105 protein-coding genes, 13 tRNA genes and 1 rRNA gene (1 of these 119 running past the window's edge) are annotated in these 115,343 nt (G+C 33.0%); 24 read left to right on the forward strand and 95 right to left on the reverse strand.

Features of this window, described 5'->3' with window-relative positions; all coding sequences use genetic code 4:
* The 6 genes from T416_RS0101115 to efp form a co-directional block, all read right to left on the reverse strand.
* A 16S ribosomal RNA gene (locus T416_RS0101115) occupies nucleotides 1–413 on the reverse strand; the annotation flags it as partial.
* 192 nt (nucleotides 414–605) lie between these two features.
* A complete protein-coding gene (locus T416_RS0101120; protein ID WP_051675882.1) occupies nucleotides 606–1,628 on the reverse strand; it encodes a hypothetical protein in 1,023 nt (340 codons plus the stop codon).
* Between the two features lies 1 nt (nucleotide 1,629).
* The gene (locus T416_RS0101125) at nucleotides 1,630–2,334 is read right to left on the reverse strand and encodes a 16S rRNA (uracil(1498)-N(3))-methyltransferase (RefSeq protein WP_031489004.1); all 705 of its coding nucleotides are present in this window, start codon (nucleotides 2,332–2,334) and stop codon (nucleotides 1,630–1,632) included.
* A gap of 1 nt (nucleotide 2,335) precedes the next feature.
* A complete protein-coding gene (locus T416_RS0101130; RefSeq protein ID WP_031489005.1) occupies nucleotides 2,336–2,719 on the reverse strand; it encodes a transcription antitermination factor NusB in 384 nt (127 codons plus the stop codon).
* Nucleotides 2,719–3,018, reverse strand: a complete 300-nt coding sequence (locus T416_RS0101135) for a hypothetical protein (protein ID WP_031489006.1) — start codon at nucleotides 3,016–3,018, stop codon at nucleotides 2,719–2,721. Before T416_RS0101135 ends, T416_RS0101130 begins: the two co-directional genes overlap by 1 nt.
* Entirely contained in the window at nucleotides 3,018–3,590 is a 573-nt protein-coding gene (gene efp / locus T416_RS0101140) for an elongation factor P (RefSeq protein ID WP_031489007.1), read from the reverse strand. Before efp ends, T416_RS0101135 begins: the two co-directional genes overlap by 1 nt.
* A gap of 90 nt (nucleotides 3,591–3,680) precedes the next feature.
* On the opposite strand from efp, the gene T416_RS0101145 reads away from it, so the two are divergent.
* Nucleotides 3,681–4,193, forward strand: coding sequence for a Holliday junction resolvase RecU (locus tag T416_RS0101145; protein ID WP_031489008.1), 513 nt, complete (start codon nucleotides 3,681–3,683; stop codon nucleotides 4,191–4,193).
* Nucleotides 4,194–4,216: 23 nt separating this feature from the next.
* On the opposite strand, the gene T416_RS0101150 is transcribed toward T416_RS0101145, so the two are convergent.
* The 15 genes from T416_RS0101150 to T416_RS0101220 all read right to left on the reverse strand — a co-directional run bounded on the left by T416_RS0101150 (nucleotide 4,217) and on the right by T416_RS0101220 (nucleotide 10,235).
* Nucleotides 4,217–4,292 (reverse strand) — tRNA-Phe (locus T416_RS0101150).
* 1 nt (nucleotide 4,293) lies between these two features.
* A tRNA-Asp gene (locus T416_RS0101155) sits at nucleotides 4,294–4,369 on the reverse strand.
* 2 nt (nucleotides 4,370–4,371) lie between these two features.
* Nucleotides 4,372–4,448 (reverse strand) — tRNA-Met (locus T416_RS0101160).
* Nucleotides 4,449–4,478: 30 nt separating this feature from the next.
* Nucleotides 4,479–4,571 (reverse strand) — tRNA-Ser (locus T416_RS0101165).
* Between the two features lie 72 nt (nucleotides 4,572–4,643).
* Nucleotides 4,644–4,721 (reverse strand) — tRNA-Ile (locus T416_RS0101170).
* Nucleotides 4,722–4,725: 4 nt separating this feature from the next.
* Nucleotides 4,726–4,802: transfer RNA gene (locus tag T416_RS0101175), tRNA-Met, on the reverse strand.
* Nucleotides 4,803–4,806: 4 nt separating this feature from the next.
* A tRNA-Pro gene (locus T416_RS0101180) sits at nucleotides 4,807–4,883 on the reverse strand.
* Nucleotides 4,884–4,916: 33 nt separating this feature from the next.
* Nucleotides 4,917–4,993 (reverse strand) — tRNA-Arg (locus tag T416_RS0101185).
* Nucleotides 4,994–4,996: 3 nt separating this feature from the next.
* Nucleotides 4,997–5,071 (reverse strand) — tRNA-Cys (locus tag T416_RS0101190).
* A gap of 63 nt (nucleotides 5,072–5,134) precedes the next feature.
* Nucleotides 5,135–5,926, reverse strand: coding sequence for a TIGR00282 family metallophosphoesterase (locus T416_RS0101195; RefSeq protein WP_031489009.1), 792 nt, complete (start codon nucleotides 5,924–5,926; stop codon nucleotides 5,135–5,137).
* Between the two features lie 5 nt (nucleotides 5,927–5,931).
* Entirely contained in the window at nucleotides 5,932–8,157 is a 2,226-nt protein-coding gene (locus T416_RS0101200) for an ATP-dependent helicase (protein WP_031489010.1), read from the reverse strand.
* Between the two features lie 8 nt (nucleotides 8,158–8,165).
* The gene (locus T416_RS0101205; protein WP_031489011.1) at nucleotides 8,166–9,017 is read right to left on the reverse strand and encodes an RDD family protein; all 852 of its coding nucleotides are present in this window, start codon (nucleotides 9,015–9,017) and stop codon (nucleotides 8,166–8,168) included.
* A gap of 1 nt (nucleotide 9,018) precedes the next feature.
* Nucleotides 9,019–9,927, reverse strand: a complete 909-nt coding sequence (locus tag T416_RS0101210; protein ID WP_051675885.1) for a glycosyltransferase — start codon at nucleotides 9,925–9,927, stop codon at nucleotides 9,019–9,021.
* A 120-nt stretch (nucleotides 9,928–10,047) separates the two neighbouring features.
* Nucleotides 10,048–10,124: transfer RNA gene (locus T416_RS0101215), tRNA-Arg, on the reverse strand.
* Between the two features lie 34 nt (nucleotides 10,125–10,158).
* Nucleotides 10,159–10,235: transfer RNA gene (locus T416_RS0101220), tRNA-Arg, on the reverse strand.
* A 98-nt stretch (nucleotides 10,236–10,333) separates the two neighbouring features.
* Here T416_RS0101220 and T416_RS0101225 point away from each other — a divergent pair.
* The 4 genes from T416_RS0101225 to T416_RS0101240 all read left to right on the forward strand — a co-directional run bounded on the left by T416_RS0101225 (nucleotide 10,334) and on the right by T416_RS0101240 (nucleotide 13,519).
* Nucleotides 10,334–11,521, forward strand: a complete 1,188-nt coding sequence (locus T416_RS0101225) for a hypothetical protein (protein ID WP_031489013.1) — start codon at nucleotides 10,334–10,336, stop codon at nucleotides 11,519–11,521.
* A 5-nt stretch (nucleotides 11,522–11,526) separates the two neighbouring features.
* Nucleotides 11,527–13,158 carry a DUF5452 domain-containing protein gene (locus tag T416_RS03640; RefSeq protein WP_051675887.1) on the forward strand — a complete coding sequence of 544 codons (1,632 nt, stop codon included), beginning with the start codon at nucleotides 11,527–11,529 and terminating at the stop codon, nucleotides 13,156–13,158.
* Nucleotides 13,158–13,391 carry an acyl carrier protein gene (locus tag T416_RS0101235; protein ID WP_031489015.1) on the forward strand — a complete coding sequence of 78 codons (234 nt, stop codon included), beginning with the start codon at nucleotides 13,158–13,160 and terminating at the stop codon, nucleotides 13,389–13,391. Before T416_RS03640 ends, T416_RS0101235 begins: the two co-directional genes overlap by 1 nt.
* Nucleotides 13,392–13,444: 53 nt before the next feature.
* A tRNA-Trp gene (locus tag T416_RS0101240) sits at nucleotides 13,445–13,519 on the forward strand.
* Between the two features lie 63 nt (nucleotides 13,520–13,582).
* On the opposite strand, the gene rplQ is transcribed toward T416_RS0101240, so the two are convergent.
* Genes rplQ through rpsJ form a run of 29 tightly spaced genes read right to left on the reverse strand, consistent with a single transcriptional unit; the run spans nucleotide 13,583 to nucleotide 28,914 of the window.
* Nucleotides 13,583–13,942 (reverse strand): 50S ribosomal protein L17, encoded by a 360-nt coding sequence (rplQ, locus tag T416_RS0101245; protein ID WP_031489016.1) that lies wholly within the window; start codon nucleotides 13,940–13,942, stop codon nucleotides 13,583–13,585.
* 12 nt (nucleotides 13,943–13,954) lie between these two features.
* On the reverse strand, nucleotides 13,955–14,989 hold the full coding sequence (gene rpoA, locus T416_RS0101250; RefSeq protein WP_051675889.1) for a DNA-directed RNA polymerase subunit alpha: 1,035 nt from the start codon (nucleotides 14,987–14,989) through the stop codon (nucleotides 13,955–13,957).
* Between the two features lie 23 nt (nucleotides 14,990–15,012).
* A complete protein-coding gene (rpsK, locus tag T416_RS0101255; RefSeq protein ID WP_031489018.1) occupies nucleotides 15,013–15,378 on the reverse strand; it encodes a 30S ribosomal protein S11 in 366 nt (121 codons plus the stop codon).
* Between the two features lie 20 nt (nucleotides 15,379–15,398).
* The gene (gene rpsM / locus T416_RS0101260; RefSeq protein WP_031489019.1) at nucleotides 15,399–15,797 is read right to left on the reverse strand and encodes a 30S ribosomal protein S13; all 399 of its coding nucleotides are present in this window, start codon (nucleotides 15,795–15,797) and stop codon (nucleotides 15,399–15,401) included.
* 11 nt (nucleotides 15,798–15,808) lie between these two features.
* Nucleotides 15,809–15,922, reverse strand: a complete 114-nt coding sequence (gene rpmJ / locus T416_RS0101265; protein WP_031489020.1) for a 50S ribosomal protein L36 — start codon at nucleotides 15,920–15,922, stop codon at nucleotides 15,809–15,811.
* 18 nt (nucleotides 15,923–15,940) lie between these two features.
* The gene (gene infA, locus T416_RS0101270) at nucleotides 15,941–16,177 is read right to left on the reverse strand and encodes a translation initiation factor IF-1 (protein ID WP_031489021.1); all 237 of its coding nucleotides are present in this window, start codon (nucleotides 16,175–16,177) and stop codon (nucleotides 15,941–15,943) included.
* 11 nt (nucleotides 16,178–16,188) lie between these two features.
* Nucleotides 16,189–16,935: a type I methionyl aminopeptidase gene (map, locus tag T416_RS0101275; protein ID WP_031489022.1), complete on the reverse strand. Its 747-nt coding sequence runs from the start codon at nucleotides 16,933–16,935 to the stop codon at nucleotides 16,189–16,191.
* A gap of 11 nt (nucleotides 16,936–16,946) precedes the next feature.
* Nucleotides 16,947–17,576: an adenylate kinase family protein gene (locus tag T416_RS0101280; protein ID WP_031489023.1), complete on the reverse strand. Its 630-nt coding sequence runs from the start codon at nucleotides 17,574–17,576 to the stop codon at nucleotides 16,947–16,949.
* A 10-nt stretch (nucleotides 17,577–17,586) separates the two neighbouring features.
* Nucleotides 17,587–19,005 (reverse strand): preprotein translocase subunit SecY, encoded by a 1,419-nt coding sequence (gene secY, locus T416_RS0101285; RefSeq protein WP_031489024.1) that lies wholly within the window; start codon nucleotides 19,003–19,005, stop codon nucleotides 17,587–17,589.
* Nucleotides 19,006–19,037: 32 nt separating this feature from the next.
* The gene (gene rplO / locus T416_RS0101290; protein ID WP_031489025.1) at nucleotides 19,038–19,484 is read right to left on the reverse strand and encodes a 50S ribosomal protein L15; all 447 of its coding nucleotides are present in this window, start codon (nucleotides 19,482–19,484) and stop codon (nucleotides 19,038–19,040) included.
* A 9-nt stretch (nucleotides 19,485–19,493) separates the two neighbouring features.
* Complete coding sequence (gene rpsE / locus T416_RS03500) at nucleotides 19,494–20,144, reverse strand: 30S ribosomal protein S5 (protein WP_408645044.1); 651 nt, start codon at nucleotides 20,142–20,144, stop codon at nucleotides 19,494–19,496.
* 22 nt (nucleotides 20,145–20,166) lie between these two features.
* Nucleotides 20,167–20,532: a 50S ribosomal protein L18 gene (gene rplR, locus T416_RS0101300; RefSeq protein ID WP_031489027.1), complete on the reverse strand. Its 366-nt coding sequence runs from the start codon at nucleotides 20,530–20,532 to the stop codon at nucleotides 20,167–20,169.
* A gap of 21 nt (nucleotides 20,533–20,553) precedes the next feature.
* Nucleotides 20,554–21,099 (reverse strand): 50S ribosomal protein L6, encoded by a 546-nt coding sequence (gene rplF, locus T416_RS0101305; RefSeq protein ID WP_031489028.1) that lies wholly within the window; start codon nucleotides 21,097–21,099, stop codon nucleotides 20,554–20,556.
* Nucleotides 21,100–21,107: 8 nt separating this feature from the next.
* Nucleotides 21,108–21,506, reverse strand: a complete 399-nt coding sequence (gene rpsH / locus T416_RS0101310) for a 30S ribosomal protein S8 (protein ID WP_031489029.1) — start codon at nucleotides 21,504–21,506, stop codon at nucleotides 21,108–21,110.
* A gap of 12 nt (nucleotides 21,507–21,518) precedes the next feature.
* A complete protein-coding gene (locus T416_RS0101315) occupies nucleotides 21,519–21,704 on the reverse strand; it encodes a type Z 30S ribosomal protein S14 (RefSeq protein WP_031489030.1) in 186 nt (61 codons plus the stop codon).
* Nucleotides 21,705–21,706: 2 nt separating this feature from the next.
* Nucleotides 21,707–22,258, reverse strand: coding sequence for a 50S ribosomal protein L5 (gene rplE, locus T416_RS0101320; RefSeq protein WP_031489031.1), 552 nt, complete (start codon nucleotides 22,256–22,258; stop codon nucleotides 21,707–21,709).
* Between the two features lie 15 nt (nucleotides 22,259–22,273).
* Entirely contained in the window at nucleotides 22,274–22,606 is a 333-nt protein-coding gene (rplX, locus tag T416_RS0101325) for a 50S ribosomal protein L24 (RefSeq protein ID WP_031489032.1), read from the reverse strand.
* Between the two features lie 14 nt (nucleotides 22,607–22,620).
* Entirely contained in the window at nucleotides 22,621–22,989 is a 369-nt protein-coding gene (gene rplN, locus T416_RS0101330; RefSeq protein WP_031489033.1) for a 50S ribosomal protein L14, read from the reverse strand.
* Nucleotides 22,990–23,014: 25 nt separating this feature from the next.
* A complete protein-coding gene (gene rpsQ / locus T416_RS0101335; RefSeq protein WP_031489034.1) occupies nucleotides 23,015–23,269 on the reverse strand; it encodes a 30S ribosomal protein S17 in 255 nt (84 codons plus the stop codon).
* Entirely contained in the window at nucleotides 23,269–23,487 is a 219-nt protein-coding gene (gene rpmC, locus T416_RS0101340) for a 50S ribosomal protein L29 (protein WP_031489035.1), read from the reverse strand. Before rpmC ends, rpsQ begins: the two co-directional genes overlap by 1 nt.
* Nucleotides 23,487–23,906: a 50S ribosomal protein L16 gene (rplP, locus tag T416_RS0101345; protein WP_031489036.1), complete on the reverse strand. Its 420-nt coding sequence runs from the start codon at nucleotides 23,904–23,906 to the stop codon at nucleotides 23,487–23,489. Before rplP ends, rpmC begins: the two co-directional genes overlap by 1 nt.
* A 12-nt stretch (nucleotides 23,907–23,918) precedes the next feature.
* Nucleotides 23,919–24,716 (reverse strand): 30S ribosomal protein S3, encoded by a 798-nt coding sequence (gene rpsC / locus T416_RS0101350; protein ID WP_031489037.1) that lies wholly within the window; start codon nucleotides 24,714–24,716, stop codon nucleotides 23,919–23,921.
* A gap of 21 nt (nucleotides 24,717–24,737) precedes the next feature.
* Nucleotides 24,738–25,724, reverse strand: a complete 987-nt coding sequence (gene rplV, locus T416_RS04090; RefSeq protein ID WP_031489038.1) for a 50S ribosomal protein L22 — start codon at nucleotides 25,722–25,724, stop codon at nucleotides 24,738–24,740.
* Nucleotides 25,725–25,741: 17 nt separating this feature from the next.
* Complete coding sequence (gene rpsS / locus T416_RS0101360; RefSeq protein ID WP_031489039.1) at nucleotides 25,742–26,008, reverse strand: 30S ribosomal protein S19; 267 nt, start codon at nucleotides 26,006–26,008, stop codon at nucleotides 25,742–25,744.
* A gap of 18 nt (nucleotides 26,009–26,026) precedes the next feature.
* On the reverse strand, nucleotides 26,027–26,869 hold the full coding sequence (gene rplB, locus T416_RS0101365) for a 50S ribosomal protein L2 (RefSeq protein WP_031489040.1): 843 nt from the start codon (nucleotides 26,867–26,869) through the stop codon (nucleotides 26,027–26,029).
* 47 nt (nucleotides 26,870–26,916) lie between these two features.
* Nucleotides 26,917–27,216: an uL23 family ribosomal protein gene (locus tag T416_RS0101370; RefSeq protein WP_031489041.1), complete on the reverse strand. Its 300-nt coding sequence runs from the start codon at nucleotides 27,214–27,216 to the stop codon at nucleotides 26,917–26,919.
* Between the two features lies 1 nt (nucleotide 27,217).
* A complete protein-coding gene (rplD, locus tag T416_RS0101375) occupies nucleotides 27,218–27,859 on the reverse strand; it encodes a 50S ribosomal protein L4 (RefSeq protein ID WP_031489042.1) in 642 nt (213 codons plus the stop codon).
* Between the two features lie 9 nt (nucleotides 27,860–27,868).
* The gene (rplC, locus tag T416_RS0101380; RefSeq protein ID WP_031489043.1) at nucleotides 27,869–28,579 is read right to left on the reverse strand and encodes a 50S ribosomal protein L3; all 711 of its coding nucleotides are present in this window, start codon (nucleotides 28,577–28,579) and stop codon (nucleotides 27,869–27,871) included.
* 29 nt (nucleotides 28,580–28,608) lie between these two features.
* On the reverse strand, nucleotides 28,609–28,914 hold the full coding sequence (gene rpsJ, locus T416_RS0101385; RefSeq protein WP_031489044.1) for a 30S ribosomal protein S10: 306 nt from the start codon (nucleotides 28,912–28,914) through the stop codon (nucleotides 28,609–28,611).
* 430 nt (nucleotides 28,915–29,344) lie between these two features.
* Here rpsJ and mip (T416_RS0101390) point away from each other — a divergent pair, with 430 nt between their 5' ends.
* The 6 genes from mip (T416_RS0101390) to mip (T416_RS0101415) all read left to right on the forward strand — a co-directional run bounded on the left by mip (T416_RS0101390) (nucleotide 29,345) and on the right by mip (T416_RS0101415) (nucleotide 44,043).
* Entirely contained in the window at nucleotides 29,345–31,837 is a 2,493-nt protein-coding gene (gene mip, locus T416_RS0101390; protein WP_031489045.1) for an Ig-specific serine endopeptidase MIP, read from the forward strand.
* A gap of 165 nt (nucleotides 31,838–32,002) precedes the next feature.
* Nucleotides 32,003–34,408: a putative immunoglobulin-blocking virulence protein gene (locus tag T416_RS0101395; protein WP_031489046.1), complete on the forward strand. Its 2,406-nt coding sequence runs from the start codon at nucleotides 32,003–32,005 to the stop codon at nucleotides 34,406–34,408.
* Nucleotides 34,409–34,419: 11 nt separating this feature from the next.
* Complete coding sequence (gene mip / locus T416_RS03645) at nucleotides 34,420–36,873, forward strand: Ig-specific serine endopeptidase MIP (protein ID WP_051675891.1); 2,454 nt, start codon at nucleotides 34,420–34,422, stop codon at nucleotides 36,871–36,873.
* Nucleotides 36,874–37,117: 244 nt separating this feature from the next.
* Nucleotides 37,118–38,905: a Vmc-like lipoprotein signal peptide domain-containing protein gene (locus T416_RS0101405; RefSeq protein WP_031489048.1), complete on the forward strand. Its 1,788-nt coding sequence runs from the start codon at nucleotides 37,118–37,120 to the stop codon at nucleotides 38,903–38,905.
* A gap of 321 nt (nucleotides 38,906–39,226) precedes the next feature.
* Nucleotides 39,227–41,599, forward strand: a complete 2,373-nt coding sequence (locus T416_RS0101410) for a putative immunoglobulin-blocking virulence protein (RefSeq protein WP_031489049.1) — start codon at nucleotides 39,227–39,229, stop codon at nucleotides 41,597–41,599.
* A gap of 23 nt (nucleotides 41,600–41,622) precedes the next feature.
* Nucleotides 41,623–44,043: an Ig-specific serine endopeptidase MIP gene (gene mip / locus T416_RS0101415; RefSeq protein WP_051675894.1), complete on the forward strand. Its 2,421-nt coding sequence runs from the start codon at nucleotides 41,623–41,625 to the stop codon at nucleotides 44,041–44,043.
* Nucleotides 44,044–44,190: 147 nt separating this feature from the next.
* Here mip (T416_RS0101415) and T416_RS0101420 read toward each other — a convergent pair whose 3' ends face one another.
* From T416_RS0101420 to thrS, 19 genes are all read right to left on the reverse strand, one after another.
* A complete protein-coding gene (locus T416_RS0101420) occupies nucleotides 44,191–45,513 on the reverse strand; it encodes an HNH endonuclease signature motif containing protein (RefSeq protein ID WP_031489051.1) in 1,323 nt (440 codons plus the stop codon).
* Nucleotides 45,513–46,583: a DNA cytosine methyltransferase gene (locus tag T416_RS0101425; RefSeq protein WP_031489052.1), complete on the reverse strand. Its 1,071-nt coding sequence runs from the start codon at nucleotides 46,581–46,583 to the stop codon at nucleotides 45,513–45,515. The genes T416_RS0101420 and T416_RS0101425 overlap by 1 nt, the downstream gene beginning before the upstream one ends.
* A gap of 202 nt (nucleotides 46,584–46,785) precedes the next feature.
* On the reverse strand, nucleotides 46,786–48,330 hold the full coding sequence (locus T416_RS0101430) for a Vmc-like lipoprotein signal peptide domain-containing protein (RefSeq protein WP_031489053.1): 1,545 nt from the start codon (nucleotides 48,328–48,330) through the stop codon (nucleotides 46,786–46,788).
* An 18-nt stretch (nucleotides 48,331–48,348) separates the two neighbouring features.
* The gene (locus T416_RS0101435; RefSeq protein ID WP_051675895.1) at nucleotides 48,349–49,407 is read right to left on the reverse strand and encodes an iron ABC transporter permease; all 1,059 of its coding nucleotides are present in this window, start codon (nucleotides 49,405–49,407) and stop codon (nucleotides 48,349–48,351) included.
* Complete coding sequence (locus T416_RS0101440) at nucleotides 49,407–50,468, reverse strand: iron chelate uptake ABC transporter family permease subunit (RefSeq protein ID WP_051675896.1); 1,062 nt, start codon at nucleotides 50,466–50,468, stop codon at nucleotides 49,407–49,409. The genes T416_RS0101435 and T416_RS0101440 overlap by 1 nt, the downstream gene beginning before the upstream one ends.
* A 233-nt stretch (nucleotides 50,469–50,701) precedes the next feature.
* Nucleotides 50,702–51,067, reverse strand: a complete 366-nt coding sequence (gene rplT / locus T416_RS0101445; RefSeq protein ID WP_031489056.1) for a 50S ribosomal protein L20 — start codon at nucleotides 51,065–51,067, stop codon at nucleotides 50,702–50,704.
* 30 nt (nucleotides 51,068–51,097) lie between these two features.
* Entirely contained in the window at nucleotides 51,098–51,292 is a 195-nt protein-coding gene (gene rpmI / locus T416_RS0101450) for a 50S ribosomal protein L35 (protein WP_031489057.1), read from the reverse strand.
* Nucleotides 51,285–51,905 (reverse strand): translation initiation factor IF-3, encoded by a 621-nt coding sequence (gene infC / locus T416_RS0101455; protein ID WP_031489058.1) that lies wholly within the window; start codon nucleotides 51,903–51,905, stop codon nucleotides 51,285–51,287. The genes rpmI and infC overlap by 8 nt, the downstream gene beginning before the upstream one ends.
* A 222-nt stretch (nucleotides 51,906–52,127) precedes the next feature.
* A complete protein-coding gene (locus tag T416_RS0101460; protein WP_031489059.1) occupies nucleotides 52,128–54,524 on the reverse strand; it encodes an APC family permease in 2,397 nt (798 codons plus the stop codon).
* An 80-nt stretch (nucleotides 54,525–54,604) separates the two neighbouring features.
* Nucleotides 54,605–56,182 (reverse strand): formate--tetrahydrofolate ligase, encoded by a 1,578-nt coding sequence (locus tag T416_RS0101465; protein WP_031489060.1) that lies wholly within the window; start codon nucleotides 56,180–56,182, stop codon nucleotides 54,605–54,607.
* Nucleotides 56,183–56,196: 14 nt separating this feature from the next.
* On the reverse strand, nucleotides 56,197–57,597 hold the full coding sequence (locus T416_RS0101470; protein WP_031489061.1) for an MSC_0882 family membrane protein: 1,401 nt from the start codon (nucleotides 57,595–57,597) through the stop codon (nucleotides 56,197–56,199).
* Between the two features lie 83 nt (nucleotides 57,598–57,680).
* Nucleotides 57,681–59,216, reverse strand: coding sequence for an ammonium transporter (locus T416_RS0101475; protein ID WP_318023706.1), 1,536 nt, complete (start codon nucleotides 59,214–59,216; stop codon nucleotides 57,681–57,683).
* 34 nt (nucleotides 59,217–59,250) lie between these two features.
* Complete coding sequence (locus T416_RS0101480; protein ID WP_084277136.1) at nucleotides 59,251–60,792, reverse strand: ammonium transporter; 1,542 nt, start codon at nucleotides 60,790–60,792, stop codon at nucleotides 59,251–59,253.
* A gap of 119 nt (nucleotides 60,793–60,911) precedes the next feature.
* On the reverse strand, nucleotides 60,912–62,570 hold the full coding sequence (locus T416_RS0101485; protein WP_245600631.1) for a phospho-sugar mutase: 1,659 nt from the start codon (nucleotides 62,568–62,570) through the stop codon (nucleotides 60,912–60,914).
* Complete coding sequence (gene cdd, locus T416_RS0101490) at nucleotides 62,563–62,970, reverse strand: cytidine deaminase (protein ID WP_031489065.1); 408 nt, start codon at nucleotides 62,968–62,970, stop codon at nucleotides 62,563–62,565. The genes T416_RS0101485 and cdd overlap by 8 nt, the downstream gene beginning before the upstream one ends.
* A gap of 66 nt (nucleotides 62,971–63,036) precedes the next feature.
* Nucleotides 63,037–63,111: transfer RNA gene (locus T416_RS0101495), tRNA-Trp, on the reverse strand.
* A 9-nt stretch (nucleotides 63,112–63,120) separates the two neighbouring features.
* Nucleotides 63,121–64,200: an aminopeptidase P family protein gene (locus T416_RS0101500; RefSeq protein WP_031489066.1), complete on the reverse strand. Its 1,080-nt coding sequence runs from the start codon at nucleotides 64,198–64,200 to the stop codon at nucleotides 63,121–63,123.
* Between the two features lie 11 nt (nucleotides 64,201–64,211).
* Nucleotides 64,212–64,379: a 50S ribosomal protein L33 gene (gene rpmG, locus T416_RS0101505; protein ID WP_031489067.1), complete on the reverse strand. Its 168-nt coding sequence runs from the start codon at nucleotides 64,377–64,379 to the stop codon at nucleotides 64,212–64,214.
* A gap of 70 nt (nucleotides 64,380–64,449) precedes the next feature.
* Nucleotides 64,450–66,195 carry a threonine--tRNA ligase gene (thrS, locus tag T416_RS0101510; protein ID WP_031489068.1) on the reverse strand — a complete coding sequence of 582 codons (1,746 nt, stop codon included), beginning with the start codon at nucleotides 66,193–66,195 and terminating at the stop codon, nucleotides 64,450–64,452.
* A gap of 101 nt (nucleotides 66,196–66,296) precedes the next feature.
* On the opposite strand from thrS, the gene T416_RS0101515 reads away from it, so the two are divergent.
* Nucleotides 66,297–67,208, forward strand: coding sequence for a DegV family protein (locus T416_RS0101515; RefSeq protein WP_031489069.1), 912 nt, complete (start codon nucleotides 66,297–66,299; stop codon nucleotides 67,206–67,208).
* On the opposite strand, the gene truA is transcribed toward T416_RS0101515, so the two are convergent.
* The 6 genes from truA to rplK all read right to left on the reverse strand — a co-directional run bounded on the left by truA (nucleotide 67,189) and on the right by rplK (nucleotide 72,673).
* Nucleotides 67,189–67,911: a tRNA pseudouridine(38-40) synthase TruA gene (gene truA / locus T416_RS0101520; RefSeq protein WP_031489070.1), complete on the reverse strand. Its 723-nt coding sequence runs from the start codon at nucleotides 67,909–67,911 to the stop codon at nucleotides 67,189–67,191. The two genes, T416_RS0101515 and truA, sit on opposite strands and share 20 nt — an antisense overlap.
* A 2-nt stretch (nucleotides 67,912–67,913) precedes the next feature.
* Complete coding sequence (locus tag T416_RS0101525) at nucleotides 67,914–69,227, reverse strand: energy-coupling factor transporter transmembrane component T (RefSeq protein WP_031489071.1); 1,314 nt, start codon at nucleotides 69,225–69,227, stop codon at nucleotides 67,914–67,916.
* A gap of 5 nt (nucleotides 69,228–69,232) precedes the next feature.
* Nucleotides 69,233–70,552, reverse strand: coding sequence for an ATP-binding cassette domain-containing protein (locus tag T416_RS03510; RefSeq protein ID WP_245600632.1), 1,320 nt, complete (start codon nucleotides 70,550–70,552; stop codon nucleotides 69,233–69,235).
* Entirely contained in the window at nucleotides 70,537–71,367 is an 831-nt protein-coding gene (locus T416_RS0101535) for an energy-coupling factor transporter ATPase (protein ID WP_051675922.1), read from the reverse strand. Before T416_RS0101535 ends, T416_RS03510 begins: the two co-directional genes overlap by 16 nt.
* A gap of 155 nt (nucleotides 71,368–71,522) precedes the next feature.
* A complete protein-coding gene (rplA, locus tag T416_RS0101540; protein WP_031489074.1) occupies nucleotides 71,523–72,215 on the reverse strand; it encodes a 50S ribosomal protein L1 in 693 nt (230 codons plus the stop codon).
* Between the two features lie 2 nt (nucleotides 72,216–72,217).
* Nucleotides 72,218–72,673 (reverse strand): 50S ribosomal protein L11, encoded by a 456-nt coding sequence (rplK, locus tag T416_RS0101545; RefSeq protein ID WP_031489075.1) that lies wholly within the window; start codon nucleotides 72,671–72,673, stop codon nucleotides 72,218–72,220.
* Nucleotides 72,674–72,828: 155 nt separating this feature from the next.
* Here rplK and T416_RS0101550 point away from each other — a divergent pair, with 155 nt between their 5' ends.
* The 3 genes from T416_RS0101550 to rplS all read left to right on the forward strand — a co-directional run bounded on the left by T416_RS0101550 (nucleotide 72,829) and on the right by rplS (nucleotide 80,381).
* A complete protein-coding gene (locus T416_RS0101550) occupies nucleotides 72,829–79,599 on the forward strand; it encodes an ABC transporter permease (protein WP_031489076.1) in 6,771 nt (2,256 codons plus the stop codon).
* A gap of 72 nt (nucleotides 79,600–79,671) precedes the next feature.
* Nucleotides 79,672–79,980, forward strand: a complete 309-nt coding sequence (rpsP, locus tag T416_RS0101555) for a 30S ribosomal protein S16 (RefSeq protein WP_211246918.1) — start codon at nucleotides 79,672–79,674, stop codon at nucleotides 79,978–79,980.
* A gap of 20 nt (nucleotides 79,981–80,000) precedes the next feature.
* Entirely contained in the window at nucleotides 80,001–80,381 is a 381-nt protein-coding gene (gene rplS, locus T416_RS0101560; RefSeq protein WP_031489078.1) for a 50S ribosomal protein L19, read from the forward strand.
* 105 nt (nucleotides 80,382–80,486) lie between these two features.
* Here rplS and rpmB read toward each other — a convergent pair whose 3' ends face one another.
* Complete coding sequence (gene rpmB, locus T416_RS0101565; protein WP_031489079.1) at nucleotides 80,487–80,684, reverse strand: 50S ribosomal protein L28; 198 nt, start codon at nucleotides 80,682–80,684, stop codon at nucleotides 80,487–80,489.
* A 174-nt stretch (nucleotides 80,685–80,858) separates the two neighbouring features.
* Here rpmB and T416_RS0101570 point away from each other — a divergent pair, with 174 nt between their 5' ends.
* From T416_RS0101570 to T416_RS0101600, 7 genes are all read left to right on the forward strand, one after another.
* Nucleotides 80,859–81,125, forward strand: coding sequence for a hypothetical protein (locus tag T416_RS0101570; protein WP_031489080.1), 267 nt, complete (start codon nucleotides 80,859–80,861; stop codon nucleotides 81,123–81,125).
* A gap of 15 nt (nucleotides 81,126–81,140) precedes the next feature.
* Nucleotides 81,141–82,826 (forward strand): DAK2 domain-containing protein, encoded by a 1,686-nt coding sequence (locus T416_RS0101575; protein WP_031489081.1) that lies wholly within the window; start codon nucleotides 81,141–81,143, stop codon nucleotides 82,824–82,826.
* Between the two features lie 4 nt (nucleotides 82,827–82,830).
* Nucleotides 82,831–83,820, forward strand: coding sequence for a phosphate acyltransferase PlsX (gene plsX / locus T416_RS0101580; RefSeq protein ID WP_031489082.1), 990 nt, complete (start codon nucleotides 82,831–82,833; stop codon nucleotides 83,818–83,820).
* On the forward strand, nucleotides 83,810–84,847 hold the full coding sequence (gene rnc / locus T416_RS0101585) for a ribonuclease III (RefSeq protein ID WP_051675898.1): 1,038 nt from the start codon (nucleotides 83,810–83,812) through the stop codon (nucleotides 84,845–84,847). Before plsX ends, rnc begins: the two co-directional genes overlap by 11 nt.
* A 20-nt stretch (nucleotides 84,848–84,867) precedes the next feature.
* A complete protein-coding gene (locus T416_RS0101590) occupies nucleotides 84,868–85,464 on the forward strand; it encodes a hypothetical protein (protein WP_031489084.1) in 597 nt (198 codons plus the stop codon).
* A gap of 93 nt (nucleotides 85,465–85,557) precedes the next feature.
* Entirely contained in the window at nucleotides 85,558–85,827 is a 270-nt protein-coding gene (gene rpsO, locus T416_RS0101595) for a 30S ribosomal protein S15 (RefSeq protein WP_031489085.1), read from the forward strand.
* A gap of 60 nt (nucleotides 85,828–85,887) precedes the next feature.
* A complete protein-coding gene (locus tag T416_RS0101600; protein WP_031489086.1) occupies nucleotides 85,888–86,478 on the forward strand; it encodes a hypothetical protein in 591 nt (196 codons plus the stop codon).
* Here T416_RS0101600 and T416_RS0101605 read toward each other — a convergent pair whose 3' ends face one another.
* From T416_RS0101605 to ytpR, 10 genes are read right to left on the reverse strand one after another with little or no spacing between them, the layout of a single operon-like run.
* Nucleotides 86,479–87,135, reverse strand: a complete 657-nt coding sequence (locus tag T416_RS0101605; protein ID WP_031489087.1) for a PhoU domain-containing protein — start codon at nucleotides 87,133–87,135, stop codon at nucleotides 86,479–86,481.
* Between the two features lie 2 nt (nucleotides 87,136–87,137).
* Nucleotides 87,138–88,112: a phosphate ABC transporter ATP-binding protein PstB gene (gene pstB, locus T416_RS0101610; protein ID WP_031489088.1), complete on the reverse strand. Its 975-nt coding sequence runs from the start codon at nucleotides 88,110–88,112 to the stop codon at nucleotides 87,138–87,140.
* The gene (locus T416_RS0101615; RefSeq protein ID WP_051675901.1) at nucleotides 88,078–90,300 is read right to left on the reverse strand and encodes a phosphate ABC transporter permease; all 2,223 of its coding nucleotides are present in this window, start codon (nucleotides 90,298–90,300) and stop codon (nucleotides 88,078–88,080) included. Before T416_RS0101615 ends, pstB begins: the two co-directional genes overlap by 35 nt.
* Nucleotides 90,301–90,302: 2 nt before the next feature.
* Nucleotides 90,303–91,310: a PstS family phosphate ABC transporter substrate-binding protein gene (locus T416_RS0101620; RefSeq protein ID WP_051675903.1), complete on the reverse strand. Its 1,008-nt coding sequence runs from the start codon at nucleotides 91,308–91,310 to the stop codon at nucleotides 90,303–90,305.
* On the reverse strand, nucleotides 91,294–92,856 hold the full coding sequence (gene metG / locus T416_RS0101625; protein ID WP_031489091.1) for a methionine--tRNA ligase: 1,563 nt from the start codon (nucleotides 92,854–92,856) through the stop codon (nucleotides 91,294–91,296). Before metG ends, T416_RS0101620 begins: the two co-directional genes overlap by 17 nt.
* Nucleotides 92,856–94,103, reverse strand: a complete 1,248-nt coding sequence (locus tag T416_RS0101630) for an AAA family ATPase (protein ID WP_031489092.1) — start codon at nucleotides 94,101–94,103, stop codon at nucleotides 92,856–92,858. The genes metG and T416_RS0101630 overlap by 1 nt, the downstream gene beginning before the upstream one ends.
* A 2-nt stretch (nucleotides 94,104–94,105) precedes the next feature.
* Nucleotides 94,106–94,951 carry a 16S rRNA (cytidine(1402)-2'-O)-methyltransferase gene (rsmI, locus tag T416_RS0101635; RefSeq protein WP_031489093.1) on the reverse strand — a complete coding sequence of 282 codons (846 nt, stop codon included), beginning with the start codon at nucleotides 94,949–94,951 and terminating at the stop codon, nucleotides 94,106–94,108.
* Nucleotides 94,938–95,495: a ribonuclease M5 gene (rnmV, locus tag T416_RS0101640; RefSeq protein WP_156953967.1), complete on the reverse strand. Its 558-nt coding sequence runs from the start codon at nucleotides 95,493–95,495 to the stop codon at nucleotides 94,938–94,940. The genes rsmI and rnmV overlap by 14 nt, the downstream gene beginning before the upstream one ends.
* Nucleotides 95,473–96,498, reverse strand: coding sequence for a ribose-phosphate diphosphokinase (locus T416_RS0101645; protein ID WP_031489095.1), 1,026 nt, complete (start codon nucleotides 96,496–96,498; stop codon nucleotides 95,473–95,475). The genes rnmV and T416_RS0101645 overlap by 23 nt, the downstream gene beginning before the upstream one ends.
* Nucleotides 96,499–96,501: 3 nt before the next feature.
* Nucleotides 96,502–97,101 carry a YtpR family tRNA-binding protein gene (gene ytpR, locus T416_RS0101650; protein ID WP_031489096.1) on the reverse strand — a complete coding sequence of 200 codons (600 nt, stop codon included), beginning with the start codon at nucleotides 97,099–97,101 and terminating at the stop codon, nucleotides 96,502–96,504.
* A gap of 170 nt (nucleotides 97,102–97,271) precedes the next feature.
* Here ytpR and T416_RS0101655 point away from each other — a divergent pair, with 170 nt between their 5' ends.
* Both T416_RS0101655 and T416_RS0101660 read left to right on the forward strand, forming a co-directional pair.
* The gene (locus T416_RS0101655; RefSeq protein ID WP_031489097.1) at nucleotides 97,272–98,141 is read left to right on the forward strand and encodes a DegV family protein; all 870 of its coding nucleotides are present in this window, start codon (nucleotides 97,272–97,274) and stop codon (nucleotides 98,139–98,141) included.
* Between the two features lies 1 nt (nucleotide 98,142).
* On the forward strand, nucleotides 98,143–99,111 hold the full coding sequence (locus tag T416_RS0101660) for an NAD(P)/FAD-dependent oxidoreductase (RefSeq protein WP_169737235.1): 969 nt from the start codon (nucleotides 98,143–98,145) through the stop codon (nucleotides 99,109–99,111).
* A gap of 128 nt (nucleotides 99,112–99,239) precedes the next feature.
* Here the strand turns inward: T416_RS0101660 and T416_RS0101665 are convergent, their stop codons facing one another.
* The 9 genes from T416_RS0101665 to T416_RS0101705 all read right to left on the reverse strand — a co-directional run.
* Nucleotides 99,240–99,722 (reverse strand): hypothetical protein, encoded by a 483-nt coding sequence (locus T416_RS0101665; protein ID WP_031489099.1) that lies wholly within the window; start codon nucleotides 99,720–99,722, stop codon nucleotides 99,240–99,242.
* A complete protein-coding gene (locus T416_RS0101670) occupies nucleotides 99,722–103,096 on the reverse strand; it encodes an ABC transporter substrate-binding protein (RefSeq protein WP_031489100.1) in 3,375 nt (1,124 codons plus the stop codon). The genes T416_RS0101665 and T416_RS0101670 overlap by 1 nt, the downstream gene beginning before the upstream one ends.
* 11 nt (nucleotides 103,097–103,107) lie before the next feature.
* Complete coding sequence (locus T416_RS0101675) at nucleotides 103,108–108,978, reverse strand: PDxFFG protein (RefSeq protein WP_031489101.1); 5,871 nt, start codon at nucleotides 108,976–108,978, stop codon at nucleotides 103,108–103,110.
* Between the two features lie 11 nt (nucleotides 108,979–108,989).
* Nucleotides 108,990–110,291 (reverse strand): ABC transporter ATP-binding protein, encoded by a 1,302-nt coding sequence (locus tag T416_RS0101680; RefSeq protein WP_031489102.1) that lies wholly within the window; start codon nucleotides 110,289–110,291, stop codon nucleotides 108,990–108,992.
* A gap of 18 nt (nucleotides 110,292–110,309) precedes the next feature.
* The gene (locus T416_RS04075) at nucleotides 110,310–111,551 is read right to left on the reverse strand and encodes an ABC transporter ATP-binding protein (protein ID WP_245600635.1); all 1,242 of its coding nucleotides are present in this window, start codon (nucleotides 111,549–111,551) and stop codon (nucleotides 110,310–110,312) included.
* Nucleotides 111,552–112,560: 1,009 nt separating this feature from the next.
* Nucleotides 112,561–113,559 (reverse strand): ABC transporter permease, encoded by a 999-nt coding sequence (locus tag T416_RS0101690; RefSeq protein ID WP_038079629.1) that lies wholly within the window; start codon nucleotides 113,557–113,559, stop codon nucleotides 112,561–112,563.
* A 1-nt stretch (nucleotide 113,560) separates the two neighbouring features.
* Entirely contained in the window at nucleotides 113,561–114,622 is a 1,062-nt protein-coding gene (locus tag T416_RS0101695; RefSeq protein WP_031489105.1) for an ABC transporter permease, read from the reverse strand.
* A gap of 70 nt (nucleotides 114,623–114,692) precedes the next feature.
* On the reverse strand, nucleotides 114,693–115,121 hold the full coding sequence (locus T416_RS03810) for a hypothetical protein (protein WP_156953968.1): 429 nt from the start codon (nucleotides 115,119–115,121) through the stop codon (nucleotides 114,693–114,695).
* Between the two features lie 34 nt (nucleotides 115,122–115,155).
* On the reverse strand, nucleotides 115,156–115,343 hold the end of the coding sequence (locus tag T416_RS0101705; RefSeq protein ID WP_031489107.1) for a hypothetical protein. Its footprint extends 955 nt past the window's final position; only the last 188 of its 1,143 coding nucleotides appear in the window; its start codon lies off the right edge, out of view; the stop codon is at nucleotides 115,156–115,158.

Below are 115,343 nucleotides of genomic sequence, written 5' to 3' on the forward strand. Positions count from 1 at the left end.
TAGACCTTCATCGTTCACGCGGCATTGCTTCATAAGGCTTTCGCCCATTGTGAAAAATTCCCTACTGCTGCCTCCCGTAGGAGTATGGGCCGTGTCTCAGTCCCATTGTGGCTGTTCTACCTCTCAGTACAGCTACGCGTCATTGACTTGGTGAGCCGTTACCTCACCAACTATCTGATACGTCGCACCCTCATCCAAAAGCGTCGCAAACGCGACTTTCTACATATTCTCATGTGATAATTATGTTATTATTCGGTATTAGCTAATCTTTCGACTAGTTATCCCCAACTTAAGGGTAGATTGGATACGTGTTACTCACCCGTTCACCACTAAGCCAAAAGGCTTCGTTCGATTTGCATGTATTAGGCATGCCGCCAGCGTTAATCCTGAGCCAGGATCAAACTCTTTATAATTGACGGATTCTATTTAGTTTTCAAAGAACATTCTTAACAAAATATTGTTAAAAAAAGTACTTAAGTACATAAATAATAATTATAGTAATTATGACTGTGAATATGTTTAAAACGTATTCCGTACATTAAGCACAAATATAAGTATATAACGAATGCTGACAAAAAGCAACATTTTTTTTAAAAAATAAAATTTTAGAAATTCCCTGAAGTTGCCTGTTGGTCAGAACTATCATCATGATTAATAGGATTTGAACTATCATCGTCTTTTTTCTTCTTTTCATTATCAAGACTTTGATTAATAATCCGTTGTTCGTCAAGGTCGTTTAGGACAAATTCAGTTGCTTTGATTCTTAATTCAATTTTTCTCTCATCAGAAAGCGATGATATATCAAGATTTAAATCCTTATAGTATTCATCTTCTTTATCATTGATGCGGTTTATAATGATTTGCTCGTACTGCTTTTTTTGACTAAGAATAAACTCATCGTACTTTGATAGTGTTTTTGTTTCGTCAAAGACATAGTATTCAGATCGAACATCATTACGGTCAATCTCTAGTTGTTTAATAGTAGCTTTCGCTGTTTGTTCATAAGCAATTTTAAGACTAAAGAAGTTCATAAAACCAACCACACAACCAGCAAAGGCAATTATAATGACGAAAAAAGCAATGTAAAGATTCTTTTTCATTAAGAATGCGGTGCTAACCGCACTGTGTCAGTTTATGAAAAGTTGGTCGTTAATATCAGTTGCATTATCAGCAGTATTGGTATTCCGAATGATGTCAACTTGACTAAAATCAATTCCTATTGCAATATATGAGAAAACTCATGCCAGAAATGAAAGGGCAATCGCAAGATAAACGGTCGTAAATTGATTATGAATATAAAGTTTTGGTTTAACACTAAATTCTAGTTTTCGTCTTAATCTACGGTTCAGGAAAAAATAACCAACGATTAATCCAGCATTAATTAAAAGTGAAAAAATTGGAACGATATAACCTGCGATATTATCCGAAGCAAAACCTTTTAGCCCATCAAGAATTGGTCCGTTGATGCTGAAAATGTTTTTTACACTATCAAAACCTAATTGCTTTAAGTTGTCTAATTCAATATATTGATTATATTTATGGAATCAAACACCAAATCCAACCGCGATTCCGATGATCGCAAAAAGTCCAGTTAAGACAATTAAATAATTTACAAGTCGCTGATACATTTTATAACTTCCGATCTATGATATTTGAAATTAAGTAAAAAAGAGCTGTCTCTGTTCTTAAAATAGTATTAGTTAATTTAGTTGTTTTGACATTTTTTAACTTTTTAAGTAAAAGGTATTCATCTGGGTGAAAACCACCTTCTGGTCCAATGATAAGAGCAATGCGGTTAGCTTTTTTAATTTCATCATTAATCTTATTTAAAAGATATTTTTCTTCCTTTTCATATGAAAAAACGACAAGATCATATGTAGTTAACATTTCAAGCATTAAACTAAATGACATTTGATTATGAAAATGCATGATCTCGATATTATTGCTTTGTTTAGCTGCACCATCAATGATTTTTAAAATCCGTTCGTGTTTAATCCGCGGATCTTTGACGGTATACCGAAAAGAAATTGGATAAAAATTTTTAACACCAAATTCAGCACTCTTCATAACCATATATTCAAAATGACTTGGTTTGATAAAACTAGAGAATACATCGATGTGGTAATTAATCTCGTTCTGGTCAGTGATTGTTTTTTCAACATTAATGAAGAGTGGAGCAATTGCGGTTACCCGACAAAGATATTTAACACCTTGATTGACAACGATGAATTGATCACCAATTTGACAACGAAGTACAGTGACGATGTGGTGCTTATCCTCATCTTTTAGAAAAACCTTACCGTCTTTTATTTTTAAGGCAAAATATTGTCGCATCTTAATTTAATGCTTGATCAAGTATCGCATTAATGTATTTAAAAGAGGTTGAATCACTGAACTTATGAGCGGTAATTAAAGACTGGTCGATGACAATTTTTTTGTCGGTCTTCATTCCATAAAATTCAGCATAGGCTGCGATTAGAAGAGCTTGATCAACCTTACTACAACGCTCAAAAGTTCAATCTTCACTAATATATTTTTTAAGATCTTTGATGATTGTTTCAAAGTGATTAACTAGGTAATCACTCGCTTGAAGTCAATCTCCATCGAGATTAAAATCAATCACCTTTTTCATCTTTTCTTCAGAAGAAAGATTAGTAGTCATTAACATATTGTAGGCAAATTGAAATAGTTTAACCCTTTTTTGTCATTGTCGTTCCATTATAAATCAATCCCCACATTAAGAGCACGTGTATCTAAGTTTAGATTCATATAAACAAAGGAAGAAAGATGGTTTTGTATCGTCTTAATTTCTTCTAAATTAATCTTCATTGGTTTTTTTAATTTAATCAAAACAGAAATGGTCGGAGATTGGTTTGAACTTTGTTCAACCATCACATCCTTCAATACGAATCGTTCATCAACTAGTAAACTAAATTTATCACTAATAAATTTCTTAATACGAGTTAGTGTAGTAAAGATGTTTCCTTTTTTTGTGGTAATTAAAAGAATTTCTTCCATTAATTTTCCTTAGCCCGTGATACATATTGACCATTTGAAGTATTAATTACCACTTTTTCGTTAGCTTTGATGAATTGTGGAACTTGGAAATCTCAACCGCTTGCAAGTCAAGCACGTTTTGTCGCATTAGTCACACTATTTCCTTGAACTGCCTCCTCGGCATCCGTAATGGTAACGATCAGTTGATCAGGTAAACTGACACCTAGAATTTCATCTTCATAACGCATCACATTAACTTCAGTACCATCTTCAATAAACTTCTTTTCTCACTCAATTTGTTGATAAGGAATAGAAATTTGTTCGTAAGTGTCGTTGTCCATAAAAACATAAGCATTACCTTCATCATAACTAAAGGTCATTTTCATTTTTTCGATCATGGCTTGTTCAACTTTAAACCCGGTCAAGGTTTCAGTTGTAATCGCTCCAGTTCTTAGGTTTTTAACTTTACACTTCACAATACCTTCACGCATTGCGGTTTTATTAAAGCTATTTTCAAGCACTTGGAAAATATTACCATCTAGGATGTAAGTATGACCAGCTCGTAAATCTTTCGCATGAATAATTGTTGCCATTTTTTTCTTTCTCTATTTTCTCTAAAATTTTGCAAATACTATAATGTTATATTTTATATTATTTTCTAACTAAATACAAAAAGGTAAATTATGTTTTACATTAACAAGGGAATGCATTTCGAAACACTTATTAATCAATCGATTGAATACTTTAACATTCGCTATCAAGCTTTTTTTATTAAGCGGAATGTGGATATCAAGATTAGAAAGGTTGTTGATAAAAGTGTCGATGGTCGAATTACCAGAACAAGTCAAACTGATTACTATGGTTTTTTTAATGGAATGTACTTCGATTTTGAGGCGAAACAGACAAATGGTGATGTCTTTGATCTTTCAATGATAAAGAAGCATCAATTAAACCATCTTGCTCTTATCGATGCAAACCGCGGATATTCCTTTGTTCTTGTTGCTTATGTTAACCATGATTTATATTTTCTAATTACTTATCAGGAGTTAATTAATTACATTCGAGCGACAAAAAGTAAACATCTTGATATCGATTATGTGAAGGAACATTTTTTTCAAATTCCATTAACTTTACCGGGAGTAATTGATTTTAACCAGGTAATTAATTACCTACAAAAAAATACTAGGTTTCCCTAGTATTTCTAACGCTAAATTTATTATGGTGGTTTCGGACAGAATCGAACTGTCGACACACGGATCTTCAGTCCGTTGCTCTACCGACTGAGCTACGAAACCATGGCGGTCCTGACGGGAGTCAAACCCGCGATCTCCTCTGTGACAGAGAGGCATGTTAATCACTACACTACAGAACCATTGGTTGCGGGAGAAGGATTTGAACCTCCGACCTCCAGATTATGAGCCTGACGAGCTACCAAGCTGCTCTATCCCGCGATGTAACCCGTTAAGGGTTATATTTATTAATGGTGGAGAAAGAGGGATTCGAACCCCCGCGTGGCTCACGCCACCTCTCAGTTTTCAAGACTGATCCCTTCAACCGGACTTGGGTATTTCTCCAAGATATTGGGAATAAATACAATTAATATTATATCATATAGCCCAATAATCGCTTCTATTATTTTTTATAAATGGTGCTTCTAACAGGACTTGAACCTGTAACCGACCGATTATGAGTCGGGGGCTCTAACCAAATTGAGCTATAGAAGCGTATTGGTGGCTGGACAGAGATTCGAACTCTGGACCTCCCGGGTATGAACCGAGCGCTCTAACCAACTGAGCTATCCAGCCAAAATGGTCGGGAAGACAGGATTCGAACCTGCGACCCCCTGGTCCCAAACCAGGTGCACTACCAAGCTGTGCTACTTCCCGAAAAACCTAACGAGTAGGTTATATATTTATTAATGGCGCACCCTAAAGGAGTCGAACCCATAGCCTTCTGGTCCGTAGCCAGACGCTCTATCCAATTGAGCTAAGGATGCACATGGAGGTGCCAGTCAGATTCGAACTGACGAATAAGGAGGTTGCAGCTCCTGACCTTACCACTTGGCTATGGCACCAATCATATTCTACAATTCATAAATACTAAAAAATTATAGCCATAACGGCTTCATATGTCAACACTATTCTTCGTAAATAATGATTGGACGAATGGAAATTGGATGAGAAGTTTCATCATCAAATTCAATGAGCGTACTTGAAAAAACATACTTAGCAGTTGAAGGTTTTAGGATAAAAGGTTTTAATGGATTTCGAAATCGGGCGATCGGGTCAACAGGATCAGCACCAATCACACTATTTATCGGACCAGTCATTCCAAGGTCAGTTTGGTATGCGGTGTGATTTAAAATCCGTGCATCGTTTGTAGGAACATGGGTGTGTGTACCGACAATAACCGAAACAGAACCAGCAAAATCCATAAAAAGAGCATTCTTCTCAGATGTTGTCTCAGCATGAAAATCAACTAAATGGATGTCCGATTCATCAAACTTGATAATTTCATCAAGGGCTTCGAACGGGTTTGATTGAAGACCTTTCATATTAACTGATAAACCAAGGAGATTCGTCACACGAATTGACTTATTTTTAATAACGAAAATGCTCGAACCAAGTCCATATAATGAATAATTATTTTCCTTATTAATATTGTATGGTCGAATGACATCATTGTGTGATTTCATTAATTCAAAAATATCTTTGTGATCCCATGTATGATTACCCATCGTAAAACAGTCAATGCCTGCACTTTTTAATTCTTCATAATGTTTAAGACAAAGACCGCGACCATGAGTTGTATTCTCCGCATTCGCAATGACAAAATCAAGATTGTATCGCTCTCTTAGTTTTGGAAGTTCCTTCGCGACAGCATTTCTTCCTTGTTTTGAAAAAATATCCCCAATCATTAAAATTTTCATTGGTTTTATTCCGTTCTTCTTCTAATTGCTTTATGATTATAAGCAATATTTTTAGGTTGTGGAAATCGATTAAATAAAATTTTGAGATTATCCCCATCAATACTAATTACTGTACCAGGACCAAAAAGTTGATGGACAATGGTGTCACCAATTTTAAAATTATTAATCATATTTTGGTCATAATAATTATTTTCAGTTTGAATGATTTTTCTTTTTGAATCAAATCACTCAAATTCTTCAGCTTGCTTTTTAAAACTAGAATAGGACACATTTTTAGGACGATTGGTGACTAAATGATTAGAATGAAATTTTAAATTTTCAAGGCCAATGTCATTAAAAAATCGACTAGGCTTTTTCATTTTTCCACCATAAGCAGAACCAGCAAAAGTGGTCATATAAAGACGTTTCTTAGCTCTTGTGATAGCTACATATAAAATCCGTCGCTCCTCCTCAAGAGCTCTTTGACCATCGGCCTGGATTGCTTTTTCTGATGGAAAAACATCATCAACCATATTAATGATAAAAACATTATCGTATTCAAGACCTTTTGAAGTATGAACAGTCATCAAATTTACAGCATTTTCTTGCCTCTTTTTGTCATCAAGCGAAGTGTAGAGTGTAATATCAAGAAGATAGTCGGAAAGTGTATTTGATTGGTTCTTCAGAAAATACTGGCTAATGGCATTTTTTAATTCAGTAATATTATCCATTTTTTGATCTCGTTCTTCTTTCTTCAATGATTTTTCATATTCAATTTTTGTTAGTAAAAGATCAACAAGATCAGGAATAGATATTTTATTTTTAAAAGCTACAATCTCTTCCATCAGTGTGTAAAACTTAATGACATTAGATGCTTGTGTTTTAGTTAAATTGGTGTTCATCAAACTCTCACGAAGAGCATCCTTAATTGAAAATTGATGAAGCATCATAAAAGTTTTGATGTGTTCAAAAGTTTGCGAAGAAATGGCTCGTCGTGGCTTATTAATAACTCTTAATAATGAAAGTTCGTCATAGTTATTAATAACTTTAAGATAAGCAATAATATCCTTGATTTCTTCCCGTTGATAAAACTTAAAGCCACCATATAAGTTATACGGAATATTATTCTCAATTAGAACTTGTTCAATCTGTCGACTGTGGTGGTTACTTCGATAAAGAACAGTTATATCTTTCAACATTACATCTTCGGTGTTGATTAACCGAACAATTTCATTAACAACAAAATTAATTTCCTCATCATTCGATGACCCTTTAAAAAATACGGGATGATGATCAAAACGACTGTTTGCAAGAAGGTGCTTTGTTTCAAGTCTTGTATTAACATTAATCAATTTATTTGCAATATCAAGAATTTGTTGAGTCGAACGATAATTTTGATTAAGCACAATCGTCGTTGGGTTATTAAAATTCTTATTAAAATTATTAATAATCGCTTCCTTAGCACCACGGAAGGAATAAATCATCTGGTCCGGATCACCCACAACAAACAAGTTTTGTTGTTCATTGATAAGTAATGAAATTAACTCATATTGGATAAAATTTGTATCTTGGAATTCATCTACAAGAATGTAATCAAATGAGTTAATCCACTTAGTTCTTACATCGTTAAACCGTTGGAGAATTTCCTTAGTAAACAAGATAAGGTCATCAAAATCAAGGTAGTTCATAACCTTTGATCTCTTAATATAAAGATCAATCACATTAAGTAAAAAATTGGCTTCGTTTAAGTTATTTATCTCAAAATTTTTTCAATGTTTACTATCAAGAATGTAAGATAAATCAAGTTGATTGGTTTTTAGAAACGAAATCACTCGAACCACATCTCTCGGTTTAAAATCAGAAGTTCCTAACTCATCAAGAATTTGTTTGATAAAAGCAACTTGATCATCATCGGCTATGATGTCAAATTCATTTTTAAAACCAAGATGGTGTATTTCCTGGCGAAGAAATTTAACACAAAAACTATGAAAAGTTCCAAGGAAAGGAATCGGGATATTAATTCATTTTTTAATACGTTCCTTCATTTCATTTGCCGCTTTATTTGTAAAAGTAAAACCAAGAATTTTTCTTGGTTTAACTCCTTTTTCTTGAACAAGGTAAGCAATTCGTAAGGTGAGAACACTCGTCTTCCCGCTCCCAGCACCTGCAATTACAATAACTGGACCAAAGGGAGCGGTGACCGCTTCTTTTTGTTCTTTATTTAACTTATCAAGTTGCAGAGTTCCAATCATTTTTCCACCTATATTTTGTCAATTTCGTTTATGAGATGATCAAAGTTATTAGATTTAAATAACTTCTTATATTTATCCGCATCATTTTCATCATTTTTAGGTTTATTTTCACGCACAAGGTAGAGTGTTACCATATGGCTAAAAAGATCAGGAATCGATCGCTTATTCTTATTAAAAAAAAGATGCACAAAAATAATTGAAGAAATAATTCCAGCAATGCTATAAAGACTTTTTGTTAGAATTGAAAAGACATTAACAAGATCATTAGGATGGTCAGCAACCGATTTTAATGACATCACAGAAATTACATAATCTTTTAGGTCATTTGGTTCGGTAAAAGCAAAGGTAAAAGTCGAGCAAAGGACGGATACAAAGATAAAGGTAAATCAAGTAAAAAAATTGTGTTTAAAAAGTCCTAGTGCTAGTATTTTACGATTATTTTGCTCTTTTAAACTAATAATTTGCACCTTCAATAGATAACGAAATAAAGTACGAGAATTAGTAAAAAGTGGAATGAAATAAAAGTAAATTCAGTAAATTACAAAACTTAACAAAGTAATTCCAAAAATTCGAATAGGTTCCATTGCCTTATTCGGTTCATTCTTAAATAAATCAGCAAGAGTAAATTCAGAGTTAATAAAAAAGAAGAGTGAAAAAAGGATACTTAAAATGCTAATAAAACTAAAATCAAGAAAACTAACCGCGATTCGACGACCTGTTGTAATGACCGGAAAACCGTCATCGTCTTTTTCTTTAAGTTCGTCTTTTTCGTCTTTTTTCTCGTTGGGATTTAATTTTGCTCGCAACCTTTCATTAAATAAAATTTCATCCGTTTGTTGATTTGATTGATCTTTATTCATTTTATCAGTCAAGTCCTTGCTTTGCTTTAATGTAGTATTTTAGGAGTTTTGTCTTATAAAGTTTCACATACTTATTGTTTTGAAAATCAGGGAAGTATGTCTGTAGGTATCTCACAGCATTTTCAATAGCAAGTTGGATAACTTTTTTCTTTTCCATTAATTTATATTTATTCCGGAAGTTAATTGCATGCGATTCGTAAATGCTATTAAGAAATGAATAAAGACAAATAACAGTCATTCAGAAACAAAGTTCATCCAAATATTGTTCAAGAAGACCATATTTCTCAAATAAAGCGTAAAGTAACTTTATTTGAGAAAGCAAATCATAAATGTTGTAAATCAAGACACTATGATTTTGTCTTGAAAGAAGATTAATGTTTAAGTGTCTTCATGATTGAAAGTTAGTTAGTAAGTTAAAAATGTAAAGTGCTGGATACCACTTAACCGAGTTAAATGATAGATTATGTTCAAGTATAAAGGTTTTCTTAATAATCTTGTTTGAAATTGACCGACAATAACGCACAATCATTTGCTTTTCGAGAAGTAGATGAAGGTTTGATTCATTATCGGCAATTTCATCATTCAAGTTAAAGCTAAAAATATCATAACCGTCATTTAAAGCATTTAGTAAAACGGGAAGCACATCAAGATTTAACTCATGATTAGTTGCCACAAACCAGACATAATCAGCATTCGAGTATTGAAGACCAATATTATAGGCATTTCCATACCCCAGAATTTGGTCAACATAAACATAACGAACATTGATATTGTATTCATCAATAACCGTTGAAATTGTTTTAAAAACATTTTGTTCTGATGCATCGTCAATTAAAATCAATTCAATCTCTTTTTTGTTTTTAGCAACTGCTTGAAAAAATAAACTAAGGTTTTTTCTTAGGTTATTCATATTTTTTGATAAATGCAAAATAATACTTAAACGATACATATCTTTTATTATAAAGCATTTTCATTTTTTACTGATTGATAATAAAAAAATAGCTAAGTGACTTAGCTATTTAGAGTCAATTGGCGCACCCAAGAAGACTCGAACTTCTAACCCTACGCTTCGAAGGCGTATATTCTAACCAATTGAACTATGGGTGCACTAATTAAGGAAACCTTAATTAGAAAAATTTAATGGCGCACCTGAAGGGATTCGAACCCCTGACCGTACGCTTAGAAGGCGTATGCTCTATCCTACTGAGCTACAGGTGCAATATTTTTAATTATACAAAAAAGGACTATATAAAAAAAATAAAAAATTTTCTAAAAAAGAGAAAAAATCGCGAATATACATAGCGAGGAGGTAAAAAATGTACTATACACAATTAAATAACCAAATTGTACACGAACGAAAAGTTAAAAACGAGACCAGACATCAACAAAATTACGAGGTCAAGCGTTATTTTGTTAATTTTCCCGATGTTGAACGCGACATTCCCGAATTATACGGTAGAGTACCGTTCTATCCTACTTCAAAAAATTTTGATGTAAAAATTAGCAATGATGTTCTTGAAATAACGGTTGACTTATTCATTTCTGGTGACTTTAGTTTACCAAGTGATTTTTTCATGATAGATGCAGTCGCTGACCATGGATCTTTCGAAAATATTAGTACTCGGTATCTTGAAAAGCGAAGAAACGATTCAAATGGTATTATTGGTGATGGTTCTGGTTATGACCATGTTTATCAAGCAAAGTTTAAAATTGATTTAAACAAAACAGGAATTAACACTAAGATTGTCGACTTTAAGAATCTTCAATGAATTATCAATGCAAAAATCAACCCTAAGTGGCTTGATAATAAAATGATTGTCTATAACAATGTGTCGAAGGAAATGATGGAGCAAGCTACAAGCAAACTGCTAAACAACACTCCGGTATTTTTTAAGTATCAAAATCGTTTCACTGATTTAGACAATCCTATATATAAAGAAAGAGCAACAGCAAAGTTTAATATTCATCAAGGTTCAGTACCAACTTTTTTTAGCGATGAAAGCTTGAGCGAAAAGAGTGCTCTAAAACAGCAAGAAATAATCTTAAATTCTAGACTTGATTCGCTAGGAAAACTGAAAATTTTTGAACAAAATAAATATGGTGACCAATTCGGTTTTAATTTATTATCATACAAAATTGAATTTTCATATCGTAACCTAAAAGGTTACACTAAAACATTTAGTTTTGAAGAGTCAACAACCAGTTATAGCAAACAAGGAGATATTGTTGATTTTTTAATTAAAACTAAAACCTTCTACGATTTTGATCGTGATGAATTGGTAATAAACGATCATTTAGGATATGCTGGTGTTTGATTACCAAACAAGCAGACCGTGAATATTAAAGTGCTCTTAATTAGTAACTTAAATGGAAGAAAAATTCATCAATTTGACAAGCAAATTATCTTTAATAGCAACTTTCTCAAACAAGGAACACCTAAATTCAGTGTACGAAAAGCTGAAATTAAAAGTGAAAACATCAAGTGAAAGACAATTAAGGGATAAAAGTTATGACAAAGAAAACGAAAATCCTAGTAGGAACTTTTACAGGTGTGATTGGTTTCGGTGCCCTTGTTGGAACTGGAACAAGTATTGCACTTACATCTAATCAAAACAAAATAAATCAAAAAATTATTGAAAACAATAATCAAAATGTAGCAAACGATATTGATGCTACTAAAGGAGAGGTATATTATGAAAACAAACCAAGTTACAAAAACGAATTCAACAACATCGACGAGCGTATTGAAGAACTTAAGAAGAGAAATGAGTCTGATAAATCTAGTGAATTGTTGAAAATTAATGAACAAATCACTATAGTTGACCGCGATGCAAACAATATTAAAAATATCGACATTGATGTAACGAAAAACAATAACAAAGAAACAACCAAGTATATATATTACAAAAACAACAAAAGTGATGATAATTCACAACTTAATCAAACTAACGAAACATTAAAAGAAACAAAAGAACACAATGACGACAGTGAAGGATCAGCAGAACAGAGTAATTTACATTTAGGCGAAAATAGTAAAACAGAAAATACTCAAACTAAATCAAAAGATAAAATATCATCTATAGTAGCTACTAAAAATCAAAAAAATACCAAAGATAGTGCTATAAACGAAAAAACCGCTAATAATGTCAATGGAAACAATAGTGGAAATAAGGTCAATGCTGAAACTTTAAAAAAAGAAGAAAACAAGCTATCTATTGAAGAAGAAAAAGAAATTAAATCTTCTCCTGGAGCATTTTCTACCAAAGAAAATTTAGATAATAGTCAAAATAAATCGAATTCATTAACTAGCGATAAAAAAGAAGAATTGAATTCTTATAATGGTCATTCAACTATATCTAAAAAGGTGTCTGATAATCAGAAAGAAAGCAATACTATTAAACCTAAAATACCAATCAATCCTTTACAAAATAGTACTAATCTTTCGAACGATAATCAGGAAGAAATAAGAAAAAGACACAGCATTCCAGCATATAAACTCGAGCAATCATTGCTTAAAAAAATAGATAATGGTGAATCTATTAATAAAGGAATAAATCCTGGTCTTCTTTTGTCAACAGAAAAAAATGAGAATCCTAATTTAAAGAAGATTGACGAAGCTAAAAGAAATCAATACAAAAGTGAAAATAAAGTCGATAAAAAGAGTCGAACAGGTGTTGAAGAAAAAGAAAAGACTATAACGGGAAAAGTAAAAACAGAAACCCACTTAACGACAAAGCAGAGAGACAATACTACAACAAAAAAATTTAACCAAAAATCAGTAATCAAAAATACAACAGAGAAAAAAGAAATTCCTATTATTCGGTTTAACCTAGTTAATGCTGTCGAGCAAAATAACGATCTTTATAAATTACTTGATTACGAACATTATTTTAGTGGTGATACAACTAATATCACCTTTTCACTGGATGAATTTGAAAGTGGAATTGTAAAAATTATTCGTCAAGCTATCAGTAGTTTTAATGAATTTAAACCATTAATGAACTATATTAAAACTGATGTTAAATATAGTTTCGGTGATGAAAAGAAAACGGTTATAATTAATGTTAATTGATATTTTGATCAATATAATATTGAAAATGAAATGAGATATTACGATCAATTTGTAATAGAGCTAAATTAATGGAAAATAAAATAAGAACCGCAATTGAAAAAGTAGCTAAAGAAAAAAAAATTAGTCTTAATTTTAATAAGCAAGATACATCATTAAAAGATCTTGGGATTGATAGTTTAATTGCTATTGATTTAATTATTAAAATCGAAGAAGAGTTAGGTGTTACACTTGATGATGATGTACTTATGAAAATAAAGACATTAAGTGATTTAATCGAAGCATTTAAAAATAAATTAAGGTAGTTGCGGATCACTATTTCGTTAGTTATAATATATAAATACTTATGCTAACGATTAGGGGTATAGTTCAATGGTAGAACTGCGGACTTCAAATCCGCGTGTTGTGGGTTCGAGTCCTGCTACCCCTGCCATTAATAAATAAAAACCATCCGGAGGTAATCCAGATGGTTTTTTCTTGTTTCTTTTTGTTTTAATTAAACAAGTTGTAATACTGCTTCTTCGGTATTATCAGAAGCTCTTGTCCCTAGTTTAATAACACGGGTATATCCACCATTACGTTTACTATACTTTGTTCCAATTTCGTTAAATAACTTTTGCAACAAACTCTTCTTATCGTAAAGTTTTGTGTTTAGTAAATAACTAGCTGCTTGTCTTCGACTTGCAAGAGTATTTTTCTTCGCAAGGGTAATTAAGTGTTCCACATGTCGTTGTGATTCTTTGGCTTTCGTCTTAGTTGTTGTGATTGCACCATAAGCAAGCACATCTGAAACTTGTTGACGAGAGACCATTTTACGTCAAGATCTTGTCTTACCAGGTTTATTAATATAACTCATTTTTACTCCTTCCTATTCTTCATCATCGTTATTTAAATCACGGATGAAATCGTTGTATGTTGGATGATCATCCTTCAAATATAAACCACGGTCAGCAAGCTTCTTAACAATTTCTGTTACAGACTTACGTCCAAGGTTCTTAATTCGTTCAAGAGTTGCACGGTTCATTTCAATTAATTCAAGAGTTGAATTAATTCCAGATTGCTTAAGGGCATTATAAGCACGAACAGTTAAATCTAAATCATCAATCATTATTGATGAGCTTGTTCGTTTTTCTTCCTCTTCCTTTTCTCTTGTAATAATCAAATTATTAATTGTTTTATTGATGTCAACAATTGGTTGAAGGTGTGCCTGCATTATTTTTGCCGCAATCGCAATCGCATCTGACCCTGAAACAGTTCCATTAGTCGCGATGTCAATTGTAAGGATTTCTGAAACAGAGTTCTTAGAGTCCTTAATTGTTTCAACATCATACTTGAAATGAATGACTGGACTGTAGTTTGAATCGGTTGGAATCATGTGAAGTGTTTGAACATAATCCTTGTTAGTCATAAAATCAACACGTCCTCGACCTGTACGGGCATAGATTTCAATTTCAAGAGAAACCGGTTCTGTAACTTCAGCAATGATTAATTCTTTATTTAAAATTTCGAAACCAAGTGGACAGATGATATCACCAGCTGTAACTAGACCCGGTCCTTCAAATTTAATCATCATTTTTGGTCATTTTTCCATGATTAAATTATTAAAATGTTCATCATCAAAAATTTGTTCATTTACTTTAATTGCGAGTGATTTCAAATTAAGAATAATGTGGGTTAAGTCCTCTTTTACACCAGGGATTGCTTGAAATTCGTGGGAATGACCAACGAATTTAACAGCAAACATACTAGCACCTTGAATACTAGATAGACAAATACGACGTAATGCATTTCCTAATGTGTCACCAAACCCAGTTTCAAGTGGTCCGATTTTAATCTTTGTACGGTTCGGATTATCACTAAAAATGGTCGGTACATCGATATTGTACTTTAAAAATTTTTGCATTAAATTTCTCCATTAATACTAGATTATCTAGGTTTTTTAGGTGGTCTACATCCATTGTGTGGGATTGGTGTCACATCCTTAATTTTAGTAACTTCTAATCCACTCGCCTGTAGTGAACGAATTGCCGTATCACGACTTGCCCCTGTCCCATTAACATGAACTTCAACTGATTTAAGACCCATTTCAATGCATGATTTAGCAGCACTTTCTGCTGCTATCCCGGCTGAGTAAGGAGTTTTTTTCTTTGTTCCTTTATACCCAATAGTTCCAGAACTAGCTCAAGAAAGGACATTCCCTTGTTCATCAGCCAAAGTAATAATGGTGTTGTTTTTTGTTGTATGAATATAAGCAATACCGTTAGTAAAACTTAATTTCTTCTTCTTTGCCATGGTAATTCTCCTTTCTTTTACTATCTAGTTTCAATCTTCTTATTCGCAACTGTCTTACGAGGTCCCTTACGAGTTCTCGCATTTGTCTTTGTTCTTTGACCACGAACTGGTAGGTTACGTCGGTGACGCATACCACGGTATGAACCAATTTCCATTAATCGTTTGATATCCATCGCGATGGTACGACGAAGGTCACCTTCAATTTGTAGCTTTTCGCCATTCATTTTAACGAATTCTAGAGCATACTTACGGATATCAGCGATTTGTTGTTCACCAAGATCTTTTACTCTGATGTTTTCATCTATATTAGCTTTTTTTAAAATTTGACTTGCTGTTGATTTTCCTATACCAAAAATATAGGTAAGGGAAATTACAACACGCTTGTCATTTGGAATATCTACTCCTAAAATACGTGCCATGCTCTAAGCTCCTATCCTTGACGTTGCTTGTGTTTTGGGTTGCTACATATTACACGGACAACACCACATCGTTTAACAATTTTGCAATCCTTGCAAATTGCTTTTACACTAGCTCTTACTTTCATAAAAATTTCCTTTATATATTAGGTTGGTTTTTTAAAGGTATCACGGTGACGATATGTAATTCTTCCACGTGTTAAGTCATAAGGACTAAACTCAACATCGACTGTATCACCCGGTAAAATATTGATTTTGTGGACTCGCATTTTACCTGATACGTGGCCGTTCACCATAATATCATTTTCAAGAAGAACCTTGAAGTTCCCACCTTGAAGGACTTCAACGATTTTTCCTGTCATTTTTATTTTTTCATCTGCCATTTTATCCTCTTTTATTCAGTTAAAACTAAACAGCCATCGTCAGTCACTAGTATCATATGTTCTCAATGACATGTGATTTCTTTATTTTTTGATTTGACAGATCAATGGTCAAGGGGATCAATAAAATATTGATTACTCCCTTTTAGAATCATTGGTTCAATACAGATTACCATATTTGGTTCAAGAATAACACTCGGTGCAAACATTGAACGATAATTGAAGATCATTGGATCTTCATGGATGTTATTACCACATCCGTGTCCACAAAAATCACGTAGTATATAGTAACCCTGACCTTCGACATAATTTTGAATCGTCTTTGAAATTTCTTTAGTATTTATTCCAGGACGAATCATTTTGATTGCTCTGTTTAGTGATTCAAGACAAACATCAGAAATGTTTTTTGCTTCTACATTGTTGCCGAAAATAATAGTGAAGGCCGCATCACAGTAGTGATCCATATACTTCACTCCGACATCAAATGTAACCTTGTCATTTTCCTTAATGACATAATCGGTTGGGACTCCATGAATGACGCAATCATTCACTGAAATACAAATATGACCCTTAAAACCAAGATATTGATAAAAAGCAGAAGTTCCCCCGTTTTCTGTAATCACACGGTCAGCAAGAGCATCGAGTTCAAGTAAAGTTGAACCAACTTTAGCCTCTTTGATAATGGCCTCACGGGCAATTTTTCAAATTCTGCAAGCTTCTTTTATTTTCTTAATATCATCTTCGGTTTTAATAATAACCATAAGTACCTTCTTTATTTTAGATATTGATTAATCTCGTTATACATTGACGTGATATCTTGGTTCGCATTAATTCTTACAAGCTTTTGTTCTTTTTCGTAGTACTCAATCAACGGTAGAGTTAATTCGTCAAATTCTTTAAACCGATGAAGAACTGTATCGATGTTATCATCATCCCGTTTAACAAGGGGAATATGACAGTGGTCACAGTATCCTTCTTTTTTTGGTTTGATGAAATAAATGTTGTAAATAAATTTACACTCTGGACATGACACCCTACCAGTTAATCGCTTAACTAAGATATCCCGATCAATGTCAAGATAGAAGGCATAGTCAAGCGAACAATAAGTATCAAGGTATTCCGCTTGTGATACACGGCGCGGGTAACCATCGAGAACAAATGACTCATTTTTTAAGACAAGCGGGTGGACTGTATCATAAATAAATTTGTTTGTAATTTCATCTGGTACAAGTTTACCCTGTTTTAAAATTCCGTCAATTTGTTCCTTTAATGGACTATTCGTTTCGAGTACTTTTCGGAATAAATTACCTGATGAAATATGCATTAATTTATTTCGTTCAATTAACAAGTTGGAAATCGTACCCTTTCCAGCTCCTGGTGCTCCAATTAATATAATTTTCATAATTTCTTATCTACCATAAATTCGATGATTTACTATTTTTACTCTCATCATCTTTATTAATAATAATATTAGTTTCAATTTCTTTTCGTTGATATGCATAATTTGTAGAAGTCGAAGTTGAAACGATTGCATTTCATAATTCAAGAGTCGCACTAACCATAATAATTAGTGAAGTTCCCCCGAAAATTTGGCCACTCTGAATAACCGGAACTCCATTATTAATCTGTTTCGCAATCAAGGAAACAAGGTGGGGAAGACTAGCTAGGAAACTTAAGATTGGAGCTCCTAACCAATTAATCCGGTAGATTACTCGATTTAGGTATTTTTCGGTATTGATTCCAACTAAAATCCCGGGGATAAATCGACCACTCTTTTTGATGTCCTCAGACATCCTTGGAGGATTTAATTGAACATAACTAAAGAAAAAGGTAAAAAGGAAGATTAATCCGACATAGATGGCAAGACCACTTCATGAATCAATAATAAAATAGTTTTGAATAATGGAATAAGCATTTGAATTGTGATCAAGAAATTCCGATACTTGGGCTGGAATGCTTAAGATTGTTGATGCAAAGATGACTGGCATTACCCCTGCGGTCATAATCTTAATCGGAAGGAAGGGAAGTTTTCTATGATCAAGAATTAAAGCTTGACCAGTTTGCTGAATCGGGATTTTACGTGTGCTGTTATTTACAAAAATAACACCAATTAAAATAATCAAGTAAAAAAGGACATAAAGGATAAAACCGATAACTTGTGCTATTCTTTGGGTTGTAACAACACCTAAGTTAGTAAAGATGCTACTAAATTGATTAAATAACCCAGCAACAATCCCACTTAAAATTAATAAGGTAATACCATTACCAAGACCTTTTTTAGAAATTAGGTCAGCAAGAAAGAGACTAACATAAGTTCCAGCTACCATAAGGAAGATATAAGTCACATAAAAAAGTGGAGAATCTTTCGCAAACGGTGCACCTTCAATGCTAAAAAACTGGTCATTTCGAGATAGCAAGTTAATAATGACAACAGCCTGCATTACTGCAAGTGGGAGAGTAATGATTCTTGTAATAACCTCAATCTTCTTTCGACCACGTTCACCGCTCTTCTGCAATTTCGCAAGCGGAGGAATTAATTCAGTCGAAAGAAGTTGCATAATAATTTGAGCTGTAATATACGGGCCAATCCCAATCGCAAACATACTAAGTTGAGACAATCCACCCCCGCCAAGTAAGTTAACAATACTAAAGAAAGATCCTTGCTGACGGAAATTTTGGTTTAGTTGGATAAATGGCATTGGGATAACTGAACCGATACGGAAGAGAATTAAGATAACAATAGTTGTAAAAAGAGCAAGCATTGTTTTTTTATTCTTAATAATCTCAATAAAGGTCTTTCAACCACTATTTTTTTGTTTTTTCTTATTCATAACGACTATTTAAAAAACGATAAAAGCTAACGCTATAAGACGTTAGCTTCACTTTTAGCATCCTTAATTGCTAGAAGTGCACCTTTTGAAAAACTGTTCGCATAAACTTTAACCCCTTTTAGACCAAGTTTATTTCCAATTACCTTAATCGGAGCTTTTTTGTGATTAATTAGCCCTTTTTCAAGATAAAAATCAACATTGAATTCTTTAATATTTTCATATTGACCAAGGTGATTTAAGTTGATGATATTAATTTGTTTCTTAAAACGGTAGTTTGAAAAACCAACCTTTGGTGTTCTTCGGTAAAGAGGAGTTTGTCCCCCCTCAAAAGCAAGACGTACTAGACCTGACTTACGAGCTTTTTGACCATCTTGACCACGACCAGAAGTCTTCCCAAGACCAGACCCATGACCACGACCAACACGTTTTTGTTTATGATTTCTTGATCCAGGAATGTATGATAAATTATTTAATTGCATAACAAACTCCTATAAATCTTTCAATTCTTTATCACGTAACTTCGCAATCTCAGATGGTGTTAATTGTTGGGTAAGACCATTAATTGTTGCCCGAATTACATTCATTGGAGAGTTACTACCACGTGATTTGGTATAAATGTCAGTAAATCCTGCAAGTTCAACTACAGCACGGACTGGACCACCTGCGATGATTCCTGTCCCTTCAGGAGCTGGTAGAAGCATAACTTTTGCCGCACCATGGTGACCAATAACATTATGGAAGACAGAACCTTTTTTTGTTTGTTTAATTTTAAAAAGGTTGTTGTTCGCGTTCTTGATTGCTTTTTTAATCGCATCAGGAACTTCCATTGATTTCCCCATTCCAAAACCGACAGTTCCTTTTTTATCTCCGATAACAACAAGAGCACTGAAACGCATCATTCGTCCACCTTTTGTTGTTTTTGAAATACGCTTAATCTTAACAACACGTTCTTCAAAATTAGAAGCAATTGTTTCGCGTTTAAATGGTTTCTTACTTTCGTTTCCTGGTTTTTTTAGATTGTTATTCTTTTCAGGAACTTGTTCGTTAGCTTTTTCTTCTAATAACACTTCTTTGGCTTCTTTAATACCGTCTTCAACCATTGCTTTGTCATTAGTTGTTAGTTCATTAATATTTTCCATCATAAGCTTTCCTTTCCTGAAATTAGAATTCGATTCCGTTTTCTCTTATGCTATTCGCAAGAGCTTCGATTCGTCCAATGTATTTTGAACCATTCTTTTGGAAAATGATTTTTGAAACATTTAGTTTCTTCATTTTCTTAGCAATATCAATACCAACTAGTTTCGCATTTTCAGCATTTCCGTTTTTAAGTTTAAGTTGTACTGATGATGATGATGCAATTGTGATGTTTTTATTGTAGTCGACAAGTTGAACAAAAATGTGAGCATTAGTTTTATTTACGATTAATACAGGTTTATCGTTAGCAAGTTCAAGGTTACGAATCTTATTATGAAGACGACGCGCTCTTAAACTTCGTTGTAATGTTCTTGAAAAATTACTTCTTTTCATAAATTAAACTCCTATATTATCCTACTTCTTCTTGTCAGCAGTCTTACCTGCTTTACGTATAATTCGTTCACCTTTATACATCACACCTTTACCCTTATATGGTTCAGGTTTTCTCATTAAACGGACACTAGCCGCGAAAGCTCCGACCGCAGCTTTATCAGCTCCTTGAATTGAAATTTCTGTAGCTGATGGAGCATCGACCTTTAGACCAGTTGGAATATCAAGAACAACTGGGTGGCTAAAACCAAGACCTAAATTTAGTTTACTTCCTTCTACCTTTGCTCTAAAACCAACACCTTTGATGTCAAGTTCTTTCTTTCATCCTGTTGTAACCCCAATAAGAGCGTTGTTAATGTTCGCGTTGACCGTTCCGTGAAACATTCTTGTTTGCTTTTCATCATTCGTTCTAGTTACTTTAATAGTGTTGTTTTCAACAATCACATTAATTAAACCTACTGGATAGTTAACAGTGATAGTTGAGTTACCCTTAATAGAAACAATGCCATTCATAACAGAAACTTGAACATTATTAGGTATATTTAATACACGATTACCAATACGAGACATAAATGTACCTATCAAACATAAGCGATGACTTCACCGCCGACGTTTTCCTTTCTTGCTCTCTTATCTGACATTACTCCTTTTGAAGTTGTAATGATAGCAACTCCAAGACCATTAAGTACCTTGGGAAGTTCCGCTGCTGTCGCATAAATCCGTAAACCTGGTTTTGAAATTTGTTTGAACCCATTAATCGAAGAAGTAATGTGGTTCTTATATTTTAATTTCACAATCGTAATTGATTTGTTAGGTCCTTGTTTCTTGTGTTCAAAAGATTTGATATATCCTTCTTCTACAAGTAATTCTAAAATGTTTGTCTTTAACTTAGAAGAAGTAAAGCTAACTTCTTGTTTGTGCATCTTACGACCGTTGTTAATCTTCGTAATTAATTCTGCAATTGGATCGTTTAACATTCCTTACCCCTCCTATCATGAAGCTTTCTTAATTCCTGGAATAGCACCAGCATATGCTAGGTCACGGAAGCATAGACGACATACCCCGAATTTACGGTTAACAGCATGCACTCTTCCACATCTAAGACATCTTGTGTAAGCACGTACACTAAACTTCGGATGACGTTTTTGCTTTTCAATTAGTGATTTCTTGGCCATACTTACTCTCCCTTAGCTCTTTGGAACGGCGCACCTAGTGCTTTTAATAATGCTCGTGCTTCTTCTTTACTGTTAGCATTAGTAACAAAGGTAACATTAAATCCACGAACTGATCTTACATCGTCATAAATGACTTGTGGAAAAATAATTTGTTCTTTAATTCCAAGGTTATAGTTACCAAAACCATCAAAACCGTTATTCGAAATCCCTTTAAAGTCACGTACTCGTGGAAGAGCAATGTTAAATAAAGTTTCCATAAAGGCTCACATTTTTTCACCACGAAGAGTAACTTTTGCTCCAATACCTTGTCCAGCTCTTAGTTTAAAGGTAGCAATTGATTTTTTCGCTTTCGTAATAACTGGTTTTTGACCAGTAATTAAGATTAGTTCATTAACCGCAGCTTCAAGGTTTTTGCTATCTTGTACAGCATTTCCAATCCCTGCATTAATGACAATTTTTTCTACCTTAGGAATTTGCATCACAGAAGTATATTTGAAATTTTTAAATAATTCTGGAGCAACGTTTTTAATATAGTGTTCTTTTAAAAATGCCATTAAAAATTATCCTTTCTACTTCTTTGATTCAATTTCATTATTTGTTTTTCTTGTGACACGGATTTTCTTTCCTTCTTTGTTTAGTTGGAATTTAATCTTAGTCGCTTTTCCTTTGTCTTTCCCTTTAGGATCGACAAGAGCAAGTTTTGATAGACGAATTGGAGCTTCTTTTTCAATAATTCCAGCCTTATCATGACTTTGGTCACGTTTTTGGTGACGTTTTACTTTGTTAACATTTTCAACAACAGCCATTTGGTTTTTAAGATCAACAGCAAGAACTATTCCCGATTTGTTTTTGTTCTTACCAGCAATGACAATAACAGTATCACCTTTTTTAATTCTGTTCATTATATACTCCTTTCCTATAAAACTTCTCGTGCAAGGGATGCTATTTTTGTGTAACCCTTATCTCTTATTTCCCGTGCGACAGGTCCGAAGATCCGACTACCACGTGGAGTTTTGTCATCCTTGATAATGACACAGGCATTTTCATCGAACTTAATAAGAGCACCTGACTCACGACGAATTGCTTTCTTGGTTCTTACAATCACCGCTTTAGCCATCTGTCCTTTGCTAAGCATTCCTGTTGGAGTGGCTTTTTTTACAGAGACAATAACGATGTCACCAACAGTTGCATATCTTCTCTTTGAACCACCAAGAACCTTGATGACACCAACTTCACGTGCACCAGTATTGTCAGCTACATTAAGTCTTGACATAAATTGAATCATAATTTCTTAATCTCCTATCCTTAACTTAACGTGCTCTCTCGATAATTTTTGAAATTCTTCAACATTTTGTAGCACTTAATTTTCTTGTTTCCGTAATTTCAACCTTATCACCTAATTTAGCATTATCGTTTTCGTTATGAGCTTTGTATTTCTTATGAGTAATAACAAGTTTACGATAAATTGGGTGTTTTGACTTAGTTTCAACAGAAACCACAACTGTTTTAAGCATCTTATCAGAAACTACAATCCCCTCTAGGGTTTTACGTCGTGTACGTTCCATTATTTAATATCCCCTTTTTCATTAGATAGTGCTCTTTCATTTAAGATGGTTAAAGCACGAGCGATTGTTTTTCTTATTTCTTTCATAGTATGAAGCTTATCAGTTTCACCATTACTAGCTTTAAAACGAAGATGTAGTAACTTTGCTTTTAAATCAGATACTATATTTTTAAGCTCAACATCATTCTTCTTACGTAAATCTACAGCAATTGAACTCATTATTGACTAGCTCCTTCCCTTTTGACAATCTTTCATTTAATCGGTAATTTATTACCAGCAGCTCTAAGTGCTTTTTTAATCATTTCTTCTGAAACATTAGCCATTTCAAACATAATAGTTCCAGCTTTAACAACAGCTACTCACTTTTCAGGTGAACCTTTACCTGAACCCATACGAACTTCAAGTGGTTTCTTTGTTAGCGACATATGTGGAAAAATACGAATTCACATTTTTCCTGTTTTAAGTAGACGCTTTGAGATAGCAATACGTGCCGCTTCAATTTGTCTTTGGTCAATTCATGCACCCTCAAGTGCTTGTAAACCATATTCACCAAAAGCAACATAAGTGTTACCTTTTGCTTTACCTTCATAGCTAACTTTGTGTGGTTTACGATATTTAGTACGTTTTGGTTGTAACATAATCTACTCTCCTTACTTATTAGCTATCGCTGGTTTCTTCGACTTAGCAACTTGAACACCTGCTGTTTTTGGTTTTTGGTTCTTAAAGTTACCTCGAGGATTGTTTCGTCCTCATTTCTTATTCTTATCACTAACCCGGTTGTTTGCATGGAATGTATTATTAACTAGTTTATTTCCAAATAACTCACCACGGTTAATTCAAACCTTAACACCAATGATACCGTATGTAGTAAGTGCCTCAGCTAATGCATAATCAATGTCAGCACGTAAAGTATGAAGAGTAAGAACACCATGTGAATACCCTTCACTACGTGCCATTTCAACACCACCAAGACGACCTGAAACGTGCGTCTTAATTCCCTTAGCACCTGCTTTAAGTACTTTCTTAATAGCCATTTTTTGAGCAGTTCTAAATGAAACACGGTTCGCAATGGCATCAGCAATTTCTTGAGCAACTATTGTAGCTTGTAGTTCAGGGGCAACAACATCCATTACCTTCACTGAAACCTTTTTGCTTCTTCCAACAATTTTGTTAATAGCAAGTTCAATGTTCTTAATTTCAGCACCTTCAGTTCCTATAAGGATACCTGATTGAACAGCATAAATATATAATTGAACACGTTGTTGATCACGTTCAATTTCAATGTGGTCAACCACGGCGTGTTTGTATTTACTTTTAATATATTTACGAATCTTGTCATCTTCAACAAGTCATTGACCCATTTGGTTTTTATCTTGCGGTACTCAACGAGATATTCACTGTTTATTAACACCAAAACGAAGTCCATTTGGATTTACTTTTTGACCCATATTAATTTTCTCTCCTAAGTCCTATTTAAGATACTGGAACCCACTAGGTCCTTTTGTCATATTTAAATCAGCTAAATCTTTTGGTTTACTATATTTAAATGTTTGCTTTGAAATGTAAGCATGAGCACGATCTTTACCATCATAGTAAGCATCGTAATCCTTCTTTTGAATAACAGATTGCTTACCATACTTCTTTCAAAGTGTAGAAACAGCACCTTCATCAAATTTCAATAAGTCGAATTCTCCGATAACTTTTTTAACAGGAGCTGTTACATAAACAAGAACACGTTTAATTTGGTTAGCAGGCATCATCTTATAGAAAAGAACATTCTTATCCCCTTCATCAAAAAGCACTTTGCTTACCTTTTCTGATACCGAAATAATGATATTTTCAGTAGTTATTTCCTTACCTTGATCATCTTTTTGATCAACAACTTTTAATTGCTCTTGTTCACGTTTAAGAACTTCTGGATCGATAACTTGTTCAACCTTTTTTGTCTCTTCTTTTTTAGGTTGTTTTACTTCTTGTTTCTTCTCTATCTTAGTTTTCTTCGTGTCTTCTTTTTTTAAAGATGAAACAACTTGATTATTTTCTTCCTTCTTCTTGCCGTTGTTATTAGCCCGAAGAGTAATCTTTTCCTTAATCTTTTGTAGTTGGTTTTTTCGTTCGTTTACATCGTCACTAAGTACAATTTCAAGATGAGTAGTACGTTTAAAGATTTGATCAGCCGAACCCTTCGCTCTTGGTAATGTTCTTTTAATAGTGGGACCTTGATTTGCGAAGATTTCATAAACATAAAGTTTATTAGGATTCATGTCCTTTTGGTTGTGAGACACATTTGAAATCGCAGAATTTAATAATTTAAGAGTGATGGCTGCAAACTTCTTATGTGTATTCTTTAAAATTCTAATCGCTTCACTAACCGGTTTGTTTCTAATTAAATCAATTACAAGTGAAGCTTTACGATGCGAGATTCGGATATTTCTTTGAATAACTCTTGATGTCATTTTAATGTTCCTTTCTTTTAACGTTTAGCTTCTGTATGCATCTTGAAGTTTCTTGTTGGAGCAAATTCTCCTAGTTTATGACCAATCATATCTTCCGTCACATAAACTTTTATAAAAGTTTTACCGTTGTGCACTTCAAATGTTAAACCAACGAAATTAGGGAAGATTTGACTTCGTCTTGATCATGTCTTAATTGGTTTTTTGGAGTTACTACTTACCGCTACATCAACTTTTTTTAAAAGACTTGGTTCGCAATAAGCACCTTTTTTTGAGCTTCTAGACATAGTTTAATCCTTCCTAAATTACTTACGACGTCGAACGATCAATGCCGTTGATGCCTTCTTCTTATTTCGAGTTTTAACACCCATGTGACGCTTACCTCATGGAGTTCTTGGAGCATCCATCCCAATAGGAGAACGTCCTTCCCCACCACCGTGTGCGTGGTCGTTAGGGTTCATTGCTGAACCACGAACTGTTGGTCTTACCCCTAGGTGACGAGATTTACCTGCTTTACCTAGGTTTTCCAGGTTGTGCTCATCGTTTGAAACAATACCAATTGAAGCACGACATTCTTTACGAAACTTTCTTACCTCTCCGCTATTTAATTTCACAAGTACATACTTCTTAGTTTCATCAAAACCAAGAATTTGTGCGGAAGCACCAGCACTACGTGTAATTTGTCCACCAGCACCTGGATTAAGTTCAATGTTGTGCACCGAAGTACCTTCAGGGATAAATTCAAGTGGTAAGCTATTACCAAGCAGAATATCTATCTTACTATCGCTTCCGCTAATTACCTTATCTCCCACTTTTATTCCCTTAGGAGCTAGAATATATCTCTTTTCCCCATCGGCATAAACAACTAGGGAAATAAATGCTGTACGGTTCGGATCGTATTCGATACTTTTGATTGTTCCCGGGATATTATCTTTATTACGTTTAAAGTCAATTAGACGATATTTTTTCTTATGTCCACCACCGTGGTGTCGTGTGGTAATTTTTCCTTGGTTATTTCGTCCTGCCTTCTTGCTTAATGTTACAAGTAATGACTTTTCAGGTTTGCTTGTAGTTAGGACTGATTTGTAATCAACAACAACTGTCTGTCTTTTCCCACTACTATGATTTTTAATGCGTTTAACTGCCATATTGTCCTCTTTCAAAATTGAATCTTGGTTATCGACAAGTTATATAACTACTTAGCTTCTTGCTCTTCTTGGTTAATTTTTTGACCAGCAGGTAATGTTACATATGCGATTTTCTTTAATTTTGTAAACCCAGGAGTTCTTGTACCTGTTCTAATTTTCGCTGGCTTACGATTTAAGGTATTAATCTTTTCTGGTTTAATTCCAAAAATAGCAACGAATGCTTGTCTTATTTGATGTTTATTTGCTTTTTTATCAACAAGGAAGGTAAGAACTTGTTTTTCACTATTTTTAAGGGTATAAGATTTTTCTGTGTTATAAGGAGACTTAATAACTCTTGTAATATCCATCTTAGTAACCTACCTTTCTTTGTAGATGTTCAATAGTTTCTTCAGCTAGGATTAAAACATTAGCATGCATAATATCTCGCACTGAAACTTGATTTCATAACTTCACATACACTTTTTCAAGGTTGTTAGCTGATTTCATAATATTAACTGTGTTTGTGTTTTCATCAAGCACTAGTAAAATTTTCTTATCAGTTAGATTTGTGTTATTAAGAAATTCAACAATTGTTTTTGTGTTTGGTTTTGAAAGACTCGCATTCTTTTCAAGACCGTAGATGTTTTGGTCGTTAAGTTTAAGAGTAAGAGCCGATCTTAAAGCTAATTGGTAAACCTTAGTGTTTACTTTCTTTGTGTAGTTTCGGTTTGGTTTCGGACCAAAGACAACTCCCCCACCAGTTCATTGTGGATTACGTGTTGAACCAGTACGAGCACGACCTGTGTGCTTTTGACGTCAAGGTTTTTTACCACCCCCACGAACTTCACCTTTTGTTAGGGTACTATGTGTCCCTTGACGTTCAGCAGCATTCTCAGCAATAACAGCATCGAACATTGCTTGACGGTGTGGTTCTTCTGTAAATAAAACACTATTTAGTGTTAAATTTGACTTTACCGCACCATTAATATCAAATACTTTAATACTTGTCATGGCTTGCTCCTATTTACTTACTTCGTTTTCACTGGCTTTATTTTGTTTACTTGTAAGGTAATTAACAATTTGCGGATCTACCTTAATGTAATCAGTTTTTTTGCTAGCATTGATTCTTACCATACTACCCTTAGGACCTGGAATGGCACCCTTAACAATAATTAAGTGATCATCTTTTCTAACATCAAGAACTAATAAGTTTTTGATTGTCACTAGTTCGTGTCCGTAGTGACCAGGCATCTTAGTTCCTTTAAATACACGTTGTGCTTGAGAACCCCCACGCCCTTTCGCAATCGAACCAATATAACGGTGTGGATACCCAGCACCGTGTCCCATTGGTCCCATGCTAAAGTTATGACGCTTAATTGAACCGGTAAAACCATGACCTTTTGTGATAGCTTGAACATTAACAAGTTCACCATTTTCGAAAATTTCAACACCAATTTGGTCACCAATGTTACCTTGACCGTTTCTTACTTCTTTAACATATTTTTTGGGTTCACTTTTCGCTTTTTTAAATTGACCAAGATCTGGTTTGTTTAGTGACTTTTCTTTAATTGTTAAATATCCAAGTTGGATAGCATCATAACCATCTTTCGCTTTAGTCTTTACATTAAGCACTTGGTTAGGTTCAATGTGAATGACTGTCGCAGCTATTGCTTTACCATCTGTACTAAAAACTTGAGTCATTCCAATTTTAGTACCCATTAATGATTTCATATTCTTCTCCTTTGAAAATAAAAGTTATCCTAAAGTTTGAATGTCACTTCAACACCAGACGGGATAGATAAACGCTTTAGAGATTCCATAGTCTTAGGTCCTGCGTTTTCAATGATGACAAGACGTTTATGAGTTCGTCTTTCAAATTGTTCACGACTAGATTTATTAACATGTGGTGATCTTAAAATCGTAAAGATTTCTTTTTTCGTAGGAAGTGGAATTGGACCCCTAATTTTAGCACCAGTAGTGTTTGAAATATTAACTATCGTACGAACTGTATCATCTAATAAGCGATGATCGTATGATTCAAGTCGAATTCTTAATTCATGATTCATATTATTGTTGTCTCCTTTGCATTGATTATTAATGCGAATCATTGAATTGATTACCAATAAGTTACCTGGTATTATGACAACACTTTTTGGTGTACCAGCAATCTTACTAATAACAAAACTCTTAAATTATACACGAAATTGACTTAAATTAAAAAGAAATTAAAATAAAGAAAAGATGATTGAAATCAATAATATCTATATATATAATATTATTAGGAAGAACCATATTCTAAGGCTCTTGTTTTCTTCAAAACCGTGTCACGGTTACACAATTTAATAGCTGATTTACTAATGTTTCATTAACATCAGCTAAAAATTCATTTTTTATTGCTTTCAATTTGAAAAAAGCGATTTTTATTAAATTTTTTTTGATTATTTTAATAATATTGTTTAAATAAGATGATAACTAACTTTGGCGATAAGGACTTTTATGAAATTAAAAAAGAAAACCAAAACAATACTTGCTCTCTCTTTTTCACTCATCGGTACCATTCCCTTAATCGCAGCCATCGCAAGCTGTACGAATAATAAAAAAGATAATGATTCTGCAAATGGAGAAGATACTAAAAAACCTGAAACAGGAAAGGATGGAAAAAACAAACAAGAAGATAAGCAAGGGGACCAAAAAGGAGGTTCATCAAAAGATGATCCATCAACTAAGGGTCAATATAGTCAAGCTAGTTTGCAAAAACTTGTCGACTCTTATGTCATTACTTTAAAAAGCTGAGGTCAACCTCCGCGAAGTGATAAAGCAAACACTTTTGCGAATGATGTTAATGAAAATATCGTTCTTGAAATCACAAATTTAAATCCAAGTGTGGTTGATTATTTCGTTAACCGTGTTGTCGAAACAGAACCAAGCGGTGTTGATAAATCAGTAAAAACCGGGATTTTGAAGTTAGCAATTGTGTTCAGTTATAAAGATGCTCCTTCAAAAGCTCTTGTAACCAAAACAGTTGAATTCAGCGGTTTTAAGACTAGTTCTAACGGGATTGATAGTTCAGGGATTATTTATGATGGTTCATATGATTCTTTAAAACATGGTAACCTACAAGAATATGTTGGATTTAATCAAAAGCAAAGATATCATGCTGATAGTGAAAAATATATTGGTCAACTTCGTCGTTATTGAGAACAAAGTGGTGGTTTAAATCAAGTTCGTCCTGAGGTCGATTTGACAAATAAAGGTGTTCAAAAATTCAATACCGAAGCGGAAAAAATCGGAATTGATAAGTACGAAGATTTAGCTACAAAAGGTTTTAGTATTCCACAATTTGATGAGCAGGGTAATTACTTAGGTCTTTCACTTTACAATGCTCCTGAAGCACCTAAGAAATTTAGTTGAGTGGATGTTGGTTTAGGTGGAAGTAAACGAGACGAAAACAAAATTAATGGTCTTGCGAGAACTCTTCCAAACGAACATTACCGTACAGCCGCATTGCAAACCCTTGCTTTAAATGTAAATAATATTTACGAAGAAGGTGACGAACGACCTTCAGGCCCTGTTGTACCTGGAAAGAGTACTGTTCAAACACGTGGAACTGTCTGAATCCTTGATTATCTTCTACCATCAAACGAAACAATCACCGAAGAAAACTATCCAACAAAATGGTTCTTTGGAACAAATGAACATGTGGCATCGAAAATCAAACCAGGAAAAACAGTTGCCGCTTCGCTATCAATCATCAAACGTGATAATTCACCGCTTGGGACAACATTTGACTTTGTGGAAACAGATAAAGACCGATTCATCACTGTACCTTTTGAAACAAAAGATAAAGATGATTTAATCTTTAATGTCTACACCGGACTTGATTATTTATATTCAAATCCATCAGATTATCTTTATCAAAAACAGAAAGATTCTTTAAAGGATAAAAAAGAATTCATTGACTTTGCGGTTGTTGGAGTTGACTTCGAAAAAATTTATAACAGTTTACCTGATTCAACTAAACACGAATATAAATCAGCCGCTCATTTAGCTTATCTCTTTACAAATGGATATGCTCTTCCTGCTCATAAAGATGAACAAATTAAGCTTCCTTCTGAAACCTATCTAAAAAATTATGAAAAAATTGACTTCCCTCTTGCGAAAAATTCGGGTAAGAATTTAAACGATATCGACCAAATATTCATCCTTGGTTATCCGAGAGCTGATCACGATTTCTTCCTTTCATTAACAGAAAACGATAAATATACAAACGCAGAAAAAATAAAAATTCAAAAAGAATCAGCTTCGCTTTGAATTAATTCTGAATATTCACTTTACGGACAGCTTTCACAACCGGAAGGTACACCAAAAAATCCTAAAACCGAAGAAACCGCTAAGCGAGGTAACTATCTTTCATATAATGTTGGTTATCGTTCATTTATCGAAAAACCTGGACTAGCTGACTTATTCATCGCTCTTCCTCGGGTTGGTCCGAAATACTACCAAGATGCGAACAAAAAGGAATATATTCAAACAGGTCTCGCTTATATTCCACGTCACTTCGCTCCTTTTGGTGGTTCATCAGGATCTAGTGTACGTAACCAAAACAATGAATTATTTGCGGTTTATGGTACTTCAAACTTTACTTCACACACCGGTGTTGCTTTCTCACTACGTTCTGAAGGATATGACTATAAAGAAGCATTTGGCAATAAATATCACCTTCCACAATATGACTTAATTTATGGTGGTGGACTTGACCAAAAAACTTCATACCGGGAAGCTCTTTATAAAATCGCTAAAGAAAAGAATTGATATTCAACGGGTTCTTCAACAGCAGAAGCGCAAGTTAAATCGAACTTATTCCAAAACGGTACTAGTGTTGACCAAATCCCTGAGAAATACAAATTTAATGACCAATTTGCAAACGGTCCAATTTCTCAAACAGTCAAAGACCAAGTTGAAGCTTTCAAAAATGCTCATCAATCATAAGATTCCATTTATTATTACTAGATAAATTGATATCAATATTAAAATCTCTATTTTAATTTAAATGGTTTTTAATAGACTTAAATCCCTAGAAAATAAAGAAAAAAGGGATTGAAACGCTAAAAATAATTTATGTGGTACGTTATTTAAAAATAGTGGGGAATAACAATGAAAATAAGTAAAAAGAAATCTGCAATTATTTTAGGAACTACTCTAGCATCCATCGTCGGTACTACCATTATTGGTGGTGCTGTTTTTGCTGCTAATACCAAAAATAACAACCGAATTATTAACTCCGCTGCACAAAACTCAGATCAGTTCCCTTTCCTTTATGGTAAGCGTGATTATACTGATTCATATGATGCAACTTTTGACCACGATTTAAAAAAGATTGATGAAATCCAACAAGTTCCAGAAGAAAATAAGATTGATATTGACATTAAAGAACTTGAACCGGAACCAGAACCAATTCCTGAGCCTCCAAAAAAAGAACCGGAACCAATTCCTGAACCTATTCCCCCAAAAAAGGAACCGGAACCTGAAAAACCAAAACCGGAACCTGAACCACCTAAACCAACACCAAAACCTGAACCAAAGAAGGAACCTGAACCAGCTCCACCAGCTCCAAAACCGGAACCTTCTCCTGAGTCTAAACCAAAACAGGAGGAAAAGAAAAAAGAGACAACCGATGCTTTTAAACCCGGGGAAGCTATTATCACTCTAGCGAACGGTTCAAAAGTTAAGGCAAAGGTAACACCACCACCTACACGTCCTATTAGTGACTACGATAAAGCAAAAAAACTTGCTAACAAAACTCCTTACCAAAGCCAAATCGTAGGGAAAATTCTTAGTATTGAAGTAACCGAAGAAACAAGACGGGAAAACCGCGAAAAAGCAAAAGACACCTTAAAGAACTCAGTTGCAAAAGAAATCCTAAATGATGATGTTCTTTTCAAGCACGATTTTCATACAAGCGATGAAAACGAACGACGGGACAGACGTCTTGCTTGAATTAAAAAAAGCGATTACTGAATCAACAAAATTTGACGTTTTAAAAACTTCTTGATTACTTGAGACGGAAAAGGTGGGCGTAAATTAAACGAAAAAGCAAAACCTTTCCTTACTCCAGAAGGTCAAGTAAAATGAGAAGAATTTAAGAAATGAGATATCACTAAGTACGAAGAAATTGTCATTATCGAACTAATTCGTTATCTTGACTATAGTAAATTTACTAAATCAAGTGCAGCAGCAGAAAAATATCTAAGCCAAGGTTATACAATCGACCCAGGTAATGCATACATTAATGAAAATGGTGAAATCGATGCATGAGCTTACTCTCCACCTGATAAATATAACGATGTCACAAGTCGTCTACAACGTGATAACCTTGAAAAACGTGTTTTTGGTTACAACTCATATTTCGGTCGAAGCGGAGACCAAATTGAAAAAGGTGACTACCCTGGTTGAAAACGGGAAGATGTCACACAAAAAGAATTTAGTAAATACACAACCGGAAGCGACGAAGGAATTAAATTTGAAAAATTAACAAGAGAAGATCAAACTTCACCTGGTAGAAAAGAAGGTTATGTATTGACTATTGATGCCGCTAATCAAAAAGGTTATGCTAAAACTCTTCAGTTAATTAAACAATTAAAAGCTGACAAAAAAGAAATTACTTCTTACCGAATAAAAAACATGGGGAAGAATGATGCAAACCAAAAATTTGCTGAAATTTTACGAGAACTTCCTAATGACATTCCTCAACTTCAACTATTCTTTGAAGGTCAAAATACAGCTAGTTTAATTGAACTTGAAAACAAAAATATTAAAGAACTTTCACTTTATACTACCGGAAATAGTTTGCTTGATTCTTGATCAATTAACCCTTGAGCAATAAAGAACACTGAATATATTACAACTGGTGACTATAATGTTAGTTTTGATTATCCTAAAGGTTCAAGAATCGGTACTAAGATTATCTTTGACACTCTTGCTTTTGAGGAGAAGGATTATCAACCAAATGCCGTTGATCCTTTCGACCGGATCAATGACGGATTAAGAATTGCTTATTGAGTTAGAAATAACGAACCATTTTTCCAAGGTGGATTTGGACCTGGATTAAATCCTGATAACGGAGAACAAGGTAACTCATGACCACTAGGTCTTGACCTTTCTCGTATCCCGCAACTTAAATCACTTAAAGGCCTAATATTCCACGATAAGATTAATCATAAAGGAACAAGAAAGTTAAAGAGACTTAAGCTATTTAGTAGCGGTTCTACTTTTGAAATTAGTGGAGAAGAGTTGAATGAATCCCAATTCGCAAGTATCTTAATTACTGAAACACCTCAGCAACCTCCAACAAAAGTTACTTTCGCTGACAGTACAACTTCACGAATTAAGATTACTGGTAATTCTATTTCATCAGTTGGTCTTTCAAATCTTGCTGTCTTCCTTAAATATTCGGGATTAAACACAAAAATTCTTGTTGATGATCCTAATTCATCACTAGCTAACCAACTTCGTGGAGCTGGTTACCAAGTTGAACAGGCTTCTAATGTTGAATTTAACTAGAAAGGATAACTATGAAAAAGAAATTAAACAAAAAACTATTAGTAGGTCTTTCGTCGTCAATTATTCTTTCATCTATTGCTACTATCGCCGCTGCATGTAAGGATACTTCAAAAAACGGTGCTACTGAAAAACAAGGTATTGAATCAAAACCAGGTAAGGAACAAACTGGAGCTAGCGCTTCTTCAAAAACTCAACAGACTAGTAGTCCAGAAGCATTAAAAAATACTTTTGGTGCTAATCTTTACTCAAATGTTGGTTTAAAATCACTTGTTGACCAACTTACAATTAACTTGGAAGAATTTTCTCCTTTCTTTAAAGATCGTAAGCAAGTACTTCCTTCTAAGGTAGAGCCTAGTGATGTAAAACTTGAACTTAGCGGTCTTGGTCATGATATTGTAAATTACGACATTATCGCTAAGGTACAAACACTAGAAAACGGAGAGGATGTCTCAATTCTTCAAGGTAAATTAAGTCTTTCAATTGTCTTCCGTTTTAAAGATCAATCTAAACAAACAGACAAAGAAGGGAACGAAATCGCTTATATTAAAGTCGTTACTTTCGATGGTTTTCAAAGTAACCGCTTTAATGCTGACCACGAGGGTACTATTAGGACTGATATTCTAAAAGACTTGAAATCTCCAATCGAAGACTACGAAAACAAAACACAAGCTGAACGTTATCAAACAGATAACGAAAAATATCTGAATGTTCTTAAACAACAAGCTTATCGTGATATTACTCTTGAGAAGAGAAGACCGCTTCTTGAACAATCTCTAAAAAATCAAAGTGCTATTCAAAAATATAATGATATTGCGAAAAAAATTGGTCAGGATAGTTATGAATCAGCTGCATTAAAAGGTTTCACGGTACCACGATTTAATGCTGACGGTAAGGTTGATGGACTTGTTATTAATGATGGTGAAGGTATTCCTTATGGTCCATCGTGAGTCGATGCATTAGACCGAAATCCATTTAGAATTGACGGTCTAGCTAGATACCTTCCTAACGAACACTACAAGCGTGCGGCAAACCAAACATATGCTTTTAGTGTTAATAACCCAGACCCTGCAAAAAAAGATGATTTAAGAACATCTATTCCTAGTCGAGGAACTTTTTGATTACTTGACTTCGCACAACCTGAACAAGGAAAATACCCTACTAAATGATACTTCGGTACAAACCTTCACGTGGCTGATTTAATTCGTGGCGATTCAAGATCATTTAATCTAACATTCCTTCCTAATGAAATCGGAACAAGAACGAAGTTGAAAACAAGTGGGCACGATGGTCGATTTAAATTTGCAACCTTCCTTCTAAATAGCACAGGAAAGGATGACAGTCGTATAGGAAATTCTTCTGAACTTACTGCTGAACAGATTAAATATGGTAAAAAATCACCTTTTGTCGATGTTATCTATCGTGGTTCTAACTTCTTAAAATCAAATCCAGCCGACTATCTTGTTCAGGAACAAAAGAACAAGTTCCAAAACCTTCAAGAATTCGCAGATTTCGCCGTCGTAGAAATTGACTTTAGTCAAGCAACTAAAAAAGACCTTGATGATAACAATGTTTCGAGTCCGGAAGAACTTGCAAAGTTTGTAACTAACGGTTATGCTCTTGAAACTAATAAGGATAATTGGGTTAAATTTAAAAAACATAGTTATTTAAAAAACTATAACGAAATTGACTTCCCGTTAACTTCAAAAGAAAATCAAAAAAAGCCACTTAATAAAGTTGATCAACTTTTTGCTCTTGGCTATCCTCTTTCTGTTGGAGATTACTTTCTCGAAAATTATATTGATGAAGACCAACTAAGTGATCCGCAATGAAATGTATCTCTTTGGGTAAACTCAGATTCTTCGTTCTACAACAACTTAGATAAACCTGAAAATGCGAATGAAAACACAAAGAAAGAAGCTCGGATTAATCGTGGTAACTTCCTTTCTTACCAAATTGGTTATCGTTCATTTACTAACCTGCCCGGGGTAACTGATAACTTCCTTGCATCAATTAAAAATGGTAATACCTTCTATAAGACACACGATAACAAGGAATATATCGCAGCTGGTTTAAACTATCTTCCACGTCACTATGTTCCATATGGTGGTGCTTCTGGAACAAGTATTCGAAACGAAAAGAATGAGCTTGTTGCTGTGTTCCACTCAGCAAACAGTGCAGCCCGTACAGGTCTTGCGGTAGCCTTTAGAAGCGAAGGATATAATTATCACGGTCTCTACGGAGCTTATAATCTTCCCCAATATGACTTGATTTATGGTAAAGGAAAAGATCAAGCAGAAGGAAAATCATTCCGTGAATCACTACTAAAGAAGTATGGTGAAAATCTGAAAACAAATCTCTTCCAAAATACAGTCAAAACAATCCCTGACGGTTATCAATTTAACAATAACGATGAAATTGATGTTGATCCAAACGCAGGAATGCTACCTAATAAAACAAGTAAATAGAATACTAAGCATATATGCTTAGTTCCCAAAATGAAAAACCAAGTGCAACACTTTAAATTTATGTGTGAGACTTGGTTTTCATTTTGGGCACCTTAATAAAAATTATTAAGATCTTACACCTTTTTCCATCTTCCTTTAAACTTTAATTTTATTAAATCTTTACAATCTTCCTTTTTTATTATCTTTCTTAGTTAAAATATTTAAAATGCTATTTATTAAAATATAAGTTATTGTCTAGGATACTATGAAAAAAACAAAAAACTGAAAACGTATCATCTCCCTTTCTCTGCTCCCATTCTTAACAGGAGCAATTATTGCTGTTGCATCGTCATGCAGCAACAATCAAAATCAAAATCAAAATAATAGTAGTATTACTTATTCTCTAACTAAGGTAGAAACAAGAGCTAATAATCAGTTTATCATCTCCTTTAATAAAGGTCTTGAAGTTAACAAAATGCTTCATATTTCTTATATGGTAAAAGATAAGAAATATGAAGCTGAAATCGTTACCAATGGTAATCAATCATATGTGATTACCGTGGAAAATCCAATCAAGGATGAACCGTATACTATCACAGGAATTAACATAAATGGTTCTCCAGTTAGTCTACCTAAGAATGTTAGTTTCATCTTTAAAAAAAGTCACTTAATTGCAAATGTTTTAAATACTTATAAACAAGATAATGATGAAAGCGGAATTAACCATGTAGTCATTAAAATGAACTTCCATGAAAAGTTAAAAAAAGGTGATATTTTAAGTCTTAATTACAGTAATTTTATCCATAATGAAACTGTTAAAAACGATGGCAATGACATAACTATTCACATTACTGATTTAAAAGAAAATATTGAACATAAACTTGATTCTATTCTTTTAAACGATAAACCAGTTGATATCAGGAAAATTACTCGTCCTTCCATTAAAACAAATTTACTTAATAGTAGTACTACCTTAAATGTAGACGCTAAAAATAAGAAGGTCACTTTTAATCTAAATCTAAAGAAAAATGCAATTAATTTAAAAGAAGGAGAAACTCTTTACCTTAGTTTTAAAATTGCAAAAAACAATTTAGAAAAGGATCAAGAGAAAAAAGAGACTCCACCGGTTACCTTAATCGGGAAGAGAGACACCAAAAACAAGGATTTATTTATCTTCGAACACACTCTTACACCAAGACAGGAAGAAAATCTTAGTTTATTTATCGTTGATAGTCTTGCTTATGGAACCGAAAAAAACAAAAAGGTGATTGACTCTCGCTTTATTGCTTTAGGGAATCAACTAAAATCCAAGACTCAATTTAAATCTGAGTTTGAGACCATTAAACTATTGAGTGTTAATCCAAGACCGATTGTTTATGGAATTAGTTACACTCTTCTTTTCAATGAAAACCTACAAGTTGATGACACAGTTAAAATTATGGTTGACGGAAAAGAACAAACAATGACAATTAAACAGTTAAGCAAAGATGTTGTCTTTAATTATGGTCCATATTTAGAAAAAAATAAAAAATTAAAGATAGAAAAAATTACTCTACTTCGAAATAACCGAGAAAAAATCTACCTTGAAAAAGAAATCAATAATAATGCGGAAGTCGCTCCTAGAGCGAATTTAATCAAAGGGTATCACTATTTTACTTTTAAAACTACCAAAGGAAAAGATAAGAATAATTTAAAGATTGAACTTAACTTCAATAGTAGTGACATCCTGTTCCCGGAAAACTTCATTTATAACTTAAAAATTAGTGGTAAAAAGAAAGGCGACCAGTCAAATGATACACCACAAACAATCGATGTTCGTGGTGTTCCTGTGATGAATAAAGAAAATAAACTTGGTCACATTGAATTTAACATTGATACTACAAAACTAGGTCAGGTTAATACTAAAGAACAAGAGTTACAAATCATCATTGAATCATTTACCTTCGGTCTTGGTAAGGATTCTCCTCATCACATTGAAGTACCATATGAAAGTATGTCAGTCATTAAGGAAAGTCGGGATAATTTAACTATTCGGCAACCAAAAAATAATTAAAAATCATATTCTCCTATTTTAAATTTTATTTAACTGATTTTCTAAAAAAGAAGGAAAATCATTTTTATCATCAATCAAACTTTATTGTTTTCTCATCGAAAAAGGTATAAAATCCATCGATGAAAAAAAGAAAAAGGCATCCATATTTTATTTTTTTAAAATAAAATCGCACTTTTGAACATCTAAATTGCTATAAATAATGCTTTTTTTGTAAACTTTAATACCTAATAGTAAAATTCCATTTTAATTAGGATTTAACTAAACGCTAAATAATTAACTCTTTTTATATGGTATCTTAATTGTTTTTTAATAGGAGAATTAATGAAAATAAGTAAAAAGAAATCTGCAATTATCCTAGGTACAACATTAACATCCATCATCGGAGCTTCCATAACTGGTGGTGTTGTTTTTGCTATAAACTCCAAAAACAATAACCGGATTATTAATTCAGCAGCACAAAACTCAGACCAATTTCCTTTCCTTTATGGAAAGCGTGATTACACTGACTCATATGATGCAACTTTTGACCACGATTTAAAAAAGATTGATGAAATCCAACAAGTTCCAGAAGAAAATAAGATTGATATTGACATTAAAGAACTTGAACCGGAACCAGAGCCAATTCCTGAACCTCCAAAAAAAGAACCAGAACCGGAACCAGAACCAATTCCTGAGCCTCCAAAAAAGGAACCTGAACCAGAAGAAAAGAAGCCTGAACCAGAAAAACCTCAACCAATTCCTGAACCAGAACCGAAAAAAGAGCCAGAACCTGCACCCCCAGCTCCTAAACCAGAACCTTCCCCTGAAACAAAACCTAAACAAGAGGAAAAGAAGAAAGAAAAAAACGATTCAGTCAAACCCGGTGAGGCTATTATCACACTTGCTAATGGTTCGCAGGTAAAAGCGAAAGTCCTTCCACCACCGGTTGAACGGGTTAATGATTACGATAAGGCAAAACATATCGCGAACAAAACTCCATATATTGCAAACATTGTTGGTAAAATCGTTGACATTGAAATTACTGAAGAAACTAAGAGGGAGAATATTGCGAGAGCAAAGGAATACCTAAAACAAAAAGAAGTTGATGTTATCTTAAAGGATGATGCACTTTTCGGTCATGACTTTCGTACAAAAGACCCTAATGAGCGACGAGACCGAAAACTTGCATACTTAAAACGCGGCACCTTCTGAACTAGAAAACTTGAAAAATTTAAAGACTTTTTTATTGTTTGAAAGGATGGTAAAAGAGCACTTAATGAAAAAGCGAAACCTTTTCTTAATGCTGCTGGTCAAGCTAAATGAGAAGAGTTTAAGCAATGAGACATTGGAAAGTATGAAGAACTTGTCATCCTTGAACTACTGCAGTACCTTGAATTTAGTAAATTAAATAAACAAAGTTCAAAAGCAATCGAATATCTTCGTCAAGGTTTTACTCTTAACCCTGATAATGTGTATATTAATGAAAACGGCGAAATTGATTCTTATTCTTATACTCCACCAACTAAGTATAACCAATCAATTAATCGACTACAAAGAGATAATCTCGAAAAAAGAATCTTCGGTTACAACTCTTATCACGGACGAACTCCTAACCAAGTCGAACGTGGAGATTACCCTGGATGAAAACGGGAAGATGTTACCAAGAAAGAATTTAGTCAATATACAACTGGAAGCGATGAAGGAATTAAGTTTGAAAAACTTACAAGAGATGATCAAACTTCCCCTGGTCGAAAGGAAGGTTATGTCTTAACTATTGATGCTGCAAACCAAAAGGGTTATAAAAAGACTTTACAACTTATCAAAGATTTAAAACGTGATAACAAAGAAATTACTTCTTATCGAATCATCAATATGGGGGAAAATGATGCAAACCAAAAATTTGCTGAAATTTTACGTGAATTACCAAACGATATCCTTCAATTACAATTATTTTTTGAAAATCAAAATACCTCAAGCTTAATTGAACTTGAAAATAAAAATATTAAAGAGCTTTCACTATATACAACAAAAAATAGTCTACTAGACTCTTGAACTTTCAATCCTTGGTCGCTAAAAAATACTGAATATATTACATCAGGTGACTACAATGTAAGTTTCGATTATCCTAAGGGTTCACGAATTGGAACCAGAATAGTTTTTGATACCATCGCCTTTGATGAAAAGGATTACCAACCACAATCTATTGATCCTTTTGAACGAATTAATGATGGACTAAGAATGGTTTATTATGTCAGAATCCAGGAAGGGGTCTTCCAAGGTGGATTAGGTACTGGTCCGCAAGGTTTAGACCTTTCCCGTATCCCTAAACTCCGTTCTTTAAAAGGACTTGTCTTTTATGATAAGTTTAAAAAAGGCGGGGTTAAGAAACTTCGAAGACTAAAACTATATAGTAGTGGTTCAACCTTCGATATTAGCGGAGAGGAATTAAACCAATCCCAGTTCGCTGATATCATGATTACCGAAACACCGCAACAACCACCAACTAAAATCACCTTTGGTGATAGCACTACAAACAGAATCAAGATAACTGGTCAGACAATTTCATCAGTTGGTTTACAAAATCTCGCTGTACTATTAAAATTCTCAGGCTTAAATAAGACTATTCTTGTTGACGATGTTAATTCTTCTCTCGCAGCTAAATTAAAAAGTGCAGGTTACCTTGTTGAGCAAGGAAGCAGTGCTGAATTCAACTAGTTATAAAAAAGGATAAAAAAAATATGAAAAAGAAATTAAACAAAAAACTATTAATCGGTCTTTCATCATCCGTTCTGCTTTCAACAATCGCTATCGTAGCCGCTTCATGCAAACCAAATGTCAGTGATGAATCTAAGACAAAAGAGGGGTCTAGTAGTTCAACTCCTAACTCTACTGATAAAAAAAGTTCTACTAATAAAGAACAACTTGAAAAAAACTTTGGTGCTAATTTTAGTACCGAAGATGATTTAAAAAATATCGTAGATAATCTTTCAATAAACTTAACTGAATTTTCACCAATAATTAAAGATAGAAGTCAAATTCAGCCATCAGCTGTCGAAATTAATGACGTCAAAGTTGAACTAGATGGTCCTGGTAAGGATCTTGTTAAATTTAGTGTAATTAGTAAAGCTCAAACAATCGAAAATGGTGAAGATGTTTCTCTTCTACAAGGAAAATTAAGTATTGCTCTAGGGTTTCATTTTGCTGATGAAAAGAAACAAAAAGATGCTAATGGAAAAGAAATCTTTTACTCTAAGGTTATTACCTTTGATGGTTTTAAGAAGAATCAATTCAATGCGGATCACGAAGGAACAATCCATACTGACACACTAAAAAATCTAAAATCTCCAATCGACGAATATGAAAAAAAATCACAAGCTGAGCGATACCAAACTGATAACGAAAAATACCTTAATGTTCTTAAAGAACAAGCATATCGCGATATAACTCTTGCACAACGTCGACCATTACTTGAATCTTCACTAAAAAATACAAATGCTATTAAGAAGTATGATGAAATTGCTAAAAAAATCGGTCAAGATACTTACGAATCAGCCGCTCTTAAGGGATATACTGTTCCTCGTCTTCAACCAGATGGAAAGGTCGATGGTCTAGTCATCAACGACGGAAAAGGTATTCCATATGGTCCATCATGAGTTGATTCATTAAACCGTAATCCATTTAGAATCGAAGGTCTTGCTCGATATATTCCTAACGATAATTACAAACGTGTTGCTAATCAAACTTATGCTTTCACTGTCAATAACCCAAATCCAGACCGTCCAAATGATTTAAATAATTCCATTCCAAGTCGTGGAACTATTTGATTACTTGACTATGTCAAGGATGCTAATGGTAAATATCCAACTAAATGATACTTTGGTACAAACCTTCACGTGGCTGATTTAATTCGTAAGGATTCTAGATCATTTAATCTAACATTCCTTCCTAATGAAATCGGAACAAGAACGAAGTTGAAAACAAGCGGTCATGATCCGAGATATAAAGTTGTTAGTTTCCTTCTTAACGACCAAGGTAATAATGATAGTCGAATTGGTAATTCATCAGAATTAAGTGAAGCAGATATCAAAAAAGAAGGTAAGAAGCCTTTTATTGATGTCATTTATCGTGGTTCAAACTTTCTAAAATCAAATCCATCTGACTATCTTGTAAATGAACAAAAGACTAAGTTTAAAGACCTCCAAGAATTTGCTGACTTTGCAGTTATTGAAATTGATTTTAGTCAAGTAAATGCTAAGGATCTTAGTGATAATAGTGTTGCTTCTGGTGAAGATCTTGCTAAGTTTGTCACAAACGGTTATGCTCTTGAAACAAATAAGGACAACTGAATTAAATTCAAAAAGAACAGTTATCTTAAAAATTATAAAGAAATTGATTTTCCACTTACATCAACTGAAGATAAGATAAAACCACTTAAGAATGTGGAACAACTTTTTGCACTTGGTTATCCTCTTTCTTATAACGACTACTTCCTTGAAAAATATATTGATGACGACCAACGTAGTGACCAACAATGAAATGTGTCATTATGAGTTAATTCCGATTCTGAATTCTATAATAATTTAGATAAACCGGAAAACGGTAAGGTAGATCAAAAACGTGAAGACCGAATTAACCGTGGAAACTTCTTGTCTTATCAAATTGGTTATCGTTCTTTTACTAACCTTCCTGGGGTAACAGACAACTTCCTAGCTTCAATTAAGAACGGTGATAATTTCTATAAAACATACGATAATAAAGAATATATCGCAGCTGGTTTAAATTACCTTCCTCGTCACTATGTCCCATATGGTGGTGCTTCTGGAACAAGTATTCGAAACGAAAAAAATGAGCTTGTTGCTGTCTTCCACTCAGCAAACAGTGCGGCTAGAACTGGTCTTGCGGTAGCCTTTAGAAGTGAAGGTTACAACTATCACGGTCTTTATGGTGACTATAATCTCCCACAATACGACCTAATCTATGGAAAAGGTAAAGATCAAACGGAAGGTAAATCATTCCGTGAATCACTGATTAAAAAATACGGTTCTTCAATTAGCACAAACCTATTCCCAGATACAGTTAACAAGATACCAGAAGGTTATCAATTCGATAATGTTCAAATGATTGATGTCGCACCAGATGCTGGTAGACTAACAAAATAAAACAAAAACTGAACCAACTATAAACGGTTCAGTTTTTTTAAAAAAATCTTTAAAATTTAACTAAATGATTATTTGTCTTTATTAAGCAAAACCGCTCCTAGAGCGGTCTATGTTATTTTAGGTCAACCTAAATCATCTTAATACATTTTAATCATCAATCACCTTATAACCGTTAGAAGATGATAAATTTGTAATTAAATAATTTCTATCAAGATAATAAATCATTTTTAAATCAGTTGAAGTAACGAATGTTCATCCTTTTTCGGAAAGCTCAGAATACATCGCATTAATAAACGGTTCTTTATCTTTATCTTTCCCGCTAGTTAAAAAACGATGACAAAGGGGACAAATCGGGATTAAATTCTCAATAGAATCAACATCCTTATTTTCTTTCGCGGTTAAATAGTTAGCATACTTATTTTTAAAAGGTAATATGTGGTGTACTTCAAAATATGGTAATTCATCATTCTTAAGAAATGTATCGTGATGTATAGAAAAGCCACCGATATTATTAATGCAATATTTTTTAAATCTGCATTCTGCTGTGTCTTTTAATGCTTCCTTAATAATTGCATAATTACGTGTTTTTTGCTTTAAATCAATTACATCCTTCAATACATCATATTTATCTTGTTTTTCGTCAAACATCCACCGGTATTTTTCAACATAAGTACTATTTTTTTCATTTAAGTCTAAAAGATTAAAAATGAATTCTTTATAGCTAATATGAATAGAAAATAAACCATTCTTATAGTTTAAAACACCAATACCAACTAACATTTTAATAACTCAACTGTCAAACTTATCATAAGAATGGCTCCTATTCTGTTTAACACTCACATTAAGGTTACTAATATTTTCTATTATCAAATTAAACTGTTGAAAATTAGTAATAAATACTAACTCATTGTTAATGAAATTACGCGATAAACAATTCTCGTTTTCCAATAGTAAGGTAAATAATATTGGAAAAGGTTTTAAATTAAAAGTAAAAGGATGCCTAAAAGCACCACATTTAAAATCAGCAAAAATAAATAATGAATTCCTAATAAATTGTTCAATTAGAAGTTTATGTTTTTGTTCATCGTTACTATCCAATAGTAACTCTTGTCAGTTTAAATAAAAGTCAATTCCATATTGTGTAATTGAGATTCTTTTAACCGGTAAATTATTAAGTTGGTCTTCATAAATCTTGATAAAACCATAGAAAATAAGCGGTTTTATTAGATGAACCGCAAGGGTCTTGTTACTTTGCCTTCCAGTCATTGAGAAAACATATTTTTTTACTTCATCAGCATTAACTCTATCGTATACAACGAATTCTTTTTGTTTTAAATAAAAATATTGAAGAGTGTAAAAAACATAACCATTAACTGGATTTCTTAAACTTTTAAAATCTTTATTCAACTTATCACTAAATAATCGTTTACTACCTGGTGCTTGTCAAAAATTTTGCAATTTATTTTTCATTACTTACCGATCATTTTTTTAATTTGTAAGAAATTATATTTGATAATACCCTCAAAAATTTTCGGAGGTACACACTCACCAATAATTTGTCGAATCAATGTTTCTGATGTTTCTTTAGGTAAGGTAAAATCATCAGCAAGACCACTTAAAAGCATTATTTCCTTCACTGTCAATACACGAGCATCGCTATACATACCATTCTCCAACATTCATCCTGGATGCACATTATTTTGACTTGAAATCGAACCGTTCGCCATAGTAATAGTTGGAGCTGGTTTATCTCAACTAATTCTTTTATAAGTAGTCATAAAACCTTTAATTCTTGTACCGTCCTTTTTTTTAGGATAATGAACGGAATTTTCAAATGCAGTTTTCCCGGTTGGAGTGTGTTTCATAAATAAGATATGATTTGGGTTGTGGACTGGAGCATTATGATACGGTATATTACTTTTCTCTCCACTTTCAAGACTAGGAAGATGTCTAATGACATCATAAACAGTAATTTCATTACTTGGTGGAGGTAGTTGAAAATCACAGTTACTAATAACAATGATGGCTCTTTTTCGATCTTGTGCGGTATTAAAGTCCTTTGCATTTACCTTAAAAAAATTAAAGTATTGATACTCATCCTTTAACTCATTTTTCAAATAATCAGTAATTAAAATAATATTACCATCAACATTAATCTTAGTAGAGTAGAGTTGCATTACATTTTCAATAAAGATAATTTTAGGTTTTGTTCTTTTAATGAATTCAACAACTCTAGTAATCAAAAGATTTCTTCGGTCATTGACTTTTCTCTTACCAGCAAGACTCATCCCTTGGCACGGTGGAGTCGCAAATAAAATTTGATTTTTTAATCTTGTATGACTCTCAACGATTCTTTCAAAAACACTATCATTCCAAATATCACCGGTAATTGATTCACAATTAGGATATAAATAACGGTGAAGACAAGCACGTTTATCAATTAACTCATTTGATGTATTAATCGATATCCCTTCTTTATCAACAAATAAGGTTCCAATACCGGCTGACGAAAAAAGCGAAGTAGCACCAATCTTTGACATTAAATACCCACAAAGTAAGAAAATAAATAAGATATAGAAAAGAAATCGTTAATATATTTTAAGTGATATTTAAGATCAATACCAACTTAAAAATATTAATGATTATTTAAATTAATAATTATAAAATCTATATCTTTAATCTTTTAACTATTAATCATTGTATTAAAAAAGTCGGTTAAACCGACTTTAATTAACTTTATTATTATCGTTGTTGCTTTTCTTTTAAATATTGGTCGTAACCAAGTAGAGTATTTTCTTGAGTATATTTCTTATCTTTAGGAATGTTACGGTCTACGTCACGGAAACGTCTTGATGTTCAAGCAATACTTGAAAGGAGTTCTTCGTATTCCTTACCTCAATTTGCTTTAGTCATAATGTTACCATCCTCAGAAAGGTTATGAACACCTGATGTCATTGTATTAACATTTAAATCATAAATTTGTTTTAGGTAAGTTTTATTAAGACTAGTAATAGTTTCAGTTCCGGGAGTATTACCAAAAGCTGGAAGTTGTTTAATTCATTCACCACTTGTTTCAATTAAATAATTAACACCGGTAGGACGGTCATGACCTGATGTCGCAAGACGACCAGCAATAAACAAGTTAGGTCTTACACCAAGAGTTATTGATTGGTCAAGGTGGTGTACTCCTGTTGCTCAAAAATTAATATCGCTACCGTCTTTTCGATGTTTTTTATAAGGAGATTTACCTTCTTTAAAGACTTTCTTACCATTCTTCGTTTCAAGGTCATCTTCACTAAATAAAGGTGTAGGATTTTGATTAACTTTAAAGTGTTCCTTTGCTTTTAATCCATCAAGTTCTTCTTTAGGCATTCCGAACAATTCAGATAATTTACGAAGCATATAATGAGTACCGATTAACCCATATGTAGCAGATCAAGCTGATTGACCAATCATCTTCAAATTTTCAGTTGCACCCTTAATTAATCTCGCTGGAGTAAAGTTAGGAGTTTTAATTAATTTTTGTTCATATGATTGGCCTAATTCATCCTTAAATGCATCAGTTTTTTCACCATCATTATAAACATAGAGAAATTTATCAAATTGTTTTTCTCATCCGTTAATTAGCCGGTTAGTCGCTCTTGCTTTTACATTTGGATCACTATCTGATGATGATTTTCATCCAAATGAATATCAACTATCAAGTAATTGTGCTGAATCAAGATTTTTTGGTGGAGCAAACTTCATTCCAAGACCAGGAAGTTCATCATAGTCTGGTGAAGAATATAATAATGGAAATTCAGTTGGTTGAAGTAAACCAAAACTATTCATATTCGCAATATCAAGGTCAGATTTACTTCCTTTTACAGTGAAAGCAAAAGTTGTGTTCTTTTCTCGTAAATTCTTTCAGAACGGAGAATTAGCATACATCTTAATGTCTTCTTTAATTAATTTGATTTGCTTTTCAGCTTCAGCTAGAAAAGTAGCTTCGTGTTTTTTACTTTCAATTAACGGTTTAAATGTCGAAGATTTAGTTAGGTCAATTGCATCATCAAGACCTTTAGCTAGACTTCTAAGTTGGTTAAACGGATCATTCCAGAAGTTACGTCAAAGGTTGATTTCATGACCATCTTCTCTTTCTGTCTTAGTTAAGATATAGTCAATTACTAGTGATTGTTCAGAAAGTTGTTTAATTCCGCCAGTCTTTGGTCGGCAAGCGACAGCAACTGATGCCACTGCTCCACCAATCGCTAGAGCACTAAAAGATAGCATTAAAACTTTTTTCAAATGTGTTTTTTTTCATAATTAGTTTTCCTTTCGAGAAATAAGCAAAATGAAATAAGGTGAGATTAACAATGGGACTGCAAGATTAACCCATTTTTCAGGTATTCCGATTAAGAGAAATAAAATCGCGAAAGAAAGAAGGTAGAAGGTTGAACCAATCGAACTCGATGTAATTAACCCGTTTTTATAGTTAAACCTGTTTAACTGTCTTGCGATATTCCCAGCAACAAGACCAAGAAAAACAAGGTTTCCGTTAAGTGAATAGCTAGCACCAACAAGGAGACAAATAGCAACTAAGGTACCCATTGATACAGCATTGACATTAATCCCGAGCTGACTAGCAATTTGTTGGTTCGCAACAATAATCCGTATTTTATTTGATAACAATCCGATAATTATTAAACCTATAAGAAGTAAAACGATTGCGATATAAAAGGTATTTAAGTAATTTCCACTCCCTACACCGACAGTTCCATATGCTAAATTTGAAATAAGAACTTGAGCTAAAATATGAAACTTCTTAGAGACAACTAGAGCAATCGAAACTGATAGGAAATTAACAAGGATACCAGCAATAATCATTTTTTTAAAATTAAATCGACTTGGTTCTCGGGAAGCGACAAAGTAGAGACTCATAAGGATTAATGGACTGATAAAATAAAGAATCGGTTGAATGGCAACGACAAACTCAAACTTCATTGGTGTCACCGTCGTAAATCCAATGATTTGCACAAAAATCATAAGTCCAAGGAGATTAATATTCCCGATACCAAGAATAGAAGTATCGCTAAACCGATTGTTAGTTAAAGTTTGAATGAGATAACCACTAAGACCGAGACAAATACCGGTCAAAAATACTTTTCCAACCATAATTTGACGAATGATTTCTTTGCTATCCCACACTCATTGTTGATTCCAAAAGATAACGATAATGAAAACAATCACAGTGACAAATACATTAATTAATGTGTGTCGGAAACTTTTTCTTGTGTGTGGAACCAGTGAATGACGAAAGGTGTATGAGGCATTTCATCGACGTTTTTTTTCTTCATTATCACCCTTAAGTTTTTCTATGGTCATTATGTAGCATTTTCCTTTCTTCGAAACAAAACATAAATAAACGTTGGAAGTGCGAGCACAACGATGATGATTTCTCTAGAACCTGGAAAATATTCAGCTACATAACCAGCAAAAGAAAGGATACCTGCACCAAATAACCCAGAAAAGAGCATTGCTCTTGGTACATTTTCTCTTTGGAAAACGGATGAAACGATGACATTAATAACAACTCCGAAAAGTACTATCACACCGATTAAAATAAAAGACGAAACAGTGACAATAACAAGAGAGATAGCAACCGTTCAATAAACAAGATTAACCTTAATTCCAAGCGATCTTGCAAGTAAGTAACTTTTTTTAATAATTGTCAATCGAGAAGAAAGTAAAAAAATTATGACAGTCGCAATCATCATTAAGATGTTGCTAGTTAAAAACCGGTCGAGAGTAATAAGGTAAGGTGTAAAACCAACAAAGGAGCTGAATTGACGTCGAAGGTCATCTATTTGAGTAATAATGACGACATTTACCGCCGAAACAGTCGCACCAATCGCAAAGGAAATAAGAATTGGTCTAAAGGTTTGTGTGTGGACATTCCCTTTGGTAAGGAGAAAGTTAGTAATAATGAGCACAAAGCAAAAGAGAAGACCGAGGCAATAAAGCGATGCTGTCGCATACCCAGCATCAATCGTCAGGGTATAAGTAATGGTGTTAGCAACGATGAGCATCGGAGTAAAACCGAGTGTGGTTGGCCCGCTTAATACATTTTTAGAAGTAACTGTAACAGCATAAGCTGAAGCTCCTAGACAAAAACCAACTAAATAGTTACTTATGGGATTAAAAACATAAAGACCAACATCATATACATTGTCCGAGAACAACCGATCAAAATTATTTAGGATATTCGCATCGTAAAACAAGTTAACGATGAAAAAAAGAAAACCGAGAATGACCGATAAGGTAATAAAAAATATCTGTAGGTAATTAAACCGTGTACCTTTCGGTTTCCGGTATAGGAAAAAGGTTTGTTTTTTCTTATCGGATGTTAAAACATCTTTATTTTTTTGTTCAAGAAAAGCAATCACCACCCTCACTAAAAAATGATGCCTGACAAATTAATGTCTAACTTTTTATACCATTTTTTGATGGGACAACGACGATTTATGCTTGTTTTTTTAAAATATTCCTTGCTAATTTGTTAAAAAAGAAACCCAAGTGTAAAAAATAGATAATTTTTAAAATATCGTAATTTGGGGAAATGTTAGTGTTTTTTCTTTTAAAAAATGAAAAAAACACTGTTATAACACAGTGTTTCGTCTTATTTCATTACCTTAAGTACAAGCTCTTTAAATTCTTCTGGATTGTTAATGGCAAGTTCAGAAAGCATTTTTCTGTTCAATCCTTCGCCTGTTTCTTTGTTAATAATATTATTCTTAACAAGAGCATTCATAAATGATGAATAGTTGTATCCAAGTAAACGCACAGCAGCATTAATTCTTGCTATTCACAATTTACGGAAGTCACGCTTTTTGTTCTTACGATCACGGAAAGCATATTCCCCAGCTCTAATCACTGTTTGCTTCGCAATACGGTAGCTTGTATGTCTTGTTCCTCAAGATCCACTAGCTTTTTCAAGTCAACGTTTTCGACGTGTTCTCGTTGAAGGTCCACCTTTAATTCTCATCTTCTATCACAGATCCTTTCTATATAGGTATTAAAGACATTGTGCATAACGTTGACGATCAGATGGGTGCATTATAGCATCTTTACGTAACTGACGTTTTGCTTTTGTTGATCTTCCAAGAGCAAGGTGAGATCGATAAGCGTGTTTTCTTTTTAATTTACCACTCTTTGTAATACGGAATCGCTTAGCTGCAGCTCTTTTTGTCTTTTGTCTAATCTTAGCCATTTTTCTTACCTTCTTTGTTATTCGATTTTAACGGTTCGATAATTGTCTCATATCGGAAGTTACTTACCCTTTTATTCGCCTGTGTAACAGTTCCATAATCACTTATATTATTAATGAACTTTTCATAGCTTTGTTGGATAAATTCATCCTTTGTCGACATACGCCCACGTGCTTCAATAATAAACTTAACAACATTTTTGTCAGTTAATCATTTTTTTGCATTCTCTACCCGAACAGAAAGGTCGTGATCACCAATCATAGGTTTAATTTTAATTTCCTTAACCTTGATGATGGTTTGTTTTTTCTTCGATTCCTTTTGTCGTCGTTTTTGGTCGTATTTAAACTTTCCGTAGTCTAAAATCTTTGTTACAAGAGAATTGCCTTTTTTCGCAATCAGAACCAAGTCAAGACCTTTAGATTGAGCAAGCAATAAAGCATCGTTCCTGTTCATTTCCCCTAGGTTATTACCTTCGTCATCAATAACAAAAACAGTTCGAGCACGAATGTTTTCATTAATCATCGGAATTTCTCTATTTGGCCGTTTCTGGTCTTGATTATTGTTATTATTCGTTGTTTGATTACTTATATTTGGACTTTTAAAATTTTGGTTCATTCAACACTCCTGTAAATGGTTTGTATAAAGAAAATACATCCATCCTGGAATGATTAATTAATACTAATATTAATTTCAATCTTTGAGCTGTTAACCTAAAACCGTTTGGTAATCAGGTGAGTTATTAAAAACTACTTTCTTTATACAGTTTCTATTATACTAGAAATATTTTTTTTATTTAAAATTTTGTTGAAAGAAAAAAGAGCTCACTCGCTCTTTAATCTAGTGGTCATCAAGTTCAGGGGCAAAGCGAGTTGCAATCTCCGCAGCTAGGTATTCAGCTTCTTTACTTGCTAAACTACGTTCTTCATAAGTCTTTCCGTTATTAGCGGTATAGATTTTATCACCTAGTAAATCAATGTGCCGTTCGAACTTCATAAATTCTTTTTTATTAGCATATAAATGTCAATTATTAACAACATCTAAAACATTGATAGGTACATTAGTATAGTTTGGAGTTTCGTGCAAGTTAATTCCACGATATTTATTTCATAAGTAATTAATGCCATAAATCATTAACCCAACAAAAATAAAGGCAATAAATAATGGTAGTGAGATACTTACAAACACATAGTATACTTCTTTACCTGGATAGAGTTCTGGAGCCGCTGGTAAATAAGTTGCAACGACAGCGAAGCAGTTAACACCAATCGCCATTAAAGGTAGGATTGCTTGGCCAAATTTATGTTTAATTCTAAATTCACGTCTTAAGTAGTTGTGTTTAAAGACAAATCTTAAGTAACCAATTAGGAAGATATTGTATCCAATATAGTACATTGAAATTTGAGAAACTACATTAGAGATAAATCCGACATTCGTAATGGAAGCAGGAGTACCTGATGCAACTGGGGTGATACCTGAAACTTGTTCGGTAAAGTCAAATAATTTTTGTACCGCTTCATTACTTTGATCTTGATAGTGGAAATCATATTTAATAAACGGTGTGTAAATGTTGCGATCATTACGATATGCTGCTTTAATGATTTCATTTAGATGACTGTAATCAATGCTTTCACTATGATAAATTGATCTAGCATAAGCCCTTATTTGTTCAAGTTGAGTACCAGTTAATTTAATTGGTTCATTATTCTTATTTACTTCATTAGCAAGGATATCAGTGATTGTCTGTCCTTGATAATTAAGAAGAGAATTATAACCATATAAGTAAATTGCGAAGATACCCATTAAGAATAAAATTCAAAGCAAAGCAATCGTTAATGGACTACCGTTTTTTAAACGATATGTCAGTCAATGCGGGAAGTGAGCTTTTCTCATCGCATAGTTTAGACCAGTTGAAAGATTTGACATTCAAACGCTAACTTCAACGAATACTCCAATTCCGGTAAAGAATGAAACAACTTGCATTCCCTTAACAGCGATACTGTTTGCTTCGGTATTTGTTACACGAATTAGGTTAGCAACGCTTGGTTTCACTAAATTTCCAAGAGGGTCTACCGGAGCAATCAAATCACCAACAGCAAGTTGACTCGCTGTAGCTGGTTCTCCATAAACAAATTGGTACATCACTTCATTAGCAGCTTGTGATCCATAAGTTTTTTCAATCACTTCATAAGCATGAGCTAAAGTCTTAAAGTGGGCAACCTCAGGAGCATTTGGTAGTTGTACATCAACACCACCAACACTTAAATTGAATAAGAAGGTTTGAACAAGACCACCGTTAAATGATAATGTTGAAGTTGGAACGGTCATTGATATGGTAATTGAACCAATCACAATACAAGTTAGAGCAATTGAAACAACAATCATCATCGCTCTTGGATATTGCTTGCTAGGATTATTCATACGGTTAGCAGCAATCGCTGAAACTTCTACACCATGAAGACTAAAACTGAAAGCCATAAATGAGGCCATTACAGTTGATGACATAAATGCTTTGTTTAGTTCATAACTTGTTCCAGTTGCTGATGGATCAAGGTGAGCATCTTTAAGGAAAGTGCGACCGATGAAATAAAGTGGATTATCAAGATTTGCTACTGTGTAAATTGAGAATCCGATAACAATAAAGAATGGTGCAAGAATACCAAAAATAAGGGCATATTGACCGAATTGGTGAGTCGTTTTTTGACCAAGTAAACTCAAAAGAACAAGGAATGCAATAACAGCGACGGAAATCCCGTATGTTGCTCCTTGATTAAAGGTACTTGAGAAGTTTACTGAGCTCGATTGGTTAAAAGTAGTTCCTAATTTAAGAGTATTAAAGTAGTTATAACCAGGGGTCGAAGCTATCCCAAATCCGAAGGAGGAAAGAACAAATAGTACCATTGCGACGGCACCAAAGGTTACTTGGAATTGCAACCAAGTAACGATAAAACCAGCCCGTGGACCAATAAGATTTCGAACCCAGGTAAATATACCACCTTCGGTTCATCCTTTAACTGTGGCCATTTCAGCTGCTGCCATACCGATTGGAATAAATCAACACATAGCAGTTACGAAGGCAAAAATAATTGCAATTCATCCTGCTGTCGAAAGACTAGGAAAAGTATAAAAAGCAACTATCGCACTTGCAGTTAGTAAAACAAAACCAATTAGTGATACTTTTTGGTTTTTGGCAAGTTTTCGTTTTATTTTTGCCTCTTTTAATTCATTATTAATCAATTTTATCACCAACCTTTATTTTACTAGATTAATTGTGTATATATAAATTTAATTATATATGGAAAAGTTACTACAGTTGTTTACTTCATAACAAAATTTTTAGCCGCTGGAATTTTATTAAGTCCTGGCATTTTATAAATTGTTGTCGTAATAGCAATAATCATGTTTGAGAAGTAATTAACTTCGAAGGATTGAATATGAATTTTAAAACCTGTTGGAGCATTTAGTAGTTTCATATCATCACTTAGTGAATAAGGAGTTTTGGCCATTACGAGATACATTGAATCGTAGTTCTTTATGTTTTTTAAATTTTTTAGTGCATTGTCTTCGATGACAAACCCATCAGCACCATAAACATTCTTAACGACTTTGTCAATTTTTGTAAGTAAAGTATCTTTAAGATCATAAATTGGTTTAAGCTTTTTTTTGTCGTCATTTAGAAGTTTTGTCACCACTTGGTATATTTCATCAGATCGCTCTGAACCATATCCATATGCATATGATCTAGCATACGGAATGTTATGTTCTTCAAGTAAGTTAATTAAGGTTTCCATCGTTTCCTTTGTATCAACTGTATCATTCATATTAATAATGGTAAAGTAAGGAATTTGATATTGCTTTATGTGTTCGATGTGACGAAGTACATTATTAAAACCTGTTTTGACCTTTAAGACAGGATCTAGAATTTCCTCTGCATGATGAAATAGTGAGCGGATTGAAATTACCATTCCGATTAAATCAGGACATAAATCAAATTCTTGACACTTAATGTCCATAAATTTCTCAAGACCAAGATCTGACCCAAAACCACATTCTGTAACAACTACATCAGCCATATCTAATGCATACTTCGTCGCAATATATGAATTACATCCATGCGCAATGTTAGCAAATGGTCCACCATGTACAAAAACCGGATTATCCTCGTTTGTTCGAACTAAATTAGGATAAAGAGCATCATGAAGAATAGTCATTACCGCATCAGCAATTTCAAGATCATCAATTGTAATCGGATCACCATTAAGGTTAAAGGCTACAACTGTTCGCTTTAAACGTTGTTTTAAGTCTTCGTGATCATAGCAAAGACAAAAAAGAGCCATTAAATCACTAGCTGCTGTGATATTAAAACCAGTCTTAATTTCATCATCACGAATGAAGTATGAAATTTCACGTAACGAACGATCGTTTAAATCAAGACATCGCTTCACTAAAATCTTTTTCGGATCAATGTTTAAAGTTGATTTGAAATATAAATCATTTTCAATAACACTAACAATCAAATTATTTGCAGCAGCGATGGCATGTAGATCACCTGTAAAATGCAGGTTAATTTTATCAAAAGGTCGAAGGAAACTCTTCCCGCCACCAGAACCTGTTCCCTTCATTCCAAAGACAGGGCCAAGACTTGGTTCACGAAGAGCACCGATAGTTTTTATACCATGCTTATTTAATGCATCAACAAGCCCAACCGAAGAAGTTGTTTTCCCCTCGCCTGCTGGATTCGGATTCATTGCGGTAACTACAATTAATTTTCCTTTCCTCGATTTGCTATGGTAACTTTTAACTTTCGCGATTTCGTTACCATAAAAATCAAGATCAGTAATTGGTAATTCATTATTCTCAATTAGATCTTCAATGATATTTTTTTTAGCAATCATAACTTCCTTTTTGATTATTCTTTAACAATTTTAAATTTGTATTCATCACCTTTTCGTTTAGCTGTCAAGATGAAATATGCGACGATAAAGAAGATTAGTAATATAACTGTGATAACGATAAAAATAATCAAACCACGTTTATTTGCTACTTTTTTAGCATTTAATTCAGCCTCATCATCTAAAATTGGGTATTCATAAAAACTTGTGATTCGATTAACACGGTGTGAATTGTATAAACCAAATAAAATATGAATAATAAAGGTAAGACCTAAAATCCCACAAATTCCGTAAATCGCATATTCAGCATTACGGTTAATACCCTCTTGGATAATCCTTCCGTTTTTGTCGTATATCGAATAATGAATTTGTAAAACACCAAACGACGAGTATGGACTATTAGCACTATTGTTCGAAATATTTAGTAAATAAGCTATAACGAAAGCACCAAGAATAATGACGGCGGAAAGTAAATAAACAATCCCTGTTCCCCAATTTAGATTAATATTAGCAACAATCATTTTTCGATATTGATTGGTAATAAATGTAGAGGCATAACTTGATTCAAAACCGTATTTTTGTCGGTAATATTCCCGCTTAAAACCAACTAACTGACTACCAGAAAGACCAATAAAAAGAATCATTAAAAGAAGATAGACAATAAATGGTAAAAAAATTCAAGGATTAAAGTTTTTAACAACAACTTCGTGGACAAAATAGCAAAGACCAGCAACACCAGCTAGAAACATCATGACTCAGAAAGAAACCTTAAATTTAGAGTCAGTCATTTCCCTTTTAAAGAGTGAAGTTACATTGTCTTCCGTTAAATACTTCATCATCATTTTTCGTTCCTTCGGAGAATCATACTTCCGATTAGGAAAGGGATCAAGTGGTGAACCTAGTGGATCAAACCGTTCGGTAAACGAAGACTTCTTTCGTCTTTCGGTTGGAAATTCATCAAAATAGCGTTCTGGCATACTATGCTGAGTTGGATCACGATACATTGCTCCCGAACTATCCGCGATATAGGTTTGATTATCAAGACTAGAATGATTATTATAGGAAGTTCGGTTTTCATACTGGTTTGAGTTACGGTGATCGATAAAAACAGTTTCAACTTCATTCACATGTTCAGAATGAACTTCCTGTATTGGATCAACTTCCTGAACTGGTGTATATCTCCGATTATTAAAGGATTCACTAATGTCAGTTGAAAAATTTGAACCACTATACTCTTGGTCGCGATTATTGTCAATCCGGTTCTGATTAAGAAAAGAATCATTCCGTCGAATAAGTGACGGGTTTATATCGCGGTTGTAATTATTTTCATCGAGAACAGGACGTGGTTGACCACTCCGTCTAGTTCTTCTTTCATCCTCATCATCAAACTCAAAAACACTAGTATTTGCTCTTGGCATAGTAAACTCCATTTTATTATATTTTACATTAACTAGTATAAAAAAATAAAGAAAAGACAAGCCGAAGCCTGTCTTTTTGATTATTAATTTTTAACTTGATTTCGTCCACCAAAGCTTGTGGTCCAACATGTTGTTTGTTTTTTCATTGCTTCATTAATTTCATCTTTACGAGCATAAACAAAGTTGAAATTGTAAGCATCTTCTCCGTGATTAATATAGTCAATATGATGAAGTTGCTCGTTGGCTTTTAACCTTGGTTGGGTAATTGCCGCAATAATAATTGTCATAACGAAAGAGTAAGCACCAGCGAGAGCAACACCAGAGAGTTGACGACTAAAGAGAAGACCATAAACACTTTGTTCGTGGCCAACACTATCAACTTGGTAACCAGCGGCATTAACCCATAAATCTGGGAATACACTAACATGTGCGAAAGCACCAACAAGAAGCGACCCTACAACTCCTCCCATTCCGTGAACAGCAAACACTTCAAGACTGTCATCAATCTTTGAATGGTGCATTATCTTACAGAATAAGAAACAAACAGCAACAGCAGCTAAAGCAATAGGAACACTTGCTCAAAGCGGAACATAACCAGCTGCTGGTGTGATTGTCGCAAGACCAGCAATTCCACCGGTAACAAGACCAACTCCAGTCGGTTTATGATTCTTATTAAAGATACTTTCCATAATAACTCAACCGATAATTCCTACCGCAACTGCTATAACTGAATTAATTCAAGTTGTGGCAATTAAAGTATGTTCGATTGATTGATGAGTAGACGGATGCTTAATAAATGAAGCACCACCAACATTAAATCCAAATCATCCGAAGAAGAGAAGTGTAGCACCAACGATAACTAACGGAATATTGTTCGGAGTATTCTTTTCAGTTCTTAAAATTTTTCTTCGACCAAGGACAAATGAAGTCGCAAGAGCACCAAAACCTGCTGTGGTATGAATAACAATTCCACCAGCTCAGTCAAGCACTCCGAATTTATTTAGGAAACCTTGTCCTCATACTCAGTGACAAAAAGGAATGTAAATAAGATATTGTCAAAGGACAAGGAAGACGATGTAATTCTTAAACTTCATTCGGTCAGCGAATGCACCAACCATTAAAGGAGGTGTAATAATCGCAAACGAAAGTTGGAAACCGAAGAATAAAAGCATTGGAACTCCACCGGTAAAGGTACTAAATACCATTCCAATATTCTTCCATTCGGAGTCGAAAATGATATTTCTAAAAGCAAAATAAGAACTAACATCTCCGATAATCCCGCGACCAACACTTGGTCCAAAGGCTAGTGAGAAACCACCAAAAACTCAGATAATGGTTGTAACTCCAAGCGAAATCATACATTGATTAATAATCGTTAAAATTGATTTTCTTCTTACAAGACCACCATAAAATAAAGCAAGACCTGGTGTCATCAATAACACAAAGGCAATCGCAAGGGCAGCAAGTAAGGTATTAGTTGGATTAAATCCAACTTCCTTCAAAAGTAATGCAGCATTATCTTTTGAAACATCGATAAACTTCAAGGTCTGGCTTGAAAAAAAGATATCAGTCGTACCAAGGTTTATGATGTTTACACTAGGTAAACTATTTGAGTCCACGGTATCACCTTCATCCTATTGGAATATCGTTTTATTAATGACTATGACCTTCGTCGATTGTGGTTGTTTGTTCGCTAAGTGCTTTCATCTTCTTAGCTGAAACAATTCCAAATTTAGCATGTCAAGTTTTTTGATCTTGTTCAGTCATTTTTTCAACATCTTCAGGATGTGGAAGATGATAATCATAATTATATGCATCCTCACCATGTTCCTGCATATCAATGTGAGCAAGTTGTTGTGCTGCACTTAATCGTGGTTGAGTAATTGCTGTAATGATTATCGTAACAATAAATGAATATGCACAAGCAAGAGCTGTTGCTCCTATTTGAACACCAAGTAACTTACCGTAATCAGCTTCTGGTGAACCAAAGACAAAGTAAATTAAGTTTGGATTAACAGTTTTAGCAGCAAATGCACCAATTAAAATTGATCCGGTCACACCACCCATACCGTGTACACCTCAAACTTCAAGAGCATCTTCGATATGTTTGCTGTGGTGCATAATCTTGCAGCATCCGAAGCAAACAGCAACAGCAGCTAGAGCAATAGGAACACTTGCTCATAGCGGAACATAACCAGCCGCTGGTGTGATTGTCGCAAGACCAGCAATCGCACCAGTTACAAGACCGATTGATGTTGGTTTGTGATTTTTATTAAAGATTGATTCAAGGATAGCAAATCCAACCATCCCAATCGCAAGAGCGATAACTGTGCTAATTCAAGCATGTGTCGCGATAGTTCAAGTAGCAGCATCAGAAGTATTAAACCCTGAACCACCTACATTGAATCCAAATCATCCAAAGAATAGTAATGTGGCACCAAGAATTGTCATAGGAATATTGTTTGGTCTTACCTTTTCATTCTTAAGAACAACTCTCTTACCAAGCACAAATGAAGCTCCAAGAGCACCAAAACCGCATGTGGCGTGGATAACAATACCACCGGCTCAATCGACAACACCCGCTTGAGCTAGGAATCCACCACCTCAAATTCAGTGGCAAAATGGAATGTATACAAAATATTGTCATAGTGTAAGGAACACTAAGTAGTTTTTAAATTTCATTCGATCTGCAAATGCTCCAACCATTAATGGTGGGGTAATAATTGCAAATGCAAGTTGGAATGCAAAGTGGAGGATTAAAGGAACTCCAGGAGCGAAGTTCGCAAGAACCATACCAACCTGTGCTCCGTTTTCACCCCAACCATTAAAGATTAGGTTTCTGAAAGCGAAGTATGTTGATATATCGCCGATAATCCCTTTTCCGACACTAGGTCCGAAAGCAAGGGAGTATCCTCCGAAAATCCAAATTAAAGTCGTGATCCCGATTGATGCAACACATTGATTAATAATGGTTAACATCGATTTTCGGCGTACAAGCCCACCATAAAATAACGCAAGGCCGGGCGTCATTAGTAGCACAAAAGCAATCGCTAGAGCCACAAGCAAAGTGTTAGTAGGACTGTAATAAAAACCTTGAGGAAGATTGGTTAATGAATCACCAGATCCAACAAAAAGTAGTTCATGGGTTGTAGCATAAATATTTTTATCTACTCCCCAACTAACAGGCACTTCCATTGTTATTCTCCTTTTTAAATTTTTTGTTAATATCAAAAGATATATAAACATTTTTTATTATATACCTTTTAGTCGTTTTCTTTTTGATTAATAATAGAATTTGATAATAAAAAAGGGCTTTAATTAAGCCCCATATAACTCTTAAGATAAATTAGTAAATCATCCATCTTCTTTTCGTATTCTTTTGTAAAATGTTCTTTATCCTTCACTTTAAAGTCATAAAGTTCAATGTAAATTTTTAATTTCGGCTCAGTTCCAGACAATCTAAACTTAATCGATGATTTGTTTTCAAGATTAAATGTAAGATATTTACCTATATCGTGATATTCAATACTCTTTATTTCAAAGTCATTAATCTTTTTGTGTTCAAAGTTCTTCATCTTATCCATTAGAGCATTTGCTTTAACGCGTCAGTCATCACCAGCAATTTTAAAACTTGTTGTTTTACTAATTCAATAACCAAAATGATTAAAAATATCATCATATAAAACATCAACAAGTGTTTTATTTGAAGCATGATAATATTCAATCATTTCAAGTAGAATCGATGCATATTGATAGCTATCTTTATCGTTGTTAATGTCACTCGGAAGTGCACCTATTGCTTCTTCAAAGGCAATAACTAAATCTTTTTTACCGCTTAGTTCAGCTGCGATATTACCGTGATTTTTAAAACCAACATCGGTATATAAAACATCAACATTATACTTTTCCTTAAAGAGATCACAATAAGTAGTTGAAATGTAGGTAGAAATAATATATTTAGGTTTTTGATATGTTCTTGTGTGTAGTAAATAATATGCTGAGATAATACCTGTTTGGTTACCATTTAAATAAACTCATTCACCATGATGACGAATAGCAATAGCCATACGGTCACCATCTGGATCACTCGAAATCATCACATTTGCTTTTTCTTTATCAGCATATTTTACTGATAAATTAAAACTCTTAGGATCTTCAGGATTACTTCCGAAATCATCATTAACAAAAAACTTATCTTCGAAGTTTTGCTCTTTAACATCAACAATGTTGTAACCGAGCGAAGTAAGAAAAGGAATCATATCAATTGTTGTTGTTCCATGGTGACCACTAAAGGTAACCGGATACATTTTCTTTTTGTTCGGATTTGTTTTAATTAGTTTTGTTTTAATTTGTGTAAAGTATTCATTAATTTCACTAGAAGAAAAAGATCTAATTAAACTAGCATCCTTCTTAAAAGTCATTTCAAGTGCTTCTAGATAGGTTGGAAAGTTGCTTTCGATTTGATTAGTAACAACCGGAAGCGGTTGTGCTCCGTTTTTTAGATAAACCTTATAACCCGCATCCGTTTTCGGGTTATGACTAGCGGTAAACATAATTCCCCCACAAGCGTTGTGGTGCTTAATCAAAAACGAAACAATCGGAGTACTTAACATTGAATAATCCTTGGGATAAAGTACTCGATAACCAAAAGAACTGAAAATTTCAGCACCGTATTCCATCATTTCCTTCATTTGATATCGATTATCACGACCAAAAACAACTAATTTGTTTGTTGGATTTGTCGATTCAAGGTATCTAATATATCCAATAATAAGTTGAGTATATGTTGTTTTGTTAAGATTAATCGTTCCTTCTTTTCAAGGGCGACGAATTCCTGCTGTACCGAATTTAAGTTTACCATCCGGATTAAATAGTTCATTAATTTCTTCTATACTTAAATTTCGATATTTTTCCTTTATTTCTTCTGCGATGTTTTTCGAAGAGAGAAAAGCAAGAAATAATTCATTACTCATTTTCACTAACCTCTAAAGAATCAGGTGTTCAATAGTGACCTAGCAGGTCATCTATTTTATACTCAGCAAAGGTGCCGTCAAAATTAAAACAGTATATTCTTCCATCTTTCTTATCGATAAATTCTGAAATTACTTGTCGACACCCACCACAAGGGGTACCAGTATAGCCGTTATTCTTTGTTATTAAATAAATATTCTTTATTATTTTAGCACCATAAGTAATAGCATTACATACTGCTGTCCTTTCTGCGCACAATCCAAGTGGATATGAACCATTTTCAACATTTACCCCCGGGAAAGTTCCTTGATCTGTTTCGACAATAGCAGCAACAGGATAATTAGAATAGGGGCAGTATGCATTTTTTAGTAATTTTTTTAATTCGTTATAAATTTTTTCCATATTATCCTCTCTAAACTAATTAATTATAAAAAAAACCAAACTTTTGTCAAAGTTTGGTAAATATTATGGCAAGGGTAACAGGATTTGAACCCGCAACACATGGTTTTGGAGACCATTGTTCTACCGTTGAACTATACCCTTAAAGAGAACCTATTTTGGTGCTCTTCCTGTTAAATTAATAGCAACACCGTCAGTGACAACGATAGTATCTTCGATTCTTACACCACCAACATTTGGAATATAAATTCCTGGTTCAACAGTGACTACGCTATTAACTGGAAGTAGTTCTTTGTTGCCTCCATTTGTATTTGGTAATTCATGGACTTCGATACCAACACCATGACCAGTACCATGAGTGAAGTAACCTTTATATTTTGTACTATCAATCATAGAACGACAAAGTGTGTCAACCTCTTGTCCTGTCACTTTTGATGATGTTAACTCAATTCCTTTTGTTTGTGCCGCTAGAACTATATCGTAAATTTCCTGCATTTCGGGATTTGGTTTATTCCCAGCAATAAATGATCTTGTCATATCAGAACAATAACCATTTACAATGCAACCCATATCTACGGTAACCATATCACCATCTTCAATTACTCGATCACCAGGATGATGGTGCGGACAACCACCGTTTGGTCCTGAGGCAACAATAGGATCGAATGAATTCTTAGCAGCACCAAGATCAAGCATTTTTTTAGTTAAAATGTTTGCAACTTCAATTTCTTTTAAACCAACAACATCGACATTTTCACGTAGTCAAATATATGCATCAGCTGTAATGTCACCAGCTTTTTGAAGGAAATTAATTTCTTCTTTCGTCTTAATAGCACGAAGGTGTGCTGAAGTAAAAGGTGTTGTTTTAGGAACAAAACGTTTAATTAATTCGTGTGTTTCAAGAGTAATATAATCAGCTTCTACAAGAGCATTTTCAATTTCAAGTTCATTAGCAGCATCAACAAGTAGGTCGATAACTGATTTTTCTTCTGTTCGAGCTAGCAAAACTACTTTTGCATTAGTCACAACTTCTTTCGCTGCTGTATAGTAACGAGCATCAACAAGGTAAATTGCGTCACCGTTTTTATTTATTAAAACATAACCATCTGAACTTGCGAATTCAAGGAATCAAAAACGATTATAAGTTGAATGAAGAACTAAACCGTCAACTCCTTGACTAGCATGTTCGTTAATTACTTTCAAAACCTGATTTAATTTAAAACTTTTCCCCATAACTATCACCTTTATTTCTTCTTAATTTCGATATGTGAAGTAACCTTACGACATGTAGAACAAAACTTATTTAAAGATAGTCGATCTGGGTTACTTTTAGCATTCTTTCGTGTAATGTAATTAATGCATTTGCATTCAGTTTCCTGACATTGCAAACGAACTCCACGCTTAACTGCCACCTAACTCACCTTCCTTAACAAAACATAACTATTATTATACATTATGTAATAAATATTAGAGAAAACTTTTTTAACCTTCAAGTTTATTATCAATCTTCTCTTTCAACATACTAATAAACTCATCAGTTTTCATTGTTTGTTGATTTATTGAACCATATTTTCGGTATGTTACCGCATCTTTTAGTTGAAGTTCTTCGTCACCTATGACAATTTGGTAAGCAACCTTGCTTATTTGTGCTTCACGAATCTTTTTGCCAAGACGTTCATCACGATCATCAAGGAAACATCTAATTCCATTTTTTTTCAATAATTTAGTAATTTCAAATGATTTATCGAAGTGTAGATTATTGTTAACTGGAATCACGACAACTTGTCTAGGAGTTAACCAAAGCGGAAGAATCCCTTTTGTTTGCTCGAGAAAAATGGCAAGAAAACGTTCGTAGGTTCCGATAATACCGATGTGAATCATCACAGGAGTTTTTTGTTCATTATTACTGTCAATATATCTTAATTCAAACTTCTTTGGAAGTAAGAAATCAAGTTGAATTGTTGAAATCGTAATAATTCGATTAAGTGCCGTTTTTACTTGGAAGTCAATTTTAGGACCATAGAAAGCGGCTTCACCCTTCATAATTTTGTAGTTGATTTTTAACTCATCAAGCAACTTAATTAGAGTGTCTTGCGCACGATTTCACATTTCTGGATCCTTGTGAAATTTCTCAGTGTCATCTTCGTCATTTAAAGAAAGATGAACCTCGTGTATCTTAATATTTAAACCCTCATGAGCTTTACAAATCATTTGATAAGCATTGCTAACTTCTTGTTTAATTTGATCAATTGTTAAAAAGACATGACAATCTTCAAGAATCATCTCACGTACTCGTTCAAAACCGGTCAACCCACCTGAGTGTTCGTAACGATGTAAAATAGAGTGCTCGCAAAGTCTTAATGGTAAACTTTTATATGAATGATAATTATTTTGGTAAACAAGGATGTGGTGCGGACATGTCATTGGACGCAAAATTAACTGCTCATTATCAAATTCAATTGGTTTAAAAATATTTTCCTGATAGTGTTCTCAGTGACCAGACTTTTTATATAAATCAATTGAACCAAGTATCGGAGTCATAACTCGTTCAAAATCATATTGATCTTGAAGATGATTAATAAAGTCTTCAACTTGCTTTTTAATAATAGTACCGTGAGGGAGTCAAATAGGTAAACCTTGTCCAGCTAAATTGTTAAAAGTAAAAAGTTCAAGTTCCTTCCCTATCTTTCGGTGGTCACGTTCTTTTCGGTCGTTTAATTCAACTAAGTATTCTTCAAGTTGTTCCTTGTCAGTAAAAGCGACACCGTAAATTCTCGTTAGTTGATCCTTATCTTTGTCACCTTGATAGTATGAACCACCAAATGAAAGCAACTTAAATGCTTTAATTTCTTTGGTATTGTTAACATGTCCACCACGACAAAGATCAATTCAATCATTAGTGTGGTAAACCGTAATTAATTCATCTTTATATTTATTAATTAAATCGATTTTGTATTCATTCATTTTGAAAAGTTCAAGTGCTTTTTCGTAAGATACTTCTTCACGAATAAATTCATAAGCGCCGCTAATGACTTTTTGCATTTGTTTTTCAATTTTTTGCAAATCAAGTTGGGTGATGATTTGACCTTCAGGAAGTTTAAAGTCATAATAAAAACCTTCCTCAATAGCTGGACCCACTCATAACTTAACACCGGGGTAAAGTTTTGTTAAAGCATAAGCAAGAACATGTGCTGCACTGTGGTTCAATTCTGGTATAAATTTATACATATTTACCTAATATTAATGATGTACTCTTCTTATAATTACTAAAAGTTTTAAATAATGTTTATATTTTATAATTATAAGTAAGAAAGGGATTAAATAGATTAATGAAAAAACCTTTTTTAATTATTACTGATTCCTCATGCACTATTAACAGGGAATATGCACTTGAAAATGACATCGTTATATTACCGCTAAGTATTATCAGAAGCGATGGTAAGGTTTTTCTGGATAACGGGAAAGAAACTAGTCCAGGAGCGGTTTTTAGCGAACTTGATAATGGTTACACTTACTCTACAAGTTGTACTCCACTCGGTTTAATGCATGACCTTATTGAGAATAAAATTCAAGAGTATGAAAAAATAATTTTTATCGGTATTTCCGGTGGTTTTAGTTCTCAATATAACCATATGAAAAATATATCAAAAGATTATCCTGACCGTCTGTTTGTATACGACACGGAAAATTTCGGTTATGCACTCGAGGATTTAATTTACAGTTTAAAAGAATTATTAAAAACAAATCCATCGGACGAAGAAATTGCTAATTTATGTTTGAATCACCATTATTATACAAGTAATTTTTTGTGTCCTAAAAATGTAAAAGGGCTTGTCGCATCCGGTCGTATTCCAAAATTTGTTGGGGGAATAATGAATATCATTCACCTGGTTCCAGTTATTAAATCAGAATATAAAAATCACAACGCTGGAGTGGTGGCTGGAATAAAAAAAGCCCCTCGAAAAATTATGGATCTTGTTTCTAATGTATATGGTGGACTATTAGATAAAAGTCATATTAAAAAAGTTTGTGTGCTTCATGCTGGACTTGAAGACTATGAGATTGAAGCATTAAAAAACGAAGTTAAACTACGATTCTTGATAGAAGATAACCAAATTGAAGTGAGAATGGCACCATGTATTTTCCTTGTTTATGTTTGAAAAGGAGCAATTGGTTATCAGTTTATCACTGATATAAAAAAGGTACATTATTCTAAAGTACCTAATCATAATATACATTAACTAAGTAAAGACCAGAAGCGGGTGCTACAATGTTCCCGCTTCCTTTTCTTGGTTCCGATAAAAAACTGATAATTTCTTCTTTTGAGATTTTATTCGTAGCATATTTAACCATTATGCCAACTATCATTCTAACCATACTGCGTAAAAAACCATTACCATTAATTGTGATTTCAATGAAATCTTTTTTTTCAATAGTAATTCAATTAATTATTCTTTTAGTATTCTCTAGCTCGCTTGTCGAAAAAGAAAGAAAGTCATGCTCTCCAATAAAAACATCCTTGATTTCAATTAGTTTATTTAAGTTAATCTTTTCTTTTAGTTGTCAGACATAATCTTTCTTAAAAAGAGAGAATTGCTCGGTATCAAGCAGAAATTGGTATGTTTTACTAACCGCATCAAATCGGGCATTAAAAGCATCATCCACAACGACTGAATCAATTACCTTTATATACCTAAAATGACGATTAATCATCTTCTTTAAGGAATCAGCAGGAATCTTATTATCAATATGTATATTAATAACCTGACCGAGCGCATGCACCCCACGATCGGTACGACCACTAAAAATAATTTTAAGGTGGTCATTTTTTAAACGCTCTCTTAAGAAAAGAGTTAGAACATCTTCAACTGTTTGTTTGTTTTTTTGAGATGCTGAACCAAAAAAGTGTGAACCATCGTATTGAATAATTAATTTATAGTTCATAATTAAGAGAAAAGTGCGGAGGCTTCAAAGATACCGAAGGGGGTAAAATAAAGTTTAATCACGGAAAGTGAAATCATAAATCCTACCATCATACAGAGAATTGCGATTAAAAGACAATCGATGAAAGTAATCGGATAGAGACGATATCTAGTTCTCGCATAACGGGGATTATAACTTCTTGCCTCCATTGCATTCGCAAGGTCTTCTGCCTTTCTAAAAGCAATACTAAACAGCGGAACAATAAGAGCAATTAACGATTTAACCTTTTGACGGAAACCACCATTTTTAAAGTCAACTCCACGTGAAGCTTGAGCATTAAGAATTCGTTTCGATTCATCAAGTAAACTAGGTATAAATCGAAGAGCAATCGCAATCATCATTGAGGCTTCCGAAACCGGCAAACCAAAAATTTTGAAAGGTGAAAATAAATCTTCAAGACCATTTGTTAATTCAATCGAACTTGTCGTACTCGTAAGAATACTTGAAAGGGTGATCATTAAGAAAATCTTGATAGTAATATAAGTCGCTAGTTGAATCGCGATTGGAGAAAGTGAAAAAGCGGATCTAGTAAGAATTATCGATGTATATTCATTACCATTATCATTATTAACACCACTTAAAGTAATTCCTTGATATTTAACACCTTCAATGTTAAAGGAATTTGAAGCAAGGTAGCTAGCAAGATGTGAATAAGGTAAAGTTTGTTTGTTTGACAAGACAAATTCAAGACCACTATAAGTCCGATCAAAATTAGCTTGTGAAATTTCGTTTAGGGATGTAAAAGACGAATTAATCTTGCTTACTGTAAGACGGTTTTCTGTCATAAATTGATTAATTCCGTAACCTGGTTTTTCAATTAAATTCTTAATTAAATCTCCACTTATGTAACCTTTAATTTCTCCACCCCAGATATTGCTAACAAGGTTAAAGTGTTTTGCTTCAACTCCGGCTCCCTCCGAAGAAAGATTAGAGAGATCTTTATTAATTGGTCCAGAAACCCATTCAAACCTTCCAAGAAAAACATCACTATGATTATGAATATTAAAAATAGCCACCGGATCCTTATAGGTTATCCAGTTAATGGCGAGAAGGATAACAAAGAGGACAACTGCCGATTTAAAGATGTTCCATAATATTCTTTTCGGTAACTTGGCAAGAAAGAAAATAATTAAAATAAAAACACCAATAATTAATTGAGCAAAAAAACCTAGCGGAAGGAAAATCATCGCTATCAAAAAGATAAAAGAGACAAATTTGATTGCTGGATTTAAACGGTGGATTACACTGTTTCTGATTATGTAACTACCTGCACTCATCGTTATTAACTCCTTTCCTTTTTATTAATAATTCTTATTTTATCAGCTAGCTCTTCGACGGTTCTTGGTTTATATTCGATTAGTTTAGACCATTTTTCTTTATCACGATCAATTAATTGCTTAACAACGCTTAAAACTCTTGGATATTGTAAAGGAGATGACTTCATTAAGTCTTCATCAAGAAAGATACTATAAGGATCACCAGATGCGATAATTTCACCATCGTCCATTACCACAACTTCATCAGCAATCTCAAGAACATGATCCATTGTGTGAGTAATGACAAAGATAGTTTTATCTTCCGCTTTAGCTTCAAGGATAATTTTCATCATCTCCTGTTCACCAACAGGATCAAGACCCGCGGTCGGTTCATCAAAAACGAGGATATCATTTTTGATCGCAAGAATTCCGGCAATCGCAACACGACGTTTTTGGCCACCTGAAAGACCAAATGGATTTCGTTCTAAGTAAGAATCGTCAAGTCCTAATTTATTTAAATAAAATTTCGCTCGTTCCTTCGCTTCTTTTTTCTTAACTCCAAGGTTAAGCGGTCCAAACATAATATCCTTTTCAATGGTGTCTTTGAAAAGTTGATACTCAGGAAACTGGAAAACAAAACCAACCCTTTTTCGTAAATCTTTAAATCGTTTAATCTTTTTATTAAACTTGTAGTTAGTTTTAATTTCAGGAACATTCGGGGTAATATTTTCTAAATCATCGAAACTAAATTTGTTCTTAATTTCAAGTAAAACATCTTGCGATACCCGAACGATACCAATTTTGCACTTTTCCATTAATTCTTTATTATTAGTGAACTCTAGATTATTAATGAACGAAATCTTTTTTGGTTTATGTTTGTATTTCGCTTCAAACAAAATGCTAGCTTTCTGCTTATCAATTTCTTTTGAATAAAGAATAAGAAAAGTTCATTGGTCAAGTTTATATCTTCAAAGAACATTGATAATTTTCTTATCAAAAGTATTGATTGCACCGATTAAATGAGGAGTAATATTAAAGTGGTCACCTATAACAATGTCACCAACTTGAACATAACCATATTTAGAAGTAAGAAGACCATTAAAATGGGTAACTAAAGTTGTCTTGCCAGAACCTGAACTACCAATAATGAAATAAATTTTGTTTTTTTCAAAATCGTAATTAATGTTGTTTAGTGCAACAAGTTGGTGTTCCGTTTTCTCGTCATAAATAGAATACAAGTTGCTTACCCGAATTGCGATATTATCAGGAACTTCTCGTACAATTTTATTTTTGCTTGAAATCATGTACTTTAAATCATGAAAAAATTCTCTTATTTTTTGTGACATATTGAATTGATTAATTCCTCATTCTTTAAAGTAAGCTTGACATCCATTCCGTTCTCTCTTAGTAGTTTTGAAAGTTTAAGAGTGAAAGGAATGTCAAGTTGCATTTGGTGTAACTTCTCTTCATCCTGAAATACCTCCTCGGGGGTACCGATGAATTGTACCTGGCCATCATTCATTACAATTACTCGATTCGCTCTTACTACTTCTTCCATATCGTGAGTTATTGAAATAACAGTTTTTTGTGCAACGTCACGAAGGGAAACCATTAAATCTTTTAGTTCATTTTTCCCTTTTGGATCAAGCATTGATGTTGATTCGTCAAAAATAATAACCTTCGGATTAATAGCAAGAACACTAGCAATGGCAACCCGTTGTTTTTGACCACCAGAAAGTTCAAGTGATTCCTTCTTTAATAAATCTTGAATATCAAGAGCCCCGGCGGCTTCATTAATGATATCTCACATTTTATTTTGCGGAACTTTTCTATTCTCAAGACCAAAAGCAATATCATCTTCCGCGGTAATTCCAACAAACTGATTATCTGGATTCTGAAAAACTATTCCGATATTATTTCTTAAATACTTTAGATTAACAGCTGAAATTTCGATACCAAAAAGTTTAATAGTCCCTTGTTGTGGTTTAAGAAGACCGGTTAAGACTTTTGAGATGGTTGATTTACCACTTCCGTTATGTCCAATAATACAGATATATTCATTTTTGTTAATCGAAAAGGACACGTCTTTTAAGACGGTTCTATCTTCGTTATAACCAAAAAATACATTTTGAAATTCAACAGCGACAGTTGAATTTTCAATCGCATTATCAAGCGAAGCAATATGATATCCTTTTTGTGTCTTTAGCAAGAAAAGTACCCCTTTAATTAACTACTAATTATAAATTAAAATTTACATTTTTTGAAAGAAAGGATAAAAAATAACACCATAGGTGTTATCTCTTAAAACTAAGACGATTAGTTGTTAGCAATCGTTACCTTTACACCAGGACCCATTGTTGGCGAAACTGAAATGTTTTGAATGTATTGACCCTTGACTGTACTTGGTTTCTTTGACTTAATTAAATTAATTAATGAAATAGCATTTTCTTCAATTTTTTTCGCATCAAAACTTACCTTACCAATCGCCATATGAATGTTTCCATATGTATCAGTTCGGTATTCAATACGACCTTTTTTAAAGTCAGCTACAGCTTTAAGCACATCATTTGCCACAGTTCCTATTTTAGGGTTAGGCATAAGACCACGTGGACCTAATAACTTACCATATTTAGCTAGCATCGGCATCATCTTTTGGTTGGTAATAATTAAATCAATTTGGTTTAGCATCTTTTCAATATTAACAAGGTCTTGACTTCCCATAACATGGTCAACACCAGCTGTTTTTAAATCGGCATCGCTAAATGTGTCATCTGTTAATAATAAAATTCTTACTTCCTTACCATTTCCGTGAGGTAAAGAAATTGATCCACGAAGTTGTTGTTCTACTTTCGTTGTGTCAAGATTCAATTTAATTGCGATACTTATCGAACCATCAAACTTTGTAATAGATTTACTTTGAGCAATTTTAATAGCTTCAAGTAATGAATAATTTTTTTGCTTGTCAAAGTCAGTTAAAACAGCTTTCATTTTTTTTGTTAATTTAGCCATTATTATTTAACCTCCTTATTCTTATACGGAGAAACACCTTCAATGACAATCCCCATTTGTTTAGCAGAACCTGCAATCATACTTAATGCTTTTTCAGCATCGTAAGCTGTTGTATCAGGTAACTTATATTTAGCAATTTCAAGTGCCTTTTCCTTTGAAATAGTTGCTACTGTTTTCTTCGCATTACTGCTTCCAGAACTAATTTTCGCAGCTTCTTTAAGAAGGTAAGTAACTGGGGTTGTTTTAATAACAAAATCGAAAGATTTGTCTTTATAAGCTGTAATGACAACAGGAATAACTTTTCCGTTATCACCCTTAGTTTTGTCATTATAAGCCTTAGTAAATTCAGCCATATTAATCCCAACGGACGCAAGAGCCGGACCTGGCTTAGCTTGTCCACCAATAAGGTTTAATTTGGCAATTCTCGTGATTTCCTTTTTCTTTGCTTTTGGAGCCACACGCAACACCTCTCTTTAATAATAGTATTCGCTACGCAGTTTATCGAGTTAACTCTCCTGCATGCTCTTTGTACAAAAGTACTATTATATTTTACTCTAAAAGAAAAATAAATCAAGTTATAAAAATTAATGTAAAATAACGAAGAGGTAAGAAAATGCAGGGTTTACGTTTACTAATGAAGAGTATGTCTCGCTTGCTCTTCAAAAACAAAATTTTGATGGGTCAACTTGCTGTTTTAATGGTTGTTTCAACAATTATCATCACTACATCTACTACCGTTATCCAGCGACTTGACAAAGCCCAAAATGACATCATTAACTCTGGATTGCAGAGTGATTTTATTATCTCATCAAAAGAGGATCAAACAATCCACTTCAATGAGATTGAAATTAACGATAAAATAGTTAAACACGATGATAAAATCCAAAATTTCTATATTTATAACAAAGCGAAATATAGTAAAGATAAACCTTCATATATTGACCTTGAATATCCTAATTCAAATACTCCATCTCAATATTTTTTTCCAATTAATTTAAATAACCCTAATGAAATTTATAACCTTACCGGAAATTACTCATGAGACCAAATTAATGACCTTCGAATTAAAACAGTTTTCTGATTTGATAATAACGAGGTAAGTGACCAAAACAAAGCAACAAACTACAATGATCTTGTATTTCAAGAACATAATGGTGTTCTTAGTCTTAAAAGAGCATCGCATTTAAATGGTGGTCGTGTTATTTACCGAAGTGACTTTGTCGATACCGATTCTAATACCATTAATGTTAATACCGCAATTGTCAAAGAAGGTGACCCATTCGGGGAACCCTTTGATTTTCAAAAAAGTGGAGTTCCTTTTAAACCTATTAAAAATTATGAAGGTAATACTCTTATTAAATTAGACTTAAATACCTTTAATGTTGTTGAGTCTAGTAATAATAATCAAAAGGCTCATTCTAATGATCCGGTCTGGTTAAACTTTAGTAAAACATTTGAAATTCTGGTTTCAAAAATAAATACCGAAGCAGTTAGTGCTCCTTTTTACGGTATCGACCTTTTCATTAATGAAGATCTACTACCAATTAAATATAAGTTGTTTGCTAAATACCTAAAAGAAAACGATAAAACAATTAAGACAAGTAAAGAACTTGATATCAAGAATAAAGCACTTGTTTACCGTGATCTTTTTAGAAACAAAGTTTACATTTCTAAAGAAATGGTCGAGGACCCAAAACAAATAGATGCCGTTCTTCAAATCATCGGTCAAGCAAAACAAGAAATCAGCAACAAGTTGCGTTCAAAGGTTGCTGAGTTTTACGATGTTTCTACCTTCCAAGCAAACATTAATAACACAGAAATAAACCAACTAATTTTTAATATTAAAAAAATTGAGGACGAGGAACGACTCCTTGGAAATACCCTTGTAGGGACAACAAGAGCTAAGACCCTTCGTGATGAAAAGGTTCGTTTACAAACAAAATTAAATGAACTTTCATCCATTCAATTTCTTTCAAATAAACTAAATGAGAATCACTTTACCGCTCGATTAAATAAGTACGATCTTTTTTATAAAGAACACCAAACAACTAACCTAACCGATGCTAAAACCAATACTAACTATATCGTTACTAATAGCGATTTACCAACCTATACCTTCCAGGGAAAAATTGCTGACAAACAAAATTGAATCGACAACCCTGTCGCTATAGATAAAGAATTTCAAAATAGTTCCAACTACAAAAAAAAATATAAACGACATTTTTTCAATACTGATAATGATGAAAATTTAAAGCGTTTTTCACTTGCTTATAATCATTACACTTCTTTTCGTGACTCAATTATTAAACAATATGAGAACGACCCAAAATCTAATAAAAACATTGATATTTTAGACCGTGATTACACACCATATATTGAAATTAATGATTTGTATATTAATGATTTTTTTTACTTCTTCAAAAGTCTTTTCTTCAATGGTAACTGAACATTATCAAATCAATATTTAACTCAGGCATATTCCTTTAAACCTTTTCTATATGAGATATTACTACCATTTAGGGATAAACAATATCAATTTAAACTAAAAAAAGGCAATACTGATAAACCAGCATACGGGGTTTTTGTTGATTATAATGATAAAACAAAAAACAATGAATATCATTACATTAAAGGTGAAATTTACCGGGATAATTTTTATGTATTCATTAACGAACAAGACCATTCGTTTAGTCGAAAAATACAACTTGTTGATATTGTTGATGAAATCAGTAATAGTTATCACTTAACAGACACAAAACTTGATCCTGAAACATCAAATTCTTCTCTCTCAATCATTAATTTTGACAAAGGTATTAAAAATATTGAAAGTCAACCAACAATTGCTGACTTTAATCAATGAAAAGCAAAAAACGAAGAAGATTTCAAAACTTTTAAAAAAGAGTTAAGTCGTTTTATCAAGCAATACCGCTTTGCTAATCAAAAATATACTCCACAAGGTGTGTTAATTGAAGCTTATTTTTATATTAACCGGATTATCTTCCTACCATTTACTCTTAATATTATTAACCGTTCTGGCGATATTGCTTATGTTTCAAATAGTTTTTTAAATAATCAAAAATTACCTTTATCTGAAAGAAAAAAAGTTGGGGATATCAAAGAATATAACGAAGCTCTTAAATTACCATATATTGTTTTTGATAATCAGCCTGCTGTAAGAGAAATAATCGATGCTAACGGTCACCGTAAAAAGGTCGCAAAAGACTATTTAAGTTGAATTAAGTACTTAGTTGATGATCAATACAAAATAGAAATTAACGGTCAATTCTTCTATATTCTTGGTGGTTTAGAAAGTCCCGATTTTCTATTTCCTTCCTTTAGTCAAACAGATATTCTAATTGATACATCAAAAACAACTGTGCTTTATTTAAACCAAGCTGGTTTTAATAAATTAAAAACTTTTAATAATAGTGTAAAGGTAGATAACTTTTACACAATTAAAACGAACGGTAACCGTTATGATGTTTTAAAAAAATCAATTCTTTACAATGAGTTAAAAGATGAGTTTCAAGGTGATAATAGTATTTATCTTTCAAAGATTAATAACCCTAACTCATTGTTTCCGCTTCATTACAAACGAACCAACTTTTTAAATAGAATCAAAAACATCATTGTCGCTGTTAGTGTTAGTTTAACATTAATTGTTTTTATTCTTTCGGTTTACTTTATCGCTTTAAGTATCAAAACTCTATTAAATAAAAATAAAACGATTTTCGGTGCGATGCATGCTCAGGGAATTAACCGAACTTACTTGTTTCTTTCCTTCATCCCGTTCATTACCATTCCAGCTATCTTCGTACTAATTGTCGGTTATACAGTTTCTTATTTCCTAGCTCCGCTAATTGTCAAACTATTTATGGACTACTATACAATTCCCCTACCAGAACACACAGTGTCGGTTGGGTGAATCTTTGCTATTCCTTCTTTTGTCATTATTACATTAAGCATTATTTGTTTTATCGTTAACTTTATAATCCTAAGTAAACCAATTCCGAACATTATGAGGAACGATGCTGGTTTTGTCCCGACCAAAGCTGTTTGTTTTGTTAAAAAAGCACTCCATCGTCGTAATAGTACAACAAAATTAAGTGCAACTTATGTTGTCGCAAATGCTCTTAAAATGTCGATGCTATTAGGAATAGCTTCAACTTTTAGCATTCTAACTACAATCATCGTTACAACACGAGATAATTTCCGTCAAGCTTCAGATATCACAAATAAACAACGTAATTATTTGTATGCCGTTGATTTATATTCTCCAACTGAGTACGGTGGTTTATATTTAACAGAATCTTTCGACCGGATAGGTCTTTCAACTATTTCATCACCCTTAAAACGAAATATCCAACAAAATAATATCCCTATCCCACTTAATAATTTAAATAATACAGAAGTGCAAGTAAACTTCTTAAAACCAAATGGTGATAAATTATCAATCGCATCAAAAATTGACCAAAATGGTGAAGTAAAAATTCCTTACCAATCACTTCTTAATCAAAATTTAACCTTCAAGAATTTAACATTAAAAGACCAGATAATTCTTGACCAAAACAACATTAATCCCGACCTTATTAGTTATAAAAATAAACCTTATCTGCTTGATCTAAAAAATGAAGAACAAATGCTTTTAGTCAAGTCTAGTGCGGTTCCTAGTGAAGATGCTAAACACCAATTAGAACTTAAATTAGTCGATGAAAACAATAAAGAATATCATCTTGCCGGTTTAATTAAAAATGGTTTTTACCAGTTCAATCTTTCAAGTCTCGACCATTTAAATCAAACCTTAAACATTCTTGGTGTATTTAGTGATGAGCAAGCTGGAAGTAAACGGATTATTGAAATAAACGATGAAAAACAGCAACCACTTAAATACTATGCCTATACAAATGGAAAAACTCTATTCAAAAATGATTTTAAAACTAATCAAGTTTATTTCAAACTAGATAAAAGTAAATACGGTAACAAAGATTTAACCTTGACTTATAAAATCGGGTCAACTAGTGAAACTATAAATGCCCTTGCTAATGATAATGGAGAAGTAATTTTTAACTTAGATCAACTTCCCTTCCTAAGTCGAAAGCAATTTTATAGCATTGATAAATTAACTCTTGGCGATGAATTGATTTTGACATCACACGAATTTAGTCCTTCGGTACGTATATTTGAAAATCACTTATACGGTCACTATGATGAACTAACAAACAATATTGTGTTTGATGTTCTAAAGAAAAACCGACCCATCAAGATTACTCTAAAACAAAGACAGCAATCATTCCTACAAGATCCTAGTTTATCATTAAACATAGAAGAAGCTACCTACGAAGGATATCTTGATCGACTTGACCAAGCAATTCTTAAATACTCGAAACTACCAACTGGTTATGTTTATGAAGTGAAAGATGTAACAATTGGGGTAAACACAAGTATTTTTAAAAATGAACAGATTCTTATTAATAAGGTTGTAGACACTCACCTACCATATGCTAGTGAAATTTACAGCAATGCTTTCCGTAAAATTAATAACCTAGGTACAACCAATCCTGTTTACGGGGATTCTTACGATAATATTTATTTCCCATCAGTTAGTACACAACCTGAATTACACAATAATATTAATTTTTTTAACTCCAAAATAGTTACTAAATCTGGTCTAGATGGTGATATTAAAATTAGAGCAACAAATTCTGAAATTGAATTTAATCCGTGAGTATTTAGCAAAACTTTTCTCCCTCAAAACTCGGTAGCCAAAGCTGAGTTACACGAAAATGAAATGCTTGAAGAAGCATTTAAGGTTTTTGGTTATGAAATTATTAATGGTAAAAAAGTCGATCGACTTTATGATGTACCGAACTTCAATAATAATGGGATTCTAAAAAACATCAGTTTATGAACTAAAACAGGTGAAGCGCCAAAAAGTCTCGATGATGAAAACAACTTCTTTATTAAGAAGGATGGTGTTTGAAAAATAAATACAAAGAAAGGTGTAGCATCTGACGGTGGTGCTGGTGAATTTTCACCCGAATTTGTTCGTTTAATAATTCAGGTGATGACACACGAACGAACTAAGAATCTACAATATAAGATTGCTCTAAAAGCGGTTAATATCGATAGTCCCAAAATCCAACAAACATATACCTACCTTGACGGTAACTTACAAACAAAAACCGCTCCTGGAGCGAGTTTAGTTAAAATTATTGGAATTAATTACGATGAAAACATTAATCCTAATTTAGATAATACTCAAGTTAAATTAATTAGTGAAGATAATGTTAATTTAATTAATTTAATAAGTGATGAATCTTCCTTAAATAAAGTAATTTATCCTGTAATCATTAATAAAGTAACAGCAAAAAAATATCACCTTAAGGTAAATGACCTTTTTGATTTTAACCTTACCAATCACATTAATCGCTTTAACCATAAGTGAACTAACACCAGTCCCAGCTATAGCAGTCAATTTAAGGTTGTCGGAATTACTAATTCACTAATTGGTGAGCAATTCTTCATTAACCAAAAAGTCGCAAATAAACTCATTGGGTTCGATGAATACATCGAAAAAACAAAAACAGAAAACGGCTTCCCGATTATTAAGCAACGGGCATTTAACGGATTCTTTACCAAAGAAAAAAATCCCCTTTTCTTTGATAATCTAATTTCTTTCTACTCTCCATCAGGACTTTCTCCGGCACTTGTTGAATGACCCGAGTTTAATACTAACGGTCTTGTGAAGAATGAAACATACTGAATTTTTCAAAACCGTTGAGCCGAAATTAATAACTACTTTAATGCCCATAGTGGAGTAAAAGAAGGAGTGTTCCCCGCCTTAAATGATGAGAACTATATTAAATTAATAGAAAAAATCAAATCCGTCTTTGGAAAAGAAGCTAATATTGCTTCTTTCCTTAGAGTTGATGCGAACATTAAAAACGAAGTTTTTTCAGATATAGTTGACCATACCATATCAATTTTAATGTTAAATGTAATTCTTTCCTTAATGCCTGTCTTAATCATTATCATTGTCCTTATTGCGACAACACTTGCGAATGAATCGAAAAACCTAATTGCCATGATGAAGATTCTTGGTGTTCGCGATTTTAGAAATGTCAATAGTTTCGCTTTCATTTACCCAATTGTTTGAATCCTTACAGTAGTTTTTGCAACACCGTTATCTTATGGGGTAATTGAGCTCTACAAAAATGCAATCTTTAGTGCTTTCAGTATCGTCATCATTCCTACAATTCCATGATGAATATTCGTGGCTTCCTTCGGTTTTGTAGCACTAGTTCTTCTTTGTGCTTGATTATACACATATCAAATGACGAAGAAACTCCATTTACCTACAGTTCTTAACTCAACATTAAATTAATTAACCCTGTATAGTAAAAAAACTTGACACTATGAAATAAATAGTGTATATTTTAACTAAATCTTAAATGAGGTGAATGCATTGGTAAAAATTCGTTTAACTAGAGTTGGTACACATAAGAAGCCATATTTTAGAATTGTTGTAATGGATGCTAAGACTAAAGCAAATGGTCGTTACATTGAAAATCTAGGACACTATAACCCAATTGATGGTAAAGTAGTGCTTAATCATGAAAGAACATTAAAGCAATTACTAAACGGTGCTCAACCAACTCTTACAATTAAAAACATCTTAAGTGATCAAGGAGTCTGAAAAGAATTCATTGCTATTAAAGATGCAAACAAAAAAAGAAAAGCAGAACTAAAAAAAACTAATAAATAAAAGAAAGGGAAGGTCAAAACATGCCTGTTTTTAAACTAAACAAAGGAATGATAATGGATAGTGTTAACAAGACACAACTTAAAACTGACATTCCTCAATTTTCTTCTGGTGACACAATTATAGTACATAACCGAATTATTGAAGGTAAAAAAACAAGAATTCAAAAATTCGAAGGTGTTGTACTTCGTCGAAAAGGTTCTTCTGTAAGTGAAACAGTTATTGTCAGAAAAGAATCTGACGGTATTGGTGTCGAATTAAGTTTTAACATCCACTCACCATTAGTTGAAAAAATCGAAGTAGTTCGTTACGGTAAAGTACGTCGTGCATACATTTCGTATATGCGATCACGTTCTGGTAAATCAGCTCGAATTAAAGAACTTAGAAAACAACCTAAGGCTTAAGGATAACCACAATTTGTGGTTATTTTTTTTACTATCTGAAAAATAAAAACACCAGGAAATGGTGTTTTAAAATATAAATTCTCAAATAGCTGATTAAATTGATTATTAACCTAACATATTGTGTTTTTTAAGTGTTTTCAAAGTTTTTGCAGTTACTCGTACCCGAGCTGTTGTGCCATCATCTAACTTGACAGTTGCTCTTTGTAGATTAAGGTTTCAACGACGTTTTGAGTGATTCATCGCATGTGAACGAGTATTACCACTTAATGGACCTTTACCTGTAATTTGATCTTTCTTAGCCACTCTAAACACCTCCTAGGTTAAAATCTGTAAATAACATAATAAACATTATACAACAATATATAATATATTTTTTTAAAAAAACTATTTTAAAGTAAAATATAAAATATAATAAGGGTAAGTATCAATTACCTTTTTTTATTATTAAGTTAACTAAGAATTGGACTGTTGATTGACATGAGTTTTGAAGAAACTAAATTTAGTGATAATTTAATTAAAGAACTCCTTAGTACTTCGATCAAAAAGGTACCAGGTGTTAAAAAATTTACAATATTAGATCAAATTTGCGATTTTCAAAACCATATTTATTTCATTGAAATTTATATATCAGATGAAATCATTAATCTCATTAGTGTCGCGATTGAAGTTAAAAACATCGCTTATTACGAGTTAACTAATCAAATTAAAAATCACGATGTGGTCGTTAATGTCTTAATTGGATAAAGGAAGAGAAGTTACATGAAACAAATCAATTTAGATTTATTTATTAAAATGCTTCGTGCAGGAGCAAAGACTCTAGAAATTAATAGTGACTACATTAACGAATTAAATGTCTTCCCTGTTCCAGACGGTGATACTGGTACAAATATGAAGACAACAATGAACGGTGCTTTATCAAGTTTAAAAAGTGTCACAATCGATCATTTTAAGGATTTATCAAAACACTTTAACCGTGGTCTTTTAATGAATGCTCGTGGTAACTCTGGTGTCATCCTTTCCCAAATATTCCGTGGTTTTCTTGAAGCTCTTGAGAGCGAGACAAAAGAGGTTAGTCTACAGAACTTAATCGACGGTTTTGACCATGCTTGTCAACGTGCTTATAATTCTGTATCAAATCCAGTCGAAGGTACAATTCTTACAATTGTAAGAATGACTAACGATGAAATCAAAAAACACGGTGAATTTGAAAGCATTGATGAATTGTTTTTATTTGCTCTTGCAGAGGCGAATAATGCTTTAGAACAAACCCCTGAACTCCTGCCTTCATTAAAAGAGGCTGGTGTTGTCGATTCTGGTGGTTACGCTTTAATTTGTGTCCTTCAAGGTATGTATGAACAATTAATTGGTCAATTTGATGAAAGTACATTAATTGCTCCTAAGGAAAGTGCAGTTAAGTCTGAAATTGAATTTATTAATCCAGAAATTGATAAAGAAGTCGGTTTTGGGTATTGTTCAGAAATTGTTATGACCTTGAAGCAAAAAATCGTTCCTGATGGTCCAGAAAAAAGTGATTTCAGCCTAGGAAAATATAAGATGGAACTGATTAAATTTGGTGATAGTCTTGTTGTCATCCAAGACCAAGACATCGTAAAAGTGCATCTACATACAACAACACCGCACAAACTCCTACTAGTTTCGCAAAAGTATGGTGAATTTGACAAAATCAAGTTCGAAAATATGACTAACCAGTTCTATGAAAATATGGAACGAAAAGGTGTTAAAGTTAAACCAAATAATAACGGTGAACTTTCAAATATTCCTAAAATCATCGTCACAGTTCCAAGCGAAAGCTTTAAAAAAATGTTTCTCGAGGAACTAGGAATTGAACACATCATCGTCCGTGAAAATGACGGTAACCCAAGCATTGAGCAATTCGTAAACAAAATAAACGAATGCAACTCAAAATATGTCTACATCATTACTGATGATTCAAACATAATTATGGCCGCTGAACAGGCAGCTAAAATCGCACACGAGAATAAGATCCTTGTCAATATTATTCCAGCAAAAAATGTTTTTGAAACTCTAGTTACAACTTTTAAATATGACCCGACAATTGACTATATTGCTAATTTAAAGCAGATGAATAAAGCATATAAAAAAGCAAAAAGTGCTTTGATTAGCAAATCAGTCAGAGACATTCATTACGGACACATCAATGTAAAAACAGGTGACTATATCGGAATCATTAACAAAACAATCGTAGTTTCAACTAAGGAGCAATACGAAACCCTTTTAAAGACTATCGAACTACTTATTTCAACAGTTAAAAAACCTGAAATCCTTTACATATACTACGGTCTTGAAGCAAATTTATCGGATCTTCACCGGATTGAAAAATATGTATCTGAAAAATATGGTTTTTTCTGTGAAATAAGAAATACCAAACAATCAGTTTATCAATACTACATTGGAGTTCAATAGTCATATGAAATATCAAATCGTCGTTGATACTATGGGTTATGAAAATAAGCTTGAGGAGTGTCTCCGTGCTGTTCTCGATTTTATCAATAAGCATATGGATACTCTTGTTTACCTTGTTGGTAACGAGCGAGCAATCAGTGATTTTTTTGGTAATGATGAACGTATTAAGATCATCCATGCATCCGAGGAAATCACCCAAAGCGATACCATCATCACTTCGAGACGAAAACCAGATTCAAGTATGAAAATTGCTCTTGAATTTTTAAACAAAAACGACCAGATTGATGGTCTTCTTAGTGCTGGAAATACTAGTGTTTTTGTTTATCTTTCTTATTCAACTATCGGTCTTCTTGACCATGTTAAAAAACCAGGTTTCATGCCTTTGCTTCCTACATATGATAATATTGGAACAAATATTGTTGATGTTGGTGCTAACTTAAATGTTGATGAATACGATTTACTTAATTGAGCAATTATGGGAAATGCCATCGCAAAAACTCGTGTTGACAACCCAAAGATTGGCATTATTAATATTGGAGTTGAAGATCATAAGGGATATGATTATCATCAAAAAGCGAACCAATTGCTGAAAAATAGTACGTTAAACTATATTGGTTTTATCGAACCAAATAAAGTACTTTACCGTGAAGCTGATATTTATGTCTCTGATGGTTATGCTGGTAATCTTGTTCTTAAATCAATGGAAGGAACTGCGAAATTCATCGCTGATTTCTTAAAAACAAACTATAAGAAACCTAAAAACTGATTAGGTGCTCTTTTCTCAGTTGGTGTTCTTAAAAATTTAAAAAAGACCTTAAACTACAAAAACAAAGCCGGGGCTTTCGTTGTTGGTCTAAAAAAGATGGTAGTTAAAACTCACGGTAGTGCTGACTATGAACAATTCAGTAGTGCTCTACTAATTTTATACAATAGTATTAAAGATGATGTGTTAAATAAAATTAAAAAAGATTTAAAGGATTACTATGGAAGATAACCACCTTAGCCAAGTTGTTAAATTTCTAGAGCGTTATAAGATTAATGCTAAATCATATGCACTATATGTCCGTGCTCTTACCCACTCATCATATGCTAACGAGCATCGGATTAAAAGTAATTACCAACGACTTGAATTCCTTGGGGATGCCTTCATTAGTTGAGTTGTTGCTGACCACTTATATAAACTAACTATGTTCTTTGATAAAACAGACACCTTCAAAAAATTAACCGAAGGACAAATGACAAGAATCCGCTCACAATTTGTTAATTCAAGTCATCTTGCCTCTATTTCAATCAACACAGGGCTTAACAAATTAATCCTTGTTGGTAATGGAATTAAATTAGGTGTTGATAAGTCAAGTAGTAAGATATATGAAGATGTATACGAAGCGTTTGTTGGTGCTATTACACAAGATGCTGGCTTCGAAGATGCCTCTCGTTTCGTAATCGATACGCTTATTAAACCAATTCAGGATTCTGAGTTAGACATAAGCAAAGATTATAAAACTCAATTTCAAGAGCTAGTTCAAACTATTAGTACAAGTATTAATTATGTTCTTACAGACGACGGTAACCAAAAAACTGTCAAACTTTATTGAAATAAACTTGAGTACGGAATTGGTCGCGGGAAGAACCGCAAAGAAGCTGAAATGATGGCAGCAAAAGATGCTTATGAAAAGTTAGTCGACTTAAACTCTCTTAATCAAATGGTCAATGAAAAAGAAGGTATAGTCCAATATAAGGAAAATAAGCAAGAAATAAACGAAAATAACGAACATCAAATTAAGGTTGCTGCTAAATTAAAACAACGAGACAAAAAACAAGAAAAATCATTAGCCAAGACTAATAATAAAGTAAAAAAACAACAGCATAATAGTCAACCAAAAGATGTAAAAAATAAACAAGAACTAACCAAAAAACCACAGCAAAATGTCATAAAACAGTCTTCTTCATCAGCAAAGAAAAAGCAAAAAAGAAAGAAAAATAGAAATAAATCTGGTCAGGTAACAACCCTAAACCAATAAATTATTAGTAAATCAAACAAATGAAAAAAACTAAAAAATTAAAAAATCTTTTGCTCTGTTCTCTCGTCCTTCCTGTTTTAATAACTCCTCTTACTCTTATCTCATCAAAAAGGAACGACACTAGTGAGAAAGCGGCAGTAGTTTATGCAAACGGTATAACAACAATTGATGATATTCCTAATTTAATTAAGGATATTACTTTGAAAAAAGACAAAGATATTATCCGTTTTCAATTAAACATTAATAATTTTCAAAGCAATCAAATCAAAGAGAAAAATTCAGTCTTCTTCACATTTCTCCCTGAAGGTGAAAAATCCCTGAAAACACTCGAAAGTGTTTTCGTCTTTGATAACAATTATTATTCTTTTAATATAAACAAAAAAGACTTACCTGAAAAATTCATAATTAAAAATATCCAGTTTGAGAATATCCAGTTAACATTTAGTGACTATAAATTACAAGAAGTTAATCTAGTTGATATTAAAGATGCATCAGATGATACACGAACCACCATTATCATCGGTGCTTCAGTCGCTTCGGTCGCTATTATCGGATTAATTGTTTTAATCTTAATTAGAATTAAGAAAAATAAACAAAATCAATTAAATAAGGTATAATTATAAGACTTTGCCTTGGTTTAGAAATAGATCTCGGTTCTTTGCTAGGGTAAAGGGTATATAAATTGTTAAATGCAAAATAAGGAGATTAAAATGGCAGTACAAAAAGAACAAATCATGGAAATGATTAAACGTTTTGGAGGCAGTGAAAAAAATAGTGGAAAAACTGAAGTTCAAATCGCTATTATTTCATTAAAAATTGCTAACTTAACTGAACATATGGTTAAGAACAAAAAAGATAAATCATCAAAACGTGGTCTATATATGATGGTAGCTCAAAGAAAGAAACTTCTTGCTTACCTACAACGTGTTGATATTGAAAAATATCGTTCACTAATTAAAGACCTAAAACTGCGTGGTTAATTTCCTTTAATCATCCGCTAATAGCTACCTAACTTGGTAGCTTTTTTTATAAAAGTAAATATGAAAATAAAAAAAATATTAAAGTTCCTTGGAACTGCTACTATCATTAGTACACCTTTTTTATTACTTGCTACAAATACTGAAAACAAAACTAATGTGAAAAAAAGTGTTAATCCTAAGTTACTTAATGTCACAGTAAAGCAGGAATCAAACTATTATACTATTAGCCTCGTTCTTGATAATGGTCAAATTTTTAACTCAAAAGATGATAAATTAATTATTAAATATAAGAATCTTCTTAGTAATGAAACTTTCATCGGTTCCTATGGTTATGTTCAAAACAAAGACAATGTTCTTCTTATTACTCTTCACGATATTTCAAACATTAAGGACCTAGCTATTACATCAATTAGTTTTAAAAATGTTCAAATTGATTTAAGTCATTATGACACTGGACTAATTAATCTAAGTCAGGAGTACACTCTTTATTCAAATCAAGTGGATCTGTATAAAAGAATTGCTCTTATCGTTTCGCTTGTGGTTGGTGGATTAACTATTGTTGCCGTCATCCTTATTCTAAAACTACTGAAACGCAAAAGAGAAAAACAAATGAAAAAGAGCGAAGAAGAGAAACAAGAAATTCTAAAATAATTACTTACTTGAAATATGAATGTTTCCAAAGTTTTGAATGATATTAATACCGTGTTCAACATTACGTTCAATATGACGAAACATTAATACTAAATCACTATATTTTTTATCGTTCAAATTTTGATGATTAATTGTCTTCAACTGGTCAATTAAAAGGTAATTTAACTTGGTCAAAACTTTGTTTCTCATTGTTAAGATTTCATCAACAACTTCTTGACTATATTTATTTTCATTAAAAAAATTAAATAAAGTGGTAAGGAGCTGGTTCGTATCAGAGAAACCATCGAGAAAGTTTCTAAGTTCTTCTTTGTTATAATTATTTTCCAATAAATATTGAGCAATCATTTCAGCGTGATCTGAAATTCTTTCAAGATCTTTAATACTATTTATTGTTGCAATAATAAAACGAAGGTGCCCGGCACGCGGTGAATCTTTCTGGATGATTCACATACATTCATCAAGTATGTCAGTATAAATTAAATTAATTTGGTTCTCAAGAAAAACAGTTTGCTGCAAAATACTTTCATAAGTCATATCAGTATTTCTTATTTGATTTAATAGTAAATTTTGATTATCAATTACCTTTAAATAAAACTTTTTAAAGTCATTTAAAAGTTCTTTTTGTGATTCTTTCATAATTGAATAATTAGTAGCCATAGTTATGCGATCTTTCCAGTTATGTAATCTTTTGTTATCCGACTTTGTGGTTTAGTAAAAAGCGATTTAGTATCATTATATTCTTCAATCCTACCTTCATAGAAAAGAGCAGTGTAATCAGAGATTCGTTGTGCTTGAGTCATTGAGTGAGTAACAATAATGATTGAATATTTTTCTTTTAACTCGATGATTAGTTTTTCTACTTTACTGGTTGCGATTGGGTCAAGTGCTGATGTTGGTTCATCCATTAAAAGAACCTCTGGTTGAAGAGCAATCGCCCGAGCAATACATAAACGCTGCTGCTGACCACCAGAAAGTTTCGAACCCAACTTATCAAGGTCTTCTTTTACCTCATCTCATAATGCAGCTTGTTTTAAGGCATTCTCAACAATCTCATCAAGAATTAATTTGTCTGTAATTCCATTATTTTTCGGTCCAAAAGCAACATTATCATAAATACTCATTTCGAATGGGGTAGGTTTCTGAAAGACCATTCCAACCCGTGTTCTTAGTTCAAGTTGACTCATTTTTACACTTCTTGTGTTTGTTCTAAGAAAGAAAATTTCGCCATCATAAACTGTATCTTCAATAAGATCATTTAATTGATTAAGATTCCGTAAGAAAGTCGATTTACCACACCCTGACGGTCCAATTAATGCGGTTACTTTGTTCTTTTTAATATCAATGTTGATATCCTTTAAAACGTGCTTTCCGTTTTTGCCATACCAAAAATTAAAATTTCGAACTTCAAAGACATTGTCATTATCAAAATCTTTCTTTTGTTCGTTTTGCTTCGCAACTTTATTAATTAAAAATTGACGGAACTGGTTTCTTTTTTCTTTTGGAAGTGAACACCAAAAGTGAATTCTTTTAATCCCATTATGACTATGTTTATAAGCATAAAAAAGTTCATTTAGATTCATTTCACTAAACTTTTTTTTCTTATTGAGATCATAAACTTTGATATCTTTTTCCATAGCAATCTAGTAATTCTTCAAGTTGTTTTTCTTCTATATATTTTACTTTGTAAAATTTGTTTTTAATTTTAGTTATCTTATATTTATTAGTATCAATAGCTAATAGATTGGCCTGTTCATATGTAAGATAAAGTTTATTATCGAGAATTTGCTTAGTAAATTTCAATCAATTCACCTTCACACTATTTTCTTGCTTCTGGTAATGTTCCTTCATAGACATTTTCTTTAATACTATCTTCTTAAACCAACTAATCAATGGAATTACATAATTAAGGATAGTAATAATAGTAATAACGAGAATTAACGAAATAATCGCACTTTCATACATTATATCGTTAGCAAGAGCTGTGTTATTTTCAGTTAATTGGGCATAGATTCTAGTTGTTAAAGTCTGACCAGGATAAAGAAGATTCGTTTCCGCCGCACTCGAAAGTCCAGCTGTTAAATAAATCGGAGCTGTCTCTGAAATGATTCGACCAATAGCTAAAATCGTATTTGACATAATCCCTTTCATAGCAGCTGGTAAAACTAATTTTGTAATAGTTCCCCATTTATTTAAACCAAGACCAAAAGCATTTTCACGGACAGTCAGCGGAACTTTATTTAACGATTCAATAATCGATCTTGTAAATGTAGGGAGAATAACTAGACTAATCGTTAAGCAACCCGCTATCAAACTCTTTCCTATGGTACCAGCTGATGTGAAACCAAAAAGTTGGATAAAAACACTAAGACCATACATTCCAAAGATAATAGTTGGAGTGGAACCAAAAGCATCAAGGAAAAACATTACTGTTTTTTTTCATCAATTGTTTTTCTGATATTCATTAATATAAATAGCAACAAACAAAGCAATAGGAAAAGAAATTAAAAGTGAAATGATAATAATAATGAATGTGTTTGTGCTGGCCTGCAGCGTCGTGTCTTTACCATAGACAAAAGCGGTTGAGCTTGGTTTATTTAGAGCAATTGCTCCGTTGATAATAATGTCCAATGAGATTCATGAAAGGAAACTAAAAGCGATACTAAACATCAAAATTTCAAGGATTAGTTTGTACCAATCAAAAACAAATCCTAATTTTTGATGATGAATACGGTCTTTAATATACTCGTGGATATTAACGTTCTTTTCCTGATGTAAGTTAATTTTAGGACGGTAATTAAGTCGCTCAAAAAGAATGGATAACTTTCTTGGAATGAAGCTGAAAAATCGACTAATAAAATGTTCAAACTTCTTATATCCTTGTTTTTTCATTCGGCCTTTGTGACTTGATAAATATGAAACAATTCCGTTTAAGAACATAATGAAAACTAGAAGAAAAATTCCGAAAATATAAAGCACACCTTTAAGAGCTTCTCCACCATTTTCGCTAAAAATATTTCGTGCTATCACAGCACCAAGTGGTCTTAGCGAACTTCCGAAAAATTCGTTAAAAGTGGATACAAAAACATTATTGTAGAGTTCTGAACTAAGAATCATGCTAACAGCCATCGTTTCACCAATAGCTCGACCAAATGCAATGATCACCGCAATGATTATTCCCCCTCGTGCTTCCTTCATAAAGATTTTATAAATAGCTTTTGTATAACTATTTCCAAGACCAATTCCATTCTCAATTAATCTCATGTCAATACCATCGTAGGTATTTAGGACAAGGGCAATAATAGTCGGAAGAATAATGAATGCAAGCATAAAAATAGAACTAACAAGATTCGTTCCGCTACCAAGATGAAAAACGATATTTAACGAAGGTCCGAGAGACCGAAGGGTAAAAAGACCAAAGATTACAGAAGGAATACCTGATAGTGATAGAATTAAAATTTTAATAATTTTTTGTAACCGTTCATTTTTAATTCGGAACTTGATAAATGTTGCTGTTTTAATCCCGATTGGAGCTGCTATTAAAACAGCAAGAATTGAAGTTAAAACGGTAATCGATAATGGTAATCAAACCGATGTTCCATCGTTCGTATTTGCTAGGTTAAAATGATTGCTAAAAAAAATGTTTTTTACTCCATAAGCCTTCACACCGGGGTAGGCTTTAATAAACATAAAAACAATAATTGATAAGAAAAGAAGGATAAAAAAAGTAAAAACAAAACGGAGAAAAATCAAAGAAATTTTGTCATTTCTTTTCTTCTGTTTTAAGATGAGATTAAAATTAATCTTCTGATTTCCGTTACTCATACCTAATCTTCTTTTTTAATAAAACCTTGCTTGTTAATAATATTCGCAGATTCTTCGCTTTTTTTTAATCAATCTATGAAATTTTCTATTTCGTTAACTTCCTTTTGATTTTTAGAATAAAGAAGTATAAACGGACGATATCAATGATAAGTTTTAGCAATGTTAATTTTAATGTCATCGTCATTATGGAAAGGTAGTTCACCAATTCCGGTTTCATCGTTAAAAATTTTTGCAACTTGATAACCTTTATCCTTTATTTCCTTATAGTTATTAATTAAAAAACCGGTGGAAATATAGGTAATAGCACCGTCTAAATTATCATTCACCATATTTTGAAATGCCTGGATATTGCTCTCTTCTGTCGTTCTTACATACATTCCGTATGTACCATCATGAATCGTATTATATATATCTTTATTTGTTTTCTTTAAGTTAATTAAGGGATTGGTAACAAGGAACGCCTCAGTTGTTCCAGATGCAAGAGCACCACCACTTCTAATATATGGTTTTAATTTAAGATGGGGGAGTTGTTGGTCAAATTGATCATAATAAAATTCTTCATTGCCTTGAAAAGCACGATAAAGTTTTTCGATGTTATTTTTATTAAGAACTAAATCACCATGAAAATCTTTAATCTTATATAAAATAGCAATCCCATCATAAGCTAGTGTAACAATTTTTGTATTGTTTTTCTGTCAAGTTTGATAAAGGTTGTGTTGCTTTTCAATGGTCTTTTTTTCTTCATCAATATTTACATTTCGACTAGCAAGTCCAATGTGAACTTGATTGTTAATTGCAGAGATAATGCCAGTCAGTGAACCACCAGCATCAGCAATAATGTCAGCATTCGGATAAAACTTGCCAAGTTCCTTCATTAGTGGTTGAAGAGAGGAAGAACCACTTAAATAAATTAGTTTTTTTGTACTTTTCGGAACTGAAACAGCAGCAATAATCCCTATTGCTGAAATGACAAAAAATGATGTACCAAGGATTTTATATCTTAACTTCATTGTTAATTCTTTGGTATACAACCTTAGCTTCTTTTACCTGAAGATGATCTAAATTATTAGTCATAAAAATAGCATCATAGTTAAGATTTTTAGGATCAAAATTCATCTGCTCAATAATCTCATCGATGTGTTCAACAAGAACCGGTTTAAGTAGAATAGAAGCGGTTTCTATGACTTTGACCAAGTTATTCAATAAGCAATCCAAATCATCTTTTTGATTATTTTTAAACAAATCCCAAGGTTTTAAATCTTCTATGTATTTGTTAGCGGAATTCAAGATATTTTGGACACAAAGAAGTGCTTTATCTACGTGATATTCTTCGATTCAGTTTTTCATATCAGTTGCGTTTTGGTGAATAATCTCAAGCATCTTCTTATGAATCGGAATACTCGATTCCTTATACGGAGGAACTATCCCATTTGTATACTTTTTTAACATCCCGATAGTTCTTGTAACCATATTACCAAAATTGTTTGCAAGATGAGTGTTAAAAGTTTCGATTAAATTATCAATGCTAAACACACTATCACGATACATTGAAAGGTCACTAAGAAGATAATACCGGAAAGCATCAACACCAAATTTATTAATAATACTTAAGGGGTCAATGACATTACCAAGTGATTTTGACATCTTACCTTCTTTTGTGATAATCCACCCGTGAGAAAGGATTTTAGTTGGTAGTCTTACACCAAGGTCATGAAGGAAAATCGGCCAATAAATACAGTGAAAACGCATAATTTCTTTGCTCATTAAATGAACAATTTCTGCATCTTTGTCATTTCAAAATTTTTGATAAAGATGATCATTTTCGGTCATATAATCGATACTTGTAAGATAATTCATTAAAGCATCTAACCAAACATAAATAATATGCTTTTTATTTTCTTTAATTTGAATCCCTCAATCAAAACTTGTTCTTGAAATACTAAGGTCTTCAAGATTATTGATAAAGTTATTAATTAATTCATTAACTCTTTCCTTCGGTTGAATAAAATCTTTATTCGTTAATAAGTATTCTTTTAATCAAGCGGCTTTCTTCCGCATATGATAAAAGTAACTTTCTTCCTCTTTTGCAACAAGCGGATGACCGAAAGTACATACTTTAGTACCATCGGGCTTTGTAACCACATCTTTCAAACTATAATTTTCTTCACACGAAATACAATAAAGACCTTTTCAAAAATCTAGATAAATTTGATTATCGTTTAGCAATTTTGTAAAAATCTTTTGAACAATTTCAATGTGTTTCGTGTCTGTTGTTCTTACAAAATAAGAATAATCAATTTTCATCACTTTTCAAAGATGAAGAAATTGCTCTTTAATTTGGTCAACATAAGCCTTTGGACTTAGGTGATTTTCCTTCGCTTTTTCAGCAATCTTCTGACCGTGTTCGTCCATTCCTGTAACAAAAAAAGTTTCGTAGCCAAAAAGCTCTTTATATCTTTTAAAAACATCGGCGAGTAAGGTCGTATAAGCATGACCAATATGTGGTTTACCTGATGAATAGTAAATCGGTGTTGTTATATAAAAAGTTTTTGCCATTACTTATCCTTTTGTTCGATTCGTCTCATTAAATTAAATCAAAGTTTTTGTTCATTTTGATTGTTTTGTAATTGATAGTATTTCTTATCTTTTAATCCTACTGGTAAGTAACGCTGATTAACATAATTATTTTTAAAATCATGTGGATAAAAATAACCTTCAACACCTAGTTTCTTAGCACTCTTATAGTGACTATCCCTAATATGCATTGGAATTTCATAACTTTTCCCATAAGTTAAGTCATTCTTAATTTCATTCATCGCAAGATAAATACTATTTGATTTATCAGACAATGCTATTTGAGCAACAATATTGCAAAGCACAACTTGGTTTTCGGGAAAACCAAGATATTTTGCTGTTTCAATCGCACTATGAACACGACTTAACATTCCGGGATTAGCAAGACCTATGTCTTCTGACACACAGACAAGAATCCTTCGGTAAATTGCATCAAAATCACCAATTGAAATTAAACGCATTAGGTAATAAAGACTAGCATCGACATCACTACCTCGCATTGACTTATGAAACGCTGACTTAAGATTGTGAATTTCATCACCATCATAACTTCCAAGAGTGTAATTTTGTTGCATAATGCTATTCAATAGTTTGAGATCTACTCTTGTATCGGTATAAAGTAAATTAATTATTTCGAGTGTAGCGATGATTTGTCTTAAATCACCATTTGTTTTATCAGTCAACATTCGCAATGCTTGCGGTTCGATAAATTCATTAAAATCAAACATCTTTTTCAACTTTTGGCAAATAATTTCACCAGGAGTGCTTGTAACATTAAGGATTTGACAACGTGATCTTAGTGCTGGATTTATGACAAAATAAGGATTTTCCGTAGTTGTCACAAACACCTTTATTTCATTCATTTCAAGAACAGGGAGCAGGATGTCTTGCTTATCACGGTTTAAACGATGAATTTCATCGATTATTAAAATGAAATTATCATAAGATTTACTTTCTGTGATTAGCTCTATTAGTTTCTGTTTTGAATCAATAACCGGATTGAAAAAACCATAGTGATACCCAAGTTCATTAGCAAGCACACGAGCAAGTGAAGACTTACCAACACCAGGTTGACCATAAAAAATAAGATTAAAAACAATTTTCTGGTTAATCATTCGTTTGATTAACCCTTTTTCATCAAGCAAGTGTTCTTGACCAAAAATATCATCAATTTTTGTAGGTTTCTTAAGAACATTTATTAAATCAGTAAGAGTTTTAATTTGTTCCATATCTACTTATTTTTTTCCAACATTAATTTATATAATTCATTAGCTTTGATATTGTATTTTTCCCCTACTATTTTACAAGCTTCTTTTAATTTAATACCTTGTTTTTTTTGTTCTTCAAGCTCACTTAACACTTGCAAACCAGCATCATCATCTTCATCGTTTTGAAAGATTTGGTTATGATCAACAACAATAACAAATTCACCGAGCTCGGTCATTACTGGAATGTCAGATATTCGACCAAGATAATGACTCTCATTTAATTTAGTTAACTCACGACCAACAAATACAAAAACATCACCAAAAACACTCATTATGTCATCAAGAGTTTTCTTAATTCGATGAACAGCCTCGTAAATAATAAAAGTTGTTTTTATATCTTTAAATTCATTTAAACGGTTTAGTCTTTGTTTTTGAGTTTTACCAAGGAATCCAAGAAACATAAAAGATGTTGAGCAAAAACCAGAGGCAACAAGACCGTGGATTGCAGCACACGGACCATTAATTACAGTAACTCCGACGGCTTGACGGTGACATTCTTTGATTAATTGATATCCTGGATCTGATATTGTTGGATAACCAGCATCGGATACAAGAACGGTATTATATTTTTTAATATATTCTAATGCTTGATTAATCTTTTCGTTTTCATTAAAGTCGTGAAAACTAATAAGTTTTTTGTAATCAATAATTCCAAGCAGGTTTAATAGTTTTTTAGTGTTTCTTGTGTCTTCACAAAGAATAACATAAGCATCATTAAGAGCTTCCTTGACACGCGGAGAAACTTCATTTAAGTTTCCAATCGGTGTCGCTATTACCTTCAAATTAAAATCGGTTTTATTGATGTTCATATTTTTCTAGAATTTTAATAATTTCTTCTTTGTTAATGTTTAAAAAATTAATATGTTTAAATAGTTGTTTGTGATTATAGTAAGGAATTTCAAGCATATCACAGAGATAAAGTCGCTTATTTTTAGTGTTGAGATTAAAATCAACATAATCATTTCAGCTAATTCCAGAGCGGTTTAAATTAATTTCATCATTATTTAAGACAAAGCTTTTGAATTTATTATAGAGTTTATCTAATTCAATTTCAGCAATGCCTTTTTTTACTACATTCTCATTTATGTCACTAATCTTAAAAAAGATATGTTTGACTGGTTTGTTAAGAAATGACTGAATCCTTGTTCTAATCTGTTTGCCAGTAAAATCTGGGTCAAGACATAATATAATACCGTTTGCTGCTTCAGCTTTTTTAATCTCGTTTAAGGTGTTATTATTTATCACATTACCATTGGTAATAATAAAATTCCCATCAATAAAACTTGATAGTTTTGCTACATCAGTTTTACCTTCAACGATAATTGTTTCTTTAATTTTTATTTTTGATATCACAGCTTTTAAGTTTGTTCATTAAAGTAGTCTTACTATATTTTTCATAAACTTGTGACATTGTCCCGATTTCTTTTTCGTAAATCTTAATGCATTCTGCGATTACAGGAGCAATTGAAACGATATGAAGTCAAGGATAAGTTTCTTTTCTTTCAATCGTATCTGTAACATAAACTTTGTCAATCACCCCAGAATTAATTGCATTACTAAAGTTTTCAATCGCATTCTTATTAAACAAACCGTGAGTGGCTAATATAGAAACTGTTTTAGCTCCTTTTTCTTTAACAATTTTAGCAGCACCTAGAATTGTCCCTCCAGTGTCAATCATATCATCCACAAGGATGCAATTTTGTCCCTCTACATCCCCAAGGATATTATTAATTTCAACTTCGTTTTTTCCACTACGACGTTTATCAACAATCGCTAGATTAGACTTAAGAACAAGACTTATTTCACGTGCTCTTTTGACACATCCATAATCAGGACTTACAATGGTAAGGTCATTTGGATAATGATTAAGATCAATATAATTATCCATTAGCATCCAAGCTCCTTCAAGGCTATCAAAGGAGATGTCGAAAAAACCTTGTGTCTGTAAACTGTGGATGTCTCAAGTTAAGACTGCATTCGCACCAGCTGCTTCGAGCATTTTAGCGACTAGTCTTGATGAAATTGGTTCACGTGGTTTAGCCTTTCGATCCTGTCTAGCATACCCATAGTATGGAATAACAACAGCAATTGACTTCGCAGAAGCTCTTTTAATCGCATCAATCGCGATTAGTAGTTCCATTAAATTATCATTCACCGGTTTAGCTGTTGACTGGATGATAACAACCTTTTTGCCTCTCACTGGAACAAGCGGAGTAACTATGATTTCACCATCAGCAAATTTTTCAATCTTAATTTCAGAAAGCGGAGACCCAAGTTCAATAGCTACCTTATTAGCTAATTCTTTAGAGGCTGATAAACCAAAAACTACAATACTTTTTTCATTACAACAGTTCATAAATTACCTATTAATATATGCTAAGTCAAAAACATCACCAATTTGATAACGGTCATCTAATTCAACAATTCCATCATCATTAAATTGATCAATATTTAATTCTTTTTTACTACAGCACATCCCATTTGATTCAATATTCATTAATTTGCCAGGAAGGATGCTCTCCCCATTAGGCATCACAGTATTTGGAAGAGCAATAACGACTGTCAAACCCTGACGAGCATTCTTCGCTCCACAGACGATTTGAAGCATTTTTCCATTGCCTATATCAACAAGATTCTTCGACAAGTGAGTCCCTGCAATTTTTTCATTTTCTTTAATATAACCAACCGTTAAGTAACCATAATCATTTTTATTAAATTTAATATTTAAATTAGTAACTTGATTAATCTGACTAATTAATTCCTCATCAATAAAATAATAACCCGGTTGCAAATCCGGAATATATTTTGTAGGGTAAAATAAGTTAAAAGCGATGACATTATCACCATAAGTTATTGTCACTAAATCTTCTGTAACTTGACTAATCTCGCCTTTTTTCGATGTTCCTTGATTAAAAATCAATACATCTTTTTCATCGTTTTTTAAATAATATAAATACATTTTTAAACCTAAACTATATTAATAATAATATATTAATAATATATTGATAATTTATAAGTCTACTAATTTTAAGGTAAAGGGTGAAAAAAAGCAAAAAAGCAAACCACTTTTAAGATAGATTAAAACAACTACTTAAACTTTGTTAAAATTTAACGAAAAAGGAGAGAATGATGAAAACAGCGATTTTAATTGATACCGGTGCTAACGTCCTTGATATTAAGGATGAAAATGTTTTTTACATTCCAATCGGTCTTACCATCAAAGAACACGGATGTAACGAAGTTTTCAAGGATGACGTTGATGCGGTAAGTCAGGAAGATTTAAAAAATTTAATGCTAAGAAAAGCATCAATTAAGACAAGTCTACCGCAACCTGGAAGAGTAATTGAAAAGGTTAATGAACTTTTTACTAAATATGATCGTGTAATCATTCTTACCCTTTCTAGTGGTATTTCTGGCTACTTTAAGAGTCTTGACCTTGTTAAGAATGAATTTAAAAATAAAAACTTGCTATGTCTTGATAGTAGATCAGTTAGTGTTGGTATTCTTTGAATCGTTGAGACAATTAATGAAGCACTGAGAAACAATGAAAATATAAGTAATGACGAAATCAAAATGATAGTTGAAAAAAATGCAAACCTGATTAAAGGTGGTTTAATTGTTAGCGATTTAAACCAACTCGTTTCAGGTGGTCGAATTTCAAAAATTAAGGCTGCTTTCGCTAAACTATTTGGCTTCAAATTATTTATTAAGTGAGATGGTGACCTTGAATTTATTAGTAAAGCACCAAGCATTAGAACTTCGTTAAAAAATTTACTTGATAAGACAAATGAATTAAATCAATTCCGTACTAAAGGGATTAAAAAAATAGTTCTTCTAACTGATTACGAAAATAAAGAACAAATCGAAAGTCTTAAAGAACTTGTAATCGAACTTCTTGATATAGATCATCCTCCTTTTAATTATAGTTATCTCCCTGGGTGTATTTATGCTCATGTGGGTGTTAATAATTTTGCTATTTTAATTGAATCAAATGAATAATATGAATAATAAAAAATATGATGTAACAATCATCGGCGGTGGTCCTGGTGGAATGTACGGAGCAGCAATGGGTGGTTTTTATAACCTAAAAACCTTGTTAATCGAACATACAAATATACTCGGTGGTCAAGTTACTAATTACTATAAAGATAAAAATATTCACGATATACCTGGTTATAGTGAAATTAAGGGTATCGATTACATTAACAACCTTCTTGCTCAAATTCAATTTTACGATAATCTTGTCGACATTAAATATGAGACAAAAATAACTTCATATACCTATAACGAAGAAACTGAGTACTTTACTTTATTCGACGAAGATGAAAAAGTTGTTTGTGAAACAAGAAATATAATTCTAGCCTACGGCAAGGGACTTTATACTCCGATTAAACTTCCCTTAAAAAACATCGACGAAGACTTAATTGCTTACAAAATTAATCCGTCATTTGATTACGAAAACAAGAGTATTTTTGTGCTTGGTGCTGGGGATTCTGCACTTGATGCTGTCAAATATTTAAAAGAAAAATATCACAACATCAAGGTTTCGCTAGTTGCTAGAAAACAAATTGCTGGTACATCAGTAAGTATAGAAACCTTAAGGAAATGAAATGTTAACCTTTATATTGGTTATGATGTTAAGGATGTCAACAATCATAAAATTACCATTTTAAACACGTTAGATAATGAACTTCATTCATTTAGTGTTGATCATGTTTTTGTTAATTATGGGTTTATGATTGACAAAGAAAATAATCCATATAGAAACTGAGCGATTGATTTTTCTAATGATTGTAAAATTATCGTCAATGGTGAATATGAAACAAAAACCAATGGAATTTATGCCATTGGTGATTGTATTTATGATGACAAACCTTTCTACTGCATCATAGCTAGTCAACATCAAGCAATTAAGGCTGTCCACAGCATTAGAAAAAAGATTAAAGATGGTGCTGATAAATATTATTAATCAATTTAAACCGCTTCCAAATTGGTTTAAATTAAAAGAGATTAAAATTAGATAAGAAAAAAAAATAAGGCTCAATACCTTATTTTTTTTCGTCATTCACGATGGAAATAGAACCTTATCCTTTTTCTTTAAAGTTTCATATAAGCATCGTGTAGCGATGTTGAATCTTGTAAAAATTCCTTTTGCTCTTTAATTAAAGTAAGACGATAAGCAATACTTGCGATGATTGCTGTAATAACGACCAAAGGAAATAGATAAGTTAAAATAACAGAAGACTTGTAGAGATTAAATTGCTTTTCTTTTTCGAATACCTTTAAGTATTTCTTGTGAAAACCAATAGTCACAATGAGCAATGAAAGATAGCAAGACAAAGCAACAAAACTATTAATTCCAATAAAAGAAGCAGACACATGGTACTGTAGGGTTAATAACCGAATTTGTTCTTCGAATCTAGCACTAATTTCCCCTGTTCGTTTCTGGTTAAGTAAATTCATCAAACTAGTCTGATAAATGAAAAAGGGAACAAGTGCACTTATAATCAATAGTCAACTAAAAAGGAAAATCCAATTAAATTTAAAGATGAAGGTAAATCTTTTATTAACAAACGACATTACTGTTCCTCCCCGTCTTTTGGTGGAGTTGTTGGTAAACCAGCTCTTGGTGGTTTACTATAATCATAAGCAAACTGCAGGTGAAAGTTAGCATTGCTAGCTAAACCACCAAGACTTGAAATACTTCAACTGGTATCAGTGTCCATAATGGTTAAAATCGGAACTTCTTCCCGAATGATTTTTTCCATAGCAACAATTATGTCAAAGATTTCAGTCTCATCACTCCATCCACCTCGACCACCAGAGAAGAAACGTTTAATTCTTTCAATGTGGTCAGCCTGAGCTTCATCTTTTTCATAGTAAAGGTCTGTATTCACAACATCAGTATCTTGACCGTCGTGTTTAATATACTCACTAGTGTATATCTTAGTTGGGTTAATTTGGCCACTTGGTCCTTGTTGACCATTAAACACACTTAATATTTCATATTCGTCATTAGGTAGATGACCAAGAGCATCAAAACTGAAAATAGTATTACCATCTTTTCGGTTTAAAATTAAATCTGCAACATCACCATATTCTTCTTTAACAAGGTCAGAATCAACATTAATTAATTCACTTTTTAAAGGTAGAATAAATTCTTGATCTTGAATTTTACCGTGAAGTTTCACATAAAGATTCTCATCATTAATTTTTTTAGCAAGTGTGTTTGGTAAATAAATTCTTCTTTTACCAGCATTTGCTTTTTCATTAGTGTTTAATTTGTTAAATGCTTCAATTTCAGCATCACCTAAACTAAAATTGAAGAGAGGAACTGCTTGGTTTACTTCCTTTAATTTCTTACCCTCTTTTTGAATATTAAGATGATCAGGGTTATAAAGACGACTTGTTTTGATTTTACCTGTATATGCTAATTCCTTAATAATCGCATATTGTTCTTCACTAATCTGTAAACGGTAGAGAAGAAGATCGTGTTCTTCTTTGGTATCGTTTTTATGTAATTCAAAGAAAGTTTTAAAGGTTCAAGAACCGGTAGGGTTTAGTTCGTATCCTTGTGATTTATTTTTTTGTAAATCAATTCCATCGGTAATTAATAAAGGCAACATTGAAGCATCGACATCGCTTCCAGAATACTTATCAAAGTTCGCATAAGTCATATCAAACTTACCACTTGCTATAAACGAAGCATAAGTATTAGGTGGAAGTGATTTTAGGTTAACCTTCACATACCCATTTAAATTATTTTCCATAATATCCTTGAAGGTAATAGCTGCATTCGCGGCTTCAGGTGGGCTTGATGGATAAACAAATTCAATCGTAACTTCTTTTTGTTCTGGGTGTTTTTGTTTATAACGTTCAAGGTAGAATAGAGCAACTGAAGGGTCGTAAGCTTTATCTGTTCGTTCGATGTTTTCAAAGTTTAAACTTTTTGAGTTGTGTTCAGCAAAAGTGTTGTTTTGAAGCGGAAAGAATTTGTAATTAGGAGCATCCTTCGGTTTTTTAACATGAAGTTGTTTCGTAAGTTCAGCTTGACGGTCAACATCTTTGTAATCAATCTTTTCTACCTTTTTATTATTAGGATTGTTTAAATCGTATTCAGAAGCATAAGAAGCTGGGTCGAATCGATATTCAATGTTTCTTCCATAACTATCTTTTAAGGTACCAAAAGCGGTTCAAGAAGTTACAACAAAACTTGAAGTCCATCCTGTTAATCGAAGGACAGATTCACGATTCAGAGCATATGAAATTGCTCGTCGAAGGTCACTATCAAGAATTGGGATGTGTTTTTTATCCTTATTTTTTAAATATTCATCATAACTTTCATAACGACTTTGTTCATCAAGGTTAAACTGAAATCCAACTGTACCATAACCTTGTAGTTTTTTTAACATTTTTCGGTATTTTTCACGAGCTCAGAATTGTAGTTGATAACTTGATGGAACATTAGTGGCTGAAATAATCCCTTCTTTAAATCAAAGTGATTTAACTTCATCTTTTCCATTAAAGAAAATCTTAATCCGGTTTGAAATTGTCCAATTACTTGAATAATAGTTTTTGTTTTTAACAAGGTTAATGTAACCTTCGGAACCAAGAATACTGCTTTCGATTAGGAAGGGTCCATTCGTAAGGAAATTTTTTTCAGTACTACCGAAGTTATGAATCCCTCCGTTTGTTTCAATAAACTTACGGTTAACAGGTAGGAATTCTTGCTTATTAATAAAAGCAGTAAGTGCATCAAAAGGACGACTCTTTGGACTAAAAGGTTCAAATTCAACCAGTAGGTCATAACGACTTTTTGGTAGACCATAGTGCTTTAATAATTGGTTACCCTTGATTAAATTAGCTACCGTGTCTTCACGGAAAACTTGTTTCTTAAAGAAGTATGGGTTTGGAATTAATTTAAAATCCTTAATTTTGTTAGTGTATTTATCAAGTGCTTTAATGGTCTTAAGATCTTTCAAATCAAGATTTGCATTTTCTGGTAAACGAAGAGCTTCAAGTAACTCATCGTTATTCATATTAATAAACATTTGACCAGTTCAAAGACCAAGTGAAAGAGCTGCTTTTTTAATTTCATTAACTTCTTTAGTATCAAGCGGATTTCCTTCTTTGTCAAACTCTTGATTACTAAAAGGTTTTCAGTTTTCGTAGTCTTCAACATATTGATTTAGGTGCTCGTCAAAACGATATCCAACACGACCAAACGGATTCTTGTATGGTTTACCAAATTTTTGAATATATTTCTCTTGAGCAGTAGTAAATGCTCTTGAACCACGAATATTCATATTTAATAAAGGGGTTCTAAGTTGTGAACCGGTATTTAGGTCAAGGATGTACTGTACAGCATCAATGAAATCCTGCGCTTCAACTTCCTTACCATCACTTCATTTTGAAGCACCTTGATTAAGAGCGAAACGAACAGCAAAAACCTTTCCGGTCTTACTTGTGAAAGCAAGAAAAGGTGGTCGATCATCATTGATGTATTGAGCTAAAGCACCAGCTTGGAAACCAAAATCAGCAAGGGGGTAGAAGTTACCAGCAAGTTTGTCACTACCACCAAAATTATTAAAAATGTCATTTTGATCCATCGCATCAAAAGTATTCGCATTACTATTTCGGAATCACTTAAAGTCAAGTTTTGCAAGACCAAGAAGGTTTCCAATCTTTCCATTAGGACTTGGTGCTTCTTTTAATAATCCTTCAACAAGAGCTGGAGCTACCCTTCTAAGGTTGACATACTTTATATAATTAAGAGAATTAATCGCATCAACAGCAAGACCAAAATCGTAGGCATCTTGTACCTTTAATGAAGTTTTAGATTCAGTTGAACCTGTAGAAGTACAACTCACCGCGGCAACAGCTACTATTGATGCTGTTGTCAAGGCTAGTAGACTAAGACTAACAAGTTTCTTTCTGTTCATTGTTTTTTTCATTTTTGATACCTCTAGACTGAGAATTGGTTAGAAATTCTAAGAATCACTTCATTTTTTTCGTTTTTTTCAGCATAAATTGGTGCTACTGATTTTGGTTTTCCGTTTTCACTAATGATCGATCGACTACCAAGGGTTAAAAGACCCTTAATTTCTTTTTTGTCTTTATCTGTTAAATATAATCTAAATAACGAACCTTTAGTTGAAGTATTGTCAAAGTTAATTAACGAGTTTGTATAGTTTGCAAGAGTCGCATAATCAGTTGCTCAAGATGTAAAACCTTCATCATCAAGAGTTCATTTCGAAGATGGATCACTTTGTTTTTTGAAATAGAACATATTGTTTGTATTTTTAGTATTAACTTTAATGTATCTAATTTCCCGTCCATCAAGCGATTCAATCGCAAGATAACCAAGTTTTTCCTGGTATTCCTTTGGTACAAATCCCCAGAAGAAGGTACTGTCTTTATCCTTGTTTCGGAAGACACCACTTAGTGTGCGGTCACCAATCCCTTGTGATTTAAGAGTATAGAATCAAAAGGCTTCTGCACGGTTCTTAGCAACTCTGGTATTGGTTACATCAGTTATTTGTAAATTTTCATCTTTAACTGGTTCACGTTTATCATCATATAATTCTCAATTAACGATTTTTCTTAGTCAACGGTCTTTAAAGAACCCGTTGTTAGTTTGGGTAGTTTGTCCTATTCTTGAAGGACTAAGACGGTTATTAAATCCACCGATATTAAAGGTAAACGCAGCACCATCATAGTCACGGAACCGATAGTTAGGGTTTGTATTAAGAGTTTTAAGGAATTCCTCTTCGCTCTTCGGTAAATATCTATCTCGTTCAGCTTGATATTTCTCAGCGATAGCACTTTTTTGCTCATCGGATAAACTATTATATTCAGGAGAAGTAATTTGCTTAATAAATGCTTCATAATGCTTGATCAGTAAATTATTATTTTCAATGATTTTACTAATTGCATTTTTTTCATTAACAAATGATCAGAAAATACTATTGTGAACATCAGAGTGATCAAGAGCACCAAAACGAAGATTGAAAACAGGGATGGCTCGTTTTAATCATTGGCGAGTATTTTCCCCAGCAAAAAGAATTTCATTACCTGTATTAAATTCGTTAATACCTGAAATAAAGTTAGGGATATTAGGAGTCTCTACCTTGCTAGGAATATAGTTCGTTTGTACATAGTCACGTGTTAGTACTTCAGCAATGTTGTATGTATAGTCACTAAAGATTTGACCAAGGTTGCTTTGTTTTCGTTCCCCATCCTGTTCAGCAATTTCTGTTTTGAGACTAAAACCTTCAAGGTCAGTCTTCTTAAGTTCTTCACCATTGTATTTATAAGTAAGAAGTTCATCGCTCGTTTTTTTCTTATTTCGCTGTGAAACATAAGCAGCATTACCATATAAAACCATTGCTATTTGAGCTAAGTTTAAGGTGTTATCAAGCGAAGTAACTCCTCGATTGAATTGAATGTGGAACCAAACAGCATTTAAAACTGCATCGGTACTTCGAACTGGTTCATTAGTCACTCGTGGAGAGTAAATGTTTTTCTTATTACCAGAATATTCATCACACATTTTCGGTTCTTCTTCTTGGTTAAAATTCATAAAACCAGGAAGTCCATATTGTCCATCAAAAATGTAACTAATCTTGTGTAGTTCCTTTGCTGTATAGTCTTTTGTCTTAATTAATTGTGCTTCTTCAACGATGAATTTATCCATTAAAGATGAGTAAAGTTCACCATTTAAAAACTCTTCATAACTAACATTTGAGTGCTGTTTATGATAAACATCCTTGAAGTATTTCTCAAGATCTAACAGTTGCAAAACAGACTCTTTTTTTCAAGCACGATAACGATCATTACCAGTACCTTTAAACTTAACGGTAAAACTTTCTGGATCAATTGCTTTATACTTCATAAAAGCATCATGATTTTTAAATTTAAGAACACTTAAAGTTGTACCTTTAGGAATTGGATAACTTGATGAAGCATCAAGATTTCAAATGTAATTTGTGTCTAATGTAACATCATTATTTGATTTGAAATATTTACTTAATACACTACCAATCGAGTTATCGATATTACTTAAAATAACGATAATTTCAGTGTCATCCTTAGTTAAATCATTAATACTTGTTACATTATTTTTCTTAACTACCAAGTAGTTTTTAGGAGCAAGGATTGTCGAACCATCGCTTAATTTTAAACTAACCTTTTGATCACCTAGAGCAATGGTATGATTTTCATTTGCTGTTCAATCTTTATTACCAGTTTGATCGTATAGGGTTGGAAAAAATAGAGTAGAACCAGAAGGTCGAAGAGTATGATAAAAATTATCCTTATTTTCTTTTACAAGATTCTTAGTTGTAGGAATTGCAAGATAACGATACCCATCCTTATCAGGAGCTGTTACTTTGTTAAAGAAGGTGTAACCATATTCCTTTTTTTCCTTAGCATGTTTCGCGGAATTGTTAGCTTGGATACTCAATAATTGGAATTGAGATTTTGCTTGGTTAAGTTCTTCTTTTCTTGTCTCGTAGGCATAACTTCATTTTTTCTTATCTTGATTTAAGATTCCACCATCGATGTGATTAATGAAGAAATTAATATTATCTTGTGAAGCATTTTCAGTTCTTTGGTAAGGATAGAGACTAGAGTAATTTTTATCTTTTAGTGACTCATCAAGTAAGTGTAAATAACGGCGATCAAGAGTAGCTCTTTCACCTTTAATTATTGGGACAACCTTATAATTATCTTCACCCTTAACATACTCGTTATCCGCTCCCAGAGCGGTTGAAGTTCATCCATTTAAACTAAATTCTCGTTGAACAAGTTGGTTAATTGCTATAACAATCTGTTCACTTCTTTGTTGAAAACCACGATAATTAAAACTACCGTTTTCGTCAACATAAATATTAGGATTAATCACTGGTTGATTAAACTTGTTTTTAATTAGTACTTTAATGTCAGCTGGACTTGCATTTCTTAATTCAACACCGGCTGGTAGTTCGTAAATAATAGGAACACCGCTTTTTGTAAATTTAATTGGGGTACCCATTCCGTCGCGGATAATTCCATCATATCGGCCAAGACCACGTGTCCCCGGTGTATTCGCATCGATGAAGCTATAATTGTTGGTGTTAGTTTGATCAATATAATATTTACTAGCTTTAAGATTAATAATGTTTTGATCATAAGGCTCACCACGCTCCTTCTTTGCAATTTCACTTGCAATTAATTTATTAATGTGTGGATCAATACCTGGATTAAGAGTTCCTGACTCAGTATCAAACGCATTCATTAAATAAATGTCATAAGGTTTAAGATTTCTTAGTTTCGCTGAAGCTAGAAGTCCCTCGAACGAAAGTAGGAATCGTCGATCTTTACGGAAGAGGAAATAACCTAATGGATCATGAGAAGAAGAACCGAAAATGTCTTCACTTGTTTCATATCGAACATCCTTGTCAGGTGTATCCCTCTTTACTCGGCCATAACTAAAGTTTAAATACGAAGCTTCGTTACTTGGTAAATAATTACTATCAGTACTTCTAATTCGTAAACCAGATGATCTCGCATCTAAATAGTGTTGCAGAATCTTTGTGTTATGAAATTGTTGTAATGACGTTCCAGTCCGAGTGTCAATCCCACCAACAAGAGCACTATTCTTGTTTTCAGAGATATCTTGAATATATTGAAGAGTCTGGTGGTGACCGTATTCATGAGCACCGACATATCTTAAATATTCAATTCCTGTTGAAACAAATCCTGGGTCTGATTCACGAACAATCGCAAGATACGGAATGCGATCAGAATCATATAGACCATAATACTTGCCATCAACGGCTTCTAACGAATATGAGCCGTCATCATTAAGAGTCGATTCAATGTGAAGACCTTCAATTGTTTTTCCAAGTTGTAGATTCTTATTAATTACTTTATCGATAAGTCCGCTATACACTTCAGTGAACATAGTATAAGTCGGAACAATTTTTCCGTTAATAAAGGAAGAACCTTTTGAAATTACCTTCGGAGTATACGGGTCGGTATATTCCACAGCAACCTTTAGGGTATTAAAGGCATCATCAAACCGACTGTCATATAGAAAACCGCGTTTATTATCCTTAGCCGGACTTTGTTTTAAAGTATATTCAACATCGGTGCTATTTTGGCCAAGTGTTTTTCCTTTAATTTTAAATGAATATTTATCGATAATCTCAACATCGGTAATGGTAATCCCAATAAGGCGATCTGGAACAAAACCTTCAATACTTGTCGTACCATCATTGTTCTTAATTTTAACGGCAGTCTCAGCTTCGACAGCATCCTCTTTTCTTGAATAGAAACGTGGATTTTCCTTGTTTTGTTCGTGATCGTAAACAAAAACACGTTTTCCCTTTAACTTATAGTCAATATCATAGAAGTTGTGAAAATTCTTTTGAGTTTTCTTATATTCTTCATAGTTATTTTTGACAATGTCAGAAAGTAATCTTGAAGGAAGATTCATATAACTAACCTTCGACATATAAGCTGGTATTAAAGGTTCGTTTGGAATATTTCCTTGTCAGTAAACATTTTGATAAAGAACAATGTTTTTAACTTTATCGTCTTTTCCAACTAGCTGAAGAATGTCCATTCAATTTAAGTTATTTGATCTTTGATTTGGTTCACGAACTGAATATTTATTAACTTTTTTAACATCAATCTGTACAAGTTCAGTGTCGCTAAAAGTAACCTTATCCGTTTCGGGTTCAACTGGAATTAGATTGTATTTAAGAATGAAATCTTTGTAGATTTCCTTCGCTAGTTTTTCCGCTTCTTCTTTCGATGAAGCTTGGAACATAAAGTTATACTCACCATTTAATTGAATTCTGGTTTGGGTTTTAAAATCAACAACTTCAGGAAGATTGTATTTTAAAAATGATCGTGGAAGAATATTGTTTTCACGACGGAATTTCTTTCCTAGATCAACAACATAATATTTTTTACCTACAACAAGGTCAAGCAGTTTAAAACCACCAAAAGACTTTTCATGATTATGAAGAGTCAGAAGCATAGGAAGTTGTTTAACATAATCTCGGAATTCTTCTTCAGTAATCCCTACTGCATTTAGTTTGTGAGTAAGAGCATCAGCGGCTTGACCGGGTCCTGAAAGTTCAGAATATACCGCTTGAGTTCCAAAGAAACCATCTGGGTAAAATTCAATTTCAGTACTTTCACGTGTCCCGCTATGTTGACCAAGTGTAATCGCATTACCATTTGTTTTAACACCACGACCAAGACTAAAACGTTTTAAAGTAATAACGTCAGGTCCTCATGAAACATTTTTAAAAAATCAATTAGTATATTCAATAAATTCGTTCGGAAGAAGCGATTCAACATAGTTATTTTCAAATCGTACTGGACCAATTTCAAGAATAAAACTTGGTAAATTATTATTGAAATTGCTCATATAAAGATCAATAAATTCGTCGTAAGTTAGGATGTCACCTTTTTTGTATTTACCATGATCACTTGGTTTAAAGTCAACAAGAAGTTCAACAAAATAATTTACTTTTCGACGTTTTTGTTTAAGCACTTTAGTTTCTGGTGTATCAGTACTGTCTTCTTTAAAGTCATCCTTATTAAATCGATAAAGTGCAACTTCTTTTTCGTTAACGTCGATGAAAACAGCACGGTCAACGGATTTGTCTTCGATATCGTTATGAAGAGCAGAAGCAATTTCAATTTCAGTTCGACCAAGACCATTTTTGGTCTTAGAATACAATGCCATGAAACCAACTGAAGCTGAAGCAAGAATTGCTGTTACACCAAAGCCGATTCCAATTTTCGCAGCAAGAGTTAACCTTTTTTTAGTTTTCATATCTTCTCCTCTTAATATTCACTATTCTTTCAACGTTCAACTTCATCTTCAGTCGCTAGGATATAGTGGTCATTACCTAAGTTGATTCATTTTGGTTGATGATCTTTTGTATAACCGTGCATCGAAGGGTCGTAGATATAACCAAGTAATGATTTTTTATCAGCATCAATACTCGGAATGGCCTCCATTAATGATTTAGTATATGGGTGTAGGAAGTTTTTCACAACTTCCTTAGTCGGACCTATTTCAAGTAAAATTCCTTTATACATTACAGCAATACGGTCGCTGATGTATTCAACCATTCTTAGGTCGTGAGCGATAAAAAGAATGGTTAGGTTATATTTCGCTTTAAGATCCTTAAAGATATTAATTACTTGTGCTTGGATAGAAACATCCAGGGCTGAAATTGGTTCATCTGCGATTAATAGTTTTGGTCTCATCGCAACTGCTCTTGAAATTCCAATCCGTTGCTGTTGACCACCGGAGAATTCAAGCGGATAACGATGAAGAACTGTCTCATCTAATCCAACTGACTTAAGGACATCAATGGCAACTTTTTTGATTAATTGATTTTCATTTAAGTTCTTAACTTCGTTGATTTCATTTAAGATTTCGTTTAATTTAATGCTACCATTGGTTAAATCTTTGATTTGTAATTTATTTACAAAAGAGATTAACTTTTTTTGCTCATCTTCATTTAAGTAATCAAACTGATCATTAAAGAATATATCAAGTCTAGTGACTTGGTCATTAAGTCCTCGCTTTTTAAGTTCATTCATTAAATCAATTAAATAACTTTTAAATGAGAACTTAATGTAAGATGGTTTAAAATTTTTTAAATTATAAAGACCTTCGGTGACAACTTGTTCAATATTAACAAAAGGGTTAAGAGAGTTAGCTGGGTCTTGGAAAATCATTTGAACATTATTAATAATGAATTCCTTAAAGTCCTTGTCAACTTTCTCTCCTTCCTTAGGAAGATACTTTCCATTAATTTTGATATCACCAAAACTATGTTTAACAAGACTAATTAAGGCATTACCAGTTGTTGATTTACCACTACCTGACTCACCAACTAGACCAAGTACTTCACCTTCATAGATGTTAAATGACATATCATGAACTGCTTTGAATTTACTAAGACCATAACCATATGTCACATCCATATGTCTTACTTCTACAAGTCTTTTGCGTTCAGGATTGGCATTTAATCGTTCTAGTAAACCTTCTGTGACTGGTCGAACAGTAATTTTTTCTGGTAGTAAAAATCGCTTTTTACGATCGAAAAAAACTTTCTTTTCTGTCTCTGCCATAATGTTCTCGCTTTTTTATTATTTATTGTTATTCATTAATTTAAAGTGCTCTCAACGTTCACTAATTAGTTTCGGTGGAGTGTATTTTTCAGCATTAGGGTCTAATAATGCTGTCTTTGCTTTGTGGGTTTCTGATACATAATATATATCTGGTTCAATTTCGAAGTCACGTACCATCGCATAATCATTACGAATAGCAAAGGCATCGCCAACGATATCATTCAATCGTGAAGGAACTGATCCCTTAATTGTTTCAAGACGGTCACCTGTATTAACATCGGGCATCGACTGAATCAAACCTCATGTATAAGGGTGTTGAGCATTTCAAAGAATTTCATCTCGTGTACCCTCTTCAATAACCTGTCCAGCATACATAATGGAGATATAGTCAGCAATACTTGCGACGACCCCAAGGTCATGAGTAATGAAAATGACACACATCTTAAATCGTTCTTGAAGATCACGGATAATATCAAGCACTAATGCTTGAACTGTTGGGTCAAGGGCTGTTGTTGGTTCATCAAGAACAAGGATTTTGGGATGCAGTGAGACGATCGCTGCAATCACAACCCGTTGAATCATCCCTCCCGAAAGTTCATGTGGATATAAATCCATTACTTCTTCAGGATTGTTAATTTTAGTTAGTTTAAGGAATTCAATGCTTCTTTCTTTCGCTTCTTTCTTGTTTTTAACAAGACCATTAATCAACATTCCCTCCATAATTTGTTTTCCAATTTTCATTGTCGGATTCAAGGTTGATGTTGGATTCTGGAAGACCGCAGAAATCACTTTTCCAAGGTATTTTGATCGTTGTCAATCACTAAAGGTAAAGTCTTGTACCTCGTTCCCATAAAGACTAATCTTACCTTCCTCAATGTTCGCATTTGAACCAGCAAGGCCATATAATAGTGAAGTGATAACCGATTTTCCACTACCTGACTCCCCGATGATGGCATGCACCTTACCTTCGTAAAAGTCAATTGATGTATTTCTTAAAACAAGAGCTTTTTCGGTTGGCCGGCTTGGGTTAGTAAAAGTTAGTTTGATATTTTCAATGCTTGCAGCGATTTTTAACTTCGTGCCATCCTTAAATTCTTTGTATGAGACATTACTTTCAAATTTTTCAAAATCAAATTGTTTTCTTGTGGGAGCGAAGTAGGACTTAAGAGTTACTTTTTCCTTTTTATTTTTCTTTTTTGCTTTTGTCTCTTGGGCGATTTTTTTTTCCGGATTTTCAGACTTCACTGGTTCACTTGACATTGACTCATTAACCATTAATTCATCCATCATAGGTTTTTCGTCTATTGCCTTCATATCAAGATTAACTAATGGTTCAACCTTTTTATCATGAAGTACATCAGAAGAAGTTTCTACATCCGATTCTTGATTTATTTTTTGGTTGAAATTAGATCGAAGAATCCCAAGGGAGGTTTTTTCGTTATAAATATCGAAGGATGAATCGCGGTGAATTTCAGGATAAGGAGAAGCTCAAGGATTATTATCAAGGTATCTTGTGTCAATTCCTTCTTGATATTGTTCACCATTATCCTTTTTAAGAGTCCATTTAAATTCATTTAATTGGATTAATGTTCGGTCAAGTAAAGGAGGAATGTATTCTGAGTTATAAACTTGACGACATCATTCCTCTGATTTATCTTCAGTACTATATTGAAATACTGCATCTGTTCAAAAACTATGAATCTTTTTAGCTTTTTGATCTTCATGTTTAAGACAAGGAGCGGTAAAGGAAACAACACGACCACGACTATTTTGAAGTTCATATTCGGTTGGAATTTCATTTTTTGATCAATTAGGACGCGGTGTATCCTCTTCTTCCAACTTTTCAACTGCATCTTGTTCTTGTTTTACTAACATTAAATCAGTTAGCGACACACTGGTGTTTTGTTCGTCGTAAACTTGATATTCATCATGTGAATCAGAAACAATCATATTATTACCAGATTCATCTTCGTGCATTGTTAGTAAAGAGTGGTCATCCATCATTTTTTCCATTTCTTTTTGTTTTTCACAAGCAGATATGTCATGATGACCTTCGACATTGATTGAGCAAACAGCAATCGGGTCGGTTACATTATTGGTCATATGTTCGAAAATAGCGAAATCGTTATTCTCGTAAGGTTTCGCACCTTTGATCATTGTTAAATGCTGGCTATCTGGTTTATAATCATCAAAGTTCAATTTACGATTGCTAAGGGTATAACTGTAATATTGTTTACGAAAACTTTTAGAATTATAGATTTTTTTCATATTAACGTTGTCTACGCAATGCGTCCTGCACTGCACTCCCTACTAATTGAATTGAAGCCACTATTAACACTAAAATGGACGACGGTATTAAGGTATATCTAGGATATAAGGTAATAATCGAAGAACCATCCGCAATTAAGTTACCAAGGGTTGGGGTATTTGGTAACGATAGCCCAATAAAGGCCAGTGAAGATTCAGCTAAAATTGCTCCAGGAATTGAAAACACAAGTTGCGAAATCATAATAGGAACGATGATTGGAATAAAATTCAATAAGATTTTTGAATTCTTTGTCCCAAGAGTCTTTGATGCTGACACTCATAGGAAACCACGAGCCCGTCTAACTTGTGAACGCATATGGTTCGCCATTCCAATTCAACCAGCAAATGAAATAGCAAACACAGTAACCCCAAACGAGGGTTTTAGAATAACGGTTAGGATCATTAGAATAATGATGGTTGGAACATTAGAAAGGATTTTAATGAAGAAGGTCATCACCCGGTCAAACCAAGTAAAATAACCCATTAAAATACCAATCGTCACACCTACAACAAGTTCAATCGCTGTCGTAATGATAGCGATTCCCAGAGAATAACGAAGACCCCATCACAGCATCGCTCAAAGGTCACGACCTTTGTTATCTGTCCCAAAAATAAATCCTTTTGAGAAGTAGTCAAGATACCGGTGTCCTGGTCTTAGTTCGGTTGGTGATCCTGATGTTAACGGAATGACAATCGCAAGGATTAATAAGGAGATAATTATACTAAATCCTATCACTCCCGAGATTGATTTAGCGAACCGGTTCGCAAATTCACGGAATGGTCTTGGTTTCGCACCCATATACACATTTTCACGGAATTCAATGATGTTTCCGACAATTTTTCATTGCTGATGTTTAAATGGTTGAAGAAATAAATTAGGAGCATCGCTTCTAAACTCATCAGCAATTTTTTCGCCGAATTGTTTCATCTTCGATTTCTTATATCGTTGAATTGCTGACATTTTACTTACCTCCTCTTCTAATACGTGGGTCAATTAAAATATAAAGAGCATCACGTAAGGTATAACCAATAATAGTAGTAATAGAATAAATAATTACTAATAATAGAATAACATTAAAATCTTTCGACAAAATTGAGTCAAGGAATAATGAACCAGAACCCGGAATTTGGAAAATTTGCTCAATAAACAACGCTCCAGTAAATGAACCAAGAATCACAAATGGGAAGAAGGTAGCGATTGGGAAAAGTGAAGGTTTTAATGCATGCATTCAAACGAAACGGTTCACTGTCGCTCCTTTTAAGTAAGCAAACTTAGCGTGAGTTGAATTTAGTTCTCGGTTCATTTCTACCTTAATGTATTGTACATAAACAATAATTGAACCAAGCGAAAGAGCAAGTCCAGGAAGGATATATGTTAGGAAATTGTTAATATCAAATACAAAAGGTAACCCAACATCCTTACCAATTAATAAAAGGACAAGACCAAAGACAAGCGAAGGAACGGCTGAAATTACGGAAATGACTACGGTTGAAATACTATCAAGTATACCACCTGGCTTACGACCAACAAGCACACCTAATGGAATACCCACAATCAAGGTAAGGAAAACACTGAAAATACCTATTGCAAACGAAACAAGGTAACGTCCCCAAATAAATTGATTGATTTCCACACCAGGACGAATTGATGTTGAAATTCCAAACTTACCAACAAATAAATTTCCAAGGTATTCTCAATATCGAATTCCGAGCGGACGATCAAGACCGTATTGAGCTAGAATTGCTTTCTTCGCTTCTGGTGATGTAATTCCAATCGTAAGGGCATTTTCCCCTGGTACGATGTTAATTAAAAAGAATGTTACTGTAACAACTATTCAAGATAAGACAAAAAATTCAAGTATTAATTTGAAAGTTTTTCAAATTCCTTGAACAAACTTTGAATCGGTTGAGAAAAAGTCAATAATCGGATCAATGACTCGGTCTCGCTCTTTGCTAGATCTAATCGATCTTCCTGTCCCAAAGATGACATAATTATTAGAAAAAGAATAATTCTCTTTTTTCATCTTCGAGGGAGAGGTAGATTGATTAGTGCTAAGTTGTTGTTCAACTACTTCGTTAGACATACATACTCCTTTAAATAATAGTTAAGCTGACAAGTGAGCTTATAATTTGTTTACTCATAATTCCATAACCAATAGTACATCCAAGAGCATAAAGAAAACTTGGTAAGATGATTACTAGAATCAATAAATTCAAGCGGATGTAAGCATATTGTAGTGATGTTAGTTCATATTTTGCATCAACATAAAAGCGATCAATCACTTTTGCTTCAAAATTAGATATACGATATTCTCCTTGTTTTCTTATTGTTTTGATGTACTTCCGTCTTTGGTAGTACCTTGAAAAGAAAACATAAAGAAAAACAATCATAATAAGAACTAAATAACCAAGAAAAACATGAAATGCTTTTAACTTAAAAGTCGGGACAAGTTCAAGAACAATGTGGGAAATGATAAGAACAAGAAGTAGTGTAAACATACTAATTCATGCTCTATAACACATAAACCTCCTTGGATAACTTCCATTTTTTTTCATACTAATGACACACTCCATCAGCATGACAATGTTGACCTTGAGAAGGTTCCAGAGTGATGTCTTGGTAAAACCTTGGATCAAAATAAATATATTGATTTTCCTTTACTATATCTCTTTTGTTTTTAGTAATAGTAAGTAGGTGATCGTCAAGTCATTGTTCAAAAAATAATTTATTAGTTTCTTTTAATT

The sequence above is a fragment of the Ureaplasma canigenitalium ATCC 51252 genome, assembly GCF_000712165.1.
GTDB classification, from domain to species: domain Bacteria; phylum Bacillota_I; class Bacilli_A; order Mycoplasmatales; family Mycoplasmoidaceae; genus Ureaplasma; species Ureaplasma canigenitalium.